This window comes from Rhizobium viscosum, from assembly GCF_014873945.1.
Lineage (GTDB): Bacteria > Pseudomonadota > Alphaproteobacteria > Rhizobiales > Rhizobiaceae > Rhizobium > Rhizobium viscosum.
Map to the genome: position 1 here is coordinate 168,332 of NZ_JADBEC010000002.1, position 115,343 is coordinate 283,674.

Here is a 115,343-nt window from a genome sequence, read left to right on the forward strand (position 1 = left end):
CTTGACGATACGCGCACCCGGAAAGCCATCGGCAAGACCGGGCTTGTCGGGATTGCGGGTGGCGATCGCCACGAGTTTGCCGGTGCGCGAATGCGCGACGCCATCGGCAAAGGTACGAGCGATGGTGCCGGGGCCGATAATGCCCCAGCGGATCGGATTATCTGAAGTCATGACTATCCTCTTTCGTCTTTCAGTCTTGGGATCGCGTTATCGAAGCCGCTTGCCGGCGGCATCGAACAGGAAGGTGCGGGCGGCGGACAGCGACACCGTCAGCCGCTCGGTCTTGCCGAGGCTGCGGGACTCCGGCTGTTCGATGATGAGCTGTTCGCCGCCAAAGTTTGCGTAGATGTAGCTGGTATTGCCGAGATGCTCGGCGACATCGACGGCAACCGTCAGATCCGCTTCGCCCCGACCCGCCTCATCGAAATGCTCTGGCCGGATACCGAGCGTGACGGGCGTGCCCGATGTGATGGATGGGTCGTGCAGTGGTACCACGAGGCGCACCATTCTGTCGTCCGCGAGCACGACCGTCGCCTTACCCGCGTGTACCTCGGCCACCTCGGCCTTGAGGAAATTCATTTTCGGCGAACCGACGAAGCCGGCGACGAACTGGTTGGCCGGATCATCATAGAGATCGAGCGGTGCACCGATCTGTTCGATATTGCCGGCACGCAGAACGACAATCTTGTCGGCGAGCGTCATCGCCTCCGTCTGGTCGTGTGTCACATAGATCATCGTCGTGCCGAGCTGCTTGTGCAGCCTGGAGATCTCGACGCGCATCTGCACACGCAGTTCGGCGTCGAGGTTCGACAGCGGCTCGTCGAACAGGAAGACCTGCGGTTCGCGCACGATGGCTCGACCGATCGCCACGCGCTGGCGCTGGCCGCCGGAAAGTTGCTTCGGTCGGCGCTTCATCAACTCCGTGATCTGCAGGATCTCCGCGACATGGCGCACGCGCCGTTCGGTGTCTGCCTTCGGGTTGCCGTTCATGCGCAGGCCGAAGCTCAGGTTCTCCTCGACGGTCAGGTGCGGATAGAGCGCATAGGATTGGAAGACCATCGCGATGCCACGGTCGGCCGGCTCGACATCGTTGACGACACGACCGCCGATCTTCAGCTCGCCGCCGGTGATATCCTCAAGGCCGGCAATCATGCGCAAGAGCGTGGACTTGCCGCAGCCGGAAGGGCCGACGAAAACGACGAACTCGCCGTCCTTCACCTCCAGGTCGGCGCCATGAATGATTTCAAACGCGCCGTAACGTTTGACGATATTATTGAATGAAAGCTCTGCCATAGGCCCCTCGATTATTTGATTGCGCCGGCCGCAATGCCGGCGATGAAGTGACGCTGCAGAGCCACGAAGACGACGAGGATCGGCGCCGTCAGAAGGACTGCACCCGCCATGATGCCGCCCCAGGAAACCTTGGTGAGGCCGATCAACACACCGAGCGCCACTGGAGCCGTCATCATGCCCGGCTTCGAATTTATCAGCAGCGGCCAGAGATAATTGTTCCAGGAGGCGAGGAAGAGGATGATCGCCAGTGCCGCCATGGTCGGGCGCGCGAGCGGCAGCGCGATGCGCAGGAAAATCTGCCACTCCTTGACGCCCTCGACGCGGGCCGCATCGAAAAGGTCATTCGGCATCATGGAAAAGGATTGCCGCATGAACAGCACGCCGAGCGAATTGAAGAGCGGCGGCACGATGAGGGCGATCCAGGTATTGGCGAGCTTGAATTCGCGCGCCACCATGATGAATTGCGGAATGACGACGACGAAATAGGGCAGGGTGATCGTGCCAAGGATAATGGCGATGACAAGCGAACGGCCGACGAAGCGATAGCGGGCGAGCGCCCAGCCGGCCATGGAGGTCAGGAACACGGACAGGGCGGTGTAGACGGTGGCGACGACGATCGAGATCACCATCGCACCGATGAAGTTCGTGTCCGCCTGCAGGTTCTGGAAATTCGCGACGAAATTGGTCGAGGGCCAGAGCACGATCTGCGGGCTGAAGATGCCGTAATCGGGCATGGTCGAGAAGACGAACATCATCCACAGCGGAAAGAGCCAGATGATTGCGAGCGGCAGCAGGAAGGCGTGCAGGGCGATCTGGCGCAGGAGAAGCGATTGCGACTTGGATCTCATTTCGGTTCCCTCCCGAGCCAGAGATTGAGGAGCGAGATCGCGACCGCGAGTGCTGCCATCGTATAGGCGATCGCCGAGGCGTAACCGAAGTTCAGAGAGGTGAAGCCTTGGCGATAGAGCAGCAGCCCGAGCGTTTCCGTGCCTCCGCCGGGTCCGCCGCGGTTGGTAATCAGGAAGGGCTCGGCGAAGAGCTGCATCGTACCGATGACGGACAGAACCACGCAGAAAAGAATGATCGGTTTCAGGAGCGGCAGCGTGATGTGGAAGAACTGCTGTACCTTGCTGACGCGGTCGAGCGTGGCCGCCTCGTAGACATCTTCCGGAATCGATTGCAGGCCGGCCAGGATGATGATCGCGTTGTAGCCTGCCCATCGCCAGGTCACAGCGATGATGATGACAACCATGGCGGCATTGGCGTTGTCGAACCAGGAAACGGGCGCAAGGCCGGCTGCACCGATCAGCTTGTTGATGATGCCGAAATCGAGATTGAACATCAGCCGGAAGACGGCCGCATAGGCGACCTCGCCAACCACGACCGGCGCAAAAAAGGCGAAACGGAACAAGGCACGCGCTTTCAAAAGCGGCGAATTGAGCAGCACGGCCATTATGGTCGCAAGGGCGATCATGACCGGCACCTGGATGACCAGGATGATGAGCGTGTTATAGACGGCATTGTAGAAGGCCGGGTCGGAGAACAGACGCCCCCAATTGGCCTGAAGGCTGAATTTCCATGGATTGATGCGCGTATTCTGGAACGAGATCAGAAATGAATTGATGATCGGCCAAACCCAGAAGGCGGCGAAGACCAGAAGATAGGGCGCAAGGAACGCATAGGCGCTCCGGTTTCTGATCGGCATGAATCCTCCTTACCGAACGAATGTGCCCGCCGCCTCCCGCGGCAGGCGAGGCCGGGCGCTTTGGCGCCCGGCTTGCCATTCATTGTGCGATCGAAAGACCCGTCGCCGATGCGATCTGCTTGGCGGCATCGTCGAGGGCTGCCTTTGCATCGGGATAGCCGCCGGCGAAGTACTTCGTCTGCGTCGTCTTGTAGATGGCATCGGCATCCGTCTGGAAGGCCGTACCGCGGCTCGGTACGATCTTCGGCAGGGTCGCGAGAATGTCGGCCCAGATCTTCTGGCCGCCCCAATAGGGCTGCGGCTCGTTGACGAAGGGATCCTGAACGGCCGAAAGCAGCGACGGCACGAGGCCGAACGACTTCAGCATCGTGACCTGGCCCTCATTGGTGGTGAGCGCATAGGTCAGATATTTGAAGGCTGCTTCCTTGTTCTGCGAATTGGCGTTGATGGCGAGCGAGGAGCCGCCGAGGTTGGCAGCGTGTGGGCTGTCCGCTGTCATGCCGGGCATGGCATAGACGCCCCACTTGCCTGACAGGTCCGGAGAGCCGGAACGGACCGTGCCTTCATACCAGCCACCGAAGAGCTGGCTTGCCACCTTGCCTGCGGTGTTGGAGGAGATTTTCTCGTCCCAGTTTGCCGCTGTCAGCGTGCCGGCATCCTTCATCGCCTTCACTTTTTCCAGCGTCTGGACGCAGGCCGGCTGGTTGATGGTGATCGACTGGCCATCGGTCGAGAAATAGCCGCAGCCTTGTTCATTGGCGAGCATACGGAACCATTCGCTGTCGCCATTGAAATCGGCCTGACCCATCACGACACCGGGATTGGCGGCAGAGATCTTCTTGCCGGCAGCAATGAAGTCGTCCCAAGTGGCGATCGACTTCGGATCGACGCCGGCCTTTTCATAGTAATCGCGGCGATAGAAGACGGCGACCGGGCCGGAATCCCAGGGCATGGCATAGGCGACGTCGCCGACCTCGAGTTCAGTGCGCTTGAACTCGGGGAATTTCGCCTGCATGTCGGCGTTGTAGCCGAGATCCTTCAGATTGGCGAAGCAATCCGGGAAGCGGCTCCAGAAGATCTCCGCCTCGAAATTCTCGATTGTCACGATATCGGGAAGGCCGTCGCCACCGGCGGCGCAGGCGGCGAGCGTCTTGTCGAAGACCTGCTGGTTGCCGAGATCCTGGACATCGACCTTGATGTCGGGAAACTGCTTGTTGAAGCCTTCGATCGTTGATTTGAGAGCGGAAGCTGCGACGTTCCAGCTCCAGATGGTAAGCGTCGCGGATTGCGCATATGCGGATCCGGACGCAAGCAGCACAAGCGCTGTCGTTGCAGTGATGAGTTTAGAGCGCATGAAAATCCTCCCTTTTCAATTGCTGTCGCTGAGCGAACATGGCTAATCTAGCGCGGAGGGAACGGCTGTCTCATAAAAAGGGAATATGGAATTGGCGGAAAGTAAGGTCGTCGGCAAACCTGTTTATCAGCCTGGTGCCAGCACGATTGAAGGCATGCCGATGGCGCTTCAGATGTTTTATGCCCATCCGCCAGTCATGGCGATGCCGCACTGGCATGCCCAGGTCGAAGTCAATTACATCATGCGCGGTAGTGTCCATTACAGGATGAACGATCACGATATTCGTCTTGAGGCAGGCCAGATGTGCCTCTTCTGGGGCGGGCAGCCGCATCAGATGAACGAATCCTCGGATGATTCCCTTTATGCAGGTGCGCATCTGCCGCTCGTCTATTTCTTCAAGATGCGCCTGCCTCCAACGATAGGTACGCGTCTGATGAAGGGGGAGATCCTGCTGACGTCTTCGACCGATGCAGCGGATGAGGCGAATTTTCCGCGTTGGTACGATTATGCCAGGTCCGGCGATCCACGGAAGACGCAGCATGCCGTCGATGAATTGCTTCTGCGCATCGAGCGGATTGCCCTGGATTCCTACTCGATGGTGCCTGAAAATATCGCCGATGAACTTGAGCAGCCCAACGCACAATTATCCCGCAGCGTTGCTCGCATGTGTGACTTCATTGCGAGCAATTTTTTGCAGGATATCGATACCGTCGAGATCGCTCGCGCGGTCGATCTCCATCCGAAATATGCAATGAACCTGTTCAAGAAAACGACGGGCATGACGATCAGTAAATATCTCAATCTGCTACGTCTTTCGCATGCCCAGGCGCAGTTGATGGGCGAGGGCTCAAATGTGCTTCAGATCGCAATGGACAGTGGTTTTGGGTCGATCAGTGCTTTCAACAAGTCGTTCCGGAATATCGCCGGTATGTCCCCGTCCGACTTCCGGCGCGATATACGCTCTGTGATAGGAAATATCTCCGTCGCCGGTTGAGATGCCGTTCAATCGGCCTCTCGGAACCGCTCGCGCTTGGAACATCGTTATTCGGTTGTCAGGAGGACTTCAAAATGACGACCAGTCTGGATGCTTTTCGTGTACGCATTACCGGCGGCGTGCAAGGCGTAGGCTATCGCGCCTGGGCACGCGGCCAGGCCCTCCAGCTCGGCTTGACGGGTTGGGTGCGGAATGAAGCCGACGGATCGGTCAGCGCTTTGATTATCGGTTCTCAAGGCGCCACCGGCTCGATGCTCGAGCGTTTCTGGAGCGGTCCCGCCGGCTCCTCCGTGTCAGACGTGAAGGCGGAGGAGGCAACGCTCGATGAGGTGCCGAGCGATTTTCGTATCGTCCGATAGCGATCAGGAGAACCTATGTTCCTTGCCGCTGAGCGGTGAGGCGAATTGCGTTTCGCCTGTCTTGACCGGACGATCGCCGTCCGTGCGCACGACAAGTGTCTGCAACTCCGGCACATCGAGATAGATCACCGTATCGGCGCCGAGCCGCTCGATATGGCGCACCTTGCCCTGCCACTTTCCCTCGGCCGGTGAGAGCGCAATATGCTCGGGCCGGATACCGTAGGTCCGGCAATTTTCTCGCGCAGCGATCTCTCCTTCGAACAGGTTCATCTTCGGCGAGCCGATGAAGCCGGCAACGAAGGGGCTGGCAGGATTGTTATAGAGCGCCATCGGTGTCCCGACCTGTTCGATCTGCCCGCCGTTCAGGACGACGATCTTGTCGGCCATCGTCATCGCCTCGACCTGATCATGGGTGACGTAGATCATGGTGGCGCCGAGCTTGGCATGAAGCTCGGTCAGCTCGATGCGCATCTGCGAACGGAGTGACGCGTCGAGGTTTGACAGCGGTTCGTCAAACAGAAAGACTTTCGGGTTGCGAATGATCGCCCGGCCGATCGCCACACGCTGGCGCTGACCGCCTGAGAGTGCTTTCGGCTTACGATCGAGCAGATGCGAAAGCTGCAGAATGTCGGCGGTCTGCTTCACCTTTTCGGCAATTTCTGCTTTGGGTCGCCTGGCGAGCGAGAGGCCAAAGCCGATGTTTTCCGCAACCGTTAGATGCGGGTAGAGTGCATAGGACTGGAAAACCATGGCGATGCCGCGCTCGGAAGGCTCGGCATCGGTTACGTCCTTGCCGTCGATGAACACTTGCCCTGATGTCGTCGTCTCCAATCCGGAGATGATGCGCAGAAGGGTCGATTTTCCGCAGCCCGACGGCCCGACGAAAACGCAGAATTCGCCCGGCTCGACAGTGAGATCGACACCTTTCATCACTTCCAGGCTGCCGAAGCTCTTACGGACACTTTCGAGAACAACTGATGTCATGGCTTATCCCTTGACTGCACCGGCGGTCATGCCTGCGACGATCTGGCGGTTGAAGAAGATGAAGACGATCAGGGGCGGGATGGTCACCAGAAGGATGTTCATGAACAGCAGGTTGAACTGGGTCTGGAACTGTCCCTGGAAATTATAGAGCGTCAGCTGCACCGTGACGTTTTCCCGGCCTGGCAGATAGTAGAGCGGGTTGGTGAAATCGTTGAAGATGGCGATCGATTGGACGACGATGACAGTCACGGTGACCGGCTTCAAGAGCGGCAGGATGACGCGAAAGAAGATCTGGAATGGTTTTGCCCCGTCTATGATCGCAGCCTCGTCGAGGTCCCGCGGGATCGTTGCGATGAAGCTGCGAAACAGGAGAACCGTGAAACCGAGACCATAGGCGACCTGGATCAGCACCATGCCGGACAAGGTCTTGAAGAGGCCGAGGAGTTGCAGCACCCAGATCGTCGGAACAATGGCCGGCGGGATCATCAAGCCGGCGAGCACGCAGCCATAAATGACGGTATTCCAGCGCGAGGGGCGGCGCTGCAGCACATAGCCGACCATGGCGCCGAACAGCACCAGCAGGGTGACGGCGGCCACGGTGATGATGGTCGAATTGAAGTAGGCGAGCAGCAGCATGTAGTTGCGGGTCTGCACGACCTCCACGAAATTCTGCCAGAGCTGCCACTCGACCGGCCAGCTGAATCTCAGCGTTGCCGCATCCTGTTTCGTCTTGGCGGCCGTGATGAAGATGAAGATGAAAGGCAGCACGAAGATCACACCGCAGGCGGCTAATGCCGCAATCCCGGTGTAGAGCTGGCGGCGGCTCATAGATCCACCTCCTTGCGATTGAACCAGGCCGTCAGCGGCAGCACAATGAGGCCGATAAGCAGGAAGAGGATGACATTGCCGGCCGTCGAAAGGCCGTAAAAGCCCGCCTGGTACTGCTTGTAGATGACGCTTGCGAGCACATCCGAGGAAAAGCCCGGGCCGCCGCGGGTCATTGCCCAGATCAGGTCGAAGCTTCTCAGTCCGCCGATCAGCGAGAGCGTCACGACCGTCACCGTTGCGGGCCTGACCAGCGGAACGGTGACGCGGAAGAACATCTGGGTGCGGGTGGCGCCATCGATGCGGGCGGCCTCATAATAGTCGGGGCTGATCGAGGCGAGGCCGGCGATATAGATGACGGTGGCAAGCCCGATGCCCTTCCAGAGGTCGACGAAGACGATGGAATAGAGCGCGAGAGCCGGATCGGTCAGCCAGCCGGGGCCATGGATGCCAATGGCTGCGAGCGCGACATTGATCACCCCGCGTGTCGGATGCATGAGGACCGAGAAGGTGATGCCTACTCCGATCGTCGATACCAGGACCGGAAAGAAGATCACGGTGCGCAGCAGGCCTTGTCCCCAGAGGCCGGAGGTCAAGAGGACCGCCAGCAGCAGACCAAGGACGGTTTTCGTGCCCGAGGTCAGGACGGCATAGATGATCGTGTTGACGAGGCCCTGGATCAGAAAGGGTTCGCGGAAGAATTGCCGGTAGTTCTCCAGGCCGATGAACTGTGTGGTGAACAGATCCCAGCGCGTGAGGCTGAACCAGAAGGAGGCGATCGTCGGAGCCAGAAAGAGGACGGTGAATATCACCGCCGCCGGCAGGACGAACCAGTAGGGATAGGGTGACTTGCGTGTTCTCATACGGACACCATGAAGCGTCCCCCACCCAAATCGACGGACGTGGATGGGGGATCGGCCGGAAGGTTACCAGTTCGGCAGGCCAAGCTGCTTGGCCTGCTTCTCGACATCCTGGTCGTAGAGGGCGGCGCCGTCCTTGGCCGAGCGTATGCCGGTTCCGACCTCGACCGTGATCTGCTCGAGGGCCGGTCCCTTGACCGGTGAGAGAAATTCGAGTGCCGGACCATTATGCCCGTCGGTATTGAAATAGGGCAGCATGTCGGAAACGACGGGCGGAACGTCTTTGGGAAGTTCGCATCCCTTGACGAGGTAGGGACCTGAGGGAACGGCCTTCGCCATTAGGTCGCAGGCTTCCTTGGAGCCGACGAAATCGAGGAATTTCTTGGCCTCTTCGAGGTTTTCGGACTTTGCGGAAGCATAGAGCGCCGAGGGCATCCAGACGGTCAGGCCGTTTTTGGCAGCATCCGTCCCGGGTTGGGCAAAGAAGCCCAGATCCTTCAGAGTATCGGGGAAATTCTGCTGAACGGTGCCGATGCCGAAGGTGAGGTTCGGATAGTGCGCGGCTTCGCCTGTGGTGACCATACGCATGCCGTCGTCAAAGGTCGCTGCGCCAAAGTCCGCATTGAGGTAACCACCCTTCGCGACCTCTTCGAGGTGTTCGAAGCCGCGAAGCGCTGCCGGCGTGGTGGCATATTTTATTTTGTTGGCGGTATAGTCGTTCGCGAAGTTCGGGACCTCGGCTTGGACGTTATAGAAGTCGGCAAGCACGAAGAGCTGAGAAGTCCAGGTCGTGCCGTAGGTCTGAGCCACGGCAACCTTGCCGGCCGCCTTGATCTTCTCGTTGTTGCTCATGAACTCCGCCCAGGTCTTCGGCGGGGTAAGGCCGAGATCGGCGTAGATCTTTCTGTTGTAGAAGATGCCGCCGCCCATGGCGGGACCAAAAGGAAGGCCGCGCACATGCCCGTCAGGGCTGGTGACGACCTTCTTGAAACTGTCGAGAATGCCAGCTTCGGACGGAAGATCGGAAAGATCGGCGATCGTCTCCTGGGGTTTCAACGCCTGGAAGAGCGAGCCGCTGTTATACTGGAAAATATCGGCCATTTCGCCTGTGGCGAGCCGGGTCTTGACGATATTGTCACCCTCAGATCCCCCGGCACGCTGCTCGACGTCGAATGTGACGTCCGGATGCTTTTCCATATAGGCCTTGGAAACGGCATCGAACGAGGCAATGGATTCCGGATTGGTATCGATCAGGACGCTGAGGGTCACATCCGCATGTGCCACTCCAGCCGCAAGAGCCATGATGCTGGCTGCAAGGATGCTGCACTTCGTCATTCGCATAGTCATTTCCTCCTCTTGAAGACCGGAATGCGTTGGGCTGATTGCCCGCGGATCAAAGACCCGCGAAAAGCCGCATCAGATGGAAAACGTAATTTTATGCTCCCCCGCGCCGAGCTTGATCTCTTTGCCTTGCTCGACATGAGCGCCATTCGCCTGCAGCGACTTGCGATCGCTTCTACCCTCAAGGCGCGCAGTGACACCCTCCGGCAGTGCGAGGCGGCAGGTGACGGAACCCTCCTCCAGGGTCCATCCAGCCTCGATACGGCCAAAGGGCGTGTCATGCCAGGCCGAAACCGGCGAGAGAGCAGGCAGAATTGCGGGATCGAAGGCGACTTCTTCGAAGCCCGGCTTGTTCTCCAGCGGCTTGATTCCGGCGACATCTTCGAAGAGCCATTGGCAGACGGCGCCATAGGCATAGTGATTGTAGCTATTCATATCGGGATCGTAGATCGTACCGTCTTCGGCAAGCGCATCCCATCGCTCCCAAATCGATGTCGCGCCACGTTCAACCTGATAGAGCCAACCGGGAACCTTTCGGTTGAGGAACATCTTCTCGGCAAGGTCCAGCATGCCGAGCCGGGTCAGGGCCGGCAGAAGGGCAGGGGTGCCGATGAAACCCGTACCGATGACGTCATCGGTATCTTCCGCCACCCTGCGGAAATAGCCGCGAGCGGCCTCCTCGTATTCGGGTGGGACGAGCCCATAGAGGAATGCCAGGGACCACGAGGTCTGGTCGTTATGAGCGATGCGGCCGGAGGACGAAAAGAACTCGTGTTTGAACGCTGCCTTGATCGCGTCAGCACGTTTTTCGAGCCGCACCGCTTCGACGGTCTCACCGAGAATACGCGCGATCTTTGCCGTCAGTTGCGTTGAAATGAAGTGATAGAGGGTGGCTGCGCAATCATCTGCAACGGTCGGTCGTGGCTTTCGGTTATCCCCGACGGGCTGAAGCCAGTCACCGAAAGTGAAGCCGTGTGCGCCCCAGACGGCGGGCGGCCGGATGACCGGTCCATCCGAAATCCCCCAGAGGTAATCGAGCCAGCGAAGCATTGCAGGGAAGCATTCTTCCAATACGGCGCTGTCGCCGTAATGGAGGTAAAGCTGCCAGGGAATGATGGTGATCGCATCGCCCCAGCCGGTGGATCCCGCCCAGTCGCCTCGCCCGCCGATCGGATGCAGCCGTGTCGGATCGGGTGAAAAATGCGAGACTGCGCCGTTGGCCCGCTGGTCATGGATCACATCGCGAAGATATTTCTTCAGAAAGGATTGGCTGTCCGCAAGCCAGCAGGCGGTTCCGGCAAAGACCTGGGCGTCGCCGGTCCAACCGAGGCGCTCGTCGCGCTGCGGGCAATCGGTGGGCACTTCAATGAAATTCGAACGCTGCGACCAGATGGTATTGTCGACAAGCCGGTTGACGGCTGCAACGCCAGACGTGAAACCGCCGGCGCTTGTTGGCACCGAGGTAACCGGCACCATGGCGATCGCGACCACCTCGGCCTGTCCGGTTATGGTAATTCGGGCAAAGCGGAAGCCCATGAAGGTAAAGAGCGGCGCGTAGTCCTCTTCGCCTTCACCCGACAGCGTATAGATGAGTTCTGCCCGCGCGCTGCGGTAGTTGCGGTTATCGAAGAAGCGGTTCGGGCCGAGCACTTCGGAATGCTCGACGCGCACCTGCGCTCCAGCAGCGCCCTTGAGGCGAAGCCTTATATAGGCTCCGGCGTTCTGCCCGAAATCATAAACGGTCCGGCCATCGGCCTCCGTCCAGTTGTCGATCGGCGAGAGAGCGTCCAACTCCTTGACCGCACCGGTCTCGTGCGGAACGAGCAAAGCCTTGTCGAACGAGAGGATATCAGTGCCGTGGCTATCGCGGGTGAGGATGCGGGCGTCATAATCCTCGCCATAATAGATGCCGTTGCGCACAACGGGCGTGAAGCCGCTCTTCCAGCTGTCATCCGTCTTCAGGAGCAGTTCGCCGCCGGCGCGCAATTCTGCGATTGCCGCTACCCGGTCGCCCCAGCAATTGACGATCGGATTGGAGGCCCACATCAGCTGGCTGCGGTACCAGCCGTCACCCAGCCAGATCTCGACACGATTGGTGCCGGATCGCAGGAGCTTTGTAACATCATAGGTCTGATAGGCGATCCGGTCGTCGTAGCAGGTCCAGCCCGGCGTCAGAAGATCGGTGCCTACACGCTTTCCGTTGAGGAAAGCACGGTAGAGACCAAGGGCCGAGATGCGTAGCGCTGCTTCGGCAGGAACGGCGTCGAGCGTGAATTCTCGCGAAACGAATGTGCCCGACGTTGCCTGGCCGCCATCGCAGGACGGGCCGATCATCGATGCCGTAAACTGGAACGCAGAACCGGCAAGGCCATCCTCCCCGTGGGCCGAAACAGTCTTCATTGAGAACCTCCCTCAACCGCCAATTCCTCCGGCGGCCACTCGTGTGTATCGTTCTATGTATATCATTCTACACTCTCGATTGCCGCGCAAGAGGTTTTGTGCCTATAATTTCCGGGCATTTGATAATGAGGCAATTTGGAATGAAAAATCAGGCCGTTAACGCGACGAGGGACAGGGTCACGATCCGTGATGTGGCGCAGGATGCCGGCGTCTCCGTCGCCGCGGTGTCGAAAGTTTTGCGCAACGCTTATGGCGTCAGCGAGGTCTTGAGAACGAAGGTCGAGACCTCGATCGAAAAGCTGAATTATCGGCCTTCTGTCGCAGCGCGCGCCATGCGCGGCCGCACGCGGACGGTGGGCGTGCTGGTGGTCGAATTGTCGAACCCATTCCTGGCAGGTGTCATCGAGGAGGCCAACGCAACGTTGGCGGAGAATGGCTTCAAGGCGCTGATCGGGATCGGCCGTTCCACGAGCCCGATCGAGGCATCGATGATCGAATCGATGATCGACAATCGGATGGATGGCGTGCTGATCATTGCGCCGAGGATATCGGGCAAGGTGCTGGAGCGCTATGCGCGTCAGATCCCAATCGTCGTCATTGCCCATCACGAGCCGCATGCCCAGACCTACGACACCGTCAATTCTGATGACCGTCAGGGCGCCACTCTGGCGGTGGAAGCCGCATTGCGATGCGGCTACACGGATATCGCGATGCTTGGCTATGAGCTTGCCGATTCACCGCCGACCATTGTCACCCTCCAGCGCGAGTGGGGCTATCTTGACGGCATGAAGGCGGCGGGTCTTGGGGCGCGCATTATCCGGTTGCCTTTGGTAGGGACTGATCGTCGCGCCGCGATCGATGACTTCCTGTCCCTGAGAGATCGTCCCCGTGCAGTCTTCGTCTGGTCCGATCTTGATGCCGTGCCGCTCATCAACGCCGCGCGCATGAGCGGCATAAGGGTTCCGGAAGATCTGGCGATTATCGGTTACGACAATTCGCCGATGGCCGCCATGCCGCTCGTTGGCCTGACCAGCGTGGACCAGAACGCCGCGGAGTTGGGCAGAACCGCAGCCGAAATACTGCTCGGCAGGATTGATGGCCGTGAGGAGGCCCGGCATCTGCTGATCGAGCCGCATGTCGAATTGCGCGGAAGTACCTGAAGGTCAGGGGATTCAGAAACTCCGCAGATTATGCGGCGGCAAAGAACGCCCTCAACACGTCTTTGCGTTCTATGATATCGGCGACGCTATACCGATCGAAAACGCCGACAAAAGCGGCCGTCGCCTCTCGCAGGATAGGCGGCATGCCACAGCCGGGCCTGATAGAGCAGGAAGAGCATTCGAGAATATCATCCAGACCTTCGGTATGTCGGAGCAGACTGCCGAGATTGATGGAGGCGGCCGGACGGCCAAGCCGGATCCCGCCATTTCTGCCCCTGATCGATTCGACGAAACCGGCTTTTGCCAAATCCTGAACCACCTTCATGAGGTGATTCTGGGAGATCCCATAGGCGTCGGCAACCTCCTTGATCGAACAGATTTTTGCCTCGTGTGACCCGAGGTAAATCATCACGCGGATCGCATAGTCGGTATACCGTGTGAGCTTCATGGCAGCTGCGTCAAAACGCCCAAAGGGAAATGATGCATTTCAGTAGCATCTTTTATCGGCGACGTATACATGCATTCCAGATGCATGATTATGGGTGATGCGATGGATGCGGACAAGTTGGAAGAGAACCAGATCCTGCCGGTGTTGGAGCGGTTTTACGAGAAAGTCCGCTGCGATCCTGCACTTGGTCCGGTCTTCGCCGTGGTTGCGGATTGGTCGGAGCATTTGCAGCGACTGACCGAATTCTGGTCCTCGCTGATGCTGACCTCGGGCAAATACAAAGGCAATCCCGTCGCGATGCACCTGATCCATGCCGACAAGATAGAGCCCGCGATGTTCGAACGCTGGCTCGCGATCTGGCGCGAGACGACGAACGAGATGTTGCCGCAGGTGGTCGCGCAGGAGATGCAGATCAAGGCGGGGCGGATTGCCTCGCGGCTGAATCTGGCGCTGACGGGGGAGATGCTTGAGTGGCGGGCCGAAAAGCCTGCGTCACCGGCAGCGAAGCCATACAAGACGACAAAGATCTTCGATGAAAAGACTGTGCCGCCAGCGCTTCTCGAAAGCCATCGGGTCAAGTTCGGCACCTGGGCGCTCATCCGGGTTCTCAAGGGCAGCATGCGTCTGGTGTCAGGGTATACGGTGACCTCCTTAAACCCGGACTGCATCGGCCGGGTCTTGCCGGAGGTGGAGCATCACTTGGAGCTCCGTGACCCGGTTCGATTTCAGATCGAATTCTTCGATCGCGATCCTCTCCACATTGATAGCATTGAAAGGAAAAAATATGCCTAAGCCACTTTCGCCGCGTACCATCGAATTGGTGAAGCGGAGCGCGCCAGCGGTCGCCGCCCATGCGAGCGACATCACCAGGACGATGTACGGGCTGCTCTTCAAGGATGAACATATCAAGGCGCTCTTCAATCAGGCCAATCACGGTGAGAATGGCTCCCAGGTCCACGCGCTGGCAGCGGCAATCGTCGGTTACGCTCAGAATATCGATAACCTCGCGCCTCTCGTGCCCGTCATCGAAAGGATCGCGCACAAGCACATCGGTTTTCATATCCTCTCGGAACACTATCCCTATGTCGCCAAATCATTGCTGGCGGCAATCCGTGAGGTTCTGGGCGAAGCCGCGTCAGAGGAACTGATCAATGCCTGGGGAGAAGCCTATTGGTTCCTTGCCGACACTCTGATCGAAAGAGAGGAGCAGATACGAGCCGAACTCGAAAAACGGGCAGGCGGCTGGAACGGTTGGCGCGAATTCAGGGTCGCCAAGAAGATCAGGGAAAGTGATGTGGTCACATCCTTTGTCCTGCGCCCGGTCGACGGACAAGCGGTGGCTTTGCATCGGGCCGGCCAGTATCTGACCTTCGATTTCAGCCTTCCGGACGGTGTTAAGATGAAGCGGAATTATTCTATTTCATCCGGCCCGAACCAAGACTTCTATCGTATATCGGTCAAGCGGGAGGAAAACGGCAAAGGCGCCTCGCGCTATCTTCACGATCACGTCGAAGTCGGCACGGTCTTGAAGGTTACTCCGCCTGCCGGAGACTTCTACCTGCCCGAGGAGCCGACCAGCGAAATGATCCTGCTGTCCGGTGGCGTGGGCCTTACGCCGATGGTCAGCATGCTGGAAGCGATCACCGCCGATTATCCCGAAGTCGAAGCGCATTTCGTACATGGAGCGCTCAACAGCTCGACGCACGCGATGGACAGACACGTCCGCTCCCTTGCCCAACGCCATGGCCGGGTATCGGTCAGCACCTTCTACAGTGAGCCGACGGCCGAGGATGCAGCCGGCTATTCCCATGACGAGAATGGATTCATTACCGGGAAATGGCTGGCTGCAAATACGCCGATTGAGACGGCAAATTTCTATGTATGCGGTCCGAAGCCGTTCCTGCGGGCAATCGTTGGTGATCTGCTGAGCCTTGGCGTTTCCCGCGATCGCATCCATTACGAATTCTTCGGACCAACCGATGAGGCGCTTGCCGCCTGAAGCTATCGGTTAGCCGGTTAAATCCCGCACATCTTCAGATTCGCGACCAGGCGAAGCCGTAAGCCGGCTTCGCCTGGTCGATCTCGTTATAAAGACCGTCTTGACACCATAAATTGGATTGAGGTGGCGGCCACCTATTAGGCGAGGAATCCGTCTTTGCGGTCTGTTGCGGCTCTCTGGTGGGGCCATTTTGTCCAGTAAGCAACCCGATTAATCGCCCGTTCATTTTGTGGTCGTTATTGACCACTATCCGCCATTTCGAACAATCCCAGTTTGAATGTAAACTCCCTTTCAAAAGCGATGAAAATGCCTAATTCGAAACGCTCGTGCTCCTGCTCGCATCCAGTTCAGCAAGAATGCATTCGTTGGACACGAACCCAGTAGAAGAGAAAACACTATGACCTCTCAAAATGTTACGGGTGCTTCGAGCGCGCATGTTCAAGCATCGTCCGCGGATCCTGATTTCGGTATTCGTGCGCCGCTCCTGTCGAACGACCAGCTGAGGATCAAGGCTGCGCAGTTTGCGGAAAGCCGCGCCCTTGATGTTACTAGTTTCAAGAATTTTGATTTCTTCCAGCGCCACCGGGAGAATGAAGCCGAGATCCTGAGGGTCTACCGCGCCGCTGCCGCTGACGTCGATGCCGGCGAGAGCATTACGCCCGCCACCGAGTGGCTGCTCGACAATCACTACATCGTCGAAGAGGCGATCCAGGAAGTCCGTCGCGACTTTCCGAAAAAGTTCTATCGCGAGCTGCGTAAGATCACACTCGACGGGACGGAAGTGCCGCGCACGCTCGCGCTCGCCTGGCTCTACATGGCCCATGCCCACAGCAATATCAGCAATGCCGGCATGGCAGCTGTCACGGAGGGGTTCCAAGATAAGGAAACGCTGCGCATCGGCGAACTCTGGGCGCTGCCCTCGCTCGTCCGTTATGTGCTGATCGATAACCTTCGCCGCGTCGCGTCTCAGATCGACAAAAGCCGCCTGATGCGGGCAAGCGCCAATGCCGCGGCGACCCAGGCGATTGCGCTCGGCGACGCAGGCGCGGCCGATCATCTGGAGACGCTGGCTGCCAGCCTCGACGATACGACCTTCGTCACCCAGCTGCATTACCGCCTTCGCAATGCGCTCGAGCCGACCGAAGCCGCGCTGAGCTGGCTTGAGAGCAAGCTTGCCGCAAAGGGGACCGACGCCGAAGCCGTCATGTCGGCGGAACAGGCTCGTCTTGGCGCGGCCAATGCTCTGATGGGCAGTATCATCAAGAGCCTGCGCGAGATCAACGACACCGACTGGTCCGAATGGGTCGAAGAGGTCAGCACCATCGACAAGCTGCTCTGGCAGCAGACGGATTATGCCGAGCTTGATTCCGGTTCCCGCAACAGCTATCGCCGCCAGATTGAAAAGCTCGCAAAGCGCTCCGACAAGACGGAAATGGATATCGCCGAGGCGGCCGTGCGCCTGGCCGACCGCGCCAAGGCCGGCAGCCAGGACCTTTCGGCTTCAGCCGGCAATGTCGGCTATTATTTCGTCGGCAATGGACGTCCGGCGCTCGAAACCGAGATCGGCTTCCGGCCGCCGCTCGGCTTGCGGTTCATGCGTGTGATCCGCAAGCTGAACTGGCTGGCGATTGCGGTACCGGTTCTGCTGCTGACGCTGCTGGCGCTGGTCATCACCGATGCGATTTTCGTTGACGCCGGCATGCCGCTTTTTGCGACGATCGTGCTGCTTCTGATGTTTGCGCTTCCAGCTTCCGAGGGGGCGACCGGCCTCTTCAACTTCTTTGCCACCTTCTTCATCACGCCTGACCGCCTCGTCGGCTATGAATTCAAGAAGGGCCTGCCGGCGGAAGCGCGCACGCTCGTCACGATCCCCTGCCTGATCGGCAAGCGCGAACATGTCGATGAACTCGTTCGTAACCTCGAAGTTCATTATCTCGCCAATGCGCGCGGCGAAATCTATTACGCGCTTTTGAGTGACTGGCCGGACGCGCAGGAGGAACAGAACGCCCGCGATCTGGAAGTGCTCGACTATGCGTTGAGCAAGATTGCCAATCTGGAGGCACGTTACGCCGAAGACGGCAAGCAGCGGTTCTACCTCCTGCATCGCCGCCGCCAATATAATCCCGCCGAAGGCGCCTGGATGGGCTGGGAGCGCAAGCGCGGCAAGCTGCACGAACTCAATATGCTGCTGCGTGGCGAGCCGAATACGAGTTTCCTGCCGGGCGCCGATGTCGTGCCGCAGGACGTGAAATATGTGATGACGCTCGACAGCGACACGCGTGTCGTCCGCGACACGGTGACCAAGCTTGTCGGCAAGCTGCATCATCCGATCAACCGCCCGGTCTTCGACGAAAAGAAACAGCGTGTCGTCGATGGTTACGGCGTGCTCCAGCCCCGCGTGACGCCGTCGCTGACGACAGGCAAGGATGCATCGACCTTCCAGCGCGTCTTCTCGGTCAACCGCGGTCTCGACCCTTACGTCTTTGCCGTCTCCGACGTTTATCAGGACATTACCGGTGAAGGCACGTTCACCGGCAAGGGGCTCTATCACGTCGATGCTTTCGAAGCCTCGCTGAAGGGCCGGATCAAGGAAAACTCCGTTCTGAGCCACGACCTGCTTGAAGGTTCGATGGCGCGCTGCGCACTGGTGACGGACTGCGAACTGGTCGAGGATTTTCCGATCCGCTATGAGGTGGAAGTCTCGCGTCAGCATCGCTGGGCGCGCGGCGACTGGCAGCTTCTTCCCTATATCTTCGATGATCGCCGCGGCGTCACCGCGCTCGGCTGCTGGAAGATGTTCGACAATCTGCGCCGCTCGCTGACCCCGATCGCCTGGTTCCTGGCATCGGTTCTCGGCTGGTACTGGATGGACCCGCTTGGTGCGCTTATCTGGCAGATCCTTTTGATCTTCAGCCTGTTCGTTGCGCCGACCCTGTCGCTGATCAATGGTATCATCCCTCGCACCAGCGACATCATCCTTCAGGCGCACCTGCATACGGTCTGGAAAGACATCGAGAATGCCAACGCCCAGGTGGCGATGCGCATCGTCTTCATCGCCGACATTGCCTGCGTGATGGCCGACGCAATCATCCGCTCGCTCTATCGACTGTTCGTCAGCCGCAAGCTGATGCTGCAGTGGCGCACCGCCGCGAGCGCCCAGGCCATGGCGCAGACGACCATCCTCGGCCACTACAAGGTCATGTGGCGGGCTCCGGTGCTTGCCATCCTGGCATTGCTTTTCGTCATTTCCTCCGGCGACAGCGCCTGGATGGTCGGTCTTCCCTTTGTCATTCTGTGGGCGCTCTCGCCGGCTATCGCCTGGACGGTCAGCCAGACGGCGGAAACCGAAGACCGGCTCGATGTGCCGGAGACTGTCCGCAACGAATTGCGCAAGATCGCAAGGCGTACCTGGCGCTATTTCGACCACTTCGTGGTTCCCGGCCAGCATTACCTGCCGCCGGACAATGTCCAGCAGACGCCGCATGCCGTTGTCGCCATGCGCACCTCGCCGACCAATATCGGCGTCTACCTGCTGTCAGTGATTTCGGCGCGTCGTTTTGGTTGGATTTCCTTCGAAGACGCGGTCAAGCGTATCGAACAGACGATCGAAACCGTCGATAGGCTCGAGAAGTATCGCGGTCATCTCTTCAACTGGTATCATACCGACACGCTGAAGCCGCTTGGCCGGCGATATGTATCATCGGTCGATAGCGGCAATTTTGCCGGCCATCTGATTGCAGTATCGTCAGCCTGCCGCATCTGGGCGCAGTCGCCGCTTGCCCACATTCACACCGACCTCGATGGCATCGGCGATGTCGCGGCGATTCTTCGCGAGGTGCTGAACGAGCTTCGGGAAGAAGACAAGTCGGTCCGATCCCTTCACGATCGTCTGGATGGGCGGATCGCCGACCTCGAGACTGCGGTTGCCACCGGCAAACGTGAGAAGGAATTCTCTTCGGGTCTGATCGAGCGATTTGCCGGACAGGCACGGGAAATTCGCGAACTCGCCGGCAGCCTCGACCGGGAGGTCAAGACAGCGCAGAGCGACGAGGTTGTCCATTGGGCGGAAAAGCTTGTGGCGACCTGCGAGCTTCATCAGACAGATAAAGCCTTCGATCCTTCGCAGGTGGATGCTATCAGCGAAAGGCTGACCCGCGTCGGCAATCGCGCTCGCGAAATTGCCTTCGACATGGACTTCAGCTTCCTCTATCGCCCCGAGCGCCGACTGCTGTCGATCGGCTTCCGGGTGGAGACGGAAGAAGTCGATGCGGCCTGCTACGATCTGCTTGCCTCGGAAGCACGGCTGACGAGCCTGTTCTCCGTCGCCAAGGGCGACCTTCCGACGGAGCATTGGTACAAGCTCGGCCGTCACGTCGTCCCGGTCGGCCCGCGCGGAGCACTCGTCTCCTGGTCCGGCTCGATGTTCGAATATCTGATGCCGCCGCTCGTCATGCAGGAGCGTAGCGGAGGTATTCTCAACCAGACCAACAATCTGATCGTTCTCGAACAGATGAATTATGCCCGCAAACTCGGCACTCCCTGGGGCATTTCGGAAGCGGCCTTCAATGCCCGCGACCACCAGATGAATTATCAGTACAGCAACTTTGGCGTGCCGACGCTCGGCCTGAAGCGCGGTCTCGGCCAGAATGCCGTCATCGCGCCTTACGCTTCGCTGCTGGCGAGCCAGTACCACCCGGTCGCCGCACTCGAAAACCTCAACAGGCTGAGGGCCGTCGGCGCGCTTGGCATGTATGGTTTCCATGATGCCGTGGACTTCACGCCGAACCGCGTGCCTGAGGGCAAGCCGTGCGCGGTGGTCTATAACTACTATGCGCACCACCACGGCATGTCGATTGCAGCCGTTGCCAACGTCGCCTTCGACGGCATGCTGCGCGAACTCTTCCACGCCGATCCGGTCATCGAGGCAGCCGAATTGCTGCTGCAGGAAAAGGCACCGCGCGACATCCCTGTGATGGCGGCCAAACACGAAACCGATGCGCCTGCCACCATCCAGGGCGACCTCATGCGCCCGGAAGTGCGCCGCCTGGAAGACCCGGCATCGCGCGAACGCGAATTGCTGCTGCTCTCCAACGGTCGCTATTCGACCATGCTGACTGCGACAGGCTCCGGCTACAGCCGCTGGAAGAACCTCTCCGTCAACCGCTGGCGGGCCGATCCGACCGAGGATCGCTGGGGCTCCTTCATCTTCCTGCGGGATACCGCATCGAACGAATGGTGGTCCGCGACGGCCGAGCCGCGCTCGATTGCCAACGAGCACGTGCGCGTCAGCTTCAGCGACGACAAGGCTGAATTCATCAAGACCGTCGGCGAACTGACGAGCGAGATGGAGGTCTTCGTCGCGAGCGATCACGATGCGGAAGGCCGCCGCCTGACGATAACCAATACCGGCACGGAAGATCGCGTCATCGAAGTGACCTCGTATATGGAGCCGGTTGCGACACTCGATATCGTCGATACGGGCCACCCGGTCTTCGCCCGCATGTTCCTGAAGACCGAGATCGCAGCAGCCGGCGATGCGATCTTCGTCGAGCGCCAGAAGCGTGGCCTGACCGATCCCGATGTCGCCATCGCGCAGCTCATCGTTGATACGTCAGGCGAAAATGGCTCGACGCAATATGAGACTGACCGCATGCGCTTCCTCGGTCGTGGCCGGACCCTGACCGAAGCTGCGGCTTTCGATGCCGATGCCAAGCTGTCAGGCACGGACGGTTTCACCATGGATGCCTGCGTGTCGCTGCGCCGTACGCTTCGCGTGCCGGCCGGCGAAAAGGTCAGCGTGACCTTCTGGACCGTTGCGGCCGGCGAACGCGCCGAACTCGAAGCGGCGCTCGAGCACTATCGCCAGCCGGAGAGCTTTGCCCAGGGCCTCGTCCAGGCCTGGACGAGAACGCAGAGCCAGTTGCGCCAGATCGGCGTCAACTCGAAGGAAGCGGCCGCCTATCAGCGGTTCGCCCGCTACATTATCTATCCCGACATGGCGCTGCGCGCCGACAGCAAGCTGGTTCGCGAGGGCCTGAAGTCCCAGTCCGTGCTCTGGGGCGCAACGCTCTCCGGCGACGCGCCACTGATGACGCTGCGCATCACCGATGAGCTCGGCACCGATCTTGTCAAGGAATTGCTGCGCGCCCAGGGCCTCCTGCAGGCCCGCGGCGTCGAGGTCGATCTCGTTATCTTCAATGAGCGCGCCGGTGAGGCGGCCGGCGAGATGCAGCGCACGATCGACCAGCTTTGTGACGCCGCGCGTCACGCCAGCGAGATCGCCGGTATCCAGCGCAACATCTATGTACTGCGCAAGGATCTGACGACGCCGGAAGCCTATGACGCCATTATCGCCGCCTCGCGCGTCGTTTTGCGCGGCCGCGACGGCAGCCTGATCGATCAGGTGCAGAAGGCCCGCTCCGTTGCCGGCTCTCCGGCGCTGCTCGGCCAGTGGGGCGATTCCACCCTCGTGCCGAGGATGGCCCGCGGGGCCGCTCCTTCCGAGCCTGTGGATGGCAGCGATCTCGCCTTCTGGAATGGCTATGGCGGCTTTGCGGCCCATGGCAGCGAATACGTTGTGCGCCTGTCGGGCGGCGAACAGACGCCGCATCCGTGGGTTAATATCATGGCCAATGACAGTTTCGGCTTCCATGTCTCGGCCGAAGGCGCTGCCTTCACCTGGAGCCAGAACTCCCGCGACCATCAGCTGACGCCTTGGACCAACGACATGGTCACCAACCGGCCGGGCGAGGCCTTCTACCTGAAGGATCTCGACCGCGGTTCGGTCATCGTGCCCTATGCATCGCTGGCGCAGCGTTCCGACACGCGCTTCGAAGCCCGCCATGGCCTTGGCTACTCGGTCTTCTCGACGGTTCAGGACGAAATCGCCCTGAAGGTCACGCAGACCCTGCATATGCAGAAGTCGGTCAAGCTGACGCAGTTGCGCATCCGCAACGAAGCAGGTGAAGCCCGCAAGCTGCGTCTTTACGGTTATGCCGAATGGATCCTCGGCAATAACCCGACGAAGAGCAAGCCCTTCATCATCTCGAACTTCGACAGCGCGAGTGGGGCGGTCTTTGCGAATAATCCGTTCAGCGTGAGCTTCGGCACGCGTGTTGCGGCATTTGCGGCAAGCGAGGCACCGTCGAGCGTTTCCACCAGCCGCCGCGAATTCATCGGCCGGCACGGAACGATCCAGCAGCCGCGCACCGTCTCCGCGGGCTCGCGTCTCTCCAACGCTCTGGATCTCGATGGCGATCCGGCAGCCGCCATGGCCTTCGATCTGACGATCGGGCCTGGCGAAGTGCGCGACATCTGCTTCTATATGGGCGATGCCGCCTCGCAGGAAGAAGCGGCTGCTCTGATTGCCGATATCCGCTCTGTCAGCTTCGAAGAGGTTCTTGGGCTGACCCGCGATTTCTGGAAGAACTTCACCGGCAAGACGCGTGTTTCGACTCCGGATCAGCGCCTCGACTTCATGGTCAACAGCTGGCTCCCCTATCAGACCTACGGCTGCCGTATCATGGCCCGCACCGCCTTCTACCAGTCGAGCGGCGCTTGGAACCTGCGCGACCAGCTGCAGGATTCGCTGGCCTTCCTGCTGCACTCGCCGGAAATCGCCCGCAAGCAGATCCTGAACACCGGCAGGCGCCAGTTCCCCGAAGGCGACTTTCAGCATTGGTGGCTGGCAGACAGCGGCGCTGGCGTTCGCACGAACATCTCCGACGATCCGGTGTGGCTCGCCTATGCGGTTGATCAGTATTACACAGCGACCGGTGACGCTGCGATCATGGATGAGATGCTACCCTTCGTTGAAGGTGCGCAGCTCAGCCCCGGTCAATATGATGCCTTCATCCAGCCGCGTGTTTCCGACAATACCGCGTCGCTTTACGAGCATGCCGCCCTCGGCCTTGATCTTGCGATCAAGCGCACCGGCGTCAACGGTTTGCCGCTGATGATGAGCGGTGACTGGTGTGACAAGATGGACCGAGTGGGCATGGCCGGCCGTGGCGAAAGCGTCTGGCTCGGCTGGTTCCTGGCCGGTGCGCTGCGCCGCTTCATTGCCTATGCCGAAGCTCGTGGCGACACACAGCGTGTCAGCCACTGGACCGCGCATCTGGAAAAGCTCAAGAGCGCGATCGAAACGGCGGGCTGGGACGGCGAATATTACCGCCGTGGCTATTACGACAACGGCGCGCCGCTCGGCTCCAGCCAGTCGGAAGAGGACAAGATCGATTCGATCGCCCAGTCCTGGAGCGTGCTGTCAGGCGAGGGTAATCCGGAACGCAGCGACATGGCGATGAAGGCCGTCCTCGACAAGCTCGTCGATGAAGAGGGCAAGTTCATCCGCCTGCTGACGCCGCCCTTCGTCAAGCCGGTTAACGATCCCGGCGTGATCAGGGCTTATCCGCCGGGTGTTCGCGAAAACGGTGGCCAGTACACCCATGCTGCCACCTGGGCAGTTCTGGCTCTCGCCCGCATGGGGCGGGCCGAAGACGCCTGGCGCGCCTTCGAGATGTTGAATCCGATCAATCATTCGCTCGATAAATCGTCTGCAGACGTCTATCGCATCGAGCCGTATGTGATCGCCGGCGACATTTATGGCGAGGGTGCGCTCAAGGGCCGCGGCGGCTGGAGCTGGTACACCGGTTCGGCTGGCTGGCTCTACCGCGTGGCAGTCGAGGGCATCCTCGGCATCCGCTCGGAGAATGGCCGCCTGCACGTCAGGCCGGTCCTACCGGCCGGATGGAACGGCTTCTCCGCCGAACTCGATCTCCCGAGCGGGAAATATCAGGTTTCCGTTTCGAAGGTGGACGCGGGTCGCTGCTCCGTGACCATCAACGGCGCTGCAGTCGATGATCTGAACGAAGGATATCTGCTCGCGGCCAAATAAGACTCACTGCCGGGGCAGACTGACTGGTGTCACTGCCCCGGCGATTGCCGCGATCAGGCTCGTTCAATCCGTCGGCAGAGTGAAGACGGGGCAGGGATCGGCAATGCCGCGCAATCGGTGTTCACCCAGTGGAACCAACTGCGTTGTGGTCTCCGCCGCGAGCGCACCAGATATTAGCACACGATGACCAAGGGATTTGCAGAGCCCTTCCAGCCGGCTGACCAGATTGACCGCGGGGCCGATGGCAGTGAAATCCAGCCGGTCGGCAGCACCGATATTGCCCCAGAGCATTTCGCCGAAATGCAGCGCCACGCCGAAGGGCAACGGTGGCAGACCCTGTGCTTGTCGTGTGGCGTCGAGATGAGCCATGCCGGCACGGGCGGCAGCGACGGCGCGCAGCGAGGCTTCGCAGGCTTCACCGGGCGTTCCGGTAACGGGAAAGATCGCTAGGACACCGTCCCCGATGAACTTCAGCACCTCGCCCCCGAAAGCATGCACTGCACCTGCAATACGATCGAACCAGGCATCGAGGGCGGCGATCATGAGAGAGGGGTCGGTTGCTTCGGAGAGGGCCGTGAAATCGCGCAGATCAGCGCAGAGCAAAGCGGCGCGAATGGTTTCACCATTGCTGCGGCCGAGCGCTCCGGCCTGTACCTGCGCGGCACTGCGTTTACCGAGATAAGCTTCCAGAAGGGTTGTCAGCGCCGTTCGGGCGGTCAGCGCCGCCAGGGGTGCCGCTGCAAAGCGCGCGGCCTGGTGCAGCCGATCCGCCTCCGCCGGATCGAGCGAGCGAAATCCGGCCCAGCTCAATCTCGGACTGTCGGAGCCTCGGCCGATCTCTTCTTCATATATTGGTCCAAGCCCGGCAAGCCAGTCGCCCGCAGCCTTGTTGAGCGAGCTGCCGGCAAAGTCGAGTGCCTCGATAACGGCGCCGGTCTCCGCCCGCCACAACCAGGTGCGGCGCGCAATGATCGGATGCGGAACGGAGAGAGTGAGAGCCCCGCCCGCAAGTGGCAGACCGTCGGCAAGCAACTGGCGGCCAAGCTCGGCGATGAATTGTTCGGGGCTGGACGAGGTGCTGGCCTCATCGATCAGCCAGGCGAGATGGGCGGGCAAATTCATATCTCGATCATGCCATAGCGGTCACCTGATGTCAGCCAGACGTCGCTTTCCTCGTGAATTCTGGTTCTCATTTCAAATGAGAAGCTTGGTTATTTCCTACCATAAAAGGGATCGGGGCCTGGGTCGCGTCCAGCCGCCACGGTGCTCAAACGGCCAAGGTAGTGAGCCCAGCCCTCGGCATGGCCGGCGCATTGTTCTGTATTGGGCAAGCCGGTATGTGTCAGACGCAGGAGCGTTCCATCAGGTTGTTCGATCAGATCGATCTCGACGAGGCTCGACCCCGGCGGCACGACCTCGCTGCCGTCCCAGCCGAAGCTATAGGCCAGCCGATGGACCGGCACTACTTCGCGAAACGATCCGCGCGCGAAACGCGCACCGGTCACGTTGACGAGATAAAGCCCTCCGGGCTGCGGCTCGATATCCGCCTCTGTTCCCATCCAGCGGAGGATCTTTTCCGGATCCGTCAGCAGGGCGAAGACTGCCGCAGGCGGCGCAGAAAGGTGCGTTTCGCGGCGAACGACGAGAGCTTCTTGCATCGCTTTCTCCCGAGTTTGGTCTGCGCCGACCGAGGGGCACGACGCGGTGTCCTCAATTACTTTAGGGGGAAGATCCCTCGCAGCAAGGGCGTCGTGAGTGGTTGTCTTGAGAATTATGGTTGCCGTCACGCGTATACAGATGACGGGCAAATTACGGATTTGCCTTCAGAAAGGCGACTGATCGTCGACTTCGAAGCTCCACAATCCCCAGAAGCGCATCTTTGTTCCGGGGACTTTTCTGTTTGGCGCGGCCAGAAATTCAGCAAGTTCATGCTCGTTCCACACGAGCCCCTCTTCGCCGGCTTTCTTCAAGGCAGGGGAGTAGGCGTAGTCGTCTACGCCTGCTGCCCGCCTTCCCACGACACCCTTCAGAGAGGGGCCAAATGTACTCCTGCTGTCATCGACAATATGGCATGACGAACAGGCCCGGAAAATTCTCGCACCACGATCCGCATCAGCCGCGAAACTATTGCTCGCAAGTGAAGCCGCCGCAATTGCCAATGCGATTGTTTTCAACGTCGTTCTAGGCCTGCGCATCGATCTTCGTGAGTTTGAAGAAGAACCGCCTTTCGTCGTCGCGCACGCACATCATCCCGGCCAGTGTGTCATCGTTCACCCGTCTGAAATGGTCGACGATCGGTTGCTTGTCGTAGATCATTGCAGCGCTTGCGACCTGCTCGAATGCCCGAACTTCCAGGGCAGCTGTCGTGCCCTGTGCGCGGAACGCCTTCTGCAGATGCGAAAACAGGCTTCGGGCAAGGGAGGTCCGTCCCAACGGCGCAAACCTGATTGCAAGCCCGACGGGCACGATGCGTGGATCAATGGCCACGAGCCGCCCCGGAAGCCACTGAAAGAGCAGGGCGTCCGCTCGCATGTCGGGGTGGAAGCGCTTGCCGAACCATCGCAAATTCTCGAGAACGCCGTCCAGTGGATGCCCTGACGGAATGCCGGCGCCTCTCCAAAGCCCGGTCATCTCAATCGGATCGAGAGGTTCGAGCGACCGGAACCAATCCGTCATGTCTTTCTGCAGGTCCGCTTGCACGGTTTCACCTTTTCTTATGATCACGCCAGAAACGACGTGGTGTTTGGCTGCGGAGATTCCGAGGACCAATTCCTTGTCTCTGGCCGGAACTTTAGAAGTCCGTACTGGTTGGATTGAACATAAAGAGCATCAATCGCAAGACAGTGTCCGGCAAAATGGGGGTTCATTGTAGCTTTTTCGCCCCGGCGTTGGCGATATCAATCCGCGTTCATGTGCGAAAAGCTGCCGCGGGATACCCGGCCCGACATACGATTGATCGAACACAATGAGGCCGGTTATGACCAAACTCGACAAGCAACATCGCGAACATTTGGAAGCACCTCCAGACGCCCCGGGAAACAAGGTCGGACACGGTCCGCTTATCAGGGGGTCGAGCGAGCAGGATGCCATAAGGCCAGGCGTCAACGATCCCCGCCTGATGCCGATTGGCAAGCCAGGTATTCGCGTTCGTGAAGGGAAGCGATGACTTCCCCGCAACTCAACGCAGGTTGCGGGAACAGGGAGCGACCCCGATGTGGACTTTGCGGCAAATACCCCTGACCAGGCGCCGGATGCATCGCCTTTCCGGTAAGCCTCTCCTGTTTGGGCTTGTCTTCGGGTTGCTCGTCGCCGCCCCCCATACTGCCATGAGCCAGGTCGGCAGCAGGGAACGGCAACCGGGATGTCAGGCGGATAGCCAGGCGCCAGTCGACACGGATCGGCAGACCGAGAATGAGGGATCGGAAAGCAAAATATCTCGCTGCAAAGGCGTTCTGACGCCTCCGCCGACGGGCGATCGCGGGTTGGTTGAACCGGCCCCTCCTACCGGGGACATGCCGGTCATTCGACCGGGCGACATTCCCCAGCAGGTACCTGCCCCCAAATAACAATAGGCGACAGAGCTCCAATCGTCATCGTCAGATGCCCGATATCTACGGGAACATGTCGTAACGGCCCCGCCGGAAGGACGGTCGTTCTTTGATGCGCTCGAAATAGGCTGCAACCGCCGATAACCCGGGTCGTTCGATGGGGGTGTGAAGCCATCGATTGACCGAAAGGCCGATCACGATGTCGGCCAGCGTGAATTCGTCTCCGGCCACGAAAGATCCTGTCGTCGAGAGGGTCTTCTCCAGGATTTCCATCTTGCCGTTCCAGTCCCTGGCGCTGATGGTGATGACGGAGGGGTCGGAATAGGCGAGGTCCTTGCGCACAAGGCCTTGGAATGCACCGCGCCAGGCACTGTTGAGTTCCGTCGCTTGCCAATCCATCCACCGTTCGACGAGCGCCCGTCTCCATGGGGAGGACGGCAGGAGATCGTCGCGGCCATATCTGGACGCGAGATAACGGCAGATCGTATTCGACTCCCATAAGATGCCGTCATCGCTATCGATGACCGGCACAAGACCATTCGGATTAAGCGCAAGGAATTCCGGTGCGCGGGTCGAGGCAAATCCCGTCCCCCAATCCTCCTGCACGTAGTCGATGCCGATCTCTTCGCAGGTCCAGAGCACCTTGCGAACATTGATGGACGATTGCCTGCCAAGAACTCGAAGGACGCCCATGATCCACTCCTAACCAGTCGGCCTTGGTTATCGAATGAGATCTTGCTTTGCACCACCAAACATGTCGCGGCGACAACAAAGCCGGCACTTATGCTTGCCCGGCAATTTACCGCAGCAATTTCAGGGATCCGGTGAGCGACCTTACCCATTTAGCCGGTCCGGCAAGGCCCAGTCCATCGATCTCCTCATCGCTCAAGTCCCTGTCCGGGAACTGGCGCTGGTAGTCAGTATAGTCGTGCAGTGATCGCGCAAAACCAGGAAACGGTACGATGGCGTGTTCCTCCGGCTGGTTCAGCGCCTTCAGCAGGATCTGTCGGATCGTCAGTCCGTCGGCCTGGAGGATTGGCACCGGTCGATTGGAGACGATATCGGTGGCCCTGCCGGCACGGTCGCTGAGCCTCTCGGCGCCAAGGAGCGGCATCTTGGCGCCTACGCCGATCCCGATGGCGCTGACTGTGTTTGCAATGAGAGCGGGCGGGAGTTTGGGGTCGACGACAATGGCAATGCGGATATCGGATAGCATCTGAAAGACCTGAGATTATGATGGCGACAGCCTAAGCGATCGCAGCAGAACAATCCTGTCTGATATTGCCGTCCTCCGCCGAAATTTGGTAAGATCGACCCGCTTTCTGTAATTTTTGGGTAGATGCTTTCTATGGCGACATTTGAGCCGGTTGAACTGAAAATCCTTTCGAGCCTGCAGACCGAGGGGCGGCTGACAAATCAGGAATTGTCTGAGCGTGTCGGGATGTCGACGTCCCCCTGCTGGCGAAAAGTGCGTCAGCTTGAAGAGACAGGTGTGATCCGAGGTTACAGGGCCGACCTCAACCGGCGCAAACTCGGGCTCGGCGTCCTTGCCTTCATCCGGGTGAAGATTGATAGTCACAACGAGGCAGAGGCGGATTCCTTTGCCGCCGAGGTTGCACGGCTACAGGAAGTCGTTGCCTGCTACAGCATTGCCGGAGACTCGGATTTTCTGTTGCAGGTCGTCTCGGCTGATCTCGATTCCTATGCCGATTTCGCCATGTCGGTCGTGCGGCGTCTGCCGCGCATCAAGGAAATGCAGACTACGTTTGTTCTCAAGGAAATCAAGCCGTTCGAAGGGTTTCCGGTAGGTCTCTAAGAGGCCGATCTGAACCGATAACCGGTAGAATAGCCGTCCAGCAAAAGCTGGACGGCTGATCGTGCTGAAAAGTAGGCCGTCATGGCTTCAATATAGGCTGGATCAAAATAATCACGCTTTAACGAATTCAGTCTGGCGGACGGCGCTTGCGCCAAGCTTTTCGCGACGCACAATAAGTATGACAATTCCGTTTTCTCGGCAAAGCTGCGGTTAGCGAGCAATCTGCCGGCATGCGCGGTAACGCGATCAAGTTCAGAAGCTGGAGCCAAAATTTTAGTTTCAACCCGATTGACCGGATCGGAAGTCTTGCATTAGCTTTATTAAATCAATTTGATTGAATCTAAAAATATCAAGCAAGGGAACCATGGGCGATCATCGGATATGTCGGCCCGTCCAACTTCTACGAGAAAGCCGTCGGCGCAACCGCGATCCCGGCATCTATGCCGGCATGCTCAAGAGCTGATCCCGACCATACGAACGGAAAGAAGCAATCATGCCCAAACCGCGACATCAGGCCCTGCGGCTCGAAACTCTCTGGAACCCGCCAACCGACGGCAAGGATTTCTCTTATGTCCTGCAGCTCAAGAATCTGGCCGCCGAGCCGCTCTCGGGCTTCTCGCTCTGCGTCAGTGGCCCGGGGCGGGTCGATCCCGCTGGACGTGTTGAGGGTGCAACAGTTTCGAGGAGGCTGTCGAACTTCACCGAATTCCAGCCGCCGGAAGGTTTCGTTCTCGGCAAGGGCGAAACCTGGACGATATCAGTCCATGCGTTGAGCTGGCAGTTCCGCCATTGGACGGATGGTGCAACCAGCGCCTACGTCGCTTTTGCCGACGGTAGCACTGTTTCGCTCGGGATCGAACCTACGCGGTCATCTGCAAGCAATGTGCCCCTGAAGCGCGGGGCGGAGAGTTTTCCCGTGCCGGCCGTGGTGCCGGTGCAGGTTTCGATCATTCCTTGGCCCAACCATGTCGCTGTCGCCTCACGGCGACCCCTGCCGGCGGGCTTTACACTGCAGGCCGAAGATGTGGGAGCGAAGGCGGCAGCCGATAGCTTCAAGACACTGGTCGACCATCTCTTCGCCGTTGAGGGTATCATCCGCTCGGCTGCGGAAGGGGCTGTAACTGTCAGCTTGACGAAGTCTGCTGGCCTAGGCCCCGAGGCATACCGGCTGACCTTCGAAGAGGAGGCGATCACCCTCGAAGCAAGCGGCCAAACCGGCTTTCTCTACGGCCTCGTGACCCTCGGCCAGATCTGGCGGGGTGCGCGTCTGCATCCGCAGGCCTTCCAGTTCCCGGCTTCAGGCGAAATTGTTGATGAACCATCGATGGCCTGGCGCGGTCTGCATCTGGATGTTGCTCGTCAGTTTTACGGCGAGGCGGAAATCAAGAAACTGATGGCGGTACTCGCCTGGAACAAACTCAACCGCTTCCACTGGCACCTCTCCGATGACGAAGCCTGGCGCGTGGAGATCGACGCGTACCCGGCATTGACCGAGGTCGGTGCTTGGCGCGGCCACGGTCTTACCCTGCCGCCGCTGCTTGGCTCCAGCCCGGCCCGTACAGGCGGCTACTACACCAAAGCCGCCATTCGCGAGATCGTCGCCTACGCAAAGGAGTTCGGCATCGAAATCGTACCGGAGATCGATATACCAGGCCACTGCTACGCCATGTTGCAGGCGATACCGGAACTGCGCGATCCGCAGGAGGCCGGTAGCTACTATTCCGTTCAGGGCTTCCCCGATAACTGCATCAACCCCGCCCGTGAAAAGACCTATGAGGTGATCGAAACGATCTTCTCGGAACTCATTGAGCTTTTCCCCTTCAAGACCATCCACATCGGCGCCGATGAAGTGCCGCTCGGCGCATGGTCCGGTTCGCCCGAGGCTCTTTTAAAGCTGCGTTCGCTTGCCAGCGACGAGATCGCCGATGCGCATGCCAAGCGCCTGAACGTCATTACCAATACACATGGTGCCGACGACATCCATGGTTCGGGTGCGGCCTTCCTGCAGGCGGAATTCCTGAAGCGCATTCAGAACTTCCTCGCCTCCAAGGGCTGCATCACCGGCGGCTGGGAAGAAGCGGCGCATGGCGACGTCATCGACAAGTCGAAAAGCTATCTCTGCAGCTGGCGCAATGTCGAAGTCGCGGCCGAACTTGCCGATCGTGGCTACGAGATCGTCGTCTGCCCGGGACAGGTCTACTATCTCGACATGGCGCTGCGGCCAGACTGGGATGAGCCCGGTGCCAGCTGGGCCGGCACCTCGGATGCCGAGAAGCTCTACACGTTCGATCCGGTTGGCGGCTGGACGGAAACGCAGAAGCAGAGGCTTCGCGGCATTCAGGCCTGCATTTGGTCCGAACCGATGACCGATCGCGCCGTCTTCGATCGGCTGGTCTTTCCGCGCTTGTCCGCGCTTGCCGAAACGGGCTGGACGAAACCGTCGTCCAAGTCGTGGGAGCGTTTCAGGGCGCTTGCAGGGCTGATGCCGCTGCTCTACGGGCTGCAGCAATCGTAAGCTCAGGTTAGGATTGAGGATCATTTTGCCATCACCGGAGCCGGTGATGGCAAGGGATACAGACATTGCTCTCAAGCTGGGGGCTTGAGCGTCGCAGACACACCAAAGCAAGCCTGCGCCAGCGGTCAGCCCTGCTGATCCGGCGGCGAGGCGGCGCATCCGGGTTCGGCGATACGAATGGGGCGGGTTCCAATAGGGGCGCCGGTCGCGCGATCGATGGTGATGGGATCGATTTCGGTTCCGGTCTCGGCGTCGAAGAAACGCGTGACTTCGCCGCCGCCGCGGTGCTTGCGGCCCCAGGCGCCGATCGCAAACAGAACCGGCAGGAAGTCTCGGCCGGCTTCCGTCAGCACATATTCGTCGCGCGGCGGACGCTCGGAATAGCGGCGTTTTTCCAGCAACCCTTCCTCGGTAAGCGATGACAGCCGACCCGTCAGCATCGTCGGGGCGATGCCGAGGCTTTTTCGAAAATCATCAAAGCGGGTCAGTCCCGCATGGGCATCGCGCATGATCAGCATAGTCCACGCATCGCCCACGAGCGCCAGGCCTCGGGCGATGAGACAAGGCTGGTTCGAAAGATTTTTCATGTCGATATCTTTTTAGTAGTGACTTGCTATCAATTTGATAGTAACAGAATGCGCATAGATGTTCCACGTCAAAACGAAGGCAGATGTCAATGAGCAAAAGAGAACGCGGTATCGCCCTGGTCACCGGGGCTTCCTCCGGCATCGGGCTGGTAACGGCGCAAGCCTTGCTGCGCGACGGTTACCGCGTCTTCGGCACCAGCCGAAAGGCGATGGCCGACACTGCCGACGGCATCACCATGCTGATCTGCGATGTCATCGACGATCAATCCGTTCAGGGCGTCGTTGACGAAGTTCTGAGCCGGGCAGGGCGGATCGATCTTCTCGTCAACAATGCCGGGATCGGCCTGCTTGGCGGCGCCGAGGAGTCGACGACGGCGCAGGCGAAAGCCGTATTCGACGTCAACGTCTTCGGCACCATCAGAATGACGAATGCTGTGCTCCCGATGATGCGGCGGCAGGGCAAGGGGCGGATCATCAATCTCAGCTCGATCCTCGGGCTGATCCCGGCCCCCTTCAACGCGCTCTACGCAGCGACCAAGCACGCGATCGAAGGCTATTCGGAATCTCTCGATCACGAAGTGCGGACGCAAGGCATCCGCGTCGTGCTCGTCGAACCTGGTGTCACCCGCACATCCTTCGAAGAGAACATTACGCGCCCGGACCAGCCGCTTGCCGTCTACGATGCGGTGCGCGCCGGTGCGGAGAAGCTGATGCGCGAGGTCGTTTCGAAGGGCGATGCGCCCGAGGTGGTCGCCGCAACCGTCGTCAAGGCAGCCAATGTGACATCACCCAAGAGACGCTATACGGCCGGGAAAGCAGCAGGACAGGTGCGTTTCATCCGTCGCTTCCTGCCCGAGTCCTTCGTCGACAAGAGCCTCCGGAAATTCAATAGGCTTCCCGTTTGAGCTTGCCTCACCGCATTTCCGGCGCAGGACAGAAACGAAAGTTCGTCCCCCGAAAGCATTCCGGATCAATCGCTGGAAGAAGGGCGGCGCCCTCAAGGCTGCCGTCCCGTTCCGCCCGGAGCGAACAGACGTTTCTCGAGTGAAGGGGCTTCACTGTCGCTGCCGATAGGCAGAGGGGGTGACGCCTGTGCCCAACTTAAATGCCCGTGTCATGTGGCTCTGGCTGCTGAAGCCGCAGACCGAAGCGATCTGCGCTATCGGCTCCATGCCGCGCAGCATCGATTTGGCGCGCTCGACACGCCGGTGGGCGACCCAGCCATGCGGGGACACACCGTAGCTTGCCCGGAACATCCGTTGGAAATGAAACGCGCTGAGTTGCCCGATCGCCGCCAGATCCTGCAAGCGGATTGTCTCACCGAGATGGGCCTCGATATACTCCAGACTCCGCCGCCGCACATGAGGAGCGAGCCCGCCGCTAATTGCGCGGGGACGCATCCCTCCATAATGCGGATCAACGAAGAAATCGTTGATCGCCTGCGTCATCGCTTCTTCAGCCAGCAGATGACCGCCCGCCAACATTGCTTCCGTCATCTGCCGAAGCGTATGCGCCAGGGTGGGTGCATCTGCGAAGGTCACTTCGGGAAGAGCCATAAGCCGCGCATCGCGGTCAAACGTCTCAGCATACATCCGGCGCATCTGATCGTCGGGAACATAAAGATGGACGAATTCGAAGAAGTCAGTGATTTCCCATTCGGACGAGTGCCCCTGTGGCATGATGCACAGCACTCCCGGACGGCCGCGCGCGCCGAATCTGCCATCCAGACGACGCGTTCCGGCGCCGCCATTGAGATAAAGACTGAACGTATGACCGTTCGGCCGCTCATAGCTCATTCTGTCGTGTGCATTGCTCCAGATGGCAGCGGATCTCCCGAAACCCAAATCAATGGACTTCGACATTCGCGCATTGGGAGATGCGGACAAAAACCTGAAAACCGAGAGGCGGCTATCTTTCACCAATTCTTTCCCACCTAGTCACGCTTTGCGAACAATAAAGGTGGACGACCCGCATGGCGAGCAGGAAGTCCGGGCAAAGTCGATTTCATAGCAAGAATATGCAAGAGATTTGCTCACGGTTCGCCTACTCGTCGAGAAAACGAGGATCATTCCATGGCAAATGCTGCTCTCTTCATCGCGACCGTCCTGATATGGGGGACGACTTGGATCGCCATTGCGATGCAGGTCGGTCCCGTGCCGGTCTTGGTCTCGGTCTTTTACAGATTTGCGGTCGCAGCAGTGATCCTCGTCGCCATCCTGGCTGTCATGCGGCGGCTCAAGCTCCCCGCCTTGCGCGATCAACCTTTCATCCTTGCGCAAGCGCTCTGCCTGTTCAGCCTCAATTTCATCTGTTTCTACAACGCCGCCGCCTCTATCCCGTCCGGACTCATCTCCGTGATCTTCTCGCTCGCGACGATCTACAATGCCGTCAATGCGCGCCTCTTTTTCGGTGACCGCATCACAGGCCGTACGCTGCTTGCCGCAGCGCTCGGAGCAACCGGCCTCCTTCTGCTTTTCGGAGAGGACGTTGTCGTCGACTTCGATATGGACACGCTGAAAGGGATCGGGCTTGCAGCGCTTGGCACGCTGTTCTTCTCGCTGGGCAATATGGCATCGCGTCGAAACAGTGCGGTCGGAATCTCGCCGCTGACCGCCAATGCCTGGGGCATGACCTATGGCACGATCGTCCTGCTCTTGCTGATTGCCGTGACGCAAACGCCGATCGTGGCGCCGCCCAACATCAGCTATTTTGTCGCCCTGCTCTATCTCGCGGCAATCGGATCGGTAATCGGCTTCACCACCTATCTCATGCTGGTGTCCCGCATCGGCTCCTCACGCGCTGCCTATGCCACCGTCCTGTTCCCAATCGTCGCCCTGTCGTTGTCGACGGTCTTCGAGGGCTACCACTGGAGCGGTCCAGGTCTGATCGGCCTAGCGTTGACGCTTCTCGGGAACGTGGTCATCTTTGCACGACCTCTGGCCCGTCGCTCGCCGCAGGCAGATGCAAGGCTGCCGGCAGGCGGATGAGGGCCGGTGTCGGCAATCTTCCTAGCCGAGCGGCTTTTGCAGAACGTCGAAGCGTGGATTGGTCTCGGAAAAGATCGGCAGGGCCGCGGCGCCGAGGATCGCCGTATCCTTGCCGGTCATGCCGATCATGACGCGGGGCACCGTCCGCTTCTGGTTGGGGTCGATCGGAATGTGCAGCGGCTCCAGCCGCTCGGCGAGCCGCTGCATCAGCGATGTCGATATGCTGCCTCCGAGCACGATGGTCTGCGGATCGAAGGCCAGTTCCAGAAAATCGATGGTCTGCCGCAGCGGCTGGACCGCCTGATCCAGCCAGGCGTCCAGACCTTCGCCACCTTTGGCGATCAGGGCGTCGAGTTCATCCGGCAAAAGCTCTTCAGCATTCGCAATGCCCATGAATTCATAGGCGACAGTCGGCGACACGTAGCGATCGAGGCACCCGCGCTTGCCGCAGCTGCAGAGCCGGCCATGCGGCTCGACGATGATGTGGCCGATCTCGCCGGCATTGTGCCGGCTGCCCTTGTAGAGGTGTCCATCGAGAAACATCCCGGCGCCAATGCCGCCGCCACCCGCAAGGAAGAGATAGACGAAGCTGCTAAAGCCGCGGGCGACACCATGCAGGCGCTCGCCGATGGCAGCCGCCGTGGCGTCATTCTCGACAAGCACCGGCACCTTCACACGCCGTTCCAGCTCATAGCCGACCGGAAAGTCCTGCCAGCCGGGCAGGTTCTGCGGACTGAGCGACGTGACGCCTCCCTCCGCATAGCGGCCGGGCAGGGCCATGCCGACACCGAGCAGCCTGTTGCGGTCGAAGGAAAATGCTTGCTGCAGATCCTCGACAATAGCACCGAGCACCGGCATCGCCTGTTCGGGATCCGGATGTTCGACATGGCGTTCGATGCGCGCGCAGACGGCGCCCGAGAGATCGGTCAGTACACCGCTGGCGCGCTGGCGGCCAAGTTCGAGGCCGATGGAATAGGCACCGTGCGGGTTGATCGAATAGGGAATGATCGGCTGGCCACGCGCAAGCTTCTGTGCTTTCGCAGGCACCAGCAGGTGGGAACGCTGCAGTTCCTCGACGATGTTCGAGACCGTCTGCGCCGTCAGCGCCGTCATGCGGGCGATCGCGGCGCGCGACAGCGGACCGTTGGTGCGGATAGCCTCAATCACGACACGCCTGTTGTGTGACTTGGCCTGCTCGAGGTTGGTGCCTGAAATAGCCTTCATGGTGTCTTTTATAGGAGTTGAATATCACCATTGCCACAAGACGATCATGCGGGGAAGGGGAGAAGTGTGCAGTCTTTTCAATGTGATCGCGACGACAGTTGATATCGATTGTTCCGCCGGTTCTTAAAGTATCACTTTAACGGCGGTGTCGCTGGGATCGATGCTGTTGACGGTGCCGGACAGGGCATCGAATTCCTCGGAATGATAAGAGATTTGTCGTGGAAATCGTCTGCCAGGATCGACGGCGCCAGGATGAAGTTCTATGGCAGGCGGAATGCCTAACCAATTGAGGCGAATCATGAATTTGCACATCAGCCGCACCGCAGGAAACACAGTGCTCTTCGGCGTGCTTCTGATGCTTCTCGGTGATCTCCTGTTTTCCCTGAATGACGCCATGGGCAAATGGCTGGTGGCGAGCTTTGCGGTCGGTCAGGTCCTGGTGATCCGTTCGTTTGGCTCCTTTCTGATCCTTGCGCCCATGATTGCCAGGCAAGGACCTCGCACGCTGTTTCAGGTCGAGCGCGTGCCCTTGCAGATCCTGCGGGTGATCCTGACGACAGGGGATGTCGCGTTATTCTATGCCGCGGTCGCCTACCTCCCGCTTGCCGACGTGATGACCTTCTACATGGCCGGGCCTATCTATGTCGCCGCCCTCTCGCATTTCTTCCTCGGCGAAACGATCGGCTGGCGCCGCTGGCTCGCCGTCATCGTAGGTTTTATCGGTGTCGTGATAGCGCTGAGGCCCTCGACGGCCATGTTGTCCTGGCCCTCGATCTTCGGCCTGATCGGCAGCCTTTCCTTCGCGCTGACATTGATCCTCGGCCGCCGGTTGCGACAAACGAGCGATGCCACGCTTGTGACATGGCAGACGGTCGGCGCCCTCGTCACCGGCCTAATCCTGAGCATTGGCGATTGGCGGGCCATGTCCGTCCTCAACTTCGTCGCGATGCTGGCGCTGGGCATTGTCGCAGGCAGTGCGCATCTGATGATCACGCGTGCCCTGAAGCTCGCCCCTGCCTCCCTGCTTGCGCCGCTCCAATACAGCCTGCTGCTCTGGGCAATCGTGCTGGGCTATATTTTCTTCGACGAATTGCCGGACAGCCAGATTCTGATCGGCTCCGCCATCATTGTTCTCGCAGGCCTCTTCATCTTTCATCGCAAGAACATCGTGGACGTCACGCCCAAAGCCGACGTTCCGCCCGATGGTCATTAGACGTCATGCGGCCTTGTCGTGATTTCACCGCTGGGAAAGTGTCCACGCTCATCGCTCTCACACATTGAGCTCAGTTTCGCATCCACCTCGGTCAGTAGCTTCAGATGACGTCGTGACGGCAGGGTCTCTTCCGGACCTTCAACAGGCGAAAGGATAATTTTCTCGTCGAATTTCGATTGTTTCAATTGCTGCGTGTCACGCGCCGTTCCCGGCTTGAGAGCATGGCGTTGCTTCATGACAAGCAGGCCGGCTTGCCACACCAAGCTCAGCATGAAACGCGGGTTTTGAAGAATCGCCCAAGCGGTGGCGATTGATAGAGGCAGGTTTTTTGCCTTTCTGTATTGCCGGAATGCATATTTTTGAGTCAGCGCAATAGCGCTTCTGGCTGCGTGTCTCGGAAGCTGCGGATTTGCGGCGATCGAGCGCTTGATCACCTCCAAAAGACCTTGACCCATTCGCGTGTAATTGGACGACATGTTGCCGGGATATTTTCTGTATCCCACCAGACGTTCGGGAACGACTTCCATGCAATAACGCGCGGCAAGCCTGAGCTCGAAATCGATGTCTTCGCAGCCTCCAATACCTTCTGCTGCGTATGAGCTATCAAACCCGCCGATCTCAAGCGCGACGTCCCGTCGGACGAGAAGCGCGCTTCCGTTACCTATATATTTGAAATTCAGATGCCGGGCATAGATGTAACCCCTTGCGATTTTGGATCCGCCGAGCCCAACGATTTCGTCGTCCTCATCGATGATGTAATGCAGCACATAGACCGCCGCCCATTGCGGGGATAAGCGATTGAGAGCGTTTACCTGCTTCTCGATTTTCGTCGAGTGCCAGAGATCGTCGGCGTCGAGGAATGCCACAAATCTGCCCGATGACGCGTCGATTCCCGTATTTCTTGCGGCAGCGACACCGCGGTTTGGTGTGGACACGAGGCGGATCCGTGAATCGGTTATCGCCATCTGCTCGACCAGTTGTGCCGTGTCGTCGGTGGAGCCGTCATTGACAACAATGATCTCCAGGGCGGTATAGGTCTGGCGCATGGCTGACCGAAGCGTGCGTTCAATATACGTCGATGCGTTGAAGGCTGGAATGATTACCGAAACCAAGGGCTGGGTGGAATAAAAAGCGTCGCCTTGATCCATTGATTATTCCTTATACTACTGACGGGACGAGACAGATCTGATGCTTCATCAGGCTGGCGACAGATGATCGGTGGGTGACAATAATCAGTGTTCGGCTCTGGTATTCCCTAAGCAGAAGGGAAAGCACCCGCGCTTCGGTCGCCTCGTCGAGCGCGTTGGTGGCTTCGTCGAGGAGCAGTATCTCAGGTCTGCCGGCGAGTGCACGCGCCAGGCCAATGCGCTGTCGCTGACCGCCCGAAAGCCTTATCGCCTCATCGCCCAGCCATTCGTCGAAGCCGGAAGGCAGCTTCTCGATGAACTCAGTCGCGCAAGCCACATCTGCGGACCAACGGACATCCTCCTCGGAAATTTCACGGCGAAACCGGATGTTGTCGAGGACAGTGCCTTCCATCAATTCGACGTCCTGGCCGGAGACTGAGAGTAGCCGCAGCCAGCTCGATCGTTCGATGGTCGAGAGATCCCTGCCGTCAAAGGTTATGCGGCCCTCAGTCGGCTGGATGAGATGGAGCAGCATGTTGAGGATCGTTGTCTTGCCGGAGCCGCTTGGCCCGGTCAGCGCTGTCGTCTCGCCTGTCCTGATGGAGAAGCCGACATGGCTGACGGCGGGAATGCTGCTGCCTTCATAAGAGAAGGAAACATCATGGAAAACGATCTCCTTTTGCAGATGTTCGAGCTTTTCTCCGCAGGCAACCTGTCTGGCATCGTCCGCCTCGGAAATTATCGCCAGAACGTTCTGTAAAGGTGCCTCCAAGGCATGCAGGGCAAGGATCTGGGAATCGAACTCCTTGATATACGGTTGAAGCCTGTAAAGCAGGATTGTTGCCGACAACGCTGCGCGGAAGTCTACCGGTAGAAACTGCGAAGACAGAATGATCGTCAGGATCACGCCGAATGTCAGCACCTCGCTCAAGAGTGACGTTGCGGCACCCATCTGGTCGGAACGGGACCAGGTTTTCCCGACATCCGTGGAGAGAGCGTCGAATATGTTTTCGTGGCGCTTTTCCAGGCCGAAGCTCTTCACTGCCTTCACGGTCTGCAATGTGGTCCAGGTTAGCTGTGTCAGGTCCTCTATCGCCGAAACGGCGGCCGCGCCTGTGCGTCGGTAGGCCTCGGCAAACAGGCCGAGGGCAAAGTTATGGACAACACCGAAAATAAGTCCGAGCACGGCGATCGGCCATGCCATCACCAGCATTCCGGCGCCGAAGATGACGATCGTCCCGAGGTTGATCCCGAGGCGAACCAGGCTCGCGTGAGCCGAAGCGACGGCATAGGATTCCGTCGCGATCACGTTCATGAGGTCGCTGCGTTCGTAGTGCTGAAAGCGCTGAAATGGGATCGTCAGGATTTTTGAATAAAGACGATGCCGGATGCTGCCGCTGATTTGATGGCTGACGACGCTCGCGATGATCGAATTGGCGAAACCCAGAACGATCCTCAGGATGATCGCGCAGATGAGGATGGTGACCAGCATCGATTTCGATATCGCGGCCTCGAAGCTGCCGAAAAATGCAGGAAGCCCGGGGATCGCAGCGCTAGAAGAGCCCTGCTGGCCGAGAACGAAAACGAGGCTCACCAGGAAAGTGATACCGACCATTTCCATCAGGCCGCTGAGGATGCCGATCACAACCATGACCGAGGTTTTCAGTCGTAGCGAAGGCACGAGTTTCAGAAGCTCGCGGAAACGGGCTGCGACCACCAGATTGAAGGCGCCCGTCGGCTTGGTGGAAACGGATTTTTGCAGGGTCGTCATGCATCACCCCCGCGTGGTTTTATCAACACGCCGGTCCGACCAACGGCCGCCGCTTCAAAACGGTCATGGAATGACGTGCCATTCTCGGGGAGGGCGATAGCGGTCATTGTCTCCTGGGTCTGTGTGGCAGGCGGTTTTCCGATTACGCGTTTTGCCAATCGTCGTGCCCGGCCCTTGACTGAGCGCCAGACAAGACCGGCGCCATGAATGGCGAGCCTCAGAGGGAAGCGCCCAGCCATCATCGGCGCCAGCTTCTTGACCTGATCATGATCTTTGCTGGAAAGCGCCTTGCGGAAATACCACCGTGCCGTATCAAATTCCGCAGTGGTAGCGGCAGCGGCAAGATGCGGGTAGCGTTTTTTGATCTCTGCCATCACCAGGGCGTGAGATCTGAGCATGCGACAGGCATTGCTCGACATGTTTCCCCGAGTAAAACGGTATCCCGTCAGAAAATCAGGGACCGGAGCGAAAGGCAGCCTTTCGGCCAGCGCCAGATAGAGCTTGTGGTCTTCACATCCCTCAGCCTTTTGATCGCGCAGCGATGGATCGTAGCCACCACATGCCACGACATCCGTACGCGGCATGAGCGGCGTGCTGCCGTTGCCGATAAAATTTTCCCGAACCATGATTTCGAAGACGTCGCCCTTGTACAGCACGGGTTTCGAATGGGCGAAAATCACGTCATTTCCGTCGATGGCCACGTACCAGTTGTAGGCAACCCCACGCCCGTCGGGAAGGCTTGCAAGCGCTCGCAGCTGCAATTCGATTTTGCGTGGATGCCAAAGATCGTCAGCATCGATCGGGGCAATGTAGCTGCCGGCCGCTTCGCGGATTGCGTAGTTGCGGGCGCGAGCCACACCGCCGTTTTCTTGTCTCAGGACCCTGATGCGTGAATCTTGGAGGCGATAGTCGTTTGCCAGTTCGTACGTTCCGTCCTGCGAACCGTCGTCGACCACGAGGATTTCAAGGTGTTCATGGGTCTGGTTCGAGACGCTGCGAAGTGTATCCGCGAGTGTTTTCGCGGCGTTGTAGGCGGGAATGATAACCGTGACCAAGGGAAGCAGATCGACGTTCATGGCTCGCTATCCGATGAAGGCGTCGGGTTGGCCCATCAGCTCTGCAAAGGCCTTGGGGGGAAGGTCGCCGCGAACTTCAAGGCGTGGCAGGGATAAGGGATGGTCCGCAAAGCTCGTCCTTGCAGGCTTTGTTGAAAAGCCGATCTCGTAACCCGCTTGAGCAAGAATGCCGGGAACACGAAAATCGGTGGAACCGAAGGGAAGGGCGATGGACCTCACGGCCTCGCCCAGCCGGCTTTCCAGCGCATCCCGGGAAAGAGCCGCTTCGCCGAGCAACGTGGCATTGTCCAGCGAACTTGCCGGCCTGTGAGATGCCAGATGAGATCCGAAACGGATGCCTTGTCGGTGCAGGCTCTGTATATCGCCCCAGGCCATCAGCGGCGCCGTGTCCCCGTAACCGGCATCCCAATCCGACCTGCCGCCCACCTTATCCGTCACCACGAAGACGTCCGCACTGAACCCGTTTTCAGCCAGGATCGGAAAGGCATCGGTGAGAAAATCGAGATAGGCATCGTCAAAGGTCAGAACGACGGGTCGCCCCTGGATGGGCTTGCCCTCACGCAACAGATTGGTCAGGCTTTCCGCCGTCAGCGCATAATAGCCCTGCCGCCGGAGGAACTGCATCTGCTTGCGGAAGGTTTCCGGTGCGATCCGAAAGCGACGGAGCGAGTCCGGCCCGTCGAGCGCGATTCTGTGATACATGAGCACCGGAATCGAGGTCACGGCCTCATTCGTCCATGCGACCTCGCGGTCGACTCCGGCCGGTCCCCAGATAATGCATTTGGCGACGTTCGCATCGAGAGGCACACCATGGGGCGCGATATGCACGACTGGTCTTGCCGTATTGCGTTTTGCGAACCGATGAATGGCGTAAAGCTCAGTCTCGATCGTTTCCTCAAGCACAAGATCAGGCAGGTTTGACAGGACGTTCTTGATCGTCCCCATGCCAAACGGATTGTCCCAGTCGAAACCGGTTCTGTCGGGCTCGTCGCGCCGGAGATGAGCGTGGGCCGTGACAAGGTAACCGCCCGGCTTCAAAGTGGCCGCGACTTTCCGGCATACTTGTTCCAGGCTTGCCTCGTCGTCCATGAAGTAGAGGACCTCCGAGCAGACGATCAAATCCTGTTCGGGCGGAAGTTCGTCTTCGACGAAATCCAGGACGCGAAGCTCCACATTTGCGATGCCCCTGCACCTCTCTGTCGCCCTTTCAACGGCGCGGCCGGAGATGTCGGCAGCCGTCACAAAACCCACCTTTTGCGCAAGTTTTATCGTGAATAATCCCTCAGCACAGGCGAGCTCCAGAGCCTTTCCGACACCCTCAGGAATGAGGCCCAGCGTTTGTTCGTATTTGACCTGTTCATAGACTGAGACATAGTTCCACGGGTCCGGACGCTCGAAAAAACGTTCCCAGTATTCCTTTTTCGTCGTTGCTTCGGATAAAGCCGCCTGTTTGCCTGCCGTTTCAGCAGGCTCGTCAGCACTCGCGACGACAGGGGCGGCGGACGGCTGCCTCGGATGGGTCGCTGCCTCAGGCAAGCCTGCGTCAGCCTCCCGCCAGTTCACTGCCGCTTCGACAAGTGCAGTTAGCTGTATCGTTTTGAAGAGGTGTTTGAGCCGCTTCCGTCGCCCGCCGCGTTGCCTCATGATTTCGCTGAAAGCCCTCGCATTGCGAATGGCTCCAGTTGCCCAGGAGCGCGCATAAGAAAAGGTCAAAGGCGCCGGCAAGCGATCTTCGGCCTGCAATTCATTGATAATGAGTCGGACCTGAGCATGAATGGAGAGATCTCCCCACAAGGGGCCGACATGCGATCCGACATAGCGCCCTCCAGCAAAGACGTGCAGCAGCAAAGTATCGGCCCCATCGACCTTGGTGATCCAGGTCAGCTTGTCGATGTCGATGGCGACCACCTGCAGATGGCCGAGCGCGAAAGAGCGGGACATGTCCGACGCCGAGATTGACCAGACAACGAGTTCTTCCACCCGGCGCCCGGTTCCGGGCAGGGAGTGCCGCTCAAGCAATTGGATGAGATCGAGAAATGCCGGCTTCCAGAGCTCCAGCAAATCGATGAGCTCGTCGGAGCGGGCTACTTTTCGGCCGATCTGCAATCCATGCAATATCACTTCAGTCAGGAAGCTTTCATAACCCGAAGCGTTGGGAAAATCGGGCAGAAGCTCTGCAAGCGCTGCAAGTTCGTCTTCCCCACAGAGGTTGACTGAGGCGGCCCAGGCGAGCATTCGCAGTTGACCGAGAGCAGGCGCCGTCCATCGGGCGTCCTCGTCATTCGGCGGCAGCCCCTCTTTCAGACTCAGCGCTTGCGCGCTGCTGGTCACACGGACTGCATCCCTCAGCATTTTCAGCGGATCACCCGAGAGAGAGCCAGCCTTCATGCGATAGAAGGCAAGGCACCCTTCAACCTGTTGGAACGAAACTCCTGCAAAGGCCATGCGGAGCCAGAGATCCCATTCCTCGCAAGTCCGCAGTTCGACATCCAAACCACCCATCCGGATGAAAAGATCTCTGGGAAAGACCACCGTATGAATGGCCAGGGCACAGAAGGACGAGAATTCCCGCTTTGCCCTGTTGCCTGCGAGATCAGGGGGTATTTCGACACTCAGCATTCGGCCGTCCGGCGTGACGCGGCGATAGCTGCAATAGGCAACGGTTGGTTGTGGGCCACCAGCGGCAACCGGCAGCATGCTGTCGATGAAAGCGGGATCCAGCCAGTCATCCGCATCAAGCATGCAAAACAGAGGACCGGTCGCAAATTCGGCGGCTGCGTTACGCGCTGCGGCTGCGCCGGCATTCGCCTGACGATGGATCAGGATCCGGCTGTCCGCTTTCGCAAAGCCCTGGAGCACATTCCAGGTATCGTCTTTCGAACCATCGTCGACGACCACCGCCTGCCAGTTTGACGCCGACTGTTTTTGCAAGCTGCCCAAGCAGTCGGCCAGCGTTTCTGCCGCGTTATAAGCTGGGATAAGGAACGATATGTCCGGCTTCGATGCGGTTACCATGCCGGCATCTTCCAGCGGCGAAGGACATACCAGGCGCCGTTTAGGCATCCCAGTATCTCCTCCTTCAGAAAGAAGTTGTCCGAGGTAGCTCCCCTGCGCAGCCGTTTGCTCAGCTTTCGAAGATAATACCGGGGCAGGGCCACGAGGATGCGCCGCAGATTGCCCCGGTTTCCGGTGTTCTGGTACTGGACCAGCAGGGCAGCCACATGGCCGCTCATATATTGGCGGATCTGCTTGGCGAGCCCCTTCATCTCCTTGCGATGGAAATGCCAGGAAACTGCCGTCGGTTCGTAGCGACAAGTGCTGCCGTGATGGAGAAGTCGATTCCAGAATTCGGAATCGCCCGAACACCCTGCCGCGCCCATATCCAGCCGCACGTCGAATAATCCGATATCGTCGAATACCTGGCGGCGAAATGCCTGGCTTGCACCGGCGCCGATCAGCCAGGCAGGCGCGCCATATGGTGCGCTCTGGCGATAGAAGTCCGGACCGAAATCCAGGCGCTTATAGCCTCTGCCAAATCCCCAATGGGTTTCGAAGATCAGTTGCGCGGGTGTGGAAAGCTCTCCGGGAAGGACAAGGCCGGTAACGCATCCGATCTCGGGCCGGTCAAAGGCCTTCATCAGGTTCTCCAGCCAGCGTTCATGCAGGACCACGTCGTCATCCGTGAAAGCCACGAACTCGGTTCTTGCCGCGCGCACGGCAGCATTGCGGGCGTAGTCCAGGCCAACCCTGTCCTCGCGTACGTAGGTCGCGCCGGCCGCCTCCACGACGCGGCGCGTAGCATCTCCGGCAGAGGCGTTGTCGACGACGATAACCTCCACCGGTGGCAGAGATTGCCTGGGAATCGATGCGAGACATCTGGCCAGTTCGTCCGGCCGATCCTTGGTGCAGATCAGGAGGCTGACGTCACGGTTCCTGATCGGCGCCTGCATCATATTGCGGGCGTGTTCAGTGGTCTCCGGCAGCACGGTGCTCGCAGCCAACGCGGCCAGATTTTCTGGCGCTTCGGTATAGGCCTGAGCGACGGGAAGGCCTCCGGAGAGGAAGACGACCAGCCCGGCGGCGACCGCCGGCGCATCCGCGCGGACGTCATCCGAGGAAAGATCCAGGTACCGGATGGGCACAGGAAAGACATTGTCTTTCATGTCACGCGGGATGGCGTCACTCATTACTACACTCTGCGGCAGATGCCGGGGAACTGTTTAGCGTCCTGCCGTGGCCAGCCGGCGCGAGTCCGCCTGAGCGAGCTCAGCGGCAGGAATTTTCATCTCCTGCCTGAACCAGTCCAAGGTTTTTTCGACGCCTTCCTCATAGCTGATCGCGCACGACCATTCGGGCATCACATAGTTTGCATTCGTCAGGTCCGGCCGTCTGTTTGTTGGATCATGCGGTGGCGAAGGCTCGAAGACGATTGGAATGCCGCCCATAAGGCGCGAGACATATTGAGCTACTTCGAGGACAGATATCTCCCGATCGTTCCCGACGTTGAGTGGCCCCCTGTAATCCGTCTCGTTTATCCAGAAGTAACGTGCAAAGCCGTCGATGATGTCATCGACATAACCCCAACTGCGAGACTGCAAGCCATCCCCAAACACCGTAATCGGGCGCCCGGTCAGGGCCTGGGCAACGAAATTAGACACGGCGCGGCCGTCGTCTGGCCGCGTCCGAGGACCATATACGTTGAAGGGACGAACGATCTTGAGGTCCAGACCCTGCGTGCGCTGCATTTCGAACAGCAGAGACTCGGTGCAGCGTTTGCTTTCGTCGTAGGATGAGCGGGGCCCGGTGCAATCGACCTGACCCTTATAAGACTCGGGCTGCGGCGAGACGAGCGGATCGCCGTATACTTCTGAGGAAGAGGTGAAACAGAAGCGGCCTCCTTTTTTCAGAAGGTCCAGAAGACGGAAGGCTCCGATGAGATTTGCCGAAATGGTTCTCTTGGGTTCCTTCATGTACCATGGCGGCGAGGCCGGAGAAGCAAGGTGGTATACTTCGTCAAACCTGTCCGAAGTCTGAAGCTCTTCCACGTCGGACCGCACGAAATGGAAGCGGGGATCCTGGATATGGGAAATATTCGCTTCACGGCCAGTCCAAAGATTGTCAACAACAACCAGCTTTTCGATGTCGGTGCGATTTAAAAGCCTATCGCACAAATGTGATCCGAGAAAACCGGCACCACCTGCTACAAGCACTTTCTTCATGACCTCTCCTGCGGATCGCATGTTTCATTTTGCTTATATTCGAATGTTGCGATCTAAATCGTCAATAACTCCGGCCTTTTTGGGGGATTTAACGGTAAGAGCTGTGAGTAATGTCGATAATAGTAGTAAATCTGTACTAAGATCGCCTCGGCTGGAAAGCAGGGGCCAGCCCTCATCGCGCCGGACGCAACGATCCATCTGCCCGGATGAGGAGAGGTCTCCTTCGATTTGTTGCGGCGCTTCTACATGCAATCGGAGCGCTAGCGGAGTGAACTCCATCCAATGGACCGTCTTGGAGAACCGCTTTCAACGCACCTACAATGTCCTCGATTAAAAGCAACACGGTCGCGTTTTAGCTTTTTTGTGCGCTGCGGAACACGGACTTTAGTCTGATGCGCTCTACTTCATGCGAAGTAGATCAGCGCAATTAAAGAAACCCGGAATATGCTTTCCAAATTGCACTTAATTCTAGATTGAAACTTTAAGATTTTGTGCTCGACTTGAAGAGCCGATGCGGCCTTATTCAAGTTCCACGTTGCCGGAACCGGGGCAAGTAGCCCTGTCGGGCAGATAACAACTGCCGGACGGGCGCTCTCATCCTGCGTCATTAACCGGCGACCATATTGTCACGGGCAGTGCAATCTGATTTTCAAATCGAAGAGAAGGTCCTCCTTTTTCAATCATAAATGACAATTCGCCGAGGCACTCGCGCAACCGTCGGAAAATCAAAAACGATGGCGGTCGCGCTGCATCTATTCATTTCACCGATGGAACCACTTTCTCGATTGACAGGACCACCTCCGTCGATATTCTATTATAAAAATCGATATAACATAATTGTGGAACGTCAAACCGGGAGCATGAAATGAAGACACTCGTCGCATTCCTTCTCGGCACTGCGCTGGTCGCTTTGCCGACAACTTTGCTGGCTCAGGAAAAGGGTGGCGTGATCAACGTCGCGACGATCGGCGAGCCGCCGACGCTTGACCCGATGTCCTCGACCGCCGACCTCGTCGGCATCGTCACGCAGCATATTTTCGAAACACTTTACACTTTCGACAAGAAGTGGAATGTCACGCCGCTTCTGGCTGAAAGTTTGCCGGAAATCAGTGCCGACGGTAAGACCTATACGATCAAGCTGCGCACGGGCATCAAGTTCCACGACAACACCGACATGACGTCTGAAGATGTCGTCGCCTCGCTGGGCCGCTGGATGAAGATCGCGTCGCGCGGCAAACAGGTCGCAGGCTTCATCGATTCCATCACCGCTGTCGATCCGGCGACCATCAAGATTGCGCTGAAGCAGCCCTATGCGCCGCTGACCTCCTTGCTCGCCTTCAACAACTCCGCCGCCATTATCATCCCCGCCGAAAAGCAGGATGAACCGATGAAGGAATTCATCGGCACCGGCCCCTATATGCTGAAGGAGCGCAAGGCGGATCAGTATATCCAACTCGTCCGTTTCGACGGCTACAAGTCGCGTGATGGCGAGAGCGATGGTTATGGCGGCGCCCGCCATCAATATCTCGACGAAATCCGCTTCGTGCCGGTTCCGGATGCGAACACCCGCGTCGAGGCGGCCGTTTCCGGCCAGTATGATTATGTCGACTCGATCCCGGTGGAATCCTTCGACAAGCTGAAGGCGTCAAGCGCGTCGCAGCCGGTCATCCTGAAGCCCTTCGGCTATCCGGTCTTCGTCTTCAACACGAAGGAAGGCCTTGCCAAGAATGTCGAGGTCCGCAAGGCGATCCGCCAGGCGCTCAGCATGGAAGACATGCTCGCCGCCGCTTTCGGCAGCACGGATTTCTACACGCTCGACGGCGACATCTATCCCAAGCCATACGTGTGGAATACCAATGCGGGCGTCGAAGGCAATTATAACGTCGCCGATCCGGAAGGTGCCGCTGCGGCAGCAAAGAAGGCCGGCTATAATGGCGAGCCGATCCGTATTCTGACCAGCCGCCAGTACGAGTTCCACTATAAGATGGCGCAGGTCGCGGCCGAATATCTGAAGACGGCCGGCTTTGCCGTCGACCTGCAGGTCGTCGACTGGGCAACGCTGACGCAGCGCCGTACCGATCCGAAGCTCTGGGATATCTACATCACCCACAGCCCCTTCCTGCCGGAGCCGGCCCTGATTGGTTCCTTGTCTCCGAGCTCGCCGGGCTGGTGGGACACGCCGACCCGCAAGACCGTCGTCGATGCTTTCACCTCCGAGGTCGATCCGCAGAAGCGCGTGGCACTTTGGGCCGACGTTCAGAAGGCCATGTATGACGAGTTGCCGTACATGAAGATCGGTGATTTCAATGCCGTTTCGGCGAAATCGACCAAGCTTGAAGGTGTCGATCCGGCTCCGTGGCCGTATTTCTGGAACGCATCGGTCAAGAAGTAACGCTCCATCGCGGGATACCGGTGCACCGGCGCCGGTATCCTTCTTCCATTGTGCCCGCCCGGCACCGGGACAGACTTCATGATACGTTACATTTTTCAGCGCCTGCTTGGCATGGTTGTCGTGATGTTCCTCGTCGTCACGATCGTCTTCGTCATCGTGCGCGTCACCCCCGGCGATCCGGCAGCCGTCATGCTCGGCCCCGATGCGACGCCGCAGGATATCGCAGATCTCAGGGCCAGCCTTGGCCTCGATCGGTCGATCGGTGTGCAATATCTCTACTATATCGGCCAGCTGCTGAAGGGTGATCTCGGGCAGTCGATCTTCCTCAATATGCCGGTGACGTCAGCGCTGCTCGATCGCGCTGAGCCGACCTTCTTCCTGACGATCTTCTCGCTTGTTATCGCCGGCCTCATCGCGCTTCCGATCGGCATCTATGCCGCCTATCGCCGCGGCTCCTTCGTCGATCAGGCGGCAACGACGCTGGCGATGTTTGCCGCCAGCATTCCGAGCTTCTGGCTCGGTCTCATCCTCATGCAGATTTTTGCCGTGCGTTTCGGTCTGTTTCCGGTCTCCGGATATGGCGGGCCTGGCTCGACATTCCTCGATCGCATGTACCACCTGACGCTGCCCGCCTTCGCGCTCGGCATCGTCTCCTCGGCGCTCATCCTGCGCTTCACGCGCGCTTCGATGCTCGATGTGCTCGGCGACGATTACATCCGCACCGCCCGTGCCAAAGGCCTGATCGAGCGCAGGGTCGTCCTCAAGCATGCCCTGAAGAATGCGTTGATCCCGATCCTCACAGTTCTCGGTCTCACTGCCGCTGTACTGATCTCTGGCGCCGTCGTGACAGAGACCGTCTTCGGTCTCCCGGGTGTCGGCAATCTCGTCGTGTCAGCCGTCCTGCGCCGTGACTATCCAGTCATTCAGGGTGCGCTTCTGGTGATTGCAGCCCTCTATGTCCTGATTAATTTTGCGATCGACATGCTCTATCTGCTCGTAGATCCGAGGGTGCGCTACTGATGACGGATATTGCGATCAAACCGGCCGAAGGCGAAGGCCGCAAATTCATCCGCCGCCTACTGAAGCGCAAGACGGTTGCCCTCGGCCTGCTCATCCTGACGGTTTTCGTATTGCTGGCGATCCTGGCGCCATGGGTTACGCCCTATTCGCCGTCCAAGCTTTCGATCGTCAACCGGTTGAAACCGCCGAGCGGCACATACTTTTTCGGAACCGACGAATTCGGCCGAGATGTCCTGTCGCGCACCATCTTTGCCGGGCGCCTGTCGCTGCTCGTCGGCGTCGCGGTCGTCGCACTTTCCGCGGCGATCGGCGTCACGCTCGGCCTGCTTGCCGGCTTTTTCAAGAATCTCGACACGCCGATCGCCCGCCTGATCGATGCGATGATGGCCTTCCCGGATATCCTGCTGGCGATTGCGCTTGTTGCGGCTCTCGGCCCGTCGCTGACGACGGTCATCATTGCGCTGTCGATCGTCTATGCACCGCGTCTTGCCCGCATTGTCCGAGCCTCGACGCTGGTCATCCGCGAACTACCCTATGTCGAGGCGGCGCAAGCGCTTGGGATCTCGACCTTCCATATCATGACGCGCCATGTGCTGAGGAACCTGCTCTCGCCGATCATGGTGCAGTCGACTTTCCTCTTTGCGAGCGCCATGCTCGCCGAAGCCGGCCTGTCTTTCCTTGGCCTCGGTGTCAGCCCGGAAATCCCGACCTGGGGCACGATGATTGCCGCCGGCCGGCAATATATCGGTCAGGCCGACTGGATGACGCTGTTTCCCGGTGTCGCCATCATTCTCTCCGTGCTTTCGCTCCAGATGGTCGGTGACGGTCTGCGCGACATGCTCGATCCCAAACTTCGAAAGGACCTTTAGATGACCGGTGGAACAGCGGGCAAGCCGCTCCTTCTCACCAACGTAAAGCCCGTTGGCTTTGGTGCTGGTACGCCTGATGGAGCAATCGACATTCTGGTCGATGCGGATGGCAAGATCGCCAGGTTCGGCCCGTCTCTGGCCGTGGCCGATGATGTGTCGCGCGTTGACGGCAACGGCGCCTTCGTCTCGCCTGGCTGGGTCGACCTGCATGTCCATATCTGGCATGGCGGCACCGACATCTCGATCCGCCCGTCCGAGTGCGGCGTCGAGCGTGGCGTGACGACGCTGGTCGATGCCGGTTCTGCCGGTGAGGCCAATTTCCACGGTTTCCGCGAATATATCATCGAGCCGTCGAAGGAGCGCATCAAGGCTTTCCTCAATCTCGGCTCCATCGGGTTGGTCGCCTGCAACCGTGTCGCGGAATTGCGCGACATCAGGGATATCGACCTCGATCGCATCCTTGAATGTTATGCCGAAAACAGCGAGCACATCGTCGGCATCAAGGTGCGCGCCAGCCACGTGATCACCGGCTCCTGGGGTGTCACGCCCGTCAAGCTCGGCAAGAAGATCGCCAAGATCCTCAAGGTGCCGATGATGGTGCATGTCGGCGAGCCGCCGGCGCTCTATGACGAAGTGCTGGAAATTCTGGGGCCTGGCGATGTCGTCACCCATTGCTTCAACGGCAAGGCCGGCTCCAGCATCATGGAGGACGAGGATCTCTTCAATCTTGCCGAACGTTGCGCATCTGAAGGCATCCGCCTCGACATCGGCCATGGCGGCGCTTCCTTCTCCTTCAAGGTGGCGGAGGCAGCAATTGCCCGCGGTCTCCTGCCGTATTCGATCTCGACCGACTTGCACGGTCATTCGATGAACTTCCCGGTGTGGGATCTGGCAACGACCATGTCGAAGCTGCTCTCGGTCGGTATGCCCTTTGACAAGGTGATCAATGCCGTGACCCATGCACCGGCATCGGTCATCAAGCTGTCGATGGACAACCGCCTGACGGTCGGCGCCCGGGCCGAATTTACCGTCTTCGATCTCGTCGATTCCGATGTCGAAGCAACCGATTCCAATGGCGACGTGTCGGTCCTGAAGAAGCTCTTCGAGCCGCGGCATGCAGTCATCGGCAACGAGGCCTACACGTCCAGCCGTTACCTGCCGCGCGCCCGCAAGCTGGTGCGCCATAGCCACGGTTATTCCTACCGGTAAGACCGAAGCATAAAAGAAAATCGCATGACAGGAGTTCGCGTGAACCAGTCTTCCGCCACCGCCGGCACCATCGGCACGTCGCCTTATGAGCGGCTTGCCGCGCTCGGCATAAAACTTCCGGCTTCGCCGCCGCCGATCGCCAATTTCGTCACCCACGTGCAGGAGGGCAACATGCTTTACCTGTCAGGGCAGGGGCCGCGTGAGGCCGACGGCTTCATGCATGCCGGCAAGGTCGGCGCCGAGGTCGGCATCGAAGCCGCCTACACGCACGCAAGGCTCACTGGCATCAATCTGCTTTCCGTCATGCATGAGGCGCTCGGCGATCTCGGCCGCGTCAAGCGTGTCGTCAAGCTGCTCGGCATGGTCAATGCGGTGCCGCACTTCGTCGACCATCCCTCGGTCATCAACGGCTGCTCGGATCTTTTGATCGATGTCTTCGGCGAGGAGATCGGGCAGCATGCGCGCTCGGCCGTCGGCTTCGGATCGCTGCCAGGTAACATCACCGTCGAAATCGAGGCTATCGTCTCGCTCAGGGATTAACGAGGCAGGGCATGATTGCTCCGGCCCAACAGATTGAAATTGGAGACATCCATGTCTGAGGACATCCGCACATCGATCGGCCTTCGACCGGTCATCAACGTTTCCGGCACGATGACCAGCCTTGGCGCTTCGATCGTCGTTCCAGAGGCGATTGCCGCCATGTCGTCGATCCTGCCGCAGTTCGTCGAAATTAACGATCTGCAGCGCAAGGCGAGCGCCGTCATTGCGCGGTTGACGGGCGGCGAGGCGGGTTTCGTCACCGCCTCCTGCTCGGCCGGCATTTCGCTCGCTGTCGCGGGCGCGATCACCGGCAATAATCTTCTCGCCATCGAGAAGCTGCCGGATGTCGTTCCGGAGAAGAATGAAGTCCTCGTCCAGATGGGCCACGTCGTCAGCTACGGCGCGCCGGTCGATCAGGCGATCCGCCTTGCCGGCGGCAAGGTCGTGCTGGTCGGTCAGGCTACCTCCACGCATCGCTTCCACATGGAGCATGCGATTACCGAAAAGACCGCGGCTGCCGTCTATGTCGTTTCGCACCATGTCGTCGATTATGGTCTGCTGAACCTCAAGGAATTCGTCGAGATCGCCCACGCAAAGGGCGTTCCCGTCATCGTCGACGCAGCCTCGGAATATGACCTGCGCATTTTCCTGGAACAGGGGGCCGATGTGGCGCTCTATTCCGGTCACAAGTTCCTGGGCGGTCCGACCTCGGGCATCGTTGCCGGCAAAAAGGAGCTGGTGCGCAACGCCTTCCTGCAGAATATGGGCATCGGCCGTGGCATGAAGGTCGGCAAGGAAAGCATCTTCGGCGTCATGGCGGCACTTGAAGCCTGGGAAAAGCGTGACCATGCCGGCATCCGTGAGCGTGAAACTGGTTATCTCAACCTCTGGAAACAGACACTCGATGGCCGCCCCGGTGTAACTGCATTGATCGAGCCGGATCCGACCAACAACCCGCTCGATCGCATGCGCGTGATCATCGAGACCGATGAGGCCCATATCACCGCCTGGGACCTCGCAGATGCGCTCGGCCGCGGTTCTCCGCCGATCATCGTGCGCGACCATGAAGTCGAGCACCGCTATTTCTATCTTGATCCGTGCAATCTGCATCCGGGTCAGGAGAAGATCGTTGCCAGCCGTCTGGCCGAGGAACTCGACAAGGCACGTGCCTCCAACGAGATCATCGCAACGCCGATCGAAAACCGCAGCAAGCGCCGCTTCGAGGGCGTTCTGAAGTGGCCCGATTGATCGGAATATCGAGATAAACCAAGGAAGCGATCATGACAGGCATCCAGGCACAATCCATCGCAACGGCAGAGCCCGTTCTCTCCGTCCAGAATCTGACGACATCGTTTCTGGTCGATGGCGCCTGGAAGCCCGTCGTTCGCAACGTCTCCTTCGATGTCGCTCCGGGCGAAACGGTCGCCATTGTCGGCGAGAGTGGCTCAGGCAAGAGCGTCACCTCGCTGTCGATCATGCGCCTTCTGCAGGCGGATTCGAGCCGCATTGAAGGCAGGATCATGCTTGGCGGGCGTGATCTTCTCGCCCTGCCTGAGGCCCAGATGCGCAAGGTCCGTGGCAATGACGTTGCGATGATCTTCCAGGAGCCGATGACCAGCCTCAATCCGCTCTTCACGATCGGCGACCAGATTTCCGAGGCCTTGCTCTGCCACCGGTCGATGTCGAAGGCCGAAGCGCGTGCTGAGACTGTTCGGCTACTCGAAAAGGTGCGTATTCCTTCGGCAGCCTCGCGCTTCGATGAATATCCCCATCGCTTCTCCGGCGGCATGCGCCAGCGCGTCATGATCGCCATGGCGCTTGCCTCACGGCCGAAGCTTTTGATCGCGGACGAGCCGACGACGGCGCTCGACGTGACGATCCAGGGCCAAATTCTCGATCTGATCAAGATGCTGCAGGAGGAAGAGGGGACCTCGGTTCTCTTTATCACGCATGACATGGGTGTCGTGGCCGAGATTGCCGACCGAACCGTCGTCATGTATCGCGGCGAACAGGTGGAGACGGGAGCGACCGCCGATATCTTCCACCGCGGCAAACATCCCTATACCAGAGCTCTTCTGTCGGCGGTGCCGGTACTCGGTTCCATGCAGGGTTACGAGCGGCCGCTGCGCTTTCCTGTCGTCAATACGGCAACGGGAGAATCAGACATTCCGGTAGAGACGGCCAATACGGTCGCCGCAGCCGCCCGCCCGGTACTCGAGGTGAAGAACCTCACCAAACGCTTCGACATTCATTCCGGCATGTTCGGCAAGTTGACCGGTCGCGTCCATGCGGTCGAAAACGTCTCCTTCGACCTTCATGCCGGCGAGACACTATCGCTCGTCGGCGAGTCCGGCTGCGGCAAATCCACGACCGGGCGTGCGATCATGCGTTTGATCGATGCTCAGAGCGGTTCCGTCATCGCCGACGGCAAGGACGTCTTGGCGCTTGATAAGGCGGGCATGCGCGAGATGCGCAAAACCGTGCAGATGATCTTCCAGGATCCCTTCGCCAGCCTCAATCCGCGCATTCGCGTCGGCGACGCCATTGCCGAGCCTTATCTCGAGCACAGAATGGGAACGGCAAAGCAGGCAAAGGAGCGCGTCGCAGACCTCCTCGTCAAAGTCGGCCTGACGCCCGACATGGCCTTACGCTTCCCGCATGAATTTTCCGGCGGTCAGCGTCAGCGCATCTGTATTGCGCGTGCGCTTGCATTGGAGCCCAAGGTCATCGTGGCGGATGAAAGCGTGTCGGCTCTCGACGTGTCGATCAAGGCGCAGGTCATCAATCTGATGCTGGACTTGCAGCAGAACCTCAACCTTGCGTTCCTGTTTATTTCTCATGACATGGCCGTCGTCGAGCGCGTCAGCCATCGCGTCGCCGTCATGTATCTCGGTGAAATCGTCGAGATCGGCCCGCGCGCCGCCGTCTTCGGCAACCCGCAGCATGCCTACACCAGGAAGCTGATGGCGGCAGTCCCGGTTCCCGACCCTGATCGCCGCCGCGAGAAGCGGGTTGTCGCCAATGATGAGATCAGGAGCCCGATCCGCCCCATCGATTACAGTATCAAACCGCTTAACTATCGCGAGGTATCGCCGGGACATCTGGTCGCCGTCTGATGACGCTGTCAGCCGTGGCTGCTGGCTTTCGCTGCCACGATCTGCAAATTGTCGGCGCCAGGAACACTCAGTGTTTCGTATCGTCGGCTCGAAGCTGGTCGATGGCGTCAAGCGCTTCGTCTGCCGTCCAACCGGCGCGCAATGCCGCGGCAACGAGCCGAACCTCCGCCTCCATTTCAAGCCTTAAGTATAGCCCCTCCAGGGCTTCTTTGGCCGTAACCACGTGATCGTCATGCGGCACAACTTCAGCAATCCGTGCAGTCATAGACACATTCCTTTCCTTCCTCGAAGTGGGGTTGTGCTTCTTGTTAGAGCGATAACAGGTTTTTGTGCGTCCCAGAGGGAAGATACGCAGCAGCGCCGATTTTGTTCCATCGACCAATGCGAGCGTTGAAGATTTTTGCAACGGAGCTTATCTGCTGCCGCGATGGACCGCGGACGAAATTGCGGTAGAACGACACCTCCATCAAATCTGGAGGCCAGAGGGACAGTGACCATGCCGCGTTTGCAAGACCTGATCGACTGGATTATTGCCGAAGGACTATCGGCGGACTCCATCGAGACCATTTTGCAGGGCGTCGTAGAACGACTGACGGATCTCGGATATCCGATCCTTCGTGCGTCTATAGCAATGCCATCGATCGATCCCCTGCAGCGGGGATTTTCGGTCGCTTGGCATCGTTCTTCCGGCTTCTCGACAGAAGTTCAAGGGCACGATGAAGCGGGCCAGGAATTGTTCCGGCGTTCTCCCATCTCCTACCTCCTGGAAAACAATCTGCAATATGCCCGCTGGCGATTGCCGCCGGGACCGGATGCTCCGTCGATTCCGTTGCTGACAGAGCTGGCAGAACTCGGAGCTACCGATTATCTGATGAAGCTCGTTTCATTCCCTGGCGATACGGCATTGGCGGGCGTCAGTTTCTCGATCGCCGTTGATGACGCCGATGGCTTTTCGGACAGGTTGATTGCAGATCTGGATAGATTGGTGCCGGCGTTGTCACTCGCTTGCTGCCGCATCGCGACCACACGGGTTGCGAGCGATGTCCTGGCTGTCTATACGGGCACGCGGACCAGCGGGCGTATTCTCAACGGTCATATCAGGCGCGGCGACGGGACCGCGATCTATGCCGCAATCCTTCTTGCCGATCTCAAGAACTTCACTTCGCTCAATGAAAAGCATCAACCCGAACGCATCGTTGCCTGGCTCAATGAGCACTTCCAGGCGATCGGCGCTCCGGTCGAGCAGGAGGGGGGTGAGATCCTGAAGTTCATGGGCGACAGTCTGCTTGCCATATTCCCTGCCGATATCGACAACCCGGCCGAGGCCTGCGGGCGCGCGCTGTCGGCGGCGCGAGCGGCCATGGGCGCCAATGCTGATGTCAATCGCAGGCGAGCAGACGCGGGAGAGCCGGAGCTTCTCGTCGATATCGTCCTTCACGTCGGCGAAGTATTCTACGGGAATGTCGGCGCAGCCCGCCGCCTTGACTTCACTGCCATTGGCAGAGCGGTCAACGAGGCGGCACGCATGGAGAAGCTGGCCGACGAAATCGGTTACAGCCTGCTGGCATCCGCCGATTTCGTCCTACAGGCGCCAGGTCGTTTCGAGAAAGCTGGCACGTTTCCGCTCAAGGGCGTCGCTCGTCCAGCCGCGGTTTACGCCTGGCCGGATTGATTAGCCCAGTTGGGTTGGAGCAAGATTTGTTCCTGCAGACACGCTAGGAGCCGAGCGGATGGTGAACGCTCGTCGCGGATCCGCACGATGGTCTGCCGGCGGGTCGCGAATATCCTGGCGATACCCGAACTCTGATCCTTATCGCGAGATCGTCGCGCACATCTGTTCGGTGTTGAACGTCAGAAAGCGGCTGAGCGCCTCAAAAGATCCGATCAGATCGTGCCGATGGGTCAGGATCGATCAGGAATTCAACCGCCGGCGGCCCCAATGGAGCTAAGGGGACGAAAGAAACCAGTCGGCTGCAGGATCGAACTGGCGATATTGGCAACGATCTGGCCCGGCGCCTCGCTCTTTGCCCTGGCTTCCTTCCAGGCCGGGTCAGCCAGGAATTCCGACCATTTCCGCTCGCGCTCCTCCAGCGATTGCCATTCGAGGAAATAGATGAGGTCGTAGCTGGAAGGCCCGATCATCGTCGTCCAGAAACCGAGGGGGCGGATGCCGAGCCGGTCCCAGATCGCCAGCGTCGCCGTTTCGAAACGCTCCTGGAGCGCTGGCAGCTTGCCGGGGAGGCAAGTATAGATGCGCATTTCATGGATCATGGAAAATCGTCCTTGAGTAAATTCAGGACAGGCTGAGCCTGTCCCTGATAGCCTGATTTAAAAGCAGTTGAGCGCCCGTTTGGTATTGAATCCAAACGAGGGTTCCAATGACCTAGGACGCTATTGCTCAATCTGAGCATAACCAAGACGCGGGTCGTTTTTCAAGTGATTTGACGGATCGGGAATGGGCGTTGATCGGATGCTTTGATCCTGCCGACACACAGTGGCGGGGACCTGAGGACGACGAATATGCGCCCGGTCGTGGATGCGATCCGGGCTTGTTGCAGAGATTGGTTTGGCCCGCAATTCAGCCGTGAAGAGCCTGTGTTTCAACCTTTATTGACCTTCAGAAGGCGTTTCCACGAACGCCATCGTCAGGCCGATCATGTGCGCCGCCCCACCATCGGACAGCAGGGCTTGGAGAGTGGGCGCCATCTACTCTCCTGCCAGCTACGTGTCTTGGGGCCGAGGCTAACGATGCCGGCCGCCGGCGGGCGCCTCATCATGCTTGCGGCTGGCAATTTGTATCGGTCGTCCCTGTATTGCGTTCGTGCGCGCAACCAGTCCATTCATCAGCAATCGAAGCATGAATCTCATTGCCGCGCCCACCGGGTCAGGCGGCAGATGTGCGGCGCATATAGCCGCGCCAGCCGCCTAGTGCAGTGATCTCTTCCGCGTTCTTCACCGCGTGGGATTCGCAGAGGAAGCACGATACGCTCGATCCGTCCTCCAGCGTGACCTTGCCGATACCCAGCGGAGCGGGGATCTTGGCGACAAAACGGCCGAATCCATCAGGCGGCAGCGCCCAGACCTCAATCTCCAGTCCACGCCCGTCATAGCCCGGTTCGCGAATGAGGCCGGGCTTTTGGGGCACGGTATTCGGCAGCACGAAGAGGCGATAATCGCCTGCGGTGCGGCAAGCCTTTATCAGGGTGCCGCCCAATGTTGTCAGCTCGTGATTGAGCGGCATGCCCGTCAAATGCGCACCGACCACGGCTATGGCGATGGTATTGTCTGTCGGCGAGGCGACACGGCTCGGCTCGGGGACGGCCGCAGCGCGATCGATCCCCATGCCGGCAGCAGCGGCGCGATGCAGTGCATCGGCAAGCGGGGCCAGCGCATCATCGGTGAAAGCCGGCGCAATCAGCGTCACGCCACCGGGCAGACCATTGCTGCCGAAGCCAGCAGGGACGGCGATGGCCGCGCAATCGAGCAGGTTGACGAAATTCGTGTAGCGACCCAGCCGGCCGTTGAGAACGATCGGATCGGCCTGCATGTCGGCGACCTTGTAGGTCGTCGGTGCCGTCGGCAGCAACAGGATATCCGCTTTTGCCCATTCGGCTTCCGTCTTGCGCCTGAGTTCTTCGAGCTTGTATCGGCCGTTGAAAGCCTCAACCGCTGTCTTGCCTTTCGCGCCTTCGATGATCTTGCGAACCGTGGGATCGAAGTCGGCGGCATTGCTCGCCAGAAAGTCCTCGACAGCAGCCAGACGCTCGGCAACCCAGGGGCCGTCATACAGAAGCGCAGCTGCCTCGCGGAAGGGCTCATAGTCGAACGGAACGATGGTGGCGCCGAGTGCCTTCAGACGCTCGATCGCCTTATCGTAAAGCGCCTCAACATCGGTATCGCCGAAGAACTCGCGTTCCGCACCTGCGAGAACGCCGACGCGCAGGCCCGTGCCCGGCAGGGTGGCGGGCTTGGTACGCCGCGAAAAGGCATCGGCAGCATCAAAGCCCTCAGCGATCTTGCGGATCGCGACCCCGTCACCAACGGTCGGTGCGAAAATCGTGATGCAATCGACGCTCTTGCAGGCGGGCACCGCGCCCGTATTCGGCAGCAGGCCCGGCGTCGGCTTGATGCCGACGAGATTATTGAAGGCCGCCGGCACACGGCCGGAACCGGCAGTGTCCGTACCAAGTGAGAAAGCGGCAAGCCCGGAGGCCACCGTCACCGCCGAACCGGAACTGGAGCCGCCCGAAATATAGTCGGCGTGAAAGACCGAGCGCGGCGCCCCATAGGGTGAGCGCGTGCCGTTGAGACCGGTCGCAAACTGGTCGAGATTGGTCTTTCCGATCACGATCGCGCCGGCTGCCCGCAGCCTTGCGACGACGGTTGCATCCTTCTCGGGATGATAGGTGAAGGCGGGGCAGGCAGCCGTAGTCGGCAGCCCCGCCACGTCGATATTGTCCTTGACGGCAAAGGGAATGCCCCAGAGCGGCAGGCTGTTCGGCTGCGGCGCACGCTCCATCAGGGCTCGGGCTTCGGCCCGCAACGCCTCATCAGGCGTCGGCGTGATGAAGATTGCCGGATCCTTCGAGGAGGCCCGACGAGCAATGACCGTCTCGATGATCTCGAGCGGGCTTTGGCCGGCCTCATAGGCTGCGCGAAGGCTTGTCAGATCAAGAATGGTCGGCAGCATGGATCAGCACTCCTCTAGAACAACAATTATATCGCCCGCTTTGACGTTTCGTCCGGGGCCGGCGCGCAGGTCGCGGACACGGCCTGGCGCATGTGCGGTGACGTTGATTTCCATTTTCATGGATTCGATGATGGCAAGCGTGTCGCCGGCGGCAACCGGTGCGCCCGGCTCGACCAGCAGTTTCCAGATATTGCCGGGCACGGCGCTGGCAACCCCGAAGCATCCCTCGGGGATATCTCCATCAGGGCTTTCGCCGGTGCCTTCGTCGGCAACGAAGCTGTCGAGGCCCGCCTCCTTCCAGCGTAGGCGCTCGGCGTCGAATGCGGCCTGCTGGCTCGCCTTGAACGTTCCGATCGAAGCGGCATTCGCCTGCAATTCCCGCTCATAGGCAGCGTAGGAAAACTCCGTCTCCTCAATGCGGACGGGATAACCGCCATGCGGGAAGGCGCTGCGGGCTTCCGCCAATTCCTGATGGCTGACCGGGAAGAAGCGGATCTGATCGAAGAAATCGAGCAGCCACGGCTTGTCCTTGGCAAAGACCGGCGTCTGCCGCCAGGTATTCCAGACCTGGATGGTGCGGCCGAACAGCTGGTACCCGCCGGGGCCTTCCATGCCGTAGATGCACATATAGGCGCCGCCGATGCCGACGGCGTTTTCCGGTGTCCAGGTGCGGGCGGGATTGTATTTCGTCGTCACCAGCCGATGGCGGGGATCGACCGGAGTGGCGACCGGCGCGCCGAGGTAGACGTCACCGAGGCCAAGTACGAGATAGCTTGCATCGAAAACGACATCGCGCACCGCCTGTTCGTCTGCCAGCCCATTGATGCGGCGGATGAACTCGATATTGGACGGGCACCAGGGCGCATTCGGCCGCACGAGTTCCTGATATTTGCGCATGGCAAGTTCCGCATTCGGATCATTCCAGGAGAGCGGCAGATGCACGATGCGGCTCGGTACCTTGACGTCCTGGGCCGCCGGCAAGCTCGCTTCGATCTCGGCCAGCAGTCCGAGCAGGCGCTTTCGGGTTAGCGAGGTGCCGTCATAGTGGATCTGCAGCGAGCGGATGCCAGGTGTGAGGTCGATGATGCCGGGCAGGCGGGCCTCTGAGACGGCTTGCATCAAAAGATGCACCCTCAGCCGCAAGGCAATATCGAGCGTCATCGGCCCGTATTCGACCAGCAGATTATCATCGCCCTGACGGCGATAGACGACAGAGACAGGCCCGTCGTCGCGCTTGCCGATGACAGGCGAGCCCGTCTCCTCCTTCGCCCGATGCACGACCGGGCCGGCAATCGGATCCTCCGGTCGCGCGACCGGATGAAAGCGGATACGGTCGCCCGGCTTGAACTGGCCCATCTTCCACTGTTCGTCGCGAGTGATCACCGCCGGGCAGACGAAGCCGCCGAGGCTCGGCCCGTCGGGCCCGAGGATGATCGGCATGTCGCCGGTAAAATCGATCGCACCGATCGCATAGGCATTGTCATGCAGGTTAGACGGATGAAGGCCGGCCTCGCCACCATCGCTGCGCGCCCATTTCGGTGCGGGACCGATCAGGCGCACACCCGTGCGGGCACTGTTGAAATGCACCTCGTAATTCGTCGAAAACAGCGTCTCGATATCGCCTTCCTGAAAGAAATCAGGCGCGCCATGCGGACCGTAGAGAACACCGACCTCCCATTCGCGTGTCAGTTCTGCCGGCTCGATTGCCGGGTTCGGCGGTTCGGCGGCCGTGTGGCGGGCAAGATGCAACACATGGCCTGTCTTCAGCGTGCCGGTGGCATTGCCGCCGAATTGTCCGAGGCCGAACGTGGCGCGCGAGCCGAGCACGACAGGGGCGGCCAAACCGCCTGCTACGGCGAGGTAAGCGCGCTGCCCAGGTCCATCGATGCTGCCGATTACGAGGGTCTGGCCGGCGCGGATGGTGACGGCCTCGTCATGCGGCAGTGTCTCGCTGTCGACGTTCATCGCCATCCTGGCGCCGGCAAGTGCCACCACCGTGTCGGTGTGGAACTTCAGTACGGGGCCGGACACCGTCAACTCCAGGGCTGCGACCATGTCGCCATTGCCGACGAGACGGTTGGCATGGCGGAAGGAGCGCTCGTCCATCGGGCCGCTCGGCGGCACACCGACATGCCAGAGACCAAGCCGGCCCGGCAGTTCCTGAATGCTCGATTGCGCGCCCGGCGCAATCACCTCGATGACGTCGGGCACGAAGGAAAAGTCGCGCAGCGCCGTCGTCGCCACCTTGCCGCTGGCAAGCAGCTCGGAGCCGGCAATCGCGCGCAGATAATCGAGATTGGTCTCGATGCCGGATATCGATGTCTCGGCAAGCGCCGTCTTCAGATTTTCGATCGCCGCAGGGCGGTCTTCGGCTGCGACGATCACCTTGGCAAGCATCGGATCGTAGAAGGGCGTCACTTCCGTACCGGTTTCGATCCAGCCGTCGATACGCGCATTCTCGGGGAGGGAGACTTCCGTCAGCAGGCCGGCGCTCGGGCGGAAATCGGCGTGCGGCATCTCGGCATAGACGCGCACTTCGATCGCTGCTCCCTTCGGCTGCAGAGCCTCGGCACCCGAGAGCACATCCTCGGCTGCCGCCTGCCGGATCATCCATTCGACGAGATCGATGTCGAACACGGCTTCGGTGACGGGATGTTCTACCTGCAAGCGGGTATTGACCTCGAGGAAATAGAATTCCTCGCGCAGGGGATCGTAGATGAATTCGACGGTGCCGGCGGACTCGTAGGAGACCGCAGCGCCGAGATCGACGGCCGCCTTGTGCAGGCGGGCGCGGGTCGCGGCCGAAAGGCCGGGGGCAGGGGTCTCCTCGACGACCTTCTGGTTCCGCCGCTGCAGCGAGCAATCGCGCTCACCGAGCGCAATGACCTTGCCCTTGCCATTGCCGAAGATCTGCACTTCGACATGCCGTGCCTCGGCCACGAAACGCTCGATGTAGACGCGCGCATCGCCAAAGCTTGCCCGCGCGGTCCGCTGCACGCTTTCGAAGGATGCCTTCAGGCTTTCGGCATCGGCGCAAAGCTGCATGCCGATGCCGCCGCCGCCAGCCGTGCTTTTCAGCATGACGGGATAGCCGATCGTTTCGGCCGCAGCGAGTGCCTCATCGGTGCTCGACAGCAAACCGGTGCCGGGCAGGAGTGGCACGCCGCTCGTCTTGGCGAGCTCGCGCGCCGCATGTTTCAAGCCGAAGGCCGAGAGGTGTTCGGGACGGGGACCAATGAAGGCGATGCCTTCGGCGGCAAGGCGCTCGGCGAAGCCGATATTTTCCGACAGGAAGCCATAGCCGGGATGAACGGCCTCGGCTCCCGTCACCTTGCAGGCGGTGATCACGGCATCGATATCGAGATAGCTTTCGCTGGCCGGAGCCGGCCCGAGGCGGACAGCTTCATCGGCCATCAGCGCAGGCCTGGCGAAACGGTCGGCATCGGAATAGACGGCGACGGACGCAATACCCATTCGTCGCAGTGTCTTGATGACCCGGATCGCGATTTCGCCCCGGTTGGCGATCAGGACTTTCTTGAACATGATCAGGCCTCGCCACCCCAGATCAGCACCCGGATCGGCGTCGGATCGAAGCCGTTGCAGGGATTGTTGATCTGCGGGCAGTTGGAGATGACGCAGAGCACGTCCATCTCGGCGACGAGTTCGACATAGTCGCCCGGCGCGGAAATGCCGTCGACGATCGTCATCTCGCCATTCGGCTTGATCGGCACGTTCATGAAGAAATTGATGTTCGGCACGATATCGCGCTTGCCCATGCCGTGCTTGCTGACTTCGAGTACAAAATTGTCGCGGCAGGCATGCAGATATTTGGTGCCATGGCCGAAGCGTACCGTGTTGCTCTCGCAGGAGCAGGCACCGGCCGAAGTGTCATGACGGCCGCAGCTGTCGGCCGTCATGGTCAGCATGACATTGCCTTCGTTCGACATGATTTTTGTGCCGATGCCGATATAGGCGGCACCCTGCATGCGCATCGTATCCTGATTGGAATAGCGCTCGGAAAAATCATCGGCGCGATAGAAGAGCGTGTCGATCGCCTGCTGGCCAAAACTGTCCTCGATGCGGATCGTCTGGCCCTTGCGCACGATGCCGGACCACGGGGCTTCAGCCGCGATGAAATGGTCCTGGGCGGCGTTCTGCAGGCTGCGGGCAGGGGAGGTCTGGATGAAATCGGACATCGTTTCCTCCTCAGGCCTGCATCAAGGCATTGTTTTCGAAACCGCGCACGGCTTCGGCGGTCGCCGTGCGGCAAAGATCGTCCTTGGTCGGCGCCGCCGCCTTGTAGCGGGTGATGACAATGGGCTTCGGCTGGTAGGCGGGATCAGGATCGAGCGGATGCGGGCAATTGGAGAAGCCGACCAGCATGTCCATCTCGGCACGCAGTTCGGCGTAATCGCCGCTATTGGAACGTTTCCCCTGCCAGCCGAAACCGCCGGCCTCGGCAAGGCGCACCGGCGCGAAGAGGTTGAGGATGCCCGGAATATCGCGGCGGTCGAGGCCGAGCTTGACGGCAACGAGGATAAGGTTGTCTCGGGTGTTGCGGGTCTTTTCGCCGGGATATTTTGCAGCATTCGAGGCCGCCGTCGAACCTCCCATCAGGCAATCATGGGCGCCGGAACTATCCTCGATCATCGAGAACATGACGCGGCCCATGTCGGAAAAGATCACACGTCCCTTGCCGAGTGCCGTCGTCCACTGGACCTTGGCCGTATCGACAAGGTTGATCCGCTCGCTCGTATCGGCGGCATTCCAGGCGACGAGCGCCACCGTGGAGCTGCCCTCGGCCTGATCGACGCGGATCGCCTCGCCGCGCTGAAGTTTGGTTGACCAGTACCAGCCTCCAGGGATGGTTTCCTGATGGATGACAGAAGCGGCGTCGATCGCCGGTGCCGGCAGTACGCTTGGGCCGGGCAGGGCCTTGGGCGCAAATTCCAGACCCTTTTTTTGATGCTCTTCATAGCGCGCGCGATTGGTGGCGATCTCTTCGGGGGAGCGTCTCAAATGCATCATAGCATCTCTCCTGATGGTGCCAGGTCGTCCCGGCCATGCCCCAGGGAAGCGACCGGGCCGTCCCGGTCGGGGCTGAAAATCGATGACTGGCCGGCAAGGCGCGGCGGCCAGATGGAAATATCCTTGGTGATGGTGGCGCCGTAGCGCTCCTTTTCTTCGGGCCGGTCACGGCGACGCTCGAAGGCGACGACGCGGCTTGCGAGCGTGAAGGCCTCGCGCATGTCATGCGTGACCATGACGACGGTCATCTGCGTTTCATGCCAGAGCCGCTTCATCAACGTGTGGATTTCGGCGCGAATGCCGGGGTCGAGTGCGCCGAAAGGTTCGTCGAGCAGCAGCACCTTCGGCTTCATGATGAGCGCTTGGGCGAGCGCCAGGCGCTGCTGCATGCCGCCGGAAAGCTGTGCTGGATATTTGCTCTCCGAACCTGCAAGCCCGACCTCTGAAATCAGTTGGCGCGCTTCCTCGATGGCGTTGCGGCGTGCCGCGCCGAAGAGCTTTGCCTTGTAACGCGCCGCGGACAATTCCCTGCCGAGCAGAACATTGCCGAGCACTGTCAAGTGCGGAAAGACGGAGTAGCGCTGGAAGACGACGCCGCGATCCGGTCCCGGTTCCGGCGGCAACGGCTCGCCGCCGAGCAGGATCTTGCCTTTCGTCGGCTGCTCCTGGCCGAGCAGCATGCGCAGAAAGGTGGTCTTGCCGCAGCCGGACGGGCCGACGAGGGCGACGAAGGCGCGGGAGGCGACGGTCAGCGACACGTCCTCGAGTACGATCTGGTCGCCATATTCCTTCCAGACCTTTTCGATCTTCAACTCGCTCATGCCTGCTTCTCCAGTTCCGACCAGGGAAAGAGGGCGATGCGCAGGCGGTCGAGCAGGGCGTTCATGACCACGGCAAGCAGGGTAATCCAGACGACGTAAGGGAAGATGATATCCATCGAGAGATAGCGGCGAACAAGGAAGATGCGGTAGCCGAGGCCGGAATCCGAGGAGATTGCCTCGGCGGCTATCAGGAACAGCCAGGCCGGGCCGAGCTGCAGTCTGAGGCAGGTGATCAGACGCGGCAGGATCTGCGGCAGCACGACCCGCAGGCCGATCTGCCAAGAGGAGCCGCCGAGCGTTTCGGCCTTGACGATCTGCTCACGCGGCAGTTCCAGCGCCTTCAGTGCCAGATCACGGATCATCGTCGGCGCCACGCCGATGACGATGAGGGCGATCTTCGAGGTTTCGCCAAGCCCCATGACGATGAAAAGGATCGGCAGCAGCGCCAGCGGCGGCACCATGGAGATCACGGCGACGAAAGGAGCGAGCAGCGCCCTGAGATAGGGCAGCATGCCGATCAGCATGCCGACGATGAGTGCGATTGCCGTGGAGATGCCGAGTCCTGAGAGCAGGCGGATCAGGCTCGCACCCGTATCCGACCAGAGTAGGAATTCGCCTGTACGCTGATCGGCGACGAAGGCCAAACGGTTAATCGCATCGGCAAATCCCGCAAGGCTCGGCAGAAGCTTGTCATTGGCGTTCTCAGCCAGTCGCGCAGCCGAGCCGAAGGCATAGGCAAGGGCGAGCAGCACGAAGGGCAGCATCATCAAGGCGAACTGTGCGCCCCGGCTCGGCCTCGTGTTGATCCAACGCATGGGAAATGCTCCGCTGGTGAAGAAGGGAAGCGCGGGTAGGCTGCGCCTCCGTTGCGATCAGAGCGAACCGTCTGCGGCTGCCTTCATGTAGGTCTCGGTGAAACGCAGCTTCACATTGCCCGTATCGCCCAGCACCTTGCCGTCAGGCATTTCGATACCGATGACATCGGCAGACGGTGCACCATTGCCGAGCAGGCCTTTCTCGAAGAGGAAGTTACGGACCAGATCCATGGTCTTCGGCAGGTTCGGCGACGCGGTGAAGGCAACGGCATCGGCCGGCTTGTCGAAGAGCTTGGTGGCGGCAAGCTGGGCTTCGAAACCGGCGAGATCGGTGCCCGAAGCGGACCCCATTGCTTCACGGGCTGCCTTGCCCTCGGCAGTATCGGCACGCAGAAGAGCGGCTGTCTCGTACCAGATGCCGGCCAGCGCCTTGCCGAAGTTCGGGTTGTCCTTCAGCACGCCGCTATTGGCGACCATCAGGTCGATGATTTCACCCGGCACCTGCGAACTGTCAAAAACCTTCTTGGCCGTGGGATCTTCGAGGATGGTGGAGACCAGCGGGTTCCAGGTGACGACGGCGGTGACATCGGGCGTCTTGTAGGCCGCAACCATATCGGCGTCGGAGGTGTTGACCACCTTCACGTCACGCTCGGTCAGCTTGATGCTTTCGAGCGCGCGGGCGAGCAGATAATGCGAAACGGAGAATTCGACGAGATTGACGTTCTGGCCCTTGATATCGGCAAGGCTCGCCTTGTCCTTCAGGATGACGGCGTCATTGCCGTTCGAGAAGTCTCCGATGATGACGGCGGTTGTATCGACACCGCCGGCGGCCGGGATCGACAACCCGTCCATATTGGTCAGCGTCACGGCATCGAAGGCGCCGGCCGTATACTGGTTCATCGACTCCACGTAGTCGTTGAACTGGGTGACATCGATTTTGATGCCGTATTTGTCAGCCCATTTCTTGACGATGCCGTGGTCGGCCGCATAACCCCAGGGCATCCAGCCGACATAGATGGACCAGGCGACCTTGAATTCGGTCTTCTGCTCGGCCTTAGCGATGGAGCTGAAACCCAAGGCCAGCGAAGCGGAAAGTGCGGTGATGGAAAGGATCTTCGAAAAAGTCTGCATTGAAATTCCCCTTTTGCTTTTCTTCAAAAGGGATCGGCAATGACCATCGTGCCGCCAATCCCTTGGCTTACGAGGTCTCCCGGGCTTTTGTCCCGCCGTGCACCCGACGGAATTTCTCCCCCGCCGGTAGTAGCTCTCGGACCAGTCGCGCCTTTTGAAAACGCCGGAACCCTAGCCACCAACTCTGCCTATTTCGAAGCAAGCACTATGCCAGATCGATTATGTGCTTGATTCTCAAAGGTTAGTGTGTACGGCGCATTGTTTAGCGCTGTGAAAGTGCATACTGATGCCTATATGGTGGGCGAAGTTTGAATCTCTGCATGCGTGCCGCATAAAATTTATGCATGCCGGGCCAAAGATGTTGATCGCCACGCCATCGGTGGCTTTGCCCGCGGCAGTGCGTTTCGACGAACTGGACGAATGAAAAAGCCACAGCTTCAGGCTGGAATTCCGGACCGAATTCCTGATGCCGAGCGGGATGGCAAGATAATTTGCACGATCTATGGAATGTCTCTCGACTCCAGCTCCGGGCAGCTTGGCTCGTTTCCGAAGGTAATCTCCTTGCGATCTCCGTTAAGCGTCAGCCCTCTGAAGGTCAGCACATTCTCATCGCGATAGACGATTTCGCTTCGATAGATGCCGGCGCGTATTGCTCTGTTCCTGGCGCGACTGACGTTGCACTGTCCAATCGGCGGCGACACATGCCAATTGGATGTGCCTTGCGTGTCGGTCTGCCAGCCGCCAGCGGAAACGAGTGTCGAACTGGCAAGCAACGCAAACGCAGAAAGTACAAGTTTGGACGACAATCGAGATTTCACGACGCTACTCCGAGGCAATTCCGCTATCGATGCCTCTGCTATTATCTGAATTTGCTCAATAGATCATCCGACGGCGTCCTAATCGGCTTTGACTTCTCGGGGGATGGTGAACAACCATTATAACAACATGCGGCTTGAACGTTGTTAGGCGTCGCATGCGGCAAAGGCAGAGGTCGCAAGCAAATCCAAGGGCGGCGTCCAGAGCGTTCCAACGACGACCCCGCCGCCGAAAGCTGCCAAGGCCGTCGCGGGCGTCACCGAGCACTGACGGATTTGAGTTCGGGCAGCAATTCGGTCGTCGAGGCGTAAAGTTCTTAAACAAGCAAGGCGCCTTGATGGGCGCCCCGCAATCAGTTGTCTCTTTCGCTAATAAATCGCGCGCAGATCAGAGCGATCTGACGTTTTCCGCCTTCGACTTGCCGGTCTTCCGGTCCTGGCCGAGATCGTAGGAGACGCTCTGGCCTTCCTTCAGCCCATCACCGTACTCCAGCGCCGAGACGTGGACGAAGACATCTGGCCCTCCGGTTTCCGGCGTAATGAAGCCAAAGCCCTTGTCGTGATTGAAAAACTTAACCTTGCCAGTCGGCATGACATCCTCGTGTGTTTGCGCTTGTTGTGGAGCGGCAACCTAGCCTTCGCATTCCGGCAGATCAACCCAGTACGAGTCTTCGTCTTCTCGGCATCCTCGTCTGTCTATAGTCGTTCATGAAAATTCCTGACGTGTCTTGATGGTAATGTAAAATTTCATTACCAATGGTATTGACCAATGGAAGGAGATTTATCATGCCATCCCTGGCGGTAACGATGAAAGGGCAGATCACGTTAAAGCGGGACCTACTGCAACACCTCGGCGTCAAGCCAGGCGAGCGGATTGAATTTGACAAGCTGCCAGGTGGCGAGCTTCGGGTGAAGGCCGCCAAGCCTACTGGGACCATTAATAATTTCATTGGCCGGCACGCGGGCCGGGTAAAAAAGCCATTGACGATTGAGGAAATGAACGAAATTGCCGCCTCAGGTTGGGCGGGTGACGAATGAAAATTTCGGTCGATACAAGCGTGCTGGCTCGTGCCGCGCTGCAGGACGATCCACAGCAAGGCCAGGCTGCGAGCGAGTTGCTGAAAGCGGCTTCGCTGATCGCAGTGTCGTTACCCTGTCTGTGCGAATTGGTTTGGATTTTGCGCCGCGGCGCGAAACTGCAGAGAGAAGATGTAGCATTGACCATCCGTGATTTGCTGGACGCTGGAAACGTGGTCATGAACCGACCCGCGGTTGAGGCCGGTCTTGCGATCCTCGAAGCCGGCGGGGATTTTGCGGACGGCGTTATTGCCTATGAGGGCAATTGGCTGGGCGGTGAAACATTTTTCTCTTTCGATAGACGGGCTGTCGAGTTGCTGACCGATCAAGGGCAGGCCGTGCAGCTCCTTGTTTGATCCAGCCTTTGGGTCGGCCACGTTCAACCAAGCGTCTCTATTCCTTCGAGTGAGCGCTATGCAGCTCTGCCAACAAGGCGGAACGAGAGGCCGATCTGCTTCACGAGCCCATCCAGGATTTAGCAGTTATGATGTTCATGCAAAAAGATTATAACTCTTCCCATTCGCCTCATTACGTATCCGTGGAAACATCGTCCCAGTCCTGATCCATGTAGCCGATCAGCCAGTTGAGGGCATAGTGGCGTTCATAGACCACGCCCTTGTCCAGCCCGGCTGGCGGCTCTTCGCCCTTCAGCCTGGCGTTCACGACTGCCCAATCGTAGCGATAGATCAGGTCGGCGGCGTCGAGCAGTTCGGCTTGCGGGCGCAGCTTGGCGCGGCGCATCAGCCCCTCCGTTCCCAGGTTGCGAAGCGTGTTCGCAATGAACGGGACGTCGCAGATATGGTCGGGACGTTCGAGTTCCGGTGCGATGCCGAGCGCCCATAGCATGACGTGCACGCCTTCGTAACGCCAGGCGAAATTCGCTCGGTCCTGATCCGAGGGATTGGGGTCGTCCATGAAGGCCTGCTCTTTCGGGGTGAAAAAGCCTTCGGCGCCGAACTGGCGAATGAGGGCCTGGGCCATCGCGTAGTCGCCGGTCTCGCCTTTCACGGCGACGATCACAAGCGCGATGGTGCGCTGAACGACGACCTTGGCATTTCGCCGCGTGGTCGTGCTTTCGGGTTCGATCGTTGGCAGATGATCTATGGTCGTAACGCCTTCCGATTGAAGCTGGGCGACAGACCGCGCCTTGCGCGCTTGGGCCTCGTCGACGGCTTGAGAAACAGCGGCCTGCACCGGAATGATCAGTGCGAGAAGGGTCGAAAATATACGCTTAATCACATCTGGCTCCTGTCATCGCGGCAACGCGAGCAATAGGCATTTTGGTGAAACAAGGAGAAGGCCCCAAGGCCGTCAATGGCTGATTACCGCTCATTCTCAAGTGGTCCAACGACCCCAACACCTTCATTGCGGGCCGCCGCGGCCATTTTCCGATCGCCAGTCGCCAGCGGAAGATTGACCGTCTTTGCGAGATCCAGATAACTGGCATCATAAGCGCTCAGCATGTGGCGCGTCGCAAGGTCGAGCACGGCAAGGTCGTTTCCCGATCCGGCGTCCTCTAATGGCAGCCTGCGCAACTGGCCCATCAGCAAAGGGGCGTCTCCGGGCCGAAGCCGGCCACGTCGCTCTGCCATCAGAAAAAGGTTTCGGATCTCAAACCAGAACAGCGCGGGCACAAGCGCCGGGCTCGCACGAAGTTCCGACATCAACCTGTCGGCAGCATCATTCTGCTCGTCCGGCAGAAACCAGACCGCGGCGATCGAAGCATCGAGGACGAAGGACATCAGTACCGCCGGCCCTCGTCGCGCCATTCACGGATCTCGGCTTGCGTCGTGGGCTGGAGGGTCGAGCGCATCGCCTTGATCTCGGCAATGACGGCATCGATGTCATTCTCACGCCGTATACGCGACAACCGTGCAATGGGCGTATTGCCGCGTGAAATGATCACTTCCTCGCCCGCCTCGACCTTTGCGAGCAGCTCGGAGAGATGCGTTTTGGCCTCGCCGACCTTGACTTTGACGGTCATTGGAAACTCCAACCCATATGCTGTCGTGGGCAGCAGGGAAACATCGCGACATTTACGCCGAGCGGAAGTTTACCCAGAAGCGCCTACTTGGTCAATACCAGACCAAGCTGTGTTCGCGCTTGAATACCAACTGCATACCCGCCGGACTAGACGTCCGGATCAGCTATGTTTCGCCTGTAGGGCGCCGAAGCGCCTTAGGGATGGACGTCACCACTCTACGCCTTCAAACCGCTCACTATCGATACCTGATAGGTGAGTTGCTTGTTGCGAGCCCTCATTGTGTGGCTACGATCAGGAGTTTCTGGACAGCTTGTAGTGATTCGGAGAGTGCGGCGCGATGTGCGTCCCATCGGGAAACAATGGAGAAGGCGGGTAAAAAAGGCATGAATGCAGATCGACTGTTTACGCTGGTCGGAATGACCAATACCGATCATGACGTGATCAATGCGATCCAGGCCAATGGTGGATCAATCGACACGCTCTCTCCGAAGAACCTGAAGGATTTGACCATCGACTTCGTCCGGCTGAATGACCTGGGTGTCGCGCTCGCATTCACGCCGAAGGAGCTCTTCTCTCGGAACTATCGCGACCCTATTGGCTCCGGTCCGTATGCAATGAGTGGCGTTTTCTATTACCCCAATGGGGCGCCGAAGGTGTCCCCATACTTGGGATCCATTCCGTTTTCCTCGCGTCCGGTCGGAAACCGGGACGAGGCACTCGCGGCCTTTGGCGAGCCTCAGGAAACCGAGGAAGAGGATGGCGATGTCTATTGGGATATCTGGATGAAGGACGACCGGCAGGTCAAGGCGGATTACAACGATGAGCTGGCGGTAAAGACCGTGCTGGTTTCTTTTCCCATGAAGGCTCCTGAACATTAAAGATGTCGTCTCGTTAGTCCTTTGGCGCAATGAGCGATCCGGCAAATTCAGGATCGGCATAATAGGGGCGTTTGCGGGGAGGGGGCGAAATCCTAAATCGCTCATGAGCGGTGTCATTTCGCCCTCAGCCGAAACCGCCCCTATTCGCCGGTGTCGCCGGTCTCGACCGGCCTTGGCATCGGCTTTGCGCCGGAATAGGCCGAGGGTCTTCCGAACCGGGCACTCGAACTGAAGGCGGTGCGAGGTACGATTTCCGGATCGGGCTTGGCGATCCTGGAACAACTAAGACCCGACCGCCTCACGTGATGACATCGTCGACATTGCACGATCCCTGGCACGGCCCGAAGGGTGAGGGCGCGGTACCTCCCTAGCGCAGCTTCTCAACGGCGACGGCGAGACATGTCTTGAACGCGGCAAGGTCCGTATAGAGCGCATCCCGCGCCGCGTCTCCGATGATAAGGACGCCACCGCGTCGCTCAATCCCGGCGTGCAGCATGAGATTGTCGGCCAGACCAAAATCCTCAACTGCAATTCCGTTCGGGTCTCGCAGTCGACCTTCAGCATCATAGGCGACGGCCCCGCCATAGAGATCGCTCACTCGTCCGCTGTGATCGCGGGCCACATTCGTGTAAGCGAATACAGGCTTACCGCTTGCGCACATAAAGCCGAGTTCGAAGGCCGTCCCTGTATCGGCGGCAATGCCACGAAAGGGCGTCAGATTGGCGATGATCGCGTCAGCCTGGATCATCATCTTCTCGTCCACCGCGTTTATCGCTGCGGCCCGTTCCCGCTTCGAGTTCGTGTGCGGGATTTCCAGATCGCCGGGCGAAAGCGGGAGAAGTCCCGCCTCGCGGGCAAGTGCTGCTTTCCGGTCGAGGATTTCACGGGCGTTGGGAAGGAAGACCTCCGGGCCGGCCAGATAAACTTTTTTTGTCATAAATTGCACCTAAAAGGAATGGGTTCGTCAACCAAAATACCTTCCTCGCTGTACAGCGAAGAAGGATCACAATCCAGTGGGCGAAAACCGCCCACCCAGCGCGGCCGCGTATTAGCGGCGTTCAGATCGCCCCACGGCGCCACGGTTGACCATCATGCGGCGTAGCAGCGGAGTTCGTTGTTATCGGCCGTCTCTTGCGTGGTATCGATGAACGCGATGCGCTTGCCGCCAAGCTGGTGCGGCAGTGCGCAAGTTCACGCCTAACTACTTGTGGGAGTAGCTTCAGAATCTCTGGATGGATCTTTTGGATGCGTCTGCAGCCTCTGCGGTCAGCCCCGCTGGCAATTCGTGAACAGCTCCTCCGCCTCCGGGTCAAAGCATTGTGAAACTGAACACCTCTGGCGCCTTGCAGCGGTTCAGGGCATCCTATGATGGCTGAAAATTGTGTTTATGGCAGTTGGAGGAATGCCGATGCGCTGCTTTACCGTGCTTGGACCCTCGCAGACCGGAAAATCAACAGTCGTGGAAAAGCTCGGCTCCTTGGAGGGGGCGCCGAGAAAATCCAAGTCCCCTTATGGATTGAACCTCACAGAATTCACCTTTGGAAACGAGGCGTGGTGTGCGCTGGATGCGCCAGGACCCAACGAAGCGTTGGCGCATGTACAGCACGCGCTTCTTGCCAGCGACGCCTGCATCCTGTGCGTTTCATCGGCACCCGAGGAGGCTGTGCTCGCCGCGCCCTATCTGCGGATAGTCGAAGCCTCGGGGACGCCGTGCATCCTCTTCGTCAACCGAATGGACGAACCGAGAGGGCGGCTGAGGGACGTGATCGCTGCGCTTCAAGACTACGCCAACCACACCCTTTTGCTTCGCCAGATCCCGATCCGCGAGGGAGACAGGATCGTAGGCAGTTGCGATCTGATTTCGGAACGGGCGTGGCGCTACCGGGAAGGCCAGACTTCGGCGCTGATCGCAATCCCCGAAAGCGCCGCCGAGCGCGAGCGCGAAGCGCGCAGCGAGCTCCTGGAACACTTGTCCGAATTCGATGACTGGCTTCTCGAGGAACTGGTCGAAGATCGCGAGCCAACCAGCGACGCGCTCTATGCCATCTCATCGCGGGTTCTCAGCGAAAACAGGATTATTCCAGTCCTGATCGGTGCCGCAGGTCACGGCAACGGCATGATGAGGCTGATGAAGGCGCTGCGTCACGAGGCGCCGCCGGTAGGGGTTCTTCGACAGCGCCTGGCTCGTGCGGGCAATGTCGATGAAAACAAGCTGACCGCCGTGAGCTTCCATGCCTATCATCGTCAGAATATCGGCAAGACGGTGCTGGTGCGTGTGTTTGGTGAGGGGCTGCGGCAAGGCGCATCACTGGGCGGCTCCAGCCTCGGTGCCGTGCAGGATCCCGCAAACGGACGGTCTAACTCGGCGATCGTGCCTGCACCAGGGGATATCTTCGCAACGGTCAAGTCCGACCACTTGCTCGTCCCGTCGCTATTGACATCAGACGCGACGATCGCTCCGCCCGAATGGACGGAGCCACCTACGCCGATGCTTGAAAGGATCCTGGTTCCCGGCAGCGAACGCGATGAAAACAAGCTCTCCGAAACGCTGGCAAAACTTTCCGAGACGGATCGCGGTCTTGTCGTTTTGCAGGAGGAAGGCACTGGCGCCCAGCTCGTCCGCGCCCAGGGCCCGGTACATCTGCGCGATCTCTGCCGGACCCTGTCCGACGTCTTCCACATCGACGTAACCGATCGAACGCCCAGCCCGATCTACCGCGAGACAATCGCGAAACCGTCCGAGGTTCACTACAGGCATCGCAAACAGACCGGCGGTGCCGGGCAATTCGCAGATGTGAAGCTGCGCATTCGCCCCAACGAGCGCGGCCGGGGCTTCACCTTCAGCGAAACCGTCAAGGGTGGCGTCGTTCCGCGCAACTACATCCCTGCCGTCGAAGCAGGCGCGCGCGAAGCGATGGAGAAAGGGCCGCTCGGCTTCCAGGTTATCGATGTCGGCGTAACGCTGTTCGATGGTCAGCACCATGCCGTCGACAGTTCGGAACACGCCTTCAGGACTGCGTCGAAAATGGGAGTGCGGCAGGCGCTTTCCGAAGGGTCGGCCGTTTTAATGCAACCGGTCTTCCGCAGCGAAATTCACATTCCGTCGGTCTATTCCGGCAGCCTCGTCCAGATCGTCTCCGCTCTCAAGGGCCAGGTTCTCGGCTTCGACCGGGATGAAACCGCTAAGGGATGGGACATCTTCCGGGCACTTATTCCAGGCAGCGCACTTGACGATCTGGCGCGGGCGCTGCGCTCGGCGACGCAGGGCATTGGTTACTTTTCCAAGGCCTTCGATCACTTCGAGGAGCTATACGGCAAGGAAGCGGACGCCATCGTGAGGGCACACGAGGAACCAGGCGTCGCGCACTGAAACGTTCGCGCCACACAGCGCCATCGGCAACAAGGTGCCGATTTCGCTTATGAACGGCTCACCGGCACCCCGCCGGCCTGAGCCATAACCCCGGAAAATTCCAGCTCCCGCTGGCCCAAAATCGGGGAGCACCTCATTGGCGGTCGATGGGCGTATTTATCTTCTGAGCGCAGTCTCGATGACAATCCTGATCGTCATCGAGACTGCGCTCAGAAGATTATCACGGTCCAAAGGTGCGGGCTCGGGATTGTAGGGATCGGATGCTGGCAATATCGAATTCGATTGGTTCCATAAGATAGATTATGCGACTTTCATGTGTAGCGGCTATATAGTAATGCGACAGTTGGGCCAGTTAGAGATGCGACAGTCTCGCCTCTCGACGTTCTGGTCAATGCCAACGTTGGGAGCGAGGATGACGACCTTCAGCCTGGTCGAGACCATGAGCGGTCGGAGTCGTCATGTCCTGCTTGATCACCATGTCGCAGAAAGAATTGCATCGCCTCGAAGTCATCCAGAAGATCCGTGACGAACGCCTGAGCGTTGTCCGGGCTGCCGAACTGCTCGACCTCAGTCGAAGTCAGGTGCATCGGCTGCTGCAGGCCTATGATCTGGATGGTCCAGCTGGGCTTGTTTCAAAGAAGCGATCACGGCCGAGCAATCGGCGCCATAGCGAGGAGTTTCGCAATGCAGCGCTGGATCTGATCCGCGAACACTATCTGGATTTCGGTCCGACACTGGCGCGCGAGAAGCTTATCGAGCTGCATCGGATATCAGTGGCCAAGGAGACGCTGCGGCAATGGATGACCGAGGCTGGCATCTGGGTTTCTCGCCGGGAACGCAAGAAGCGGGTTTTCCAGCCACGCGGTCGACGTGACTGCTTTGGCGAACTGGTGCAGATCGACGGGTCGCATCACTGGTGGTTCGAGAACCGCGGTCCCAAATGCGCCCTGCTCGTCTATATCGACGATGCCACCGGCAAGCTCTTACATCTTCGCTTTGCTGGCTCGGAGAACACGTTCGACTATCTGCATGCGACGAAGGCCTATCTGCAGCAATGGGGCAAGCCGCTGGCCTTCTACAGCGACAAACACGGTGTTTTTCGTTCGACCCATGCGTCCGAGAAAGACCGCACGAGCGGCCTGACACAGTTCGGTCGGGCGCTCTATGAGCTGAACATCGATATCATTTGCGCCAACACCCCGCAGGCCAAGGGCCGAGTGGAACGCGCCAACCAGACGCTGCAGGATCGGCTGGTGAAGGAGATGCGGCTTCGCGGTATCGACGCAATCGAGGATGCTAATGCCTATGTGCCTGAGTTCATTGCGGATTTCAACGCGCGTTTCGGCAAGCCAGCACGCAATCCGAAGGACATGCACCGGCCGCTGGCCGATCATGAGAACCTCGATGGCGCCATGTGCCGCAAGGAAGTGCGTACCCTGTCGCAGTCCCTGACACTGCGTTACGACAAGGTGCTGTTCATTCTCGATCCGACCGAGGTTTCCAGACCGTTGGCCGGCCAAAAGGTGATCGTTTGCGACTATCCGGACGGGCGGCTCGAGATCATGCACGAGAGCTTTGCCCTACCGTACAGAACTTTCGATACGTTACGCTCCGTGCATCGCGCGGATGTCGTCGATAACAAGCGGCTGGACGATATGCTGTCTGTTGTCGCCGAGATGCAGGCCGGGCGCGAGCAGCAGCGCAGCAAGAGCGGCCCCAGGCGCACCGGCCAGACGGATCATATGTTCGGCATTCGCGACGGCAGCCAAGGCAACGGCTATCAGAAGCGTGGCCGCAAGCCCGGTCGGCGGACGGATTTCATGAACGACCCGGCGGTGATTGCACGGCGAGAGAAAGCGTTATTGAGGCAGCCAGCGGCGGAATAAAAATCGTCAGGGCACGCCGATGTCGCTCTGCGTATCCGATTCCAATTGCAGGCAGGCGGACCAAAGCGGCGTCTTGTGGAAGGATCCGTCCTGGAAGAGTGTGAGCCCCTCTCTTGCTTCATAGAGCAAGCCGAGCCAGCACAAGCGCCGTAAGACGCCATACTGGAGATCGGACTTTAACTCCCAGGCTTCTAGGGTCATTTCGGTTTCCGAAAGAGGCGCCAGGTCTGGATAGAGGATCTTAGCAACATCCATTGGCGTGCAACCTTCTCTGGCCTTGATATTGAGAAGATTGAGGAACATGCGCCACCAGCGCAACCGCGCTTGCACCTCCTCTTCCCGCTCGGTGGCGTGGACATAGGAATAGAGATAATCCGTGGCGACCAGATCGAAGAAGGCTTGCGGGTTCACCAGAAACTCACGGCCGCGTCTGGTTGGCAGCAGCACATCTTTTTTCCGGCGAAGTAGCTTCAGATGATGGGCCATGTCGCGCACCACCCATAGCGGCGGCATGTCGCTTTCATTGAGCACCTTGTTCATGCTGTAGAGGTCTTTGGCTGTGAAGTCGGGCCAGAGGAAGTTCACAGCGGCCCAATGCACGAACTTGCGGTTCATGGCGCCGGTCGCGGTCAATCCTATGCCACCCTCACCATCAGCATAGGCAACCGCAAGAAGCATGCCGCGAACAAGTGGTGACAGCGCAGCGACATCGACGTCACCCTGCAACTTGATTTCCGGAAGCATCGTGCGGCTTTGATCCCTACCCGCCCCATGCGGTGTAAATGAGTATCAGCCGGCGACGGAACAATTGCTACTGAGAAAGCTAAAGCCGAAGGGGTGCGTCTCACCCGCCCCCGCTCCGCCCTTTCAACCCGGTCCAGCCGGCCGGATCGGGGGCTGATCATCAGAGCCCGTGTCGCGTTTCTAACTGGCTGACAACGTCGCAGCCCTATTCAGCTTTGACATTGTAGCCGGGTACATTCTATTTCCAAGTGCGACATGCCAATGAATTCACAGGCAATACTGATCTCGCAGCCGTCTCTCAGCGCGACTTGATCCACCTTGCCCGCCATCTCAACGACCAGCCGCGGAAATGCCTCGGCTACAAAACGCCAGCGGAAGTGTTCCTGGCGCATTTGCATGAGGAGGGGTGATCCCCTACCCTAAATGGCGGCACGATGCACTTGGATGAGCTTCTCCACATGACGAGGTCGCGCAATCAACATCTGGCAATGACTAGCACGTCGGGACCATGGCCATTGCTCATTCGGTTGGTTTGTCTGCCTTGCCGTCCAAGAGATGAATGAGTTCCATGGGGAACGGGAATATGATCGTCGAACTGTTTTCCCCGGCAATAACGTTCAGCGTGCTCAAGTAGCGCAGCTGCATTGATAACGGTTGTCTGGCCAGCACTTCAGCCGCCTCCACCAGCTTTGCTGCGGCTTGCTGCTCGCCCTCGGCATTTATGATTTTCGCCCGCCGCTCGCGTTCTGCCTCAGCTTGCCTGGCAATCGCACGGATCATCGACTCGTTGATGTCGACATGCTTGATCTCAACATTGGCCACTTTGATGCCCCACGCGTCTGTTTGGGCGTCGAGCATTCTCTGGATATCTTCGTTGAGCCTGTCGCGTTCCGCGAGCATCTCGTCGAGATCGTGTTTGCCAAGCACCGAGCGCAACGTCGTTTGGGCTAGCTGGCTCGTGGCTGCCATGAAATCCTCGACCTGAATCACCGACTTCTCCGGATCGATAACCCTGAAGTAAATCACCGCGCTGACTCGAACCGAAACGTTGTCATGGGAGATGACGTCCTGGCTGGGGACGTCGAGCACGCGCGTGCGCAGGTCGACCCGCACCATTTGCTGTACGTAGGGAACAAGCAGGATCAACCCGGGGCCTTTCACGCCGGTAAATCGGCCAAGTGTAAAGACGACGGCCCGCTGATACTCGCGCAAGATTTTGATCGCATTCGCCAGGATGATCAGCAACAGGACGACTGCGACGATATAGAAGATGAAATCTCCAATCATAGTCATGTGCGCTCCTCCTTGCTTTCTTGAGGTCGCTGATTCTTGCGGGGATCACGCGTGACCTCGAGGGTTAGCCCATTTCTGGCAATGACCGTCACGCCGTCTCCGTCCGTGAGCGGTTCGGCGGAGGCGGCGCTCCAGCGCTCTCCGTGCGCGACAATGTAGCCGGTCGTGCCCGTCCAACTGGAGACTTTCCCTGAAATGCCGATCATCTGCTCCGCACCGGTCACCACGGCACGCCGGCGCGCGCCGAATGCAAGGCGAACGACAATGAGGCTGAAGGCGAGGCCTGAAACACCGATACCAACCAGGACCTGTCGGCTCACTTTCAGATCGGGCACATCCGTATCGAAGAGGATGGCTGCGCCCAGGACGAGGGCGACCGCACCGCTAAGGCCGAGGACCCCGAATGTCGGTGCATGCGCCTCCGCGACAAAGAGAGCAACCGCAAGCACGATGAGGCCGACGGCGGCATAGCTGACCGGTAGCATTGCCAAGGCGTAGAGACCGAGCAGCAGGCATATGCCGCCGACTATTCCCGGGACAACCGCTCCGGGCGTGAGAAACTCGAATATCAGGCCGTAAATGCCGATAACCATCAGAATGAGTGCGACATTCGGGTCAGCGATGACCGAAAGCAGGCGTGTTCTCCAGTCAGGCTCGATGCTCTGGACAGCGAGGCCCGTCGTATCAAGCCGGATGTCCGTTTCTCCTGCCCGTACCGTACGACCGTTGGCTTTCGCCATCAGTTCGCCGACGGTGAACGCGACGAAATCGATGACTTTTTCGCGTTCGGCCGCAGTCGAAGAGAGACTGGCTGCGTCGCGTACCGCCTTTTCCGCCCAGTCGGCGTTGCGATTACGCAACTCGGCCAGCCCCCGAAGATAGGCAGCAGCGTCGTTCACTGCCTTTACCTCTGCAGCGTTGCGCGACTGTCGTTCCTTGCTGTCGCCGTTCTGGCCGTTGTCTTGTCCGCTCCCACCGAGAGCAATGGGCGTTGCGGCGCCCAGATTAGTGCCCGGCGCCATGGCGGCGATATGACTTGCATAGAGGATGTAAGTGCCGGCACTGGCCGCACGGGCGCCGCTCGGAGCCACGTAGCTCGCGACCGGCACAGACGAGGCAAGGATTGCCCGAACGATGTCTCGCATCGACGTATCGAGACCGCCGGGCGTATCCATTTGGAGGATGACCAACGCCGCTTTACTATCGTTGGCAAGCTGGATGCCGCGTATCACATAGTCGGCGGACGCGGGGCTGACGGCGCCATTCAATCGCAGCAGTAAAGCGACGCGTTCCGAGCCCGCTGTCGGGGCGACGGAAAACAGGAATGCGAAACCCCAGATCAATGCCAAAGCGAAAATACGGATTGCCTCTCGGCAATACCTCCGGGGCCGCACGGTCACCCGATCAATATTCATACACTTAAATATACGCCAGATTTACCAAAAGATAAGGCAGAAGTTTCGTCACCGAAGAGGCAGGTGATTTACCAGTTCAAATTCGAAACTCGACTTGTCCTTGTCGATCAACCAGGTGATTGCGGGAAGACGGAAGACACCCGGCGTGCCTAAGGTTTCCGCTTCCATCCGGTATGCACTCGCCACGACAGTCACGCGGATACGCCGCTGTCAGACGTCGGCTTTCGCAAGATGAGCAAGGAGGTCGTCGAGCATGGGCCGCTGCCTTTGAGCATCCTTCCAGCTGCGTCCTTCAACGAAAACCAATCCGCACGATCGACTTCTGGAAACCTCCGGATCCGGCCGGACCTCAGAGGCCATTCCATCTGGAACTCCGAGCTTCGAATGTCATTCAGGTCCAGCGTGAGGTCGGCTTCCACGTACCAGGCGACAACGACCTTGCCGCCCGGCTGCCGGTATTCGCCCAACGGATTGAAGTCACCATCGATCCCGCCCCCCAACTCTTCGAAGGTTTCCCGCTTCGCAGCCGCGAGTTCGTCCTCCCCAGGCTCGACCAGTCCCGACGGGCACGTCGGCAACATAGACAGATACGACCATCCGGCTGCTCCCGGGTCATTTCCCGGAGGGATGGTTTCGGTCGTTTCGTGGGAAAAATAGCCGAAAACTCTTCTTGTGCTCCACCAGTCTGATCTCATTGGATGCTAATACCGGATGCGAAGACTTGCCAGGATGACGGTGTCCGCGGGCAGACGTCACGCCCTGGTGGGTTTGACGAGTACTGACGCCAATGGTTTTTTGGCGGCTCCTCTGTCAGTCCGGGCCTACGGTCGACGGCGGAGGTTCTGTGGGCAACCAGGTTATCCCTCGATAAGTCTACGGCGCTTTCTTGACTGTGCCGATGACGTGGCCTGGAGGAGGTCAATCTTCCGCGGCCACACATCCAGCATTCTCAAGCTTGAAAAGCAGGGCTCGCAGGCTCGGCTGGGCTGCCTCGCGCACGGCGTCCTTCAGAAGGAACCACCGCTGCTTTCGGATGTCCTTTTCAGGGAATCTGCCCACCATCTTCGACACCTTCAGAAGATGGACGGTCACGGTGTAGACGTTCGTGCTCGTGTCCTTCTGATAGGAAAAGCTGCCGAAGACCGCCTCGTCGATCACTCCGACAACCCCGGCCTCTTCGAACGCTTCCCTGGTGGCGGCGCGGCTGCTTGCCTCGCGGTTTTCGACATGCCCCTTCGGGACGCCCCACCGACCGTTGCGGCGACTGCCGACCAGAAGGACTTCAAGGCGACCCTTCTTGTCGCGGCGATAGCAGATCGCTCCGGCCTGGGCGACATAGGCGCCGACGGCAGCGTTGAACGTCTCGCTTTTGGCATCGTCGTGCAGCATCGGCGTCTCCGGTTCGGTCCCGCAAATTAGGACCCCCGAGGCTAGCGAGTCCAGTTGATAGCTCTACATCTGTCCGTACGAACGATTCCAATGCTTCGGCGTTGATGATCGCAGGATGAAGGAGCACGCATTGCCGTCGGAAATCGAAATCAAGCTTGATCTGTCCAACGAAGCCCTCGAGACCCTCATTGGTTCCGATATTCTCGGAGAACCACGCGAGGTGCTCCGGCAGCATTCCATCTATTTCGACACTGCCGACCGCAAGTTGAAGCAGGAAGGCTTCTCACTTCGCATCAGGCATACGGGCGATGCTCGCGTGCAAACCGTCAAGGCGACCGGTCCGGCAAAATCGCTGTTTTCCCGATCGGAATGGGAGACGCCGATCGAGAGCGATGAACCCGTCCTGGACCTGACCAGCCCTCTCCGGAGCGAGTTCGGAGCCGACCTGGAGGTGGACTCCCTGTTCGAAGTACTTGTCGAACGGCGTGCCTTCGACCTCGAAGAGAACCGATCGAAATTGGAGGCTGTCGTCGATCAAGGCGAGGTGGTCTCTGGATGCCGCCAGACGCTCGTACGGGAACTCGAGATCGAGCTCAAGGACGGCGGTGCCAGGGATCTGTTTGTCTTCGCCCGGAAGATCGACGCAGTGGCGCCGTTCCGGTTCGGCGTCCTGTCGAAGTCCGAGCGGGGCTACCTGTTGCAGGATAAGGAGCCTTTCGCGCACAAGGCTGAGCGTCTGCTCCTTGAACACAGTGTCAGGCCGCTCGCCGCTTTCCGGACGATTGCCGCCTCCTGCTTCAGGCAGTTCCGCCTGAACGAGGACATCCTTCTCGGACGGCGTAATCCCGAAGCACTTCACCAGGCCCGCGTTGCCTCGCGGCGCCTGCGATCCGCCTTCTCGCTGTTCAAGGACATCCTGCCGGGCGACGTGCCGGCCAGGCTGCAGGACGAATTGCGCTGGATCGCCGGCGTCCTGGGCCATGCGCGCAACGTCGACGTCCTTCTGGCGAAGGCGAAGGACGCGGATCTGCGATGGAAACTCAAGGCTGTCCGCAAGAGCACCTACGACGACGCGGTCGACGCTCTGGAATCATCTCGCGCGCGTGCCGTGATGCTGGATTTCAACGAGTGGCTCTATTGTAGTGATTTCGACAAAATCGCCGACCAAGCCAAGGCCGAGACGGCGGCCGAATTCGCCGGCAAAGCTCTCGAGAGGATGCGCAGGAAGCTGAAGAAGCATGGTCAGGCGCTCGCCGATGTCGACGACGAGCATCGTCATCAGGTCCGAAAGGACGCTAAGAAGTTGCGTTACGCTGCGGAGTTCTTCGCATCGCTCTTCGACGACAAGCGCGGCGCCCGGCGATACCGCAAATTTACCGCGGCGATGGAGGAGATGCAGGATCACCTTGGAGAACTCAATGACCTTGTCACCGGCCCTGACGTTCTTAAGCAGCATGGTCTGTCGGGGCATCCGGCTGAAAATACTGTGCTCTCCCATGCCGACAAAGCCGACTTGATTGCCAAGGCGCAAGACTCGATAGACGAGGTGCTCGATACGAAGAGGTTCTGGAGATAGGGAAGGTTCCGTAGACCTATTTGAAATGGCGGCCCAGCATTATGCCGCGGGTCTGCCGATTGTGAAGTCTGTCCTCAATCAGGACTTACCGTCGACGGGGGCGGATATCGCCCTCCAGCGCCTAAGGGGCCGCTATCGTCAGGGTCTGTAGCAGCGGCCTCAGCCTGTCGACGAACTCCTCGCCTCCGCAGTCGAGTTCGAACCGCGGTTGCGCCATTTCATGTCCGATGGGATAACAACGATCTATGCGTCGTGCGGCGATTGCCATCTGGCCCCCCCCTCTTCCGCCGACCTCGGTTGGTGTAACAGGGATTACTAGACCCGGGCTCCGAGCTCGGTCCTTGAGATGGCACTGCGTCGACAATTTCGTTCCGGCGAGCGCACCTCCTCCAAGATGCTCTCGCGGAACTGGAGGAGCGCGGCCACCCGCCGGTTTCAGCCGCCCTGATCGGATCTTGTAACCGTTCACATCGGAGCTGATTGTCATGTTCTGCAGCGGCATTTCCACTCTGCCCAAAGACGGACATTCCAACTTCACCAGCACATCATACAGCTATTTGGTGATGCGACAGTCTCGCCTCGACGTTTCCGGTCAAAGCCAACGTTGTGAGCACGGATGACGACCTTCAGCCCAGTCGAGACATGGGACTAATTGATGAAAATTAATTTCATCAATTCGCTCCGAACCCCGTTTTCAGTTGACGGCCTTCGTTTTTTGTCCCAACTTGAAGAAAATAAATTACGAATTGGGAACATTGTTGGCATGAAAGTGGGAATCATAGGGCTGGGATTCCGGCTAGGCTATCTTGGCTATGTCTTCAAGGCTATCGACAGCAGCTTCGAAATCGTCGGTTACGTCGATCCGGATCCTGCGGGGCTTCCCGGACTGACGGAAAACGGGGTCTCTGTCGGCACGGCCTATGGTTCGCCGCAGGAGCTCCTCGCTTCCGAAAAGCTCGATCTCCTGATGATCGGCTCTCCCAACCACATGCATCTCGATCATATTCGCCTCGGTCTTGAGGCAGGCCTCAAGGTCTTCTGCGAAAAGCCGATCGTCACCACGATCGCCGAGAGCATCGAACTCGCCCACCTGATGGCAAAGTTCGGCCATGAAAGGCTGATGGTCGGTCTCGTGCTGCGCTACTCGCCTCTTTACAAGGATCTGCGCGCCATCCAGGCCGAAGGCAAGCTCGGCCAAATCGTCTCCATCGAAGCCTCCGAACATATCGAGCCCTATCACGGCGCCTTCTTCATGCGCGACTGGCGCCGCTACGAGCGCTATTCCGGCAGCTTCATGCTGGAGAAATGCTGCCACGACCTAGACCTTTATAATGGTGTGGTCGGCGCCCGCCCCGAACGTGTTGCAAGCTTCGGCGGCCGCAAGAGCTTTATCCCCGCCAACGACCCGGCGCGCGAAGGAATCAACGATCTGGAACTCTTCCACCGCAAGCCGAGCGGCTGGATGGGCTCGGACAAGGTGTTCGACAGCGATGCCGACATTATCGATTACCAGGTGGCGATCGTCGAATACGCCAACGGCGTCGGCATGAATTTCCACACCAACCTGAATGTTCCCGACCAGTTCCGCCGGTTCGCAATCATGGGCTCGCGCGGCATGGCCGAAGGCGACTTCGTCCGCGGCTATCTCGATGTCCACGAGCAGCTGACCGGCAACAAGATCGTTGAAAACAAATATGCCGCGACCGAACTGTCGCAGCATTACGGCGCCGATGAACAGATGGCAGCCGATATCCTGCAAAGCGTGCGCACCGGTTCGGAACTCCCGGTCTCCACGCTCAATGCATTGGAGGCAGGCATCCTGGCGCTCGCCATGGATGAGGCCCGCATGAAGAAGGCCGTGATCGACCTTCGTCCCATCTGGGACCGGTTCGACGAGGCGCTACACGCCAGAGCGGCCTGAGGAGACCGGCAAGATGAGTGCTCAGAAAAGTGCCGTCATCTTCGCCTGGATCCTTCTCCTTCCTGCTGTCCTTTATGTGCTCGCGATCGTCGCCTATCCGCTGGTCGACACGTTCATCCTGTCGTTTACGGATGCATCGCTGCGTAAGGTGACGAACTGGGTCGGCTGGGCCAATTACGAAAAGATCTTCAACAACACTTTCGCGGAAGTCATTCTGCGAACCTTCATCTGGACCTTCTTTTCGGTCGCCCTGAAGATGATCATCGGCACGTTCGGTGCCGCAATGCTGAATGCTGCCGTACCCGGCCGGTCGCTGTTTCGACTGCTCACCATGCCGCCATGGATCGTGCCGATGGCTATCGGCATCTTCATGTGGGGCTGGATGTATAATGGCCAGTTCGGAATGATTTCCGGGTTGCTGCAGCGCTTCGGTCTCGTCGATGGCCCTGTCGCCTTCCTCGCCTATGGCAGCACTGCCTTCTGGGCGACGATCGTCACCGACGTCTGGATCGGCGTGCCGCTGGTGACGATCTACTTCCTCGCCGCAATCCAGTCGATCCCGAAGGATCTCTACGAAGCAGCATGGACCGACGGCGCCGGCCGCTGGTACCGTTTCCGCCGCATCACGCTGCCGCTGATGGTTCCCGCCATCATCACCATGTCGATGCTGTCGCTGATTGCGACGTTCAATTCCTTCGACATTATCTGGATCCTGACGCAGGGTGGTCCAAGCGGCGAAACGACGACGATGATCATCGATACCTATCAGACGGCGATTGGCTCGAAGAAATATGGCGAAGGGGCAGCGCGTGCGGTGCTGATCTGCATCTTCCTGTCGCTCTTCTGCTTCGCCTATTTCCGTGTCACCCGCCGCCTGAACCCGGAGAAGCGCGCATGAGCAGCCGTCCCATGATCGATCGCTACAGCTGGTGGGAAATAATCCTCATCTATTGCGGCATAGCGATCTTCCTGTTCTTCGTGCTGTCGCCCTTCGTCGAAGGCTTCCTCGTGTCGCTGAAGCCGCTCAGCCAGCTCTTTTCCTCGCCCTACCGCTTCTGGCCGGAAAACGGTTCGTTCGAAGCTTACCGGACGATGTGGATCAGCGTGCCGGGCTTTGGTCGCTACATCTTCAACTCGTTCTTCATCTCGATCATCGTCACTGTCATCGTGCTCTGCCTCGTCATTCCGGCATCCTATGCCTTTGCGAAATTCGAGTTCAGGGGCATGGGCATCCTGCTCGGCGCCTTCCTGACGGTGAACATGTTCTCCGGTGCCGTCCTGCTTATCCCGCTCTTTCGCCTGATGCGCAGCATCGGTGTTCTGAATACCTATCTTGCGATGATCGTGCCGGGCGTCGCCTTCCTGATCCCGTCGGCGATCTGGCTGCTGCGCACCTACATGATCCGTATTCCACAGGAACTCAACGAAGCGGCCTATATGGATGGCGCTAGCCATTTCTATACGCTGCGCCGCGTCATTCTGCCCATTGCGATGCCGGGGATTATCGTCGTCGCGATCACTACCTTCATCGGTGCCTATGCGCAGCAGTTCATCTTCGCGCTGACCTTCAACTCGAAGACTGAATACATGCCCCTGCCGGTGGGACTCTTTGCTTACTTCGGCAAGCAGGAGGTTATCTGGAACGAACTGATGGCGGCCTCCTTCGTCGGCATCGCGCCGGCGATGATCGTCATCTTCTTCCTTCAGCGCTATCTCGTCGGCGGCCTGACCGCCGGTGCGGTGAAACAATAAGACCAACAATAAAGAGTGAACAGCTAACAACGAGAATGGGAGTAACGACGTGAGCATTACCATCAAGACAGGCCTTATGGCACTCGCCCTGCTTGGTTCGACGGCGTTGACTGCGGTCACGGCCCAGGCAGCCGACAAGGAAATCAGCTGGATCTATTGCGGCGACACGATCGACCCGATCCACACCAAATATATCAAGGAATGGGAATCCAAAAACGCCGGCTGGAAGGTTACGCCGGAAGTCGTTGGCTGGGCGCAGTGCCAGGACAAGGCAACGACGCTGGCTGCCGCCGGCACGCCGGTCGCCATGGCCTATGTCGGCTCGCGCACGCTGAAGGAATTCGCACAGAACGACCTCATCGTTCCCGTTCCGATGACCGATGACGAGAAGAAGGGCTATTACCCACACATCGTCGACACGGTCACCTTCGAAGGTAACCAGTGGGGCGTTCCGATCGCCTTCTCCACCAAGGCACTTTACTGGAACAAGGATCTCTTTAAGCAAGCCGGCCTCGACCCCGAGACGCCGCCGAAGACCTGGGCCGAAGAAATCCAGATGGCAAAGACCATCAAGGAAAAGACCGGCATTCCAGGCTTTGGTCTTTCTGCCAAGACTTTCGACAACACAATGCATCAGTTCATGCATTGGGTTTACACCAATAACGGCGCCGTGACCGATGCCGACGGCAAGATCACGCTCGACAGCCCGCAGATCCTTGCAGCACTGAAGGCATATAAGGATATTTCGGCCTCTGCCGAGGAAGGTCCGACCGCCTATGAACAGAACGAAGTCCGCGCCATCTTCCTCGATGGCAAGGTCGCGATGATCCAGGCGGGCTCGGGTGCCGCCTATCGCCTGAAGGATACGAAGATCAACTGGGGCGTCACGACGCTGCCGCTCGGTCCGGATGCCAAGGGTGCAGGCACGCTGCTTATCACCGACAGCCTCGCGATTTTTAAGGGCTCGGGCGTCGAGGACAAGGCGATCGAATTTGCCAAGTACATCACCTCACCCGACATCCAGGGCGAATACGAGCTGCAGGGCGGCGCCGGCCTCACGCCGCTGCGTCCGTCCGCAAAGGTTGACGAATTCGTCGCCAAGGATCCCTTCTGGAAGCCATTCATCGAGGGTATCAGCTATGGTGGTCCCGAGCCGCTGTTCACCGACTACAAGGGCTTCCAGAACTCGATGATCGAGATGGTCCAGTCCGTCGTCACCGGCAAGGCCGAGCCTGAAGCAGCCCTGAAGAAGGCTGCCGGCGAGATCGAGGCCTTCAAGTAACCGACGTCAAGGATCGCAGGTCGACGATCTGCGATCCTCACCGACCAAACTCTTGCGTATTCAGGCCGGGACCGGAGACAGATTTTTGGGACAGCTTCAGCTCAACAAGGTTCAAAAATTCTATGGCGACTACGAAGTTCTCAAGGGCGTCGAACTCGATGTCCGGGACGGCGAGTTCGTCGTCTTCGTCGGGCCTTCGGGATGCGGCAAGTCCACCCTCCTGCGCATGATCGCAGGTCTCGACGCAACGAGCAAAGGCGACATCATCATCAATGGCGTCAGGGTCAACGACCTGCCACCGGTCAAGCGCGGCATCGCCATGGTCTTCCAGTCTTACGCGCTCTATCCGCACATGACGGTTTTCGAGAACATCGCCTTCCCTCTTCGTGTCGAGAGGATGGAGGAGGAAAAGCTCAAGGCCAAGGTCGAGAATGCCGCACGCATCCTGCATCTCGAAACGCGGCTTCAGCAGAAGCCCGGCATGCTCTCGGGCGGACAGCGCCAGCGCGTCGCAATCGGCCGCGCCATCGTTCGCGAACCGAAAATCTTCCTGTTCGACGAGCCTCTTTCCAACCTTGATGCCGCCCTCCGCGCCGACATGCGCATTGAACTCGCCAAGCTGCACCGGCAGCTGAAGGCGACGATGATCTATGTGACCCACGACCAGGTGGAAGCCATGACAATGGCCGACCGCATTGTCGTGCTGGATGCCGGCAATATTTCACAGACCGGCGCGCCGCTCGAGCTTTACCACAAGCCCGCCAACCAGTTCGTCGCCGGCTTCATCGGCAATCCGAAAATGAACTTCCTGCCGGTTACCTGTATGTCCGCAAGCGAGGCAGGCGCGACCGTCGACTATCGCGGCCAGACAGCCACCCTGCCGGTAAAGCCGCGAGACGGCATGGTCGGCAAGATGATGACGCTCGGTATCCGGCCCGAGCATATCCAGCTTGGTTCCGGTGAAATTTCGCTGACCGTTACACCCAGCGTTATTGAACGGCTTGGGGCCAACACCGTGGCCTATGCGGCACTCGGCAGCGAAACGGAAAACTTCTGCGCCATGCTGCCCGGCAGTGTCGGCATCCGTGCGGACGCGCCGGTTGCCGTTGGCATCAATGCTGCCGATTGCCATCTCTTCGATGCGGAAGGCATAGCGTTCGAACGTCGTGTCGAACTCACAGATATCGATATGAACCTGTTGGCTCCGGCAACGGCCTGAGCGGCCGATTGGCCACTTACCAGACGAGTCCCCGCGCGGCGACGTCCTCGACGCGCGTGACGATGCCGCTGCGATGGAAGACCATCGTATCGAACAGGTTCGAAACCACGCATGTATGGTTCGGGATGATGAAGAGCTTTTCGCCGATCTGGGGCAGTTGACCGGTGCAGGCCGAAAGGTCGATGACGCCGTGTTCTTCCGACAGGCTGGTTATCCTCGCCTCGGGATATCCGACGACGAGGCCGAAATCGGTAAAGCCCTGAAGATCGGAGGTGAGCGCCTTCGAGCCTGCGTCAATGACGGCGCGGTCTGCATTCGGTCGCGACACGACAGTCGCCAGGACATGCATTGCGCAATCGTCCTGCGCGCAATGTCCCATCCGGATCATCTGACGGTCATTATAGATATAGGTCCCGGCCCGATGCTCCGTCGCCGACTTGACCAGATGCGCCTGAAAGAGGCTGGGCGTGCCGCCATTGCTGACGATCGGACAGGCGATGCCCTCCGCCGCCAATTGCTTCAACGTAGACTGGATGAAAGCTTCGACGGCATCAGCCGACTGCGGCTTCGGATAGGTGAGAATGCCACCAAATGCCAGCCCGTCGGCTGCAGCGATATATTTTGCCAGCGAGGCCGCCTGCTCCGGCGTCTGCACACCGCAGCGCGCGCCGCCGGTGTCGCATTCAACGAGGACGGTGAGCGGTTTGCGGCCGGAAAAATGTGCTGACAGCCCGTCGACCGTGACCTGGCTGTCGGCGACGACCTTGAGACCGGAAATACGATCGTTCAGGGCGGCGAGCCGTTCGAGCTTCGGGACTCCTATAATATTGAAGGTGATCAGGATGTCTTCGAAACCGGCGTTGGCAAAGACCTCGGCTTCCGTCACTTTCTGGCAGTTGATGCCCTTGGCCCCGGCCGCGACCTGGGCGGTGGCAAGTGCAGGTATCTTGTGTGTCTTGATATGCGGGCGGAAATTCAGCCCATGCTCGTCCATATAGGACTGAACCCTTGATATGTTGGCGGCCAGCCTGTCTTCGTCGATGATCGGGCGCGGCGTGGAAAGATCAGCGATCCTATCTCCAGCCTTCGCGACGACGGCAAACCGATTGTCATGCATCTCAGGCAGCTCCGCGTTCGGTTCCATGAGGATCGGCCACGATCGGCCAAATGGTCTTCGGTGCACGGCGATAGTTGGTTGTCGCCGGATTGTTCGGATAGGGGGTTCCTGCAGAACAGTACAGGATTTCAGCGGCGATCTTAGAGAAGGATGCGAAGAAATGGTTGGTGGACTTGATCACCAAAATCTTCTGCTTGGTCGGATCCATGCCCATTACTGAAAACAGGCTCGGATCGAAGCTCTGCGCCCGCGTCGAGTTCAGGATGATGTCAATACCATCAAGCACGATATGCGCCGCATCGCCGAAGGGTGCGAGGCTCTCGCCGAACTGCATCTCGGCGTTCTTCACCAGTTTGACGACCCTCACCGTGCCATCGACAGGATTGCCGGTTCCGGGTGCCGATTTCGCGCCGAAGCGCAGCGGGATTTCGGCCCCCTCGCCTGCGGCAAAACAGATCTGAACGGCGACCGGATCCCAGATCGTGCCAACAGCAGCACTTGCTACACCGCGGGCCAGAAGCTCCTCGAGAATGACGGTGGCATCGCCGGCCGTCCCACCGCCCGGATTGTCCCAGACATCGGCAATGACGACCGGCCAGGCTTTGGCAGCCATCGCCCGGGAGACGGCTTCCTTTTCGTCGATCTGCGGCACCATGAAGGTGCCGCGCTTGGAAAACAGCTCCATGCCGAGCTCGCGCGCCAGAGCCGCACCCTTTTGCGGATTGTTGTCGGTGACGACAAGCAGCTTGGTCCCCATCTCCGGCACATCGCCGACCATGAAGCCGTGAACCACCGAGATCGACAGGATTTCAGGATCTTCCTTCTCGATCCGCATGATCTCGTCGACGAAGGAGCGCATCGGATCGCGCGAGGTCGGGAAGACATCGATCATCCGGCAATCGAAAACGGAATTGACCGGCTTGACCCTGCCCTCAAGCGCATCGACGGCGATACGCCAGAGATCCTCGGCACGATCAACAAAATCCGTATGCGGGAATTCCTTGAAATAGACGGCGAAATTCAGTGCGTCGATGCGCTTCCGGGTCAGATGGCTATGCGGGTCGAGTTCAGCGCAGATCAGCACATCAGGCCCGACGATGTCGCGCATGCGGGTCAGGAGGTCGCCTTCCGTGTCTTCGTATCCAGAAGCCACCATTGCCCCGTGCAGGCCCATCACAACGGCATCGACGGGCATTGCGGCACGGAGCTGGCCGAGGATTTCGTCGCGCAACCCTTCATAGGCCTGGCGATTGACGAGGCCGGCCGGATCGGCCCATGCTGCCGTGCCTTCGATCAGCTCCCAGCCCTTTTCAGCGGTGACACGGCGGCCGACGGTGATCGGCGCAGTGCAGAGCGTGGGCGTCTCCGGATGCTGGCCGGGCGGCGCATAGAGAGAGGCTTCGAAAGCGCGGCGATCCACGCAGATCGGGGAAAACGTATTGGTTTCGGTCGCCAGTGCTGCCGTGAAGATGCGCAAGTGATTTGGCCTTGTTTTGCAGCCCTGCTTCAACCCATCGGGTTCGGCAGGTAGCCGATAAATCCGCAGATCTTCCACCGTCCCTCGTGGAGCCTGCAATAATAGAGCGTCTGCCACTGCATGATATCGCGAGTGCCATCACTCTTCGTCAGGCCCCCGTCGAACTTCTTGCGGACAAGCGCCATGTCGCCCTCGATCTCGATGTCCTCGAGCGTCGTGGTGGTAAAGATCGCCGTGCGGGTGTCCTCGGCAAAGCTCTGGGTCGCAAAATCCTTTGCCTGCCTCAGCCACTCATCGCGATAGGCACTGAGTGCGGGGAATGCCAGGCGCCATTTGTCAGGACTGACCTCTTTGCGGCCATCGATACCGATGAAGCCTTCCTCGACGAAATCATCTTGGACCATCGACCAGTCGGCAGCCAGAAAGGCATCGATGTCGCGGGGCACGAGCATCTCCCAAATGGCGTGCCGTGCGGCGTCGGAGGACGGGAAAGGATTCTTGAAAGGATCACGCATGTTCGCCCCCGATTTAAATTCTTTTCATAAATGGCGTTTTTCACTGGTCAAAATCTGCTTTCTATGGTCCCTTGTCAACTTATCAAGAAAATAATTTGCAGGGATCCCAGCATGTCCATCAAGCGATATGGCACTGTTCAGACCGGCGCTGGCGGCAAGCCGCTGCCTTTTGCGCGCGCGGTCGAAGCCGATGGCTGGCTCTATGTTTCCGGCCAGGTGGCGATGGAAAACGGCGAGATCATCGACGGCAATATCGTTGCCCAGACGCACAAGACGATCGCCAACGTGCTCGCCATTCTCGATGAAGCCGGATACGGCGTGGAGGATGTTGTGCGCGTCGGCGTCTGGCTGGACGATCCGCGCGACTTCTGGACCTTCAACAAGATCTATCAGGATTATTTCGGCGCACATCCGCCGGCCCGCGCCTGCGTCCAATCGTCCATGATGGTGGATTGCAAGGTCGAGATCGATTGCGTTGCCTACAAGAAGAAGAGTTGACTGACGGATCGGCGGGAGGACGGGCTTGGATATCTTTTCCACATTGCAGGAAGACAAGAGCCGGCTCTCCGCCTCCGAGGGCCGCATCGCCGACATCATCGTCAATGATTTCGAATTCGCGGTGAATGCCTCGATCATCGAGCTTGCCGAACGCGCGGAAGTCTCGCCACCGACGGTGACGCGTTTCTGCCGCCGCCTCGGCTGCGACAGCTTTTCCGATTTCAAGGTGCAGCTTGCCCGCACCGCCCATGTCGGCGTGCGTTATCTGAAGCCGGAGTCGAAGAGCAGCGATCCGGCCGATGTCGCTCAGGATATCATTACTAAGGCGCAGAACGCCCTTTTCCTGTTGCATCGCTCTTTGGACCTCAACGCGATCGAAGCTGCGGTCGCGCAAATCGCCAAGGCGGAGATGGTCTATGCCTTCGGATCGGGCGGCAACTCCTCGATGATTGCCGACGAGCTGCAGAATCGGCTCTTTCGGCTTGGCCTCAGGATCACCTCCAGTTCCGACCACAGTATGCAGCTGATGATGGCGGCGGCAGCGAAGGCCGGCGATGTGATCATCGGGTCGTCCTTTTCCGGGCGCAATGCCGAGCTGGTACGGGCTTTTGCGCTGGCACGCGAGGGCAAGGTCAGGACCATTGCACTGACGCAAACCGATAGCCCGGTCGCAAGGGCCGCCGAGATCGTCGTGCCGATCGATCTTCCGGAAGGGACCAACATCTTCCGCCCGACATCGACGCGTATCGCCTATATCGCAACGGTCGATATCCTGGCGAGCCTCGTCGCCTATGCCATCCAACCGAAGGCGACGACGACGCTGAGACGCATCAAGCAGCAGCTGGTCACACACCGCGATGGCGACGACAAGCAGCTGCTCGGGGACTGATCAACAGGAGGGAGCGAGAATGACGCAATCAGTGGCCATGGTCACGGGAGCAGCAGGCGATATCGGCGCGGCGATCGCCGATCGACTCGCCGCCGATCATGACGTCATTCTGCTCGCGGACATCAATCCCGACGCTGCAGCTTCCGTTGCCGGCAAACTTGGACCGTCCGATCGTTTCGTTCCCGTCGAATGCGACGTGACCAGCGAGACAAGCGTTGCGGCTCTTGCCAGGCGCGCAGCCCAGCTCGGCAACCTGCGCACCCTTGTCAACAATGCGGGTGCTGCCCGCGCTGTCAGCCTGCATGATACGACGCCGGAGATCTGGCGTGCCGACAACACTCTCAATCTCGAAGCGGCCTTTCTCTGCTTTCGGGCCGTTGAAGACCAGCTGAAAGCATCGCGCGGTTCCATGGTCAACATTGCCTCGGTCAACGGCATGAACGTGTTCGGCCATCCTGCTTACAGCGCCGCCAAAGCCGGACTTCTGCATTTCACCCGGCTGGTCGCCGTCGAATACGGAAAATTCGGCATCCGCGCGAACGCCGTCGCTCCCGGAACGGTAAAGACACAGGCATGGGAAGTCCGTGCCGCCGCCAATCCCAATGTCTTCGAGGATGCCCGCCGCTGGTATCCGCTGCAGCGTGTCGTCGATCCGAAGGACGTCGCCAATGCCGTCGCCTTCCTGGCTGGGCCGCAGGCTGCGGCGATCACCGGCGTCTGTCTGCCCGTCGATTGCGGCCTGACAGCCGGACAGGCCGAGCTTGCCCGTACGTTTTCCCAGTCCGAGCACTATTGAAATCGAAATAGACAACAAGAGGAACGAGATATGAAGCCGGCCGACTATCGCCTGGAAAGCAGCTGGAACCCCGGTGGCGGGCCGCATGGTGCGTTCACCTTCACGCTTTTCAATCTCTCCGGCGCGGCGCTTTCCGGTTTCAAGCTTGTCTACACGTCCCTCACCCGGGTTATCGATGCTACGGCATGCGCCAACGCCACGTTTCTGAGACGCAACGCCAATTTTCATGAATTCGAGCCGCCGGCCGGGCTGACGCTCGCCGCCGGTGAAAGCTGGACCTTCACGGTCGCCGGCTTGCACCGCCCTGCGCGCCATTGCACTGACGGCGCCAAGTCCGCCTATCTGACGCTGTCATCCGGAAAGCATGTACCGGTCGCCGTTTCCGATCTGCTTCTCGAAGGCCGAGTGAGCGAGCCTCCGCCTGTGCTCCTGCCTGAAGGCCGGCTCGACCTGCCCTTTGCGTTGCAGCCGTGGCCTGCCGAAATCGATGCGAAGCCAGGCGATAGCTTTCCGGTCATCCTTTATCCGGAAGGCGCCAGCGCAGACGAATTGTCGGCGATATCAACATGCATTTCCCTGACGCGCCGCCTTTTCGAAAGCGATCATTCGGTTTTCAATCTGGTCACCTCGCCGCAAGGCCGCGCTCTCACCTTCAACAAGGACGCTTCGCTCGACGCTGAAGCCTACCGGCTGACGTTTTCGGCCGATCGCGTGACACTTTCCTATTCTAGCTCCGCCGGGCGCCAGTACGGATTGACCTCGCTCGCGCAGATGCTGAACGGGGCGCGCGTCAGCCAGGGCAAATTCCGCTTCCCGGTTTCCGGAACGATTTCCGATCACCCCCGCTACAGCTGGCGCGGCTGCCATCTCGACGTTTCCAGGCAGTTTTATCCGGTTGACGACGTCAAGCGGCTGATCGATATCCTTGCCTGGTTCAAGTTCAACATCTTCCATTGGCATCTGACTGATGACGAGGCCTGGCGTCTGGAGATCAAGGCCTATCCACAGCTGACGACAACGGGCGTGTTGCGAGGCCCGGACGAGCCGCTGCTGCCGCAACTCGGCAATGGAGCCGAGCCGGTCGACGGCTTCTATTCGCAGGACGATGTCAGAGACATCGTTGCACATGCGAGTTCCCTTCATGTCGAAGTCGTGCCGGAGATCGACATCCCTGGCCATAACGCGGCGACTTTGGTTGCTCTGCCCGAACTGACTGATGGCCAGGAGGCACCGGAGAGCTACCATTCAGTCCAGGGCTATCCGAACAACGCTCTGAACCCGGCCGTGCCGCTGACCTACGAATTCCTGGAAAAGGTCTTCGACGAAATGGTCGAACTGTTCCCCTCATCCTACATCCATATCGGCGGCGATGAAGTGGCGAACGGTTCCTGGCTCGCCTCGCCCCTTGCCAGGAAGCTGATGGCCGAAGAAGGCATTTCCGGCACGTTCGGGCTGCAATCCTACTTCCTGAAGCAGGTCAAGACGATGCTCGACAAGCGCGGCCGCAAGCTCGCCGGTTGGAACGAGGTCGCCCATGGCGGCGGGGTCGCGGCGAAGGACAGCCTCTTGATGGCCTGGGAAAATCCGCAGGTCGGCATCGAGCTTGCCGAACAGGGCTATGACGTCGTCATGACTCCGGGCCAGGCTTACTATCTCGACATGGTCCAGGCCGAAGCCTTCCAGGAGCCGGGCGCGAGCTGGGCCGGTACGGTACCGCCGGCCCATAGCTATGCCTATGAAGCCGCCGGCGAATTCCCGGAGGAATTGAAGCATAAACTGAAAGGCGTACAGGCCTGCATCTGGTCAGAGCACTTCCTGTCGCGCGGCTATTTCAACCGCCTCGTCTTCCCGCGTCTTCCGGCAATCGCAGAGGCTGCCTGGACCCCGAAAGCATCGAAGGATTGGGACCGTTTCGCAGCGATCGTGACGCTTAGCCCGAAGCTTTGAGCTCGCAACGATGAAAATTGACATCGGGGGGATAGTGGCCAGCCCTAACCAAGGATTTGGTCGGTCGAGGCATCGAATATCGGATGAGCGTCAGGCCGCCCGCTTTGTCTTTCCCTTGAATCAGGATTTCGGCTACACGCCGCATGCGTGCCTTCCCACCCTCAGGCGCGACCGAGATTGATCATGACGATCCTTGTGCGGACGCGGTTTCCGCGCCCGCACAAGGACGCCCCAAAGCCAGCTGGCGACAATAATGAACCGCTTGATTCCAGACGTTTTCCGTAATCCTGCAATCCGGGTGAGCATGGTCGCCATCTTCACGTTCGGATTTGCCGGAGCGACGACGGCCCCCTATCGGTCCGTGGTCGGCATCCGCGAGCTCGGCCTGTCGAATGAACTCTATGCTGCGCTGATCTTCACTGCGGCGGCGGTCAACGTGATTGTCAGCATTCTGCTCGGTAATCTTGCCGACCGGCTCGGTGAATATCGTTCGATGATGCTTGTTGCGGCGACTTTCGGCGTTGTCGGTTATGGAGCAGTCTTCTTCTTCCCGACGCAGAACATATTTGTCCTTAGCGCACTTCTACTGCTGCCGGTCTACGGTTGCCTGAACTCGTTGCTCTTTGCCAAAGTCCGGGCCGCAGCCCATGAAATGGCGCCGGCTGACGTGGCAACCGTCAATTCCGGCGTGCGGGCGATGATTTCGCTTTCCTGGGTCCTGGTTCCCGGATTCACGGGGGTTCTGCTCTCCTCCTCTTCGAGCATGTTGCCAGCCTATCTCTTCGCCGCCATTTCCTGCCTGGTCTGCGTGGGACTCGTCGGCTTCCTATTGCCCCGACAGAGCGGCACGGATCGTGCCGCCACCCACCATCTCTCCTATCTCGCCGCGCTCGGCCAGGTGATTTCTCCGAAAATCTTCAGTCGGATCACGGCCATCGCGCTGATCAGCAGTACATTGCATGTGAACGACGCCATTTTCCCCTTGGTCGTAACTGGCGCCGCCCACGGCACTGTCGCCGATATCGGTATTCTGGTCGGGATCGTCGCTCTCCTCGAGGTGATCTTCATCATCGTCTGGTCGCGCCTGCTGCGCCGCATCAGCCAACTCGCAGCCCTTGCAGCCGGGGCATTGATCTATGCCGTCTACCTGCTGCTACTGGCTTTTGCCCGTGAGCCCTGGCATGTCTATGCCCTCACCCTGATCAGTGGCATCGGCGCGGCGTCACTGATCTCCATTCCAATCACCTATCTGCAGGATCTGATCGCCGAGCGGCCCGGTCTCGGCAGCGCACTGATTTCCGTCAACATTTTCCTCAGTGCCGGACTGAGCGCTCTTCTCTTTGCCGCCGGCACAGCCATCACCAGCTATTCCGGCACTGCGGTGGTCAGTGCGCTGTCTGGTCTTCTCGGGATCGCTTGGCTGCTATTTCTCGACGGGCGTCGGCGTTCGTTCTGAGGCTGGAGTTCCCGCGCGCGCCCCGATGGGGGACGTCTTTTGGACCGAATACGAGTCAACCGCGCCAACCTCACCTTTGAAAGAGGCTGCAATACTATCTCGGGTAATCTTACCGTGGTCGACTTGATAGGCGAGGCTGAGGTTCAGGGGATAAGAGCAGGGAACGGACTCGTTGCAACCATTCTTGGCCGTTTAATCCATATGCTTGGTAATAGTACTCACACCCCAAAGCCCCCAAAAGCTCTTCAATTTTCAATGGGTCCCCTGTGAATAGCTGCAATAGGTGGTCAATCTCAGCTATCGTGGCTTCAATCTGATTGACAGGTTCTGTTCGACGGAAAGCCGCGATCACCTCCGCATCGTTGGCTCCCTCGGTGTCCCAATCCTGATGGAAATATCCGCCCAGTAGTTGTTCTAATTTATCAAATCGTTCTGTCATGGAACTGGGAATCCGGTAATGATTTTATATCCCGTTGGCATTGTAGGATCGCGCTGAATAACAACACGCACGTTTGATGACGGCACTGAGGTCGCCGAACCACGCGTCAGCACATTGCCAACTGGGCTACCCACGTTGTGATTGATGATAAGCCGATTGTTCGATCCACTCAAGAATTGCGAAATGTTAGGAGTATTCGCGTCGAGGGCCGATGAAACAGCACGTTCTGCGGTTGCACAATCAGGGAAAGAAGATGCAGCTGTGACATTGGGCTGGGAGCTAAGGCGCGCACTAAGGTCCGCATCCAATTTCCCAACATGTCGGCTTATGAGGTGTCCACCCGCTGCTTCGTGAGCTTGAAGCCCCCCGCCGGGAACGATTGGACTATTTGCGACTGGTGATGTCGCTGTACCAGCGGTCTCCTCTATGGCCTTTTCTGCGCCCGCCCCGAACAGCTTCAGTCGGGTTGCCAAGGTGATCACCTGCACCATAGCCGCAGGATCGCCGTCGTTGGCCTTTTGAATGACCTCCGGCAGCCCGAGAATCATCAGCGGGTCGCTGAGCAGGAATGCAATCGTATTGCTTAGCTGAAGCTGGTCGTCATGGCTGAGCTTGCTGAACCCGTCCGGTGCGAGGATCTTCAGGATTTGGTCGAGGCCGCCAGACCTGTCCAGACGCGCCAGGCTGGCGGCCTGGTCGCTTGTGGAAGACCAATAGGAAGCGGCTCCTGCGTAACTTGACAGCGCGGCAACGACGTTGGCGAGGACGGCTGTGCAGCCGGAACCCGAGTACCCGTTGTTGCGGCAATCGACATAGTCCTTCTGTTGCTGGTGGTCCTTTGCCTCCAGCCGTGCCTTTTCCGAGCACGCCGCCTGGTCTCCCTTAGCACACGCGGCCTTGGCCTCGTTCAGCTTATCGTTGTCGGCATGATTGAGATAGTTGAAGTTGATGTTGTTCGATTAATAATAAGGACGCTACCGCGTTCACCTGCCGGATTATGGAACAACAATCGCACGTTGATGAATGGCGCACGCTATTCCGTATCAGGTTCTTGAGGAGCTATTCTTCTCTTCTGCTCTATCGATTGCTTAATCGCACTCAGAAAATCGAGTTTGGATATTCCGTCCTCTTCGGGATGATAGTTCCCCCCGAACAGGCCTATATCAAAGTGCTCGCAACTGTCGCTTGCCAGATACGGACTTATCACATCGAGCACCGCATCGAGCTGTTCGAGTGAAGCCTGTCTTACAAAGTCCTCGATTACATCCAGATAGCTTTCATACACCAATTTCCAATCTTGATGGAAATAGCCCCCAAAGAACTGCATTGCCGGATGATTTTTATCTACGTCGATTATACCCATTTTTCGATGAATCGATCGCCTGATTGCGGTCAAGAATTCGCGTTTGGACAAGCCATCACCTTCGGGGCGATAGTTGCCTCCATATTTGCTTATTTCAAAATCTTCACAGTTGCCGCGCTGCAAGTAGGGCTCGATTAGATCCAGCACCGTATTGAGCTGTTGAGGTGACGCTTCTCGTACAAAGTCATCAATAGCCGCTTGATAGCTATCATAAATCAACGACCAATCTTGATGAAAATACGCTCCGAAGAACTGCCTTGCGGGATGATTTCTATCTTTATCGGTCATGCCAAGAGCTCCACTCATTGCACATATAGCTTCCGAAGAACCGTGCTACAAATCCGGAAATGACGTTAAAATAGTGTACCCTTTCTTGCTCAAGGGATCCTTCGTGAGAACGACTGTTGTGACGTCGGTTGAAACTGACTGAGTTGCCCCTCGTTGCACGACAGCGCCGACGATTGAGGAAGAAGGAGAACTGATTTCCAACGTGCCTTGACCGCCCCCAGCCATCCACGAGGAAATTTTTGCCTGATTTGCAGCATCAGCAACTGTATTTGCGATGGCAGCACTTGCGGTCTCGATATCTGGAAAGCTCGAAGCGTTTTTCAAATTCGGATTGCTCGCTAGTCTCGCTAAGAGATCAGCATCTGTCTTGCCTATATGCTGGGCAATGGTATGGCCGCCGAAATTTTCGAACGCAATAAGGGAATGACCTGTTACATCGACAATCCCATCCGCCGTCCTGGTGGCGGCTTTAACCGCATCGACAAAACCTGCGTCGCCTTGGCGAAGCACCGTGTGGGTCACATCATCGATAATGCTGACGATTTGATCGCCTTCACGCACTATCACTGCGCCGCCGGCCGAGGCTACGGTGACAGAAAAACTAGACCCGCCGATAGCTTCACCAAAGCCTGTGTCGAGTATGGCGTTTACTGCTTCAATCCGACAAAGCGTATTGGCAAAGCAAGCGGCAATTTCCGGCGTCGCCGCAACCAAGGAACCTGCCGCAATTAGAAATGCCGTCCCTATACGAGCACGGCCGACTGAATCGCCGATGGCGTCGGCATGTAGGTTGGCATAGGTGTTTAGCGTTGTAAGCAGCGTCACACGGTCCTGCACACTCAGGTTCTGAGTGGCAAGCGCCATTGCCGCCCGAATGCTGCCCAGATTCCCGCCTCCGACGCCATTGATAGCTGTTATGTCCGATGAGAACAGCACTTGCGCGAAGCTTGCTGCCGCCTGTTGAATGATCTGGGCATGCTGTTGGGGCGACATGCCCGTTTGCTGTGACAAGCCTTTTAGGAGGAACGCCGCATCCAGTGTCGATGAGCTCCCGCCATAAGCAAGATACATCAGCCCTTGGTACTGGGACGGATTGGATTTGCGCAGTGCGGCCAGCTGGTCCTGCGTAGATTTCTGAAGTGCCAGAATTTGATCGCCCAGAGCATCGCCGCCGACGCGATAGGCTTCTGCTGTTTTGAAATAAGCGTTGAATTCGGCAGTGTTGGGAACGATGCCCGAATTGCGGAGGTCGTCGATGCTGTCGCTGCAAAGAACATATTGCGCCATCTGCTGCTGCAGATTGCTCTGTGCCCGAGCGAGCACCTGCGCCTGCGTCGAGGACAAAGACCCCCCGTTGGCGACAAGCGCATCCAATGACTGGATTATCGAGAGACTGTGCTTGATCTCGCCTTCCGCAGCATGAACGATGGAATCGCGGATCGCATTGTATTCAGCCTCAGTGAGGTTCGTGCTTCCGAACTGCCCTTTGAAGCGGATGACGCAGCCCGATCCAGCATAGGCCGGCGTGACAATCCAATCCCAGATGCTACCCTGATCTCCTCCTGTGCAAACTTTCAGAGTGTCCGGATCAACTTCCATGAGCCGCGCGATAATCGCTTTGGCTTCAGTAGCGCTGCTCTTGTCCAAAGAACCGTTTTCAACGAGACGGTCGATATAGGTGGCAGCCTTTTCGATTACGGTAACAACGCCTTCCAAACTCTGCACGGAGACATAAGGCTCAAGATCGATATGCTTGTCCTTGGTGATGACCGATTGCTGGCCCGGATCCTTGTTGATCTCATCGGCGGACTTGGTCGCGCCGCTGCTTTCCAGCGCCGCCTGCTGATCCTTGTCGCGGATGGTGATGTCGCCGTTGACGGTGGACTTGACGCTCTGCCTGACGTCGTCGAGCTGGTATTTGCCCTGAGCGCTCGAATTGTTCTGTGACTTGCCGTTGGCATCCTTGCCGCCATAGAGGTCAATATTGGCCTCGACCTCCACGTTTTTATATTCCTTCGATCCCTCGAAGTCGGAATAGGTCAGCGTGCCGGTGTTGAGATCGACCTGACCGCTTGAGGAGACGATGCCGGCGGCAGCAAGGTTGGTATTGCCACCGACGTAGACATTGGTGGCGCCATCGGAATAAAGGCCGGAAGGCGTGTCGATCCAGTTGGTCGAACCCTTGCCTGAGCCGAAGCCCGGCTGGATGCCGCCCAGCGTGATGCCACCGAGCGCCTTGCCGGCATTTTCGCCGGTCAGGAGCGGTGAGCCATCGCTTCTGCCGATCGTCGGGCCGGTAAAGCTGAAGCCGAGCGATGTCGAGCTACTGGCGCTCGCGCCTGTGCTGGGCGTTGACATAATATCGAGATTACCGCCGACCTTGCCGTCGATCGTATCGGCGGAAAAGACGGTGTTTTCGAGCTTCGTATCGCCCTTCGAGTTGAAGGTGATATTGTTCGATGCGCTGACGATCGACATCACCTGCGTCGTCGACGCACTAGACGATTTCGACTGACCGGCCGAGACGCTGCCCGTCGGCGTAATTCCCGTCGCACCGCCAAGCCCAACGCCGACCGATACACCAATGCTGGCGCCTGCCGACTTGCTTCTCGACGAAGCCTCGGATGTCGCCTGGGCTCCGGCCATGTCGATGGTATTGGCCGAAATCAGCACGTTGCCGTTCATTGGATCGTCGGCATACTCGTCATCGGCTGTGGCCGCTATCTGCAGGCCGCGGCCGGTGAAATCGCCATTCGTTGCGATGATGCTGACCGAATTGCCGCTGATCGTCGGTAGCACGGGCGTCGAGGAGGAAAGCTCTGTTTCCGTCTTCGAATAGGTAAACCCAGCCGTCAGCGAGATCGATGCGAGATTGCCGGCGGCCAACCCGTCCTTCAGGCCGCTCAGCGCATCATAGGCCTGCATGCCGGCAAAGACGGCATTGGCGGCGGAGTAACCGTCAGAGACATTCCCGACCTTCGAGGCAAGATTCTGGACGCTTTGGCCCGCGCTAATCATGCTCGAGGAGACACCGAGAGTAACGCCGGCAAAGAGATTGGTGGCGACCTCGTCGAAGTTCGTGACGTCGTTACCCGAGAGAATATTGACGCCCTTGTCGCCAATGATCGTGACGGCTCCGCCGGCCGCTATCTGCCCTGCCTGATCGTTGAAAGTATTGCCGGCGGAAAGCGTGATGTTGCCTCCGGCGTCGATCGTCGAAACCGCATTGGTGTCGGCGCTCTGTGTCGTCTTGTCGGTGAAGCGACCTGCGCCGATGCCGATCGACGCGCCACTGCCGCCTGCCGAAACCTGCAGGCCGAAGCCGGAACGCTTGTCGTCCTTTGAGCTCGTATCGCTCTCGTGGCCCGGTAGGATATTGATATTGCCAGCCGCCGTGCCGGAAACGTTCCCATCGGTCGCCGAGATCGAGGAACCGATAACGTTCAGGTCGCCCTTGGTGGCATTGAGCTTGATGTCGCCATTGGCCGCGGAGAGTTGTGAGCCGACATTGTCGACCGAGCTGTTGCTCGTCGTCGCATCATGGCTGCCATAGATGGAGATGAAGCCGCCGCCGGAACCGACGCCGATGCCGGACTTCTTCTTCTGCTTGTCGGTCTCATGCTCTTCCTGCGCCCCCATGACGGTGACCGTCGAGCCGGAGAGGGCAAGATCGCCGCCGGCACTGACGCTGGAGCCGGAGACGACGGCTTCGCCACCCGCCTGCAGCTTGACGTTGCCGGTCGCCGAGATGTCGGAGCCGACCGTAGTCTCGTCGTATCGGTGGTCGTGGGACTTGCTCGAAGACAGCAGGCCATGGGACGAGCTGTCACTGGTGAACTCGTCGGTATCCTTGCCCGAAGCGATGACGACGTTGCCGCCGGCGTTGATGGAGAGATCGGCCGCCTTGTTGATGTCGTCACCGGCACTGACCGTTGATGCCGAGACGGTGGTGTCGCCGCCGGAGGTGATCGTGACCCCCTTCCCGCCGCTGACCGACGATCCGACAGCCGTCTGCGTCTCGGCATGGCTGGTCGTCTTCTTGCCGCCGCCGAAGAGGCCACCCTTCTTCTTGTAGCTGTAATCGGTGGTGGTGGTCTCGACGGCTTCGGCGATCGTCACGTCGCCGGCGGCCTTGAGGCCGAGCGTTCCGTCGGCTGCAACCGTGCTGCCGATGACATTGAGGTTGCCGCCGGCCTCGGCGGCGATCGAACCGCCGGCGGTGATCTGCGAGCCGGTCACCGTCGTCTCGACCTTGGTTGTCGTGCTGCGCCGGTCGTGCTTCGTCCTGGTCGTTGTCTTCCCCGTCGCGGAGATGTTGATATCGCCGTTCGAATTCAGAGCGAGATTGCCGCCGACGGCCACTTTCGAGCCGGCGACGAGAATGCCGTCATCCCCCTTGATCGACAGATTGCCGCCTGTAGAGACCGAGCCGTTGACGATCGAAACGTTGTCGGCGGTAAGGCTGGCATTGCCGCCCGCCTTGAAACTGCCGCCGGTGGCCGCGATCGACGAACCGGAGACGGCAAGATTGCCGTTCGATGCCACCATCCCGGAGGTGGCAAGCACGCCCGCATCGATGGTGACGTCCTTGCCTGCGATGACAGCGCCGGCCGAGGCAATCCGTTCCTTGTCGCCGGGTGCCAGATGCAGGACCGGGGCGAGCACGCTTTTGCCATCCACCACCTGCCATTCGTAGACGACGACGGATTGGGTAAGGCCGGCAATCTCTTCCGCCGTCAGCGGCTCGCCAAGCCCATGCTGATGCGTTCCGAGATAGTCGGCACCGTTGTCGAGCAGTTGCTTGATCTGGCTGACCGTATCATCGCCGGCAAAGCCGGAGCCGGTCACCTGCCTCAGCTGCTGCTCGACATATTGGTTTTCGAAATAGGCGTCGCCAAGGAACAGGATCTGGTGATCCGGCTGGTAGCCGATACGATCAAGGAAATAGCTGGAGCCGTAGAACTTCGACACGTCGAGGAAGGCCGCGCGGGTCTCGAACAGGAACGACTGGCCGGGGATGGTGCCGCCAAAGCCGCCGGACTGCGGGGCTGCAACGCCGCCAAGCGTGAACAGAGCCCCGCCAGCCGTCATGCCGGCCAGCAATGCGGTGGGATCGCTGGAGAGTGCAGGTGCGGCAACCGCGACATGGTCAGCGATCGTTCCGGCAAGGGCGGTATTGTTGACGGCGGCAAAGCCACTGATGCCGATCGCGCCCCCTGACTTGATCGTCGCGGGAACACCGCCCATCGCCGTCACACTCTCCACCGTGCTGCCGGGGAAGAGATCCTTCGACGGATCGCGTGTGCCAAACGGATTGAGCTCTCGCGTCGTGACCAGGTAGCCATCGCCGTTGCCGCCCGTTTCACCGGTGTGCCGCTCCATCCACTCCTGCGCGATGAACGCGGGATAGTACTCACAGCCTGCTGTTGCGTCACATCTCAGCGAAACTGTGCGCTGCAACTGCAGGCCAAGATTGGTCAGCGTGCCGGTGCCGGTGAGCGTCATGCCCGTGCCGGCCTCAATGGCGCTATAGGCGTTGGTGAGATCGACGGTATTGATGGACAGGATCTTGCCGGCCTTGATCAGCGCAGTCGGACTTCCATAAGAGAGAACGCGGTCCTCGAGAACATCTCGGTAAACGTGGTGATTGGTGTCTTCCGTGATGTAGATTGTGCCGTTGTATTGGATACCGTTGCTTGGTGAGCAGGTTGGGCAGAGCCTTCCTTTGAGGCTGTCATAGGCGGCGACAGTCGTACTGGAGATCAGCTGGCTTGTGACGGTGGGAGCGACGATCTTTTCGTTGCGCAGATTTGTGGTGGTGATCGTCATGTTCCGGTCTGCTGTGATCAGGCCGGACCGGTTGACGATGGCAGCGTTGCGCGCTCCGCCGGCGCTCCCGGCGATTGCAAGATCACGACCGGCGACAATTGCGCCCTGATCGTTGGCAAGCACGCCGCCGATGAACAAAGCCGCGTCATTGCCGGCATAGATTAGCCCGGTGGCGGTGTTGGTCAGGTTGCCGGAGACGTTGATGGTGAGATCGTTGCCCGCGGCAAGCTGTCCGGCATTGGTCAGTTGCGTCAGCGAGAGCGTCAGGTCATGGGCGGCCAACAGATTGGTGGCCGCCGTGGTGGTAAGGCTGCCTGCGGCAATGGCGATATCGCCGGAGCTGTGGGTGCTGGCGGCACTGCTGGAAGTCACCGTATTGAGCCGCGTTCCCGTCAGATCGGCCGTCCCGGAGGCCACAAGATCAATACCGCCGAACGTCAGTTGACTGCCGGTGAGATTGGCGCTTCCGGTATTGACATGCAGCGTGCCCGAAGTCGCAATCCCGCTCCGGTTGCCGGAAAGATCGACATGTCGCTCACTGATCGTGATGTCGCCGCCAGCGGCCGTGCGTTTGTCCAGGCTGATCACGCCTGCAAGCGACGACAGCAATATGGCCTCGTTTGCCTCAAGGCTGCCGTAGCGGATATCGCCGCCGGTCGAGACCTGCAGATTGCCGCCGGCAAGGACGCCGCCCGAGAGGCCAAGGTCGAGACCGGCAAGCAGAGCCACATCGCCCTGCGAAAGCAACGTGCCAGCTGTGATCGCGCCGGAAGCGGCCGTCACCGACAGGGCCGCGTCGGATTGCGCCGTACCGGTGATGCCGATGCTTCCAGCCGCTGACGACAGCGACATCGGCCCCGCCGTGGCTGCCTCACTCAGGGTAAGGTTGCCATCCGCCAGGACGCTGAGGGCACCATTGCCGGAAAGCGCGCCGCTGACGTCGACCAAACCTGTTCCGCCATCGATGAGAATATCCTCTTCGGCCCCAACCGACGCTAGGCTGACGTCCTTGCCGGCCTTGACTGACACGGCCTTCTTCGAGGTCAGCCGTCCCGCCGTCACGCTCCGCTTGGAGGCGATGGTGACGCCTCGGTTGCCCGACGCATTGCCGATCGAGATCTTGCCGTCCGATGACAGAGACAGTTCTCCGACATTGGCCGCCATATCGGCGCGCATGCGAACGCCGGCGCCCTTTTCCGTGACGACCATCTTGATGCGGCCGGCCTGCATGGCGCCGAGTGCCGAGCCGTCGATTGCATATTCGGGTGTTCCCGATGTCGCGTCGAGGGCTGTTGCTTCGCCGGTGGCGTAGTCGAACTTGCTTTGGCCCGCCGTCAGGCGCAGGTCCTTGCCATAGACCGGACCATCGATCTTTACGGTGCGGGATATGACGTCGAAGATGTCGACCGCACCGTCGCCGGTCGCGAAGTTCGCGCCCTTCGGGCCGAAGGTAACGTTCCCATCCCGGACCGTGAAGCCGTTCAGCCGTCCATCGGCGCCAATATCAGGGTTGCCTGTCGTTAGCGTGGCGCGTGGCGTATTGATGAAGCCGCAGCCGTCGCAAGTAATGCCGTTCGGATTGGCAATGATGACATCGGCGCGCCCGCCGAACACTTCGACCGGCCCTTCCAGTGCGCTTCGCCTGCCGCTGGTGACTTCATTCAGGATGACCGAAGCCGGGCCGCTGTTGCGCAGGTTCGAATTGCCCGGCGTGACACCGCCGAGCTTGGACGTGCCGATCTCGGCATTGTAATTGTTCAATATCAGACCGGGCGTTCCGACATTGAAGTCGCCGTATTTATTGTGGGAGAGACCGGCACTATTCGGCGTCGCGATATCGATCAACGGAATGCCGTTCGGCGCCGCCCCGATGTCGGGCCGGTTTGCGGCCGGTGCTCCCGCATCCGGCGTCACCTGCTGGGCTTGCAGCAAGGCCGGTTGAAACAAGAGAAGGCCGCTGAGAAAGGTCGCGAGTGCCTTGCGCGCCAGACCGGAAGACGCATGCGGCTCTTTGCGCTCTGCGGATCCGACAGGGACTCCGCACCAAACGGAAGAAAGCAACCGGAACTTGCTCATGCTGTCACAACCTCTGCCAAACCAACCCGGTTGCAATGCAACAAACGGGAAATCAGGCAATGCGACAACTTAACGGTGAGAGTCAACGTGCACGATAAAACTGTTCAATCTTAAGATGATGATTTCCTTAATATGACTTCGACGATTTCAGGCAATACCTACGGGCGTTTGTTTTCTAAAGTTAAAGAGATCTAGATAAATCAATTCGTTAGTTGCAATGATGGTGCCAAACTTGCCGTAGAACCCAGCGATAGGAGGCGTGAGCAACCTTCTGTTGAGATAGCGTTAAGTTTGGCGAAAGATTCAATCTCTACGAGGGTTATCATGGGCTGGAAAATGCTCGCTTGGCGAGCGCTTCCGGCATTTGCGAAAATAAGACGGTGAGGCATGGAATTGCGTTATTGCGTGAAAGAGACGGTCTCCCTGAAGGGCCCGACTGAATTTCAAAAACCGTCACGGAAGTAGAAGCGCATCATGCGAAGCATTCTCCCGACGTCGTGGCTCGCGGTTTTCGCCATAGCAAGCTTTGCGGCAGCCAAAGGCTTTGCGCAATCAGCCGAACCACCGAGATCGCCGGCAGACGAGTTCATGCGCCGGCAGACCGACCTGAAACGTGCACAGCGGCTCAATGCCCTCCAGGCTGCCACGCCTGAGGATTCCCGGGCAGAAGCACCGCCGCAGGTCGATAAGAGCGAGGGACCGTGCTTCGGCGTTACGCATGTCGAGGCGCAAGGCGTTACACTGCTGCCGCAGGCAGCACTCGCGCCAGTTCTCGAACGCTATAAAAACAGCTGCATAGGCCTTGCCGACATCAACGCCCTGCTGAAGGGCTTGACCTTTCTCTATGTGGACAAGGGCTACATCACCTCACGCTTCTATGTTCCGGAGCAAGACATCGCCGCAACGAAGACATTGCGTCTTGTCGCAGCGGAAGGATCGCTTTCGGATATCTACCTGAATGGCAAGCCGGTCACCGCCGGTGGCGAGCTGGCAACAGCTTTTCCGGGAATGCGAGGCGGGCCGGTCAATATTCGGGACATCGAACAAGGCCTTGACCAGATCAACCGGCTCTCCTCCAATAGCGCAAAGACGGCGATGTTGCCGGGCGCACATCCGGGCGAGTCAATCCTCAACGTCGAGAACAAGCCGGACAGGCCGTGGCATCTCTCGGCCGCAAACAACAATCTCGGTCAGGCTTCGACGGGCTACTCGCAAACGTCGCTCTCGCTCGGCATGGACAATCTGTTCGATCTGAACGACCTCCTCTCGCTTTCCTATCAGCACACCGGACCGGACTATCCCTGGCCGAATGACGGGGTGGGCCGAAGCAATAGCATTTCCGGCTCGTTCAGCGTGCCTTACGGCTATTGGACGCTGAGCCTAAACGGCTCCTGGTATCGCTACAGCAGCACGATTCCCGGCAACTTCACCGATATCGAAACTTCGGGCGATTCAGGCCAGTTCGGTTTCAGCCTTGATCGCGTGTTGCTGCGCGATAAGGACTCCATCACGACGCTGAATACCGCTCTCAACTACAAACAGACCGACAATTTCCTGATGGGCAACCGCATCGAGGTCGGCAGCCGCCAATATAGCGTCGGCAGTCTCGGCATCTCCCATTCGCGCCGGATGCTCGGCGGGGTCTGGGTGTTCGATCTCGGCTACAGCCAAGGGCTTGATATCTTCGACGCGGTCCAGCGTGGCGAGCCGGCAGCTGCTGATGCCGAGCCGGAATTCTCAAAATTCTCCGCTACGCTCAATGTCACTACACCCTTCGAAATCTCCGGCCAGCACTTGCAGTATGCCACCGTTATCAACGGGCAATATTCGCCGGACAATCTGTTCGGGGCCGAGCAAATCTCTCTTGGCGGCTACAGCAACATACGCGGCACCCGCGACAGCGTGCTGTTTGGCAATAATGGCCTCTTCACCCGCAACGAGATCGTCTGGCGCACGCAGCCATGGGCAAGCAGTGCGCTTCTCGTCAACAGACTGGGCGAATTGCGGCCCTATGCCGGAATCGATTACGGCCACGTTTTCGGGCAGGAGCGCTTCGGCATCGAAAGCGGCGACATCGCCAGCTGGACAGTCGGAAGCCGTCTGGCAGGCGGGACGATCAATGCCGATCTCGGCTATTCTCACATCTTCAAGAGCCCGGCGGATACCAGCATGAGAAATTTATTCTTCGTGAGCGCTGCGCTGGCATTCTGACATGGTGTCACGGCGCGATCTGATCCAGCTCGCCGAATATCTCAATGACCGGCCGCGAAAATGCCTCCGCTGCAAAACCCCGGCCGAGGTGTTCATGGCATATTTGCGCGAGGGAGCCTGATCCCCTACCCTTGCAAACCGGCTATGACGCATTGCGGCCAGTTTCACCAAGCGTCATCAGGAAACACGCAGTTTCGTAGCGCCTGAGTTCGCCTTAAGGCGCGGAGAAATACCCAGGACTGCAACGTCACCACTATGGGCTTCAAATGAACGAGCATATGAAGGCTGTTGAACTCAAAAAGGCCTTTCGCCTGATCAATTACGGGCCAACGATCCTGGTGTCGGCCCGCCACGACGGCATCGACAATGTCATGGCTGCTGCATGGTGCTGCGCGCTCGATATCGATCCGCCGAAGCTGACCGTCGTCGTCGATAAGATGGCCCAAACGCGCGCGATGCTCGAGGCAAGCGGACGTTTCGTCATACAGGTGCCAACGATTGCTCAGCTCTCGCTGACCCACGAAGTCGGGAACCGCAGCCTGTATGAAGAGCCGGACAAGCTAGAGAAGTCAGGGGTCTCGATTTTTGATGTGCCGGGACAGGACGTGCCCTTCGTGGAAGGCTGCTCGGCCTGGCTCTCGTGCAAACTGATCAATGAGCCTCATATACAGGACGCCTACGACCTGTTCATCGGTGAGGTAACGGCGGCATGGGCAGACGATCGAGCGTTTCGCGACGGACACTGGCACTTTGAAACGGCCGGCCCCGAATGGCGCAGTCTGCATCACGTCGCGGGCGGCCATTTCTACGCAATTGGCGAAGCGCTTTCAGTTGAACCCGAACCTGCCGAGCGCGTGGGGTCCCCGCTCTGAGCGGAAGGCCAATTTAGCCCTTAGTCGCCCTGCCGACGACAAGGTTCTGGAAAAAGAGGAACAGGAGTGCGATCGGCACCGTCATCGCCATGGAGGCGGCCATGACCGCTCCCCAATCGGTGTTGAACTCGACCCGATCGCGATATTTGCCGTCAAGGAGCTCGAAGACCGGAACGCCGAGCGTTTTTACCGTTGATGTCGACAAGGGCCGCCTCGATCGCGCCGAGGGCGGTGCGGAAGACCGCACCCGTGGGCACAGCCAATTGTTATTTGACATCCCGATTTTTTGATTCCTATAGTTGGTCTATTATGAACTAGATCTTGTTCATATAAGAAACAGGCGCGCAGCGAACTGGAGGAGCAGATCGCTGACGACCTGAGGAGGAGGCTCATGGGAATCCGATGGAGCCGCGTCATTCCGAATCTGGCCGTTGCGCCTGCGGCACTGTTGACGCTTGTCTTTTTCATTGGGGCGATAGGCTGGACCGTCTATCTCTCCTTCACGGCGTCCAGACGCTTTCCCGACTATGAGCTGGTCGGCTGGAAGCAGTATTGGCGGCTGTTTCACGATCCGTCCTGGATCTTGTCGCTGCAGAACCTCGTCATCTTTGCTGTGGGCAGCCTGCTGTCGATCGTCACAGGTTTCATCCTGGCAGCGCTGATCGACAAGGAAGTGCATGGCGAGGGGGTTTTCCGCACTGTCTTTCTTTATCCGCTTGCCGTCTCGCTGATCGTCACAGGCCTCGTCTGGCGCTGGCTCTTCAATCCGGGCCTCGGCGTCGAGAATGTGCTGCACTCGATGGGCTGGGAGAGCGCCTCCTTCAACTGGCTTGCGAGCCAGGACACCGTCATGTTCGGCGTCATCCTGGCTGCGGTCTGGCAATCGACCGGCTTCTTCATGGCGCTCATGCTCGCCGGCCTGAAGTCGATCAATACCGAAATCTGGCAGGCCGCGCGCCTCGACGGCGTGCCCTTCTGGCGGCTCTATATCGAGGTCATCATTCCCATGATGAAACTCACCTTCCTGACCTGCATCATCCTGCTCTGCATCGGCGTAGTGAAGGCCTATGACATCATCGTCGCCATGACCAATGGCGGACCGGGCGGCGCATCGGTCATGCCCGCTTATTTCGTCATCGATGCCTATTGGCAGAAGCAGAACCTCGGCTTCGCATCGGCGGGTGCCACCGTCATGCTCTTGACGACGCTCGTTCTCTTCCTGCCGCTCGTCATCATCACCGCCATCAGGCAAAGGAGGGAGGCATGACGGCAATATCAGCCGCATCGCAAGCCGGTCGCGAGACGAAGGTGCGCCGGCGTCCGCTGATCCGGCCGAACCGGGTGGTGATCTTCCTATTCCTTTTGATGGCAGCCGCCTTCTTTGCGGTGCCGCTTTATGTCATCGTCGTCACATCCTTCAAGACCATGGATCAGATCCGCGAGGGACAGATCTTCTCCCTGCCCTCGCCCTGGACGACCGATGCCTGGTCCTATGCCTGGATGCAGGCCTGTTCGGGCATGAACTGCAACGGCGTGCGCATCGGCTTCGTCAATTCGCTCTATATTCTGGCTCCCAGCCTGGTTCTGACGATCTCGCTGTCGATCATTACCGGCTACGGTCTGGCGCTCTGGAACGTCAA

General features: G+C 59.2%; 92 protein-coding genes, 6 pseudogenes and 1 riboswitch (2 of these 99 running past the window's edge). Of the genes and pseudogenes, 43 read left to right on the forward strand and 55 right to left on the reverse strand.

Going from position 1 to position 115,343, the window contains the following annotated elements; all coding sequences use genetic code 11:
* The 5 genes from H4W29_RS21815 to H4W29_RS21835 form a co-directional block, all read right to left on the reverse strand.
* On the reverse strand, window positions 1-171 hold the start of the coding sequence (locus H4W29_RS21815; protein WP_192730965.1) for an aldo/keto reductase. It extends 1,833 nt beyond the left edge of the window; the window shows 171 of its 2,004 coding nt (coding positions 1-171); it begins with the start codon at window positions 169-171; its stop codon lies beyond the left edge, outside the window.
* Between the two features lie 36 nt (window positions 172-207).
* Window positions 208-1,293: an ABC transporter ATP-binding protein gene (locus tag H4W29_RS21820; protein ID WP_192730966.1), complete on the reverse strand. Its 1,086-nt coding sequence runs from the start codon at window positions 1,291-1,293 to the stop codon at window positions 208-210.
* 11 nt (window positions 1,294-1,304) lie between these two features.
* Entirely contained in the window at window positions 1,305-2,141 is an 837-nt protein-coding gene (locus H4W29_RS21825; protein ID WP_192730967.1) for a carbohydrate ABC transporter permease, read from the reverse strand.
* Window positions 2,138-2,998, reverse strand: a complete 861-nt coding sequence (locus H4W29_RS21830) for a carbohydrate ABC transporter permease (protein WP_192730968.1) — start codon at window positions 2,996-2,998, stop codon at window positions 2,138-2,140. The genes H4W29_RS21825 and H4W29_RS21830 overlap by 4 nt, the downstream gene beginning before the upstream one ends.
* 79 nt (window positions 2,999-3,077) lie before the next feature.
* On the reverse strand, window positions 3,078-4,352 hold the full coding sequence (locus tag H4W29_RS21835; RefSeq protein WP_192730969.1) for an ABC transporter substrate-binding protein: 1,275 nt from the start codon (window positions 4,350-4,352) through the stop codon (window positions 3,078-3,080).
* Between the two features lie 85 nt (window positions 4,353-4,437).
* Here H4W29_RS21835 and H4W29_RS21840 point away from each other — a divergent pair, with 85 nt between their 5' ends.
* Together H4W29_RS21840 and H4W29_RS21845 are read left to right on the forward strand one after the other, a co-directional pair.
* Entirely contained in the window at window positions 4,438-5,346 is a 909-nt protein-coding gene (locus tag H4W29_RS21840; RefSeq protein ID WP_192730970.1) for a helix-turn-helix domain-containing protein, read from the forward strand.
* Between the two features lie 74 nt (window positions 5,347-5,420).
* Window positions 5,421-5,705 carry an acylphosphatase gene (locus H4W29_RS21845; RefSeq protein ID WP_192730971.1) on the forward strand — a complete coding sequence of 95 codons (285 nt, stop codon included), beginning with the start codon at window positions 5,421-5,423 and terminating at the stop codon, window positions 5,703-5,705.
* Between the two features lie 3 nt (window positions 5,706-5,708).
* Here the strand turns inward: H4W29_RS21845 and H4W29_RS21850 are convergent, their stop codons facing one another.
* The 5 genes from H4W29_RS21850 to H4W29_RS21870 all read right to left on the reverse strand — a co-directional run bounded on the left by H4W29_RS21850 (window position 5,709) and on the right by H4W29_RS21870 (window position 12,115).
* On the reverse strand, window positions 5,709-6,689 hold the full coding sequence (locus H4W29_RS21850) for an ABC transporter ATP-binding protein (protein ID WP_192730972.1): 981 nt from the start codon (window positions 6,687-6,689) through the stop codon (window positions 5,709-5,711).
* A gap of 3 nt (window positions 6,690-6,692) precedes the next feature.
* Window positions 6,693-7,517 (reverse strand): carbohydrate ABC transporter permease, encoded by an 825-nt coding sequence (locus tag H4W29_RS21855; protein WP_192730973.1) that lies wholly within the window; start codon window positions 7,515-7,517, stop codon window positions 6,693-6,695.
* Window positions 7,514-8,377 carry a carbohydrate ABC transporter permease gene (locus H4W29_RS21860; protein WP_192730974.1) on the reverse strand — a complete coding sequence of 288 codons (864 nt, stop codon included), beginning with the start codon at window positions 8,375-8,377 and terminating at the stop codon, window positions 7,514-7,516. The genes H4W29_RS21855 and H4W29_RS21860 overlap by 4 nt, the downstream gene beginning before the upstream one ends.
* 63 nt (window positions 8,378-8,440) lie before the next feature.
* Entirely contained in the window at window positions 8,441-9,721 is a 1,281-nt protein-coding gene (locus tag H4W29_RS21865) for an ABC transporter substrate-binding protein (RefSeq protein ID WP_376776587.1), read from the reverse strand.
* A gap of 69 nt (window positions 9,722-9,790) precedes the next feature.
* Complete coding sequence (locus H4W29_RS21870) at window positions 9,791-12,115, reverse strand: family 78 glycoside hydrolase catalytic domain (RefSeq protein WP_192730976.1); 2,325 nt, start codon at window positions 12,113-12,115, stop codon at window positions 9,791-9,793.
* A 140-nt stretch (window positions 12,116-12,255) separates the two neighbouring features.
* Here H4W29_RS21870 and H4W29_RS21875 point away from each other — a divergent pair, with 140 nt between their 5' ends.
* A complete protein-coding gene (locus tag H4W29_RS21875; RefSeq protein ID WP_192730977.1) occupies window positions 12,256-13,275 on the forward strand; it encodes a LacI family DNA-binding transcriptional regulator in 1,020 nt (339 codons plus the stop codon).
* Between the two features lie 28 nt (window positions 13,276-13,303).
* Here the strand turns inward: H4W29_RS21875 and H4W29_RS21880 are convergent, their stop codons facing one another.
* On the reverse strand, window positions 13,304-13,723 hold the full coding sequence (locus H4W29_RS21880; RefSeq protein ID WP_192730978.1) for an RrF2 family transcriptional regulator: 420 nt from the start codon (window positions 13,721-13,723) through the stop codon (window positions 13,304-13,306).
* A gap of 90 nt (window positions 13,724-13,813) precedes the next feature.
* On the opposite strand from H4W29_RS21880, the gene H4W29_RS21885 reads away from it, so the two are divergent.
* The 3 genes from H4W29_RS21885 to H4W29_RS21895 all read left to right on the forward strand — a co-directional run bounded on the left by H4W29_RS21885 (window position 13,814) and on the right by H4W29_RS21895 (window position 24,615).
* Window positions 13,814-14,515 (forward strand): TehB-like domain-containing protein, encoded by a 702-nt coding sequence (locus tag H4W29_RS21885; protein ID WP_192730979.1) that lies wholly within the window; start codon window positions 13,814-13,816, stop codon window positions 14,513-14,515.
* The gene (gene hmpA, locus H4W29_RS21890; protein WP_192730980.1) at window positions 14,508-15,722 is read left to right on the forward strand and encodes an NO-inducible flavohemoprotein; all 1,215 of its coding nucleotides are present in this window, start codon (window positions 14,508-14,510) and stop codon (window positions 15,720-15,722) included. Before H4W29_RS21885 ends, hmpA begins: the two co-directional genes overlap by 8 nt.
* Window positions 15,723-16,119: 397 nt before the next feature.
* Window positions 16,120-24,615: a glycoside hydrolase family 94 protein gene (locus H4W29_RS21895; protein WP_192730981.1), complete on the forward strand. Its 8,496-nt coding sequence runs from the start codon at window positions 16,120-16,122 to the stop codon at window positions 24,613-24,615.
* A gap of 63 nt (window positions 24,616-24,678) precedes the next feature.
* Here the strand turns inward: H4W29_RS21895 and H4W29_RS21900 are convergent, their stop codons facing one another.
* The 6 genes from H4W29_RS21900 to H4W29_RS21925 form a co-directional block, all read right to left on the reverse strand.
* Window positions 24,679-25,737, reverse strand: coding sequence for an adenylate/guanylate cyclase domain-containing protein (locus H4W29_RS21900; protein ID WP_192730982.1), 1,059 nt, complete (start codon window positions 25,735-25,737; stop codon window positions 24,679-24,681).
* Window positions 25,738-25,826: 89 nt separating this feature from the next.
* A complete protein-coding gene (locus H4W29_RS21905; protein ID WP_192730983.1) occupies window positions 25,827-26,273 on the reverse strand; it encodes an SRPBCC family protein in 447 nt (148 codons plus the stop codon).
* A gap of 165 nt (window positions 26,274-26,438) precedes the next feature.
* Window positions 26,439-26,789: a c-type cytochrome gene (locus tag H4W29_RS21910; protein WP_246517405.1), complete on the reverse strand. Its 351-nt coding sequence runs from the start codon at window positions 26,787-26,789 to the stop codon at window positions 26,439-26,441.
* A gap of 7 nt (window positions 26,790-26,796) precedes the next feature.
* Complete coding sequence (locus H4W29_RS21915; RefSeq protein WP_192730984.1) at window positions 26,797-27,291, reverse strand: DUF4334 domain-containing protein; 495 nt, start codon at window positions 27,289-27,291, stop codon at window positions 26,797-26,799.
* A 935-nt stretch (window positions 27,292-28,226) separates the two neighbouring features.
* Window positions 28,227-28,856 (reverse strand): glutathione S-transferase family protein, encoded by a 630-nt coding sequence (locus tag H4W29_RS21920; protein ID WP_192730985.1) that lies wholly within the window; start codon window positions 28,854-28,856, stop codon window positions 28,227-28,229.
* A 106-nt stretch (window positions 28,857-28,962) separates the two neighbouring features.
* On the reverse strand, window positions 28,963-29,379 hold the full coding sequence (locus H4W29_RS21925) for a DUF2000 domain-containing protein (protein ID WP_192730986.1): 417 nt from the start codon (window positions 29,377-29,379) through the stop codon (window positions 28,963-28,965).
* A gap of 132 nt (window positions 29,380-29,511) precedes the next feature.
* Between H4W29_RS21925 and H4W29_RS21930 the strand changes: the two genes are divergently transcribed.
* The 3 genes and pseudogenes from H4W29_RS21930 (at window position 29,512) to H4W29_RS21935 (ending at window position 32,494) form a co-directional block, all read left to right on the forward strand.
* A complete protein-coding gene (locus tag H4W29_RS21930; RefSeq protein WP_192730987.1) occupies window positions 29,512-29,979 on the forward strand; it encodes an Lrp/AsnC family transcriptional regulator in 468 nt (155 codons plus the stop codon).
* Between the two features lie 365 nt (window positions 29,980-30,344).
* A pseudogene (locus tag H4W29_RS34745) lies at window positions 30,345-30,442 on the forward strand (GNAT family N-acetyltransferase); the annotation flags it as partial.
* Between the two features lie 30 nt (window positions 30,443-30,472).
* Window positions 30,473-32,494: a beta-N-acetylhexosaminidase gene (locus tag H4W29_RS21935; protein WP_192730988.1), complete on the forward strand. Its 2,022-nt coding sequence runs from the start codon at window positions 30,473-30,475 to the stop codon at window positions 32,492-32,494.
* A gap of 125 nt (window positions 32,495-32,619) precedes the next feature.
* Here the strand turns inward: H4W29_RS21935 and H4W29_RS21940 are convergent, their stop codons facing one another.
* The gene (locus tag H4W29_RS21940) at window positions 32,620-33,081 is read right to left on the reverse strand and encodes a winged helix-turn-helix transcriptional regulator (protein WP_192730989.1); all 462 of its coding nucleotides are present in this window, start codon (window positions 33,079-33,081) and stop codon (window positions 32,620-32,622) included.
* 89 nt (window positions 33,082-33,170) lie between these two features.
* Between H4W29_RS21940 and H4W29_RS21945 the strand changes: the two genes are divergently transcribed.
* A complete protein-coding gene (locus H4W29_RS21945) occupies window positions 33,171-33,986 on the forward strand; it encodes an oxidoreductase (protein ID WP_192730990.1) in 816 nt (271 codons plus the stop codon).
* A 150-nt stretch (window positions 33,987-34,136) separates the two neighbouring features.
* On the opposite strand, the gene H4W29_RS21950 is transcribed toward H4W29_RS21945, so the two are convergent.
* Entirely contained in the window at window positions 34,137-35,000 is an 864-nt protein-coding gene (locus H4W29_RS21950) for a helix-turn-helix domain-containing protein (RefSeq protein ID WP_486374912.1), read from the reverse strand.
* A 153-nt stretch (window positions 35,001-35,153) separates the two neighbouring features.
* Between H4W29_RS21950 and H4W29_RS21955 the strand changes: the two genes are divergently transcribed.
* Window positions 35,154-36,068: a DMT family transporter gene (locus H4W29_RS21955; RefSeq protein WP_192730991.1), complete on the forward strand. Its 915-nt coding sequence runs from the start codon at window positions 35,154-35,156 to the stop codon at window positions 36,066-36,068.
* Window positions 36,069-36,089: 21 nt separating this feature from the next.
* Here H4W29_RS21955 and H4W29_RS21960 read toward each other — a convergent pair whose 3' ends face one another.
* Window positions 36,090-37,292 carry an ROK family transcriptional regulator gene (locus tag H4W29_RS21960; RefSeq protein WP_192730992.1) on the reverse strand — a complete coding sequence of 401 codons (1,203 nt, stop codon included), beginning with the start codon at window positions 37,290-37,292 and terminating at the stop codon, window positions 36,090-36,092.
* A gap of 298 nt (window positions 37,293-37,590) precedes the next feature.
* On the opposite strand from H4W29_RS21960, the gene H4W29_RS21965 reads away from it, so the two are divergent.
* Window positions 37,591-38,505, forward strand: coding sequence for a DMT family transporter (locus tag H4W29_RS21965; protein WP_192730993.1), 915 nt, complete (start codon window positions 37,591-37,593; stop codon window positions 38,503-38,505).
* Here H4W29_RS21965 and H4W29_RS21970 read toward each other — a convergent pair.
* The 6 genes from H4W29_RS21970 to H4W29_RS21995 are packed head-to-tail and all read right to left on the reverse strand — an operon-like array spanning window position 38,502 to window position 47,698.
* Complete coding sequence (locus tag H4W29_RS21970; protein ID WP_192730994.1) at window positions 38,502-39,653, reverse strand: glycosyltransferase family 2 protein; 1,152 nt, start codon at window positions 39,651-39,653, stop codon at window positions 38,502-38,504. The two genes, H4W29_RS21965 and H4W29_RS21970, sit on opposite strands and share 4 nt — an antisense overlap.
* Before the next feature lie 10 nt (window positions 39,654-39,663).
* On the reverse strand, window positions 39,664-41,403 hold the full coding sequence (locus tag H4W29_RS21975; protein ID WP_192730995.1) for an ABC transporter ATP-binding protein: 1,740 nt from the start codon (window positions 41,401-41,403) through the stop codon (window positions 39,664-39,666).
* Window positions 41,400-42,479 carry a glycosyltransferase family 2 protein gene (locus H4W29_RS21980; protein ID WP_192730996.1) on the reverse strand — a complete coding sequence of 360 codons (1,080 nt, stop codon included), beginning with the start codon at window positions 42,477-42,479 and terminating at the stop codon, window positions 41,400-41,402. The genes H4W29_RS21975 and H4W29_RS21980 overlap by 4 nt, the downstream gene beginning before the upstream one ends.
* Window positions 42,480-42,485: 6 nt before the next feature.
* Window positions 42,486-45,494, reverse strand: coding sequence for a glycosyltransferase (locus H4W29_RS21985; RefSeq protein WP_192732755.1), 3,009 nt, complete (start codon window positions 45,492-45,494; stop codon window positions 42,486-42,488).
* Window positions 45,488-46,666 (reverse strand): glycosyltransferase family 2 protein, encoded by a 1,179-nt coding sequence (locus tag H4W29_RS21990; protein ID WP_192730997.1) that lies wholly within the window; start codon window positions 46,664-46,666, stop codon window positions 45,488-45,490. The genes H4W29_RS21985 and H4W29_RS21990 overlap by 7 nt, the downstream gene beginning before the upstream one ends.
* 33 nt (window positions 46,667-46,699) lie before the next feature.
* A complete protein-coding gene (locus tag H4W29_RS21995; RefSeq protein WP_192730998.1) occupies window positions 46,700-47,698 on the reverse strand; it encodes an NAD-dependent epimerase/dehydratase family protein in 999 nt (332 codons plus the stop codon).
* Between the two features lie 865 nt (window positions 47,699-48,563).
* On the opposite strand from H4W29_RS21995, the gene H4W29_RS22000 reads away from it, so the two are divergent.
* From H4W29_RS22000 to H4W29_RS22030, 7 genes are all read left to right on the forward strand, one after another.
* The gene (locus H4W29_RS22000) at window positions 48,564-50,090 is read left to right on the forward strand and encodes an ABC transporter substrate-binding protein (protein WP_192730999.1); all 1,527 of its coding nucleotides are present in this window, start codon (window positions 48,564-48,566) and stop codon (window positions 50,088-50,090) included.
* Between the two features lie 78 nt (window positions 50,091-50,168).
* Window positions 50,169-51,110 carry an ABC transporter permease gene (locus tag H4W29_RS22005; RefSeq protein WP_192731000.1) on the forward strand — a complete coding sequence of 314 codons (942 nt, stop codon included), beginning with the start codon at window positions 50,169-50,171 and terminating at the stop codon, window positions 51,108-51,110.
* Complete coding sequence (locus tag H4W29_RS22010; RefSeq protein ID WP_192731001.1) at window positions 51,110-51,979, forward strand: ABC transporter permease; 870 nt, start codon at window positions 51,110-51,112, stop codon at window positions 51,977-51,979. The genes H4W29_RS22005 and H4W29_RS22010 overlap by 1 nt, the downstream gene beginning before the upstream one ends.
* Window positions 51,980-53,188 carry an amidohydrolase/deacetylase family metallohydrolase gene (locus H4W29_RS22015; protein WP_192731002.1) on the forward strand — a complete coding sequence of 403 codons (1,209 nt, stop codon included), beginning with the start codon at window positions 51,980-51,982 and terminating at the stop codon, window positions 53,186-53,188.
* A 24-nt stretch (window positions 53,189-53,212) separates the two neighbouring features.
* Window positions 53,213-53,728 (forward strand): RidA family protein, encoded by a 516-nt coding sequence (locus H4W29_RS22020; RefSeq protein WP_192731003.1) that lies wholly within the window; start codon window positions 53,213-53,215, stop codon window positions 53,726-53,728.
* Window positions 53,729-53,779: 51 nt separating this feature from the next.
* Complete coding sequence (locus H4W29_RS22025) at window positions 53,780-54,976, forward strand: aminotransferase class V-fold PLP-dependent enzyme (protein ID WP_192731004.1); 1,197 nt, start codon at window positions 53,780-53,782, stop codon at window positions 54,974-54,976.
* A 32-nt stretch (window positions 54,977-55,008) separates the two neighbouring features.
* Window positions 55,009-56,844 (forward strand): ABC transporter ATP-binding protein, encoded by a 1,836-nt coding sequence (locus H4W29_RS22030; protein WP_192731005.1) that lies wholly within the window; start codon window positions 55,009-55,011, stop codon window positions 56,842-56,844.
* 67 nt (window positions 56,845-56,911) lie between these two features.
* On the opposite strand, the gene H4W29_RS22035 is transcribed toward H4W29_RS22030, so the two are convergent.
* Window positions 56,912-57,109, reverse strand: a complete 198-nt coding sequence (locus tag H4W29_RS22035; protein WP_112545346.1) for a hypothetical protein — start codon at window positions 57,107-57,109, stop codon at window positions 56,912-56,914.
* A 231-nt stretch (window positions 57,110-57,340) separates the two neighbouring features.
* Here H4W29_RS22035 and H4W29_RS22040 point away from each other — a divergent pair, with 231 nt between their 5' ends.
* Window positions 57,341-58,516 (forward strand): adenylate/guanylate cyclase domain-containing protein, encoded by a 1,176-nt coding sequence (locus H4W29_RS22040; RefSeq protein ID WP_192731006.1) that lies wholly within the window; start codon window positions 57,341-57,343, stop codon window positions 58,514-58,516.
* A gap of 248 nt (window positions 58,517-58,764) precedes the next feature.
* On the opposite strand, the gene H4W29_RS22045 is transcribed toward H4W29_RS22040, so the two are convergent.
* From H4W29_RS22045 to H4W29_RS22090, 10 genes are all read right to left on the reverse strand, one after another.
* The gene (locus H4W29_RS22045) at window positions 58,765-59,115 is read right to left on the reverse strand and encodes an NIPSNAP family protein (protein WP_192731007.1); all 351 of its coding nucleotides are present in this window, start codon (window positions 59,113-59,115) and stop codon (window positions 58,765-58,767) included.
* A gap of 613 nt (window positions 59,116-59,728) precedes the next feature.
* The gene (gene atzF, locus H4W29_RS22050) at window positions 59,729-61,534 is read right to left on the reverse strand and encodes an allophanate hydrolase (protein WP_192731008.1); all 1,806 of its coding nucleotides are present in this window, start codon (window positions 61,532-61,534) and stop codon (window positions 59,729-59,731) included.
* A gap of 3 nt (window positions 61,535-61,537) precedes the next feature.
* A complete protein-coding gene (gene uca / locus H4W29_RS22055) occupies window positions 61,538-65,077 on the reverse strand; it encodes an urea carboxylase (protein ID WP_192731009.1) in 3,540 nt (1,179 codons plus the stop codon).
* Window positions 65,078-65,079: 2 nt separating this feature from the next.
* Entirely contained in the window at window positions 65,080-65,730 is a 651-nt protein-coding gene (locus H4W29_RS22060; RefSeq protein ID WP_192731010.1) for an urea amidolyase associated protein UAAP2, read from the reverse strand.
* Window positions 65,731-65,740: 10 nt separating this feature from the next.
* Window positions 65,741-66,562 carry an urea amidolyase associated protein UAAP1 gene (locus tag H4W29_RS22065; RefSeq protein ID WP_192731011.1) on the reverse strand — a complete coding sequence of 274 codons (822 nt, stop codon included), beginning with the start codon at window positions 66,560-66,562 and terminating at the stop codon, window positions 65,741-65,743.
* Entirely contained in the window at window positions 66,559-67,383 is an 825-nt protein-coding gene (locus H4W29_RS22070) for an ABC transporter ATP-binding protein (RefSeq protein WP_192731012.1), read from the reverse strand. The genes H4W29_RS22065 and H4W29_RS22070 overlap by 4 nt, the downstream gene beginning before the upstream one ends.
* Window positions 67,380-68,198, reverse strand: a complete 819-nt coding sequence (locus H4W29_RS22075) for an ABC transporter permease (RefSeq protein WP_183831142.1) — start codon at window positions 68,196-68,198, stop codon at window positions 67,380-67,382. The genes H4W29_RS22070 and H4W29_RS22075 overlap by 4 nt, the downstream gene beginning before the upstream one ends.
* A gap of 57 nt (window positions 68,199-68,255) precedes the next feature.
* A complete protein-coding gene (locus H4W29_RS22080) occupies window positions 68,256-69,329 on the reverse strand; it encodes a putative urea ABC transporter substrate-binding protein (protein WP_192731013.1) in 1,074 nt (357 codons plus the stop codon).
* Window positions 69,330-69,403: 74 nt separating this feature from the next.
* Window positions 69,404-69,515: riboswitch (guanidine-I (ykkC/yxkD leader) on the reverse strand.
* A 314-nt stretch (window positions 69,516-69,829) separates the two neighbouring features.
* Window positions 69,830-70,147 carry a hypothetical protein gene (locus H4W29_RS22085; protein WP_192731014.1) on the reverse strand — a complete coding sequence of 106 codons (318 nt, stop codon included), beginning with the start codon at window positions 70,145-70,147 and terminating at the stop codon, window positions 69,830-69,832.
* Window positions 70,148-70,532: 385 nt separating this feature from the next.
* A complete protein-coding gene (locus tag H4W29_RS22090) occupies window positions 70,533-70,736 on the reverse strand; it encodes a cold-shock protein (protein ID WP_192731015.1) in 204 nt (67 codons plus the stop codon).
* Between the two features lie 194 nt (window positions 70,737-70,930).
* Between H4W29_RS22090 and H4W29_RS22095 the strand changes: the two genes are divergently transcribed.
* Together H4W29_RS22095 and H4W29_RS22100 are read left to right on the forward strand one after the other, a co-directional pair.
* Window positions 70,931-71,182: an AbrB/MazE/SpoVT family DNA-binding domain-containing protein gene (locus H4W29_RS22095; protein WP_192731016.1), complete on the forward strand. Its 252-nt coding sequence runs from the start codon at window positions 70,931-70,933 to the stop codon at window positions 71,180-71,182.
* Complete coding sequence (locus H4W29_RS22100) at window positions 71,179-71,577, forward strand: type II toxin-antitoxin system VapC family toxin (protein WP_192731017.1); 399 nt, start codon at window positions 71,179-71,181, stop codon at window positions 71,575-71,577. The genes H4W29_RS22095 and H4W29_RS22100 overlap by 4 nt, the downstream gene beginning before the upstream one ends.
* A 172-nt stretch (window positions 71,578-71,749) precedes the next feature.
* On the opposite strand, the gene H4W29_RS22105 is transcribed toward H4W29_RS22100, so the two are convergent.
* The 3 genes from H4W29_RS22105 to H4W29_RS22115 all read right to left on the reverse strand — a co-directional run bounded on the left by H4W29_RS22105 (window position 71,750) and on the right by H4W29_RS22115 (window position 73,205).
* On the reverse strand, window positions 71,750-72,460 hold the full coding sequence (locus H4W29_RS22105; RefSeq protein WP_192731018.1) for a DUF4272 domain-containing protein: 711 nt from the start codon (window positions 72,458-72,460) through the stop codon (window positions 71,750-71,752).
* Between the two features lie 83 nt (window positions 72,461-72,543).
* A complete protein-coding gene (locus H4W29_RS22110; protein ID WP_192731019.1) occupies window positions 72,544-72,963 on the reverse strand; it encodes a type II toxin-antitoxin system VapC family toxin in 420 nt (139 codons plus the stop codon).
* Complete coding sequence (locus H4W29_RS22115) at window positions 72,963-73,205, reverse strand: type II toxin-antitoxin system Phd/YefM family antitoxin (protein ID WP_113508786.1); 243 nt, start codon at window positions 73,203-73,205, stop codon at window positions 72,963-72,965. The genes H4W29_RS22110 and H4W29_RS22115 overlap by 1 nt, the downstream gene beginning before the upstream one ends.
* A gap of 359 nt (window positions 73,206-73,564) precedes the next feature.
* On the opposite strand from H4W29_RS22115, the gene H4W29_RS22120 reads away from it, so the two are divergent.
* Together H4W29_RS22120 and H4W29_RS34440 are read left to right on the forward strand one after the other, a co-directional pair.
* On the forward strand, window positions 73,565-74,083 hold the full coding sequence (locus H4W29_RS22120; protein ID WP_192731020.1) for a hypothetical protein: 519 nt from the start codon (window positions 73,565-73,567) through the stop codon (window positions 74,081-74,083).
* 141 nt (window positions 74,084-74,224) lie between these two features.
* A pseudogene (locus tag H4W29_RS34440) lies at window positions 74,225-74,435 on the forward strand (hypothetical protein); the annotation flags it as partial.
* Window positions 74,436-74,450: 15 nt separating this feature from the next.
* Here H4W29_RS34440 and H4W29_RS22125 read toward each other — a convergent pair.
* A complete protein-coding gene (locus tag H4W29_RS22125; RefSeq protein ID WP_192731021.1) occupies window positions 74,451-75,020 on the reverse strand; it encodes a nucleoside 2-deoxyribosyltransferase in 570 nt (189 codons plus the stop codon).
* Window positions 75,021-75,491: 471 nt separating this feature from the next.
* On the opposite strand from H4W29_RS22125, the gene H4W29_RS22130 reads away from it, so the two are divergent.
* Both H4W29_RS22130 and H4W29_RS22135 read left to right on the forward strand, forming a co-directional pair.
* On the forward strand, window positions 75,492-77,453 hold the full coding sequence (locus tag H4W29_RS22130) for an elongation factor G (protein WP_192731022.1): 1,962 nt from the start codon (window positions 75,492-75,494) through the stop codon (window positions 77,451-77,453).
* A 458-nt stretch (window positions 77,454-77,911) separates the two neighbouring features.
* Window positions 77,912-79,339: an ISNCY family transposase gene (locus tag H4W29_RS22135; RefSeq protein WP_192731023.1), complete on the forward strand. Its 1,428-nt coding sequence runs from the start codon at window positions 77,912-77,914 to the stop codon at window positions 79,337-79,339.
* A 6-nt stretch (window positions 79,340-79,345) separates the two neighbouring features.
* On the opposite strand, the gene H4W29_RS22140 is transcribed toward H4W29_RS22135, so the two are convergent.
* Window positions 79,346-80,083: a hypothetical protein gene (locus H4W29_RS22140; protein WP_192731024.1), complete on the reverse strand. Its 738-nt coding sequence runs from the start codon at window positions 80,081-80,083 to the stop codon at window positions 79,346-79,348.
* Between the two features lie 272 nt (window positions 80,084-80,355).
* Here H4W29_RS22140 and H4W29_RS22145 point away from each other — a divergent pair.
* Window positions 80,356-80,493: pseudogene (locus tag H4W29_RS22145) on the forward strand (IS30 family transposase); the annotation flags it as partial.
* A 109-nt stretch (window positions 80,494-80,602) separates the two neighbouring features.
* Here the strand turns inward: H4W29_RS22145 and H4W29_RS22150 are convergent.
* From H4W29_RS22150 to H4W29_RS22165, 4 genes and pseudogenes are all read right to left on the reverse strand, one after another.
* Complete coding sequence (locus tag H4W29_RS22150) at window positions 80,603-81,376, reverse strand: slipin family protein (RefSeq protein WP_192731025.1); 774 nt, start codon at window positions 81,374-81,376, stop codon at window positions 80,603-80,605.
* On the reverse strand, window positions 81,373-82,791 hold the full coding sequence (locus H4W29_RS22155) for an NfeD family protein (RefSeq protein ID WP_376776588.1): 1,419 nt from the start codon (window positions 82,789-82,791) through the stop codon (window positions 81,373-81,375). Before H4W29_RS22155 ends, H4W29_RS22150 begins: the two co-directional genes overlap by 4 nt.
* A 210-nt stretch (window positions 82,792-83,001) precedes the next feature.
* Window positions 83,002-83,357: pseudogene (locus tag H4W29_RS22160) on the reverse strand (NUDIX domain-containing protein); the annotation flags it as partial.
* Window positions 83,358-83,709: 352 nt separating this feature from the next.
* Window positions 83,710-84,180, reverse strand: a complete 471-nt coding sequence (locus H4W29_RS22165) for an NUDIX hydrolase (protein WP_192731027.1) — start codon at window positions 84,178-84,180, stop codon at window positions 83,710-83,712.
* Window positions 84,181-84,310: 130 nt separating this feature from the next.
* Here H4W29_RS22165 and H4W29_RS22170 point away from each other — a divergent pair, with 130 nt between their 5' ends.
* From H4W29_RS22170 to H4W29_RS22195, 6 genes are all read left to right on the forward strand, one after another.
* The gene (locus tag H4W29_RS22170; protein WP_246517406.1) at window positions 84,311-85,756 is read left to right on the forward strand and encodes a CYTH and CHAD domain-containing protein; all 1,446 of its coding nucleotides are present in this window, start codon (window positions 84,311-84,313) and stop codon (window positions 85,754-85,756) included.
* A 763-nt stretch (window positions 85,757-86,519) separates the two neighbouring features.
* On the forward strand, window positions 86,520-87,677 hold the full coding sequence (locus tag H4W29_RS22175) for a Gfo/Idh/MocA family protein (protein WP_192731029.1): 1,158 nt from the start codon (window positions 86,520-86,522) through the stop codon (window positions 87,675-87,677).
* A gap of 13 nt (window positions 87,678-87,690) precedes the next feature.
* Window positions 87,691-88,575, forward strand: a complete 885-nt coding sequence (locus tag H4W29_RS22180; RefSeq protein WP_112545401.1) for a carbohydrate ABC transporter permease — start codon at window positions 87,691-87,693, stop codon at window positions 88,573-88,575.
* The gene (locus H4W29_RS22185) at window positions 88,572-89,429 is read left to right on the forward strand and encodes a carbohydrate ABC transporter permease (protein ID WP_112545402.1); all 858 of its coding nucleotides are present in this window, start codon (window positions 88,572-88,574) and stop codon (window positions 89,427-89,429) included. The genes H4W29_RS22180 and H4W29_RS22185 overlap by 4 nt, the downstream gene beginning before the upstream one ends.
* A gap of 76 nt (window positions 89,430-89,505) precedes the next feature.
* Window positions 89,506-90,711, forward strand: coding sequence for an ABC transporter substrate-binding protein (locus tag H4W29_RS22190; RefSeq protein WP_192732756.1), 1,206 nt, complete (start codon window positions 89,506-89,508; stop codon window positions 90,709-90,711).
* An 85-nt stretch (window positions 90,712-90,796) separates the two neighbouring features.
* The gene (locus tag H4W29_RS22195) at window positions 90,797-91,930 is read left to right on the forward strand and encodes an ABC transporter ATP-binding protein (RefSeq protein WP_192731030.1); all 1,134 of its coding nucleotides are present in this window, start codon (window positions 90,797-90,799) and stop codon (window positions 91,928-91,930) included.
* Window positions 91,931-91,946: 16 nt separating this feature from the next.
* On the opposite strand, the gene H4W29_RS22200 is transcribed toward H4W29_RS22195, so the two are convergent.
* From H4W29_RS22200 to H4W29_RS22210, 3 genes are read right to left on the reverse strand one after another with little or no spacing between them, the layout of a single operon-like run.
* Complete coding sequence (locus H4W29_RS22200; RefSeq protein ID WP_192731031.1) at window positions 91,947-93,047, reverse strand: D-TA family PLP-dependent enzyme; 1,101 nt, start codon at window positions 93,045-93,047, stop codon at window positions 91,947-91,949.
* A gap of 1 nt (window position 93,048) precedes the next feature.
* Window positions 93,049-94,524: a M81 family metallopeptidase gene (locus H4W29_RS22205; RefSeq protein WP_192731032.1), complete on the reverse strand. Its 1,476-nt coding sequence runs from the start codon at window positions 94,522-94,524 to the stop codon at window positions 93,049-93,051.
* Window positions 94,525-94,553: 29 nt separating this feature from the next.
* A complete protein-coding gene (locus tag H4W29_RS22210; protein ID WP_192731033.1) occupies window positions 94,554-95,039 on the reverse strand; it encodes a hypothetical protein in 486 nt (161 codons plus the stop codon).
* Window positions 95,040-95,150: 111 nt separating this feature from the next.
* Here H4W29_RS22210 and H4W29_RS22215 point away from each other — a divergent pair, with 111 nt between their 5' ends.
* The 5 genes from H4W29_RS22215 (at window position 95,151) to H4W29_RS22235 (ending at window position 100,625) form a co-directional block, all read left to right on the forward strand.
* Window positions 95,151-95,537: a RidA family protein gene (locus H4W29_RS22215; RefSeq protein WP_037108793.1), complete on the forward strand. Its 387-nt coding sequence runs from the start codon at window positions 95,151-95,153 to the stop codon at window positions 95,535-95,537.
* A gap of 25 nt (window positions 95,538-95,562) precedes the next feature.
* The gene (locus H4W29_RS22220; RefSeq protein ID WP_192731034.1) at window positions 95,563-96,426 is read left to right on the forward strand and encodes a MurR/RpiR family transcriptional regulator; all 864 of its coding nucleotides are present in this window, start codon (window positions 95,563-95,565) and stop codon (window positions 96,424-96,426) included.
* Window positions 96,427-96,445: 19 nt separating this feature from the next.
* Entirely contained in the window at window positions 96,446-97,222 is a 777-nt protein-coding gene (locus H4W29_RS22225) for an SDR family oxidoreductase (RefSeq protein ID WP_192731035.1), read from the forward strand.
* 30 nt (window positions 97,223-97,252) lie between these two features.
* Window positions 97,253-99,169 (forward strand): beta-N-acetylhexosaminidase, encoded by a 1,917-nt coding sequence (locus H4W29_RS22230; RefSeq protein ID WP_192731036.1) that lies wholly within the window; start codon window positions 97,253-97,255, stop codon window positions 99,167-99,169.
* A gap of 253 nt (window positions 99,170-99,422) precedes the next feature.
* On the forward strand, window positions 99,423-100,625 hold the full coding sequence (locus H4W29_RS22235) for an MFS transporter (RefSeq protein WP_192731037.1): 1,203 nt from the start codon (window positions 99,423-99,425) through the stop codon (window positions 100,623-100,625).
* A gap of 109 nt (window positions 100,626-100,734) precedes the next feature.
* Here H4W29_RS22235 and H4W29_RS22240 read toward each other — a convergent pair whose 3' ends face one another.
* The 5 genes and pseudogenes from H4W29_RS22240 to H4W29_RS22255 all read right to left on the reverse strand — a co-directional run bounded on the left by H4W29_RS22240 (window position 100,735) and on the right by H4W29_RS22255 (window position 110,620).
* Window positions 100,735-101,064, reverse strand: a complete 330-nt coding sequence (locus H4W29_RS22240) for a contact-dependent growth inhibition system immunity protein (protein WP_192731038.1) — start codon at window positions 101,062-101,064, stop codon at window positions 100,735-100,737.
* A complete protein-coding gene (locus H4W29_RS22245; RefSeq protein ID WP_192731039.1) occupies window positions 101,061-101,612 on the reverse strand; it encodes an RNase A-like domain-containing protein in 552 nt (183 codons plus the stop codon). The genes H4W29_RS22240 and H4W29_RS22245 overlap by 4 nt, the downstream gene beginning before the upstream one ends.
* Before the next feature lie 192 nt (window positions 101,613-101,804).
* Window positions 101,805-102,014: pseudogene (locus tag H4W29_RS34810) on the reverse strand (DUF6862 domain-containing protein); the annotation flags it as partial.
* 83 nt (window positions 102,015-102,097) lie between these two features.
* Window positions 102,098-102,715, reverse strand: a complete 618-nt coding sequence (locus H4W29_RS22250; RefSeq protein WP_192731040.1) for a contact-dependent growth inhibition system immunity protein — start codon at window positions 102,713-102,715, stop codon at window positions 102,098-102,100.
* Window positions 102,716-102,760: 45 nt separating this feature from the next.
* On the reverse strand, window positions 102,761-110,620 hold the full coding sequence (locus H4W29_RS22255) for a two-partner secretion domain-containing protein (protein WP_192731041.1): 7,860 nt from the start codon (window positions 110,618-110,620) through the stop codon (window positions 102,761-102,763).
* A gap of 474 nt (window positions 110,621-111,094) precedes the next feature.
* Between H4W29_RS22255 and H4W29_RS22260 the strand changes: the two genes are divergently transcribed.
* The 3 genes and pseudogenes from H4W29_RS22260 (at window position 111,095) to H4W29_RS22265 (ending at window position 113,703) form a co-directional block, all read left to right on the forward strand.
* Entirely contained in the window at window positions 111,095-112,831 is a 1,737-nt protein-coding gene (locus tag H4W29_RS22260; protein WP_192731042.1) for a ShlB/FhaC/HecB family hemolysin secretion/activation protein, read from the forward strand.
* Between the two features lie 4 nt (window positions 112,832-112,835).
* Window positions 112,836-112,952 (forward strand): annotated as a pseudogene (locus H4W29_RS34905) (IS30 family transposase); the annotation flags it as partial.
* 145 nt (window positions 112,953-113,097) lie between these two features.
* On the forward strand, window positions 113,098-113,703 hold the full coding sequence (locus H4W29_RS22265) for a flavin reductase family protein (protein WP_192731043.1): 606 nt from the start codon (window positions 113,098-113,100) through the stop codon (window positions 113,701-113,703).
* Window positions 113,704-113,716: 13 nt separating this feature from the next.
* Here the strand turns inward: H4W29_RS22265 and H4W29_RS34445 are convergent, their stop codons facing one another.
* Window positions 113,717-113,908, reverse strand: a complete 192-nt coding sequence (locus H4W29_RS34445) for a hypothetical protein (RefSeq protein ID WP_246517411.1) — start codon at window positions 113,906-113,908, stop codon at window positions 113,717-113,719.
* A 186-nt stretch (window positions 113,909-114,094) separates the two neighbouring features.
* Between H4W29_RS34445 and H4W29_RS22280 the strand changes: the two genes are divergently transcribed.
* The gene (locus H4W29_RS22280; protein ID WP_192731044.1) at window positions 114,095-114,970 is read left to right on the forward strand and encodes a carbohydrate ABC transporter permease; all 876 of its coding nucleotides are present in this window, start codon (window positions 114,095-114,097) and stop codon (window positions 114,968-114,970) included.
* Window positions 114,967-115,343, forward strand: partial view of a carbohydrate ABC transporter permease gene (locus H4W29_RS22285; RefSeq protein WP_192731045.1) — the 5' end (the start) only. It continues 532 nt past the right edge of the window; 377 of the gene's 909 nt are visible here — the first part of the coding sequence; its start codon is at window positions 114,967-114,969; its stop codon lies off the right edge, out of view. Before H4W29_RS22280 ends, H4W29_RS22285 begins: the two co-directional genes overlap by 4 nt.

Bases quoted from the DNA above. Each gene is read 5' to 3' on its own strand.
- H4W29_RS21820 (WP_192730966.1), bottom strand. From the start codon at position 1,293: ATGGCAGAGCTTTCATTCAATAATATCGTCAAACGTTACGGCGCGTTT.
- H4W29_RS21825 (WP_192730967.1), bottom strand. From the start codon at position 2,141: ATGAGATCCAAGTCGCAATCGCTTCTCCTGCGCCAGATCGCCCTGCAC.
- H4W29_RS21830 (WP_192730968.1), bottom strand. From the start codon at position 2,998: ATGCCGATCAGAAACCGGAGCGCCTATGCGTTCCTTGCGCCCTATCTT.
- H4W29_RS21835 (WP_192730969.1), bottom strand. From the start codon at position 4,352: ATGCGCTCTAAACTCATCACTGCAACGACAGCGCTTGTGCTGCTTGCG.
- H4W29_RS21840 (WP_192730970.1), top strand. From the start codon at position 4,438: ATGGAATTGGCGGAAAGTAAGGTCGTCGGCAAACCTGTTTATCAGCCT.
- H4W29_RS21845 (WP_192730971.1), top strand. From the start codon at position 5,421: ATGACGACCAGTCTGGATGCTTTTCGTGTACGCATTACCGGCGGCGTG.
- H4W29_RS21850 (WP_192730972.1), bottom strand. From the start codon at position 6,689: ATGACATCAGTTGTTCTCGAAAGTGTCCGTAAGAGCTTCGGCAGCCTG.
- H4W29_RS21855 (WP_192730973.1), bottom strand. From the start codon at position 7,517: ATGAGCCGCCGCCAGCTCTACACCGGGATTGCGGCATTAGCCGCCTGC.
- H4W29_RS21860 (WP_192730974.1), bottom strand. From the start codon at position 8,377: ATGAGAACACGCAAGTCACCCTATCCCTACTGGTTCGTCCTGCCGGCG.
- H4W29_RS21865 (WP_376776587.1), bottom strand. From the start codon at position 9,721: ATGACTATGCGAATGACGAAGTGCAGCATCCTTGCAGCCAGCATCATG.
- H4W29_RS21870 (WP_192730976.1), bottom strand. From the start codon at position 12,115: ATGAAGACTGTTTCGGCCCACGGGGAGGATGGCCTTGCCGGTTCTGCG.
- H4W29_RS21875 (WP_192730977.1), top strand. From the start codon at position 12,256: ATGAAAAATCAGGCCGTTAACGCGACGAGGGACAGGGTCACGATCCGT.
- H4W29_RS21880 (WP_192730978.1), bottom strand. From the start codon at position 13,723: ATGAAGCTCACACGGTATACCGACTATGCGATCCGCGTGATGATTTAC.
- H4W29_RS21885 (WP_192730979.1), top strand. From the start codon at position 13,814: ATGGGTGATGCGATGGATGCGGACAAGTTGGAAGAGAACCAGATCCTG.
- hmpA (WP_192730980.1), top strand. From the start codon at position 14,508: ATGCCTAAGCCACTTTCGCCGCGTACCATCGAATTGGTGAAGCGGAGC.
- H4W29_RS21895 (WP_192730981.1), top strand. From the start codon at position 16,120: ATGACCTCTCAAAATGTTACGGGTGCTTCGAGCGCGCATGTTCAAGCA.
- H4W29_RS21900 (WP_192730982.1), bottom strand. From the start codon at position 25,737: ATGAATTTGCCCGCCCATCTCGCCTGGCTGATCGATGAGGCCAGCACC.
- H4W29_RS21905 (WP_192730983.1), bottom strand. From the start codon at position 26,273: ATGCAAGAAGCTCTCGTCGTTCGCCGCGAAACGCACCTTTCTGCGCCG.
- H4W29_RS21915 (WP_192730984.1), bottom strand. From the start codon at position 27,291: ATGACGGATTGGTTCCGGTCGCTCGAACCTCTCGATCCGATTGAGATG.
- H4W29_RS21920 (WP_192730985.1), bottom strand. From the start codon at position 28,856: ATGGGCGTCCTTCGAGTTCTTGGCAGGCAATCGTCCATCAATGTTCGC.
- H4W29_RS21925 (WP_192730986.1), bottom strand. From the start codon at position 29,379: ATGCTATCCGATATCCGCATTGCCATTGTCGTCGACCCCAAACTCCCG.
- H4W29_RS21930 (WP_192730987.1), top strand. From the start codon at position 29,512: ATGGCGACATTTGAGCCGGTTGAACTGAAAATCCTTTCGAGCCTGCAG.
- H4W29_RS21935 (WP_192730988.1), top strand. From the start codon at position 30,473: ATGCCCAAACCGCGACATCAGGCCCTGCGGCTCGAAACTCTCTGGAAC.
- H4W29_RS21940 (WP_192730989.1), bottom strand. From the start codon at position 33,081: ATGAAAAATCTTTCGAACCAGCCTTGTCTCATCGCCCGAGGCCTGGCG.
- H4W29_RS21945 (WP_192730990.1), top strand. From the start codon at position 33,171: ATGAGCAAAAGAGAACGCGGTATCGCCCTGGTCACCGGGGCTTCCTCC.
- H4W29_RS21955 (WP_192730991.1), top strand. From the start codon at position 35,154: ATGGCAAATGCTGCTCTCTTCATCGCGACCGTCCTGATATGGGGGACG.
- H4W29_RS21960 (WP_192730992.1), bottom strand. From the start codon at position 37,292: ATGAAGGCTATTTCAGGCACCAACCTCGAGCAGGCCAAGTCACACAAC.
- H4W29_RS21965 (WP_192730993.1), top strand. From the start codon at position 37,591: ATGAATTTGCACATCAGCCGCACCGCAGGAAACACAGTGCTCTTCGGC.
- H4W29_RS21970 (WP_192730994.1), bottom strand. From the start codon at position 39,653: ATGGATCAAGGCGACGCTTTTTATTCCACCCAGCCCTTGGTTTCGGTA.
- H4W29_RS21975 (WP_192730995.1), bottom strand. From the start codon at position 41,403: ATGACGACCCTGCAAAAATCCGTTTCCACCAAGCCGACGGGCGCCTTC.
- H4W29_RS21980 (WP_192730996.1), bottom strand. From the start codon at position 42,479: ATGAACGTCGATCTGCTTCCCTTGGTCACGGTTATCATTCCCGCCTAC.
- H4W29_RS21985 (WP_192732755.1), bottom strand. From the start codon at position 45,494: ATGGTAACCGCATCGAAGCCGGACATATCGTTCCTTATCCCAGCTTAT.
- H4W29_RS21990 (WP_192730997.1), bottom strand. From the start codon at position 46,666: ATGAGTGACGCCATCCCGCGTGACATGAAAGACAATGTCTTTCCTGTG.
- H4W29_RS21995 (WP_192730998.1), bottom strand. From the start codon at position 47,698: ATGAAGAAAGTGCTTGTAGCAGGTGGTGCCGGTTTTCTCGGATCACAT.
- H4W29_RS22000 (WP_192730999.1), top strand. From the start codon at position 48,564: ATGAAGACACTCGTCGCATTCCTTCTCGGCACTGCGCTGGTCGCTTTG.
- H4W29_RS22005 (WP_192731000.1), top strand. From the start codon at position 50,169: ATGATACGTTACATTTTTCAGCGCCTGCTTGGCATGGTTGTCGTGATG.
- H4W29_RS22010 (WP_192731001.1), top strand. From the start codon at position 51,110: ATGACGGATATTGCGATCAAACCGGCCGAAGGCGAAGGCCGCAAATTC.
- H4W29_RS22015 (WP_192731002.1), top strand. From the start codon at position 51,980: ATGACCGGTGGAACAGCGGGCAAGCCGCTCCTTCTCACCAACGTAAAG.
- H4W29_RS22020 (WP_192731003.1), top strand. From the start codon at position 53,213: ATGACAGGAGTTCGCGTGAACCAGTCTTCCGCCACCGCCGGCACCATC.
- H4W29_RS22025 (WP_192731004.1), top strand. From the start codon at position 53,780: ATGTCTGAGGACATCCGCACATCGATCGGCCTTCGACCGGTCATCAAC.
- H4W29_RS22030 (WP_192731005.1), top strand. From the start codon at position 55,009: ATGACAGGCATCCAGGCACAATCCATCGCAACGGCAGAGCCCGTTCTC.
- H4W29_RS22035 (WP_112545346.1), bottom strand. From the start codon at position 57,109: ATGACTGCACGGATTGCTGAAGTTGTGCCGCATGACGATCACGTGGTT.
- H4W29_RS22040 (WP_192731006.1), top strand. From the start codon at position 57,341: ATGCCGCGTTTGCAAGACCTGATCGACTGGATTATTGCCGAAGGACTA.
- H4W29_RS22045 (WP_192731007.1), bottom strand. From the start codon at position 59,115: ATGATCCATGAAATGCGCATCTATACTTGCCTCCCCGGCAAGCTGCCA.
- atzF (WP_192731008.1), bottom strand. From the start codon at position 61,534: ATGCTGCCGACCATTCTTGATCTGACAAGCCTTCGCGCAGCCTATGAG.
- uca (WP_192731009.1), bottom strand. From the start codon at position 65,077: ATGTTCAAGAAAGTCCTGATCGCCAACCGGGGCGAAATCGCGATCCGG.
- H4W29_RS22060 (WP_192731010.1), bottom strand. From the start codon at position 65,730: ATGTCCGATTTCATCCAGACCTCCCCTGCCCGCAGCCTGCAGAACGCC.
- H4W29_RS22065 (WP_192731011.1), bottom strand. From the start codon at position 66,562: ATGATGCATTTGAGACGCTCCCCCGAAGAGATCGCCACCAATCGCGCG.
- H4W29_RS22070 (WP_192731012.1), bottom strand. From the start codon at position 67,383: ATGAGCGAGTTGAAGATCGAAAAGGTCTGGAAGGAATATGGCGACCAG.
- H4W29_RS22075 (WP_183831142.1), bottom strand. From the start codon at position 68,198: ATGCGTTGGATCAACACGAGGCCGAGCCGGGGCGCACAGTTCGCCTTG.
- H4W29_RS22080 (WP_192731013.1), bottom strand. From the start codon at position 69,329: ATGCAGACTTTTTCGAAGATCCTTTCCATCACCGCACTTTCCGCTTCG.
- H4W29_RS22090 (WP_192731015.1), bottom strand. From the start codon at position 70,736: ATGCCGACTGGCAAGGTTAAGTTTTTCAATCACGACAAGGGCTTTGGC.
- H4W29_RS22095 (WP_192731016.1), top strand. From the start codon at position 70,931: ATGCCATCCCTGGCGGTAACGATGAAAGGGCAGATCACGTTAAAGCGG.
- H4W29_RS22100 (WP_192731017.1), top strand. From the start codon at position 71,179: ATGAAAATTTCGGTCGATACAAGCGTGCTGGCTCGTGCCGCGCTGCAG.
- H4W29_RS22110 (WP_192731019.1), bottom strand. From the start codon at position 72,963: ATGTCCTTCGTCCTCGATGCTTCGATCGCCGCGGTCTGGTTTCTGCCG.
- H4W29_RS22115 (WP_113508786.1), bottom strand. From the start codon at position 73,205: ATGACCGTCAAAGTCAAGGTCGGCGAGGCCAAAACGCATCTCTCCGAG.
- H4W29_RS22120 (WP_192731020.1), top strand. From the start codon at position 73,565: ATGGAGAAGGCGGGTAAAAAAGGCATGAATGCAGATCGACTGTTTACG.
- H4W29_RS22125 (WP_192731021.1), bottom strand. From the start codon at position 75,020: ATGACAAAAAAAGTTTATCTGGCCGGCCCGGAGGTCTTCCTTCCCAAC.
- H4W29_RS22130 (WP_192731022.1), top strand. From the start codon at position 75,492: ATGCGCTGCTTTACCGTGCTTGGACCCTCGCAGACCGGAAAATCAACA.
- H4W29_RS22135 (WP_192731023.1), top strand. From the start codon at position 77,912: ATGTCCTGCTTGATCACCATGTCGCAGAAAGAATTGCATCGCCTCGAA.
- H4W29_RS22140 (WP_192731024.1), bottom strand. From the start codon at position 80,083: ATGCTTCCGGAAATCAAGTTGCAGGGTGACGTCGATGTCGCTGCGCTG.
- H4W29_RS22150 (WP_192731025.1), bottom strand. From the start codon at position 81,376: ATGACTATGATTGGAGATTTCATCTTCTATATCGTCGCAGTCGTCCTG.
- H4W29_RS22155 (WP_376776588.1), bottom strand. From the start codon at position 82,791: ATGAATATTGATCGGGTGACCGTGCGGCCCCGGAGGTATTGCCGAGAG.
- H4W29_RS22165 (WP_192731027.1), bottom strand. From the start codon at position 84,180: ATGCTGCACGACGATGCCAAAAGCGAGACGTTCAACGCTGCCGTCGGC.
- H4W29_RS22175 (WP_192731029.1), top strand. From the start codon at position 86,520: ATGAAAGTGGGAATCATAGGGCTGGGATTCCGGCTAGGCTATCTTGGC.
- H4W29_RS22180 (WP_112545401.1), top strand. From the start codon at position 87,691: ATGAGTGCTCAGAAAAGTGCCGTCATCTTCGCCTGGATCCTTCTCCTT.
- H4W29_RS22185 (WP_112545402.1), top strand. From the start codon at position 88,572: ATGAGCAGCCGTCCCATGATCGATCGCTACAGCTGGTGGGAAATAATC.
- H4W29_RS22190 (WP_192732756.1), top strand. From the start codon at position 89,506: ATGGCACTCGCCCTGCTTGGTTCGACGGCGTTGACTGCGGTCACGGCC.
- H4W29_RS22200 (WP_192731031.1), bottom strand. From the start codon at position 93,047: ATGCATGACAATCGGTTTGCCGTCGTCGCGAAGGCTGGAGATAGGATC.
- H4W29_RS22210 (WP_192731033.1), bottom strand. From the start codon at position 95,039: ATGCGTGATCCTTTCAAGAATCCTTTCCCGTCCTCCGACGCCGCACGG.
- H4W29_RS22215 (WP_037108793.1), top strand. From the start codon at position 95,151: ATGTCCATCAAGCGATATGGCACTGTTCAGACCGGCGCTGGCGGCAAG.
- H4W29_RS22225 (WP_192731035.1), top strand. From the start codon at position 96,446: ATGACGCAATCAGTGGCCATGGTCACGGGAGCAGCAGGCGATATCGGC.
- H4W29_RS22230 (WP_192731036.1), top strand. From the start codon at position 97,253: ATGAAGCCGGCCGACTATCGCCTGGAAAGCAGCTGGAACCCCGGTGGC.
- H4W29_RS22235 (WP_192731037.1), top strand. From the start codon at position 99,423: ATGAACCGCTTGATTCCAGACGTTTTCCGTAATCCTGCAATCCGGGTG.
- H4W29_RS22240 (WP_192731038.1), bottom strand. From the start codon at position 101,064: ATGACAGAACGATTTGATAAATTAGAACAACTACTGGGCGGATATTTC.
- H4W29_RS22245 (WP_192731039.1), bottom strand. From the start codon at position 101,612: ATGATTCTCGGGCTGCCGGAGGTCATTCAAAAGGCCAACGACGGCGAT.
- H4W29_RS22250 (WP_192731040.1), bottom strand. From the start codon at position 102,715: ATGACCGATAAAGATAGAAATCATCCCGCAAGGCAGTTCTTCGGAGCG.
- H4W29_RS22255 (WP_192731041.1), bottom strand. From the start codon at position 110,620: ATGAGCAAGTTCCGGTTGCTTTCTTCCGTTTGGTGCGGAGTCCCTGTC.
- H4W29_RS22260 (WP_192731042.1), top strand. From the start codon at position 111,095: ATGCGAAGCATTCTCCCGACGTCGTGGCTCGCGGTTTTCGCCATAGCA.
- H4W29_RS22265 (WP_192731043.1), top strand. From the start codon at position 113,098: ATGAACGAGCATATGAAGGCTGTTGAACTCAAAAAGGCCTTTCGCCTG.
- H4W29_RS22280 (WP_192731044.1), top strand. From the start codon at position 114,095: ATGGGAATCCGATGGAGCCGCGTCATTCCGAATCTGGCCGTTGCGCCT.